Consider the following 113,697-nt stretch of genomic DNA (forward strand, 5'->3'; position numbering starts at 1 on the left):
TCCGGCCAGCCGAAACCTTTCAGAAAATGCGCCGTCTCGAAATCCGGCTGCTTGTCGATCCAGCGGCCGGCCTTCAGCGCGTCGAAGCCGCCGGGCTCGCCGCTCGTCTTCAGCATGGCGTCGATGAGCGCGATCTCGGACTTGCCGAAGCCCGGCCGGTCGGCGACGCCGAGGCGCTTGGCGAGTTCCTCGACGACGAAGTGGTTGCTGCGCACCCCCGCCGGCGGCTCGACGAGCTTCGGCCCCAGCGTGATGTGGTTCTGGCCGCCGCCGCGGTAGATGTCGTCATGTTCGAGGAACATCGTCGCGGGGATCACGAGATCGGCGAGCTTCGCCGTGTCGGTCATGAACTGCTCGTGGACCGCGACGAAGAGATCGGCCCGCATCAGCCCCTGTTTCACCAGCCGCTGATCCGGGCAGACATTCGCCGGATTGGTGTTCTGGATCAGCATGGCGGTGACCGGCGGCCCCTCCGACAGCGCCTCTGCGTCGCCGGTCAGCACCGCGCCGATGCGCGACTGGTCGAGATGGCGGACCGTCGGGTCGCAGAGGGCAACGCCCATGATCTCCGACTTGTCGAGGCCGAAGATGTCGGAGTTGGAGTGGAAGGCCCCGCCGCCCTCATATTGCCAGTGGCCGTAGACCGCCGGCACGGACATCGCCGCATGCATCGCGGCGGCGCCGTTGCGCTGGCGGGTGAAGCCGTAGCCGAGGCGGAAATAGCTCCGCGGCGTGCGGCCGATCAGCGCCGCGAAGGCCTCGATCTCCTCCGTCGAAAGGCCGGTGATCTTCGCCGCCCATTCCGGCGTGCGGGTCGCCAGATGCGTTTCGAGGCCGGCGGGATCGTCGGTATAGCGGGCGAGATAGGCGCGGTCGGCGGTGCCGTCCCGAAAGGCGACGTGCATCAGCGCGCAGGCGAGAGCGGCGTCGGTGCCCGGCCGGAGCTTCAAGGCGAGATCGGCCTGCCGCATCGTCGCATTGTCGTAGATGTCGACGACGACGATCTTCGCGCCGCGCTCCTTCCGCGCCCTCGCCGCATGGGTCATGACGTTGACCTGCGTCGCGACGGCGTTGGTTCCCCAGATCACCACGCAGTCCGACTTGGCGATCTCGCGCGGATCGGCGCCGCGCATCGCCCCCGCACCGACGAACCAGCCGCCCCAGGCCATGTTGGTGCAGATCGAATCGAACTGGCCGGAATAGCGCTTGGCATGGCGGAGCCGGTGGATGCCGTCGCGCTGCACGAGGCCCATGGTGCCGGCATAGTAATAGGGCCAGACGGCTTCCGGCCCATGCGCGACCTCGGCGGCGAGGAATCTTTCGGCGATCAGGTCGAGGGCGTCGTCCCAGCCGATCTCCCGCCACGCACCGCCGCCTTTTTCTCCAACCCGTTGAAGGGGTTTCAGCAGTCTGTTCGGGTGATGGATGCGCTCGGCATAGCGCGCAACCTTGGCGCAGATGACGCCTGCCGTGTAGTCGTTGTCCGCCGCGCCGCGCAGCCGCCCGACCGTGCCGCCTTCGAGGATCTCGACGTCGAGCGCGCAGGTCGACGGGCAGTCGTGGGGACAGGCGCTGTGGCCGGTGGACAGGAGAAGCGGCTTGTTCATCGCCGCAGTCTAGCCGGTATTGCCGCGCCGCAACAGAAGCCGATTGCAACCCTGACAGGTCAGCGGTTCGGCCCATCGCCGCCTCGGCGGCTCTGGCCCTTTTGGATTAGCGATCGCCGGGCCGTTTCGCCGGCATTGCCGGTTCAGCGCCACAGCCCGACCGTCAGCGCCTCTTCCCGGCCGCGGATGGCGACGACCTCCCAGCGGTCCGGCCCCTGCATTCCCGCCGTATCGGCCGCCTGCCAGAGCGCCTGCGAGATGGCGACGCTCGCGTCGCGGGCCTTGGCGACCTCCATCAGCCGGCTCGCGACGTTGACGCTGTCGCCGGTGGCGGTGATGTGCTGTTCCTCGTCATGGCCGAGCCGCGACAGCACGACCGGCCCGTAATGCGCCCCGAGCCGGACGCCGCCGAGCTTCGTTTCCGTCGCGGTCTCAAAGATCCAGCGGCGGACCGTCGCGACGACGGCAAGGCTCGCCGCGACGGCGTTTGTCGCGTCGGCATCGGTGCGGTCCGGCAGGCCGAAGACCACCATGGCGCCGTCGCCCATGAAGTTGAGCACCACGCCGCTGCGCGGCACCAGCTCCTCGACGACGAGGGTGTGGAACTCCTTCAGGACGTCGCGGGTGCGCGCGGCGCCGATCCGCTCGCTCATGCCGGTGAAGCCGGCGAGATCGACGAAGAGGATGGCGACCTTGCGGGTTTCCGGAACCATCAGGAAGTCGGGGCTCTCGGCGATCCGCACCGCCAGCGCCCGCGGCTGGAAGCGCCGGAGGGCGGTCTCCGCGGCGGCGAAGATCTCCGCCCGCCGCCGGTCGTGGCGAAGCCTGAGGGCGCTGGCGGCCGCCGCCGGCGGCAGCATCGCCGCGACGGGCAGTGCGGCGGCGAGCCATATGCCTTGCGAGACCGCGAAGACCGTGACGGCGAGCCAGCCGACGAGCGCCGCTGCGGCGACGGCGAGCCCCGTCGCCAGCGGCAGGAGGGCGATCGCGAGGACGGCGCAGGCGGCGAGCAACACCGCCGCCGCGGCGTCGGTCCGCCGCACGGCGGTGTCGCGCGCGAGGCCGGTGCCGTCGAGGAGGTTGGCGGTCCCCGTCGCCAAGACCTCGACCCCCGGCATCTTCGGGTCGAAGGGCGTCGCGAAACTGTCGCCGATCGCCGTTGCCGTGACGCCGAGAAAGACGAGGCGTCCGGCCAGCAGCGGCTCCGGCTCTCCGGCGAGCAGCCGCGCCGCGCCGAAGGTCGGGATGCCGCCCGCCGGCCCGTAGAAGCGCAGCGGCAGGTGCCAGCCGAGATCGAGCCGGCGCCGGACCGCGCCGAGCCGCACGCTCTCGGCCTCGAGGGAGGGCGCGCCGGCTTCGCCGAGCCCGGCGGCGACGAGGACGATCGAGGGCATCGGCCCCTTCGGCGTGAGGACGAGGAGCGGCATCTCGCGCGGCGTTCCGCCGGCATCGGCGGAGACGTTGACCAGCCCGACCCGCGCCGGCGGCGCGAAAGCCGCCTCAGGGGCGAGCACGTCGGCCGCCTGCGGCACGAGGCTGGAGACGTCCTTGTCGAAGCTCGCGGCGGCGGCGATCACCGAGGGCAGCCGGCCCAATGCGGCGCCCAGGGCGGCGTCGCCCTCGCCGCCCGGCCCCGCGAACAGGATGTCGATGGCAAGGCCGCGGGCGCCGCTCCGGCGGATCGTGTCGACGATCCCGGCGACGGCGCGGCGCGGCAGCGGATAGCCCCCGGCGGTCGCCACCGCCGCGTCGTCGATGGCGACGATGGCGACGCCCGGCGGCGGCGGCAGCCGGCCGGCGACCGCAACGCGCCAGTCGAGCGTCGTCGTCTCGATCCGGTCGAGAAGGCTCGCCCGGCCTTCGAGCTGATGACGCGCGAGCCAGCCGCTCCAGACGATCGCGAGAACGAAAAGCGCGCCGGCCGTGGCCCAGCCGAGGCGCCCGCGCCTGTCGCCGAGGCGCCCGGGCCTGTGCCGTGCCGCGGAGGGAGCCGTCACCTGCAAACGCCCGCCAACCGCCGGGTCTTCGCCGCGGCGCTCCGCATTCCCGGCATCGGCGGCCTCCTCTATCGCCCGAAACGGGCGAGCAGCGCGGCGACGCGCGGCTGCGGCCACCGGCGGACGACCAGCGGGGCGCCCTCACCGACGTCCACCCCTTCGCCGGGGCCGAGGAGGACCGACTCCGGCCCGCGGCGCCGTTCGACCTCGACCTGGCCCTTTATGACGAAGACCGAGGTTTCGGCGCCCTGGACGTCGACGACGAAGCGCGTGCCGCGGACCGTCGCGATGGCGTGCGGCGTCAGGACCTGGAAGGAATCGCGCGGCGAGACCTCGATCAGGACGGCGCGGTCGGTCAGGTCGAGGGAGGTCTGCGGCGTCGCGGCGTCGAGGGCCGCGGCCGCCTCCCGCTCGATGACGAGGCCGTTGCCGCAGTCGAGAACCTCGCGCGGCGGATCATCGCGCGTCGCCGCCGTGCATCCCGGCAGCGTCTGGGCATGCGGCGGCCCCGGCGACGGCATGAGCCCGGCCGACAAAAGGAGCACCGCCACCACGCCGCACCGGCCGACGACGCCGGCCCTGCGGCGCCGCAGGCCGAAAAGGACGCCTTTTCCCGCACCGGCCATTGCCTGACCTCCTTCGCTTCGTTTCGCCCGCCCGCGCTGCGGCGGGATCGGGCGTATGCCCGGTCATCTCATCCTCGGCATCTTCGCGATGTGATCGCGATCACGGCACACCTCGCCGCGCCGCCGCCCGGGTGCCGCGATCGCGGCACCCGGGCGGCGGGCAGGCAGGCGGCGGCGACCTCTCGAACATTCCGTGCTTTCACGAATGCTGCAACGCTTTCTTAGCCGGCCGGTGACATCATCCCGCAGCGCCGGCTGCGTGCCCCTTTGTCGCGGCCGGCCGCATGCGCTTGCCGGGCCGCGAAACACAGCTGCGGGAAGCGCCCGACCAGGCGCGAGGCGGATGAACGAGCACAACCCGAACCTTCGATTTTCGCCCGGCGCGATCCGCTCGCAACCGGCCGCAGGCGAGCCGCGGCCAGCATCCGTGGAACTCGGACCGCAGGCCCTGCAGGCACTCTCGCATCTCGACAACGACTTCATCAGCCCGCGCATGCTCTGCGGCCTCTGGCGCCTCGGCGAAGCGGCGGTGATCTTCGCGCTCGGCGTCGTCCTCGGCAAGCCCTGGCAGGCGGATGGCGGCGTCGACGGCCTCGCCGTCGTCGCGACCGCGGCGGCAGGCGCCTTCGTCGCCTCGACGATCCTCGCCTCGGCCCACGCCTACGACCTGCCGATGCTGCGCGCCGCCGGCACGCGGCTGTGGCGCGTCGCCGCCGGCCTCGGCCTTGCGGTCGGCTTCGTCGCCGCCGCGCTCGCCCTCATCGCGCCGAAGGGTGCGCTCGAGGGCTTTCCGCTCGTCACCTGGTATCTCTGCGCGCTCGCCGTCGTGATCGCCGGCCGCCTCGTCCTCGGCCAGAACCTTCGCCGCTGGGCCCGCAACGGGCGCATGGAACGGCGGGCGCTGATCGTCGGCGGCGGCCGCAACGCCGAGACGCTGATCCGCGGGCTCGAGCTCGCGCCCGGCAACGACATCCGCATCTGCGGCATCTTCGACGACCGCGACGACCGGCGCTCGCCGCCGCTCGTCGCCGGCTATCCGAAGCTCGGAACGATTCCCGAACTCGTGGAGTTCGCCCGGCGCACGCGCATCGACATGCTGATCGTGACGCTGCCGCTGTCGGCCGAGGACCGCCTGCTGGCGCTGCTCAGGCAGCTCTGGGTGCTGCCGCTCGACATCCGCCTCGCCGCCCATGCGGGCGAGCTGAAGTTCCGGCCGCGCACCTATTCCTATGTCGGCACGGTGCCGCTGATCGACATCGTCGACCGGCCGCTCGCCGACTGGGACGGCATCGCCAAGCGGATACTCGACGTCGTCGCGGCTTCCGCGGCGATCCTCCTCTTGTCGCCGCTGATGCTCGCCGCGGCCATCGCCGTCCGGCTCGATTCGCCGGGCCCGGTGATCTTCCGGCAGAAGCGGCACGGCTTCAACAACCAGGCCGTCGAGATCTTCAAGTTCCGCTCGCTCTATCAGGAGGCGAGCGACCCCGAGGCGCGGCAGATCGTCACCAAGAACGACAAGCGCGTGACCCGGGTCGGCGCGTTCATCCGCAAGACCTCGATCGACGAGCTGCCGCAGCTCTTCAACGTGCTGCGCGGCGACCTCTCGCTGGTCGGCCCGCGTCCCCACGCGATCCACGCGAAGTCGAGCCGCAACGAGACCTTCACCGAGATCGTCGACGGCTATTTCGGCCGCCACAAGGTCAAGCCCGGCATCACCGGCTGGGCGCAGATCCACGGCTGGCGCGGCGAGATCGACGAGCCGGAAAAGCTCGTCAAGCGCTTCGAATACGACCTCTACTACATCGAGAACTGGTCGCTGCTGCTCGACCTCTACATCCTCGCCATGACCCCGGTCAGCCTGCTGCGGACCGAGGCCGCCTACTGAGGGTCTGACCGGGCCGACGGCCCGGTCCGATACCCGCCCAAAAATGTCCTGACTGTGCCTCGCGTCACTGCGCCGGCATCGCTCTCGGGCTTCCACTCCTCCGACGTCTTCGCAAGAGATCGGCGCCCATCGGCCCCGGCGAAGACGGGGAGGAACGCAGATGTCCACTCACCGCGCCGGCCTGCATCGTTCGTTTCTCCTGGTCTTCCTCCTCGCCCAGCTCGGCGGCTTTCACGGCGAATCGATGAGCGGCACGCGCCGCGCAGTCGAGATCCTCGCCGGCCAGAAGTCGACCAACCTGATCCCGCCGCTGCCGATGATCGTCGCAGCCGAGGGCGGCGGCGTCGAGGCGGCGGACTGAAGCCCCGGCCGGCGACGCTCCACCCGCCGAGCACCTTTTGATGAAATGTCCTTGCTGGGCCGGCCTCAGGCGGCGCGCTGCGCCGCCTCGCTCGTGACCGCGCGATAGGCCTCGCGGATGAGATCCGGCGAGGCGCCCGGGCGATTCGCGCCCTCCGACAGGATCTGCCGCCAGCGCCGCACGCCGGGCCGTCCGGCGAAAAGCCCGGTCATGTGCCGGGTGACGTGGCCGAGCCGGCCGCCCGCAGCGACGTGCCGGGCGGCATAGGCGACCATCGTGTCGATCAGCGCGTCGTGGTCGAAGCCGTCATGCGGCGCGTCGCCGTAGAAGGCCGCGTCGACGCCGGTCAGGATGTCGGGCGTCTGATAGGCGGCACGGCCGAGCATGACCGCGTCGAGACCTGTGGCTTCGGCGGCGGCCAGTGCGAGCGTCTTCAGACCGCCGTTCAGTCCGACGAAGACGGGGCCGAGGCGCGCCTTCAGCCGCCGCACGCGGCCGTAGTCGAGCGGCGGGATCTCGCGGTTCTCCCGCGGACTGAGCCCCTTGAGCCAGGCCTTGCGGGCATGCACCCAGATCCCCGCGACGCCGGCCGCCACCGCGGCGTCGGCGAGGCGGTCGAGCGCCGTCTCGACGTCCTGCTCGTCGACGCCGAGCCGGCATTTCACCGTCACCGGCACCGGCCCCGCGGCCTCGACCATCGCGGCAAGGCAGGCGCCCACCAGGGCGGGATCGCGCATCAGGCAGGCGCCGAAGGTGCCGGACTGGACGCGGTCGGACGGGCAGCCGACATTGAGGTCGATCTCGTCGTAGCCGAAGCCGCGCGCGATCTGCACCGCCCGGTGGAGCTTGTCGGGATCCGAGCCGCCGAGCTGCAGCGCGACGGGGTGCTCCGCCGCATCGAAGCCGAGAAGCCGCTCGGCATCGCCGTGGAGCACCGCCTCGTCGACGATCATCTCGGTGTAGAGCTTCGCCCGCCGCGTCAGCTGGCGGTGGAAGAACCGGCAGTGGCGGTCCGTCCAGTCGATCATCGGCGCAACGGCAAAACGCGACGCCGCGGCAAAGCCGGCAGCGTCGCGGGCGCCAACCGCCATCGTCGGCGCAGTCGCGATTTTTGGCGCGCGGGTCCCCCCGCCTTCGGTCAAAACCATCCTTCGTCCAGTCGCTGGCCCGTGCTCTCGGAGCCGTAGCACCGCGATGCCGGGCGGCGCGGGGGCCGACGACGGCGGTCCACGGGCGAAAATTGCGGCATCCCCAGGCCGTGAGGCCGCGCCTGCGGCGACGGCGCATTCCTCTGGTGCTTTCGTCGCAAAACGGCTAGAGGTTCCGCGTCGACAGTTCAAGCCTTGCCGCCCGCCTCCGACGCGTCGGCGCGGCGGTTCGGCCGTCGGCGGGCCTGTAGCTCAATGGTTAGAGCCGGCGGCTCATAACCGCTTGGTTGGGGGTTCGAGTCCCTCCGGGCCTACCACCCGCCCATTTCGACATAGCGGGCCGGTCGCCTTGGCAACGAGTATCGAAACGAATCGCTAGCGGATTTGATCACGCTAAAGAGCGGGCCCATTACAACCGGGCGAGCCCTTCATGATGTCGGACGTCGTCCTCGATTTGATTCACGAAATCCTCGATCTGACCTTCATCAAAAACCCTGTTGTCGAAAGGCACCTGACGAAGGATCTCGACGGCATTATGGTAGGCGGGCATTAGTGAAGAGTTCAATGGCCCGCCGACAATGAAATGCACCTGGACATCTTCGGTCGTGCCGACTTTCACCGCTGAGAGATGCCCCAGCCACCGGCGCGCCTTATCCTTGATATTGTCCGCGTCGGACAAGTCGAAGGATAGGGGCTCGTAGACGTGCCATCGCCCGTTCTTCCAGGCGTGGCGGAATTCTACAGCGTCAGTTTTACCTTGGATGCGCTTAGGTTCAAGTTCAAGGTCTACGCCGTGCTCCTTGAGCTTCGCCACGACGGGACGCCATACATCGTCATCGCTTCGTCGGCGATCCGATGCGCGGTCGTATTTAGACACAAATCGCTGATACAGTTGATCGAATGTCTGCTGCGGGTCATCCGTCAGGCCGGCGCCGACTTGGGACCATTGCAATGAACTATCGTCAAGAGGCAACGCAATCCGCGCGTAGTCGCTCGCGGTCTTTCTGTCTTTAAAAAGACCCTCATTCTTCACGCTTCGCTGGACGCTTTTCATCCCTCGGTCGATGGCATCGATAGCGCCCTTGTAAGCGTCGCTGTCCAAGTCCGGGAAAACGCTCTTGATGCGGCCGAAGGTCTTCCGAGATTTCGTCAGGATGACGGAACGATCGGGAACCACCATGACCAGACCGACATTCACAAACTCGCCTGTCAGAACATCGTGAATATAGCGAAGAACGACATAGCTGTACGGCTCCTTCGCGGTCATGTCAGTATCCTCCCCAGTTCCTCGACACACGCATCAATGTTGTCTCTGGCCTCCGCGATCAATTTCAGCGCAGCATCGATGTCGGCGCGGGCTGCGGCCCACTCCGGTGGGATTGCAGCTTCATACTCTTGCAGGCGCGCATCCGACAAGGCTGTCCATCGCGCTTTGATCTCGCTGAAATCGAACGGCTTGCCCTTCAATTCATGAACGAAAATATGCCTTCCGGGCGTTTCAAATTCAGCCATGCCGCCCAAGACCCAAGGCGCTCGCCAGAACAGGATGAGCCGATGCGCAAAGGCAAGTTCGTGGTCAATGATCCGTAGATCGGTGCCCCTGACAAGGCAGTTGGGGTTTTCTGTCCGTCTATCCAGGTTCTGGATGATGGCGTCGAACAGCAGAATGCCAACGGCTAACGGCTTCATGAGGTCAGACAGGCGCTGTCCGCTGCTCCAGACAGAAAAACCTGTTGAACGGGTCGAACCGAATGCTACCTTGCAACTACGACGTAGCTTGTCGGCCACCTGCGCGTCGCTAACGACTGGTATGATCTCGCGCGGAATTTCCACCAGCCAAGGCTTGGGCACCGGAAGCCCCAAATCGGCCGCTAGGCAGGCGGCAACCGCTTCCCGCGCGAGGTTCACCACATTCTGTTCGCACCCTGCCGAGAGTTTGACGAAGACTTCGACCTCTTCGCTGCTATCTGTTTCGCATGCTGACAGAATCGGGCCCGTACGTCCCTGAATAGCAACCCTGTCAATCCGCGTCAGGATGGCGCGGGAAATCATGCAGCGGTCATCTTTCTGCGGAAGATTTCTTGAAGCAGGATGGTAATCGCCCTTTGCGAGATCGAATGTCAAAGCGGCCAGTCTGGTTCAACTCGTTCCCACACAAATTCTCTGGCGATCTAATGAGTCTCCGCGATATTGGTGACAATACCATCCAATTTCGGCGTTCGCAAAGTCTATTCTCAAACAACATGCGCCAGGCGCCAAGCGCCCCACCGAAGCGTCAGGCGACCCGCATCGAGGCCGGCTGGTCCGGCCGTTGTGATGCCAGCCGCGTGCCGGTCTCGGGGTCGAAGAGGTGGACATGCGCCGGGCTGCCCTTCACCGCCAGCCGGTCGCCGACCTTGGCGCGGCTGTCGCGCGGCAGTTCGATCGTGATCGTCCTGTCGTCGCCGATGTCGAGATAGCCGAAGGTCTGGCCGCCGAGACGCTCGACGACGCCGAGCGTGCCGGAAAACCACGATTCCTCCGCCGCGCAGGCGGTCAGATCCTCGGGCCGGACGCCGAAGGAGACCCGGTCGCCAGGCCCCGCCGCCTCATCGACCGCGACCGTCACCCGGCCCGCCGGCAGCGCCAGATTAAGGCAACCGGCGCTTCTTTCGACGACGTCGCAGTCGACGACGTTCATCGTCGGGCTGCCGATGAAGCGGGCGACGAACAGCGTCGCGGGGGAATGATAGAGTTCCAGCGGCGCGCCGACCTGTTCGACATTGCCGCCGTTCATCACCACGATCCGGTCGGCCAGCGTCATCGCCTCCACCTGGTCGTGCGTGACGTAGACGGTCGTCGCCCCGATCCGCCGGTGCAGCTTGGCGATCTCCAGCCGCATCTCGACGCGCAGCGCCGCGTCGAGATTCGACAAGGGCTCGTCGAAGAGGAAGGCGTCTGGATTGCGGACGATCGCCCGGCCCATGGCGACGCGCTGGCGCTGGCCGCCCGACAACTGGCCCGGCCGCCTGTCGAGATAGGGTTCGAGCTTCAGTACCGATGCCGCCTCGCCGACGCGGGCGTCGATCTCGCGCTGCGCGGCGTTGCGCATCTTCAGCCCGAAGCCCATGTTCTCGGCAACGCTCATATGCGGATAGAGCGCGTAGTCCTGGAACACCATCGCGACGTTGCGCTCGGCCGGCGGCAGGTGCCCGACCGGCCGGTCGCCGATCAGCACCTCGCCGTCGCTGATCTCCTCCAGCCCCGCCAGCATCCGCAGCAGCGTGGACTTGCCGCAGCCGGACGGGCCGACGAGAACGACGAACTCGCCGGATTCGATAAAGAGCGAGATCGAGCGGATCACGGTGACGTTGCCGTAGTCCTTGCGAATGTCGCGCAATTCGATGGCCGCCATCGGCTCCTCCCGCTTTCCTCCCGCAGCGCCGGCTTGACGCTTCCACCATTATCAATAATGATAACGATATCGATTGCAAGAAGGTCGTGATCCTTGCCGACAGCCGCTGCCCGTCCCGCAACACCACCGACAGGTCCGACGACGCTGCGCCGTCCCGCGCGGCGGGCGGCCTCGGGCAAGTCGACGGCGGCCTTCGCGGCGCTGAAGCGCGACATCATGCTCGGCACCCTCGCCCCCGGCCAGAGCCTCGTCGAGCTCGAACTCGCCGAACGCTTCGCCTGCAGCCAGGGGACGATCCGCGAGGCACTGCTGCAGCTGCAGGACGAAGGGCTGGTGCTGCGCCACGGCTATCGCGGCACGAAGGTCTCCGAATGCACCGAGGACGAGGCGGTCGAGCTGTTCCGCATCCGCCAGTCGATCGAGTGCCGCGCCATCGCGCGGACCATGCAGCGGCCGGGCGCGGCGCTGGTCGCAGATCTCGAGGAGATGGTCGCGGCGATGATCGCCGCGGCGAAGGCCGAGGACGAGCTCGAACTCGCCTCGATCGACCGCGACTTCCACCAGCGTCTTTTCCTCGAAGCGCGGCTGGCGGCGCTCGAGCCGATCCTGCGCCGCTGCCTCGTCCACAATCACCGCTACAAGATCTCGCGCTCCGAAGGCCCGCGCGATCTCGTCCAGACGGCGCGCCGGCACGAGCCGATCGTCGCGGCGATCCGGGCCGGCGACACGGCGGCCGCGCGGTCCGCCCTGTTCCATCATATCGCAACGATCGTCGACTTCGGCCCCACCGTTTTCCCGGGATCGCCGGAATGAGGGGGGCATCCGACTTTTCGGCCGAGCTGTCGCCGGACATGGCCGCGCTGATGCAGCGGGTGGCGCGCGAGGAGGGGCCGCAGCTTGACCCGACGACGCTGCCGGCCAAGGAGGGGCGCGCCCTCGCCGCCGCCGGCAACCGCCGCTGGAACGTCGACCTGCCGGAGATGGCGGCGTCGAGGGATCTGACCGTGCCGGCGGATCCGGGCCTCGGCACGCCGGCGATCCGTTGCCGGCTGCACGTGCCGCCCGGCGCGCGCCGGGGGCTCGTCGTCTTCGTCCATGGCGGCGGGTTTTCGTTCTGCAGTCCGGAGACGCACGAGCGCTGCGCGCGGGTCATCGCCTCTGAGGCGGGCCTCGCCGTGCTCCTTCCGGACTACCGCCTCGCGCCCGAACATCCCTATCCCGCCGGACTCACCGACGTCGTGGCGACGCTGCGCGCCCTGCCGGCGCTGGCTCGCAGGGACGGGCTCGCGCCCGCGCCGCTGTTCCTTGCAGGCGATTCCGCCGGGGCCAATCTCGCCCTCGCCTCGCTCGTCCACGAGATGCGCGCCGGCCGGCCGGTCGAGGCAGCGGGCGCTCTCCTCTTTTACGGCAATTACGACGCCGACTTCGAAAACCCCTCCTTCCGCTTCTTTGCCGAAGGTCCGGGACTGACGCGGGCGAAGATGCAGCGCTACTGGCGCTTCTATGTCGGGGGCCGCGACATGCGCGGCGATGCTCTCGCCTGCCCGGTCTTTGCGACGGACAAAGAGCTTGCCGCCCTGCCACCGCTCCACCTCGTTGCCGCCGGCGTCGACCCGCTGCTCGGCGACACGCTGGCCCTTCAGGCGCGGCTCGCCGAGGCGGGGCGGGACGAGCGGGCGACGGTCGTGCCGGGCGTCGTCCACGGTTTCCTGCAGATGACGCACGACCTGCCGGCGGCATGCGAGGTGCTCGCGCGCGCCGGAAGGTTCTTGCGCGACCACAGCCGATCGATCGACAACAGGGAGGAAGATTGATGTCGAGACTGAGACTGAAACTCGCCACGGCCGCCGTGGCCCTCGTCGCCGGCCTGGGCCTCGGCCGGGCCGAGGCCGAGACCGTCCGCTTCTGGTACCACTTCGACAATCCGGAAAATCCCATGTCGGGGCTCGTCGAAAAGTTCGAGAAGCAGAATCCGGACATCACGGTCGAGGCCGACAACGTTCCCTGGAACAGCTATTACGACAATCTCTACACCGCGATCATCGGCGGCAACGCCCCGGACGCGGCGATGGTCAAGCTGTTCGCCCAGCCGCGCCTCGTCGAAATGGGCGCGCTCGAGCCGATCGGCGACCGCATCGACGCCTGGGACGGCAAGAAGGAACTCCTCGACAACCTGCTCGAACTGAATGCCGGGCCGGAGGGCAAGCAGTATTATCTGCCGATCCAGTACGTCGTCCTCTACCTCTACTACCGGGCGGACCTCTTCAAGGAGGCCGGCCTCGAGCCGCCCAAGACGTGCGACGAATTCCGCGAGGACGCCAAGAAGCTCACCAAGGCGCCCGACCGCTACGGCTTCGGCTTTCGCGGCGGCAAGGGCGGCTGGGACCAGTGGGGCAGCTTCGTCCTGTCGCGCGGCGCCAAGCTCGAACCCGGCGGGCTGACGACGCCGGAGGCGATCAAGGCCAACCAGTGGCTGGTCGACATGTTCCAGAAGGACAAGTCGATCCCGCCCTCGGCGCCGAACGACGGCTTCCAGGAGATCATCGGGGCCTTCAAGTCCGGCAAGACGGCGATGACCATCCACCACATCGGTTCGTCCAACGACCTCGTCGCGGCGCTCGGCGACAAGGTCTCGGCGGTGCCGGTGCCGAAATGCGACGGCAATGCCTGGACGTCCTACGGCGACGAGTCGCTGGCGATCTTCTCGGCCTCCGAAAACAAGGACGCGGCCTGGAAATGGATCTCCTTCCTCGCCGAGCCGGAGAACAACGTCGCCTTCGTCAAGGCGACCGGACAGATGCCGGTGACGAAGACCGGCTCCAAGACCTATGACGGCCATCCCAAGCGCTTCGTGACGGCGACGGTCGATTCCCTGCCCTTCGCCCATGTCCTGCCGCAGACCTCCGCGACCTCGGACTTCGTCAACACCGAGTGGCAGACGGCCATGCAGCAGGCGCTGACCGGCCAGATCACGCCCGAGGCGATGATGGAGAAGCTCCAGGGCCTCTTCACCGAGTGACGCACGCCGGCCCGGGGGCGCCAGCCGCGCTCCCGGCCGCGATCCGGCGGGGCCCGGGACGGGCCCTGTCCCCTCCGTCCGGCACATCACGGGACCCGTCATGTCCAGCATCGACGACGTCATGGCGCTCGAGGCGCCGCGCCCTCGCCGGCGACGACGCTTCCGGCGCAGCGGCCTCCTGCCCTATGCGCTGCTGACGCCGGCCGTCGTCGTCGTCCTCGTCATCGTCTTCGCGCCGATGGTCGAGGCGCTGGTGACGAGCTTCTACGACTACGTCCTGTTCCGGCCGAACGCGGCGAAGTTCGTCGGCTTCGGCAACTTCGCCACCCTCTTCGACGATCCGGTGTTCTGGACGTCGCTGTGGCAGACGGCGCTGTGGATCGGCCTCACCGTGCCGCTGCAGATGGGCCTCGGCCTCGTCGCAGCGCTGCTCCTGAACCGCGAATTCGCCTGGCGCGGCCTCGCCCGGGCGCTGGTGATCATTCCCTGGGCGCTGCCGAGCGTCGTCATCGCCCTGATGTGGCGCTGGATCTACGATCCGAACATCGGCATCCTCAATGATCTCCTGCTGCGCCTCGACATCGTCCGCGCCTCGATCCCCTGGCTCGCCGATCCCGACGTCGCGCTCTATGCCGTCATCGCGACGCTGACCTGGCAGGGCTTTCCGTTCTTCGCGGTGATGATCCTCGCCGGCCTGCAGGGCATTCCGAAGAGCCAGTACGAGGCGGCGGCGATCGACGGCGCCAGCGCCTGGCGGCAGTTCCGCCACATCACCCTGCCCGGCATCGCGCCGATCCTGGCGACGGCGGGGCTGCTGCGCACCATCTGGGTGGCCAATTCGATCGACGTGATCTTCGTCATGACCGGTGGCGGCCCCGGCTATTCCACCTACACCCTGCCGCTCTTCGCCTTCGTCAAGGCGCGGCAGAATCTCGACTTCGGCTACGGCTCGGCGATCGCCGTCACCTTCACGGTGATCCTCGGGGCGATCGTCGCGGTGTGTATCGCGAGGACCATGCGGGAGGTCGAACGATGAGACGCGACGGCTTCTTGAAGCGGCTCGCGACCACCCACATCCCGGTCGCGCTTGTCGTCCTCCTCGCCATCGGGCCGTTCGCCTGGATGATCCTGACGTCGCTGACGCCCTCCGATGCGATCGTCGCGAGGGGCGTCTCCTTCTCCCCAGCGGGATGGGCGCCCGACAACTACGTGCGGCTCCTCGCCCATACCGACTTTCTCGGCAATATGGGCCACAGCCTGATCGTCGCGCTCGGCACGGTCGCGCTCGGCCTCGTCGTGTCGGTTACCGCCGCCTACGCCTTTTCGCGCTTCCGCTTCTTCGGGCGCCGCGTCCTGATGCTGCAATTCCTCCTGGTCAACATGTTCCCGGTGGTGCTCCTGATCCTGCCGCTGTTCACGCTGATGCGGCGCCTCGGCCTCCTCGACACCCATCTCGCGCTGATCATCGCCAACGCCACCGTCGCCATTCCCTTCGCGGTCTGGATGCTGACGAGCTATGTCGGGGCCATCCCGAAGAGCCTCGACGAGGCGGCGATGATCGACGGCTGCTCGCGGCTTTCGGCGCTGAGGCGCGTCGTGCTGCCGCTGGCACTGCCCGGCATCATCTCGACCGGCATCTACATCTTCATCACCTCGTGGAACGAATATCTCTACGCCCTGACCCTCGGCGGCCGGCACGTGCGCACCGTCACCGTCGCGATCCAGACGCTGATCGGCGAGTACCAGATCGAATGGGGCCTCCTCGCCGCCGGCGGTGTCGTCGGCGCCCTGCCCGTCACCATCCTTTTCCTCCTCGTCCAGCGGCGCCTCGTCGGCGGCCTGACCCAGGGCGCCGTCAAGGGATGACGGCGCGTCTCTCCTTCTCCAGCGGACAATGCGAATGAATCCGATCGGTCTGATCTCGATGCAGTATGCCCGGCCCTTCACGGCCGAGCACTTCCGGCACTTCGACGCCATGAAGCGTCAGGGCTTCGACTTCGTCGAACTCCTCGTCCCCGAAGTCGGCGAACTCGACCTGAGGGAGACGGCGTCGGCGCTCGCCGGCGCCGGCCTCGGCGTCGTCCTCGCCGCCCGCGTCAACCTGCAGCGCAACCTTTCATCCGACGATCGCGCCGCCCATCAGGCCGGCATCGACTATCTGCGCTACACCGCCGACTGCGCGGCCGAACTCGGCGCGACCATCGTCGGCGGGCCGCTGACCGGCAATCCGCTGGTCTTCGCCGGGCGCCCGCCCGCGCCGGTCGCCGAGGAGGAGCGGCTGGCGCGCAAGCAGCGCTGTGTCGAAGGCCTGAGGGCTGCCGGCGACCATGCCGAGGGCCTCAACATCAAGCTGGCGATCGAGCCGCTGAACCGCTTCGAGAGCGACGTGCTGCAGACCACGCAGCAGGCGATGGAGCTTCTGGAGGCGGTCGACCACCCGTTTGTCGGCCTGATGCTCGACACCTTCCACATGCACATGGAAGAGGCCGACATCGCCGAGGCGATCCGGCTCGGCGGGCCGCGCCTCGTCCATTTCCAGGCGAACGAGAACCACCGCGGCTTTCCAGGCACCGGCGCGACGGACTGGGTCTCTGTTTTTCGGGCGTTGCGCGAAGTAGGCTATTGGGGTCCGGTATCCCTCGAACCCTTCCGCCGCAACGACGACCGCTTCGGCGTGCCCTTTGCGCAGTGGCGGCCACCGCACGAGGACGAGGACGCGCGGCTTTCCGCCAGCGCCGCCTTCATCCGCTCCCATCTCGAACTCACGGAATACAGACGATGACCTTGAAGATCGGCTGGATCGGCTGCGGCATCCATGCGACCCAGATGCTGCTGCCGCAGCTCGTCCGCCACGACGTGCGCATCGCCGCGCTCTGCGACATCGACGCCGGCCGGCTCGCCTCAGCCGGGCGGCAGTTCGGCGTCGAAACGCTCACGAACGATGCCGCCGAACTGATCGGAACGCCCGGCCTCGACGCCGTCGGCATGGCCGTCGGCCCGGACCAGCATCTCGCCTTCGGGCTTGCGGCGCTCGAACGCGGCCTGCCCGTCTTCATGGAAAAGCCGCCTTCGGGGACGGCAGCCGGCGCACGGCAGCTTCGGGCAGCGTCGGAAAAATCCGGCAAGCCGCTGCTCGTCGGCTTCATGAAGCGCTATTCCGTCGGCAACAGGATCGCCAGGAACATCCTCGCCTCCGGCCGCTTCGGCGACGTCCTCGGCCTCACCGGCTACTACATGACGGCGCCCGGCTATTTCGCGGGCAATGTCGACTACACCGGCTTCCTGCTGCATCACTGCGTCCACTACATGGACCTCGTCTCGCATCTCGTCTCGCCGGTCACCGGTATGAGCGCGCGCAAGGTGGAAAAGACGCCGGGCAGGATCCTCTTCCATGTCGGCTTCAACTTCTCGTGCGGGGCGATCGGCACCATCGCCATGGGCACGGCCCAGAGCCGCGGCGCGCCCGTCGAGCGGATCGAGATCATGGGCGATCACCAGCGCATCGAGGTCGAGGACGTGGTCGAAGTCCGCTGGCACCGCAACCCGCCCTTCAAGGTCGCCGACCCCGAGGCGACGCTTCTCGACGCCGAGGACACGCTGACTTGGAAGCCGAACTTCACCGCTGCGGCGAACGAGGACTACAAGGGCTACCACGCCCTGCTTTCCGACGTCGTCCCGGCGCTGAAGGGCGAGGCGACGCCGGCGCCGACGATCGCCGACGGCGTCGTCGCCATGGAGCGGCTGGAGGAGATGCGCCGGCTGCTCGGTCTGTAGAGCATGATCCCGAAAAGTGGGAACCGGCTTTCGGAAAAGATCATGCAAAACCAGGAAGATGGAGCGGGAGGATGAGCGAAGCTCATTTCATCCCGCTCTTGCGCCGGTGCCCGGCGATCCACGTCAGTAGCTCCGCGGCATGCCGAGCACGTGCTCGGCGAGATAGGACAGGATGAGATTGGTCGAGATCGGCGCGACCTGGTAGAGCCGCGTCTCGCGAAACTTGCGCTCGATGTCGTATTCCTCGGCAAAGCCGAAGCCGCCATGGGTCTGGACGCAGGCTTCCGCCGCCTCCCAGCTGGCTTCGGCGGCGAGCATCTTCGCCATGTTGGCTTCGGCGCCGGGGTTTTCGCCCGCCTCGTAGAGGCGGATCGCCTCGTGCAGCATCAGTTCGGCGGCGCGCATCCGGGCATAGGCTTTGGCGATCGGAAACTGGATGCCCTGGTTCTGGCCGATGGGCCGGCCGAAGACGACGCGTTGCGAGGCGTAGGCCGAGGCCCTGTCGATGAACCACTTCGCGTCGCCGATGCATTCGGCGGCGATCAGGATGCGCTCGGCGTTCATGCCGGAGAGGATGTAGCGAAAGCCCCTGCCCTCCTCGCCGATCAGGTTCTCGGCCGGCACCGGCACCTCGTCGAAGAACAGCTCCGTCGTGGCGTGGTTCATCATCGTGCGGATCGGGCGGATCGACAGGCCGTGCTTCTTCGCCTCCACCATGTCGACGAGAAGCACGGAGAGGCCATCGGTCTTCTTGGCGACCTTTTCCAGGGGCGTCGTGCGACAGAGCAGGATCATCAGGTCGGAATGCTCAGACCGCGAGATCCAGATCTTCTGGCCGCTGACGACGAAGCCGCCCGCTTCGCGCCGGGCGGTGGTGCGCAGCGCGCCGGTATCGGTGCCGCTGGTCGGCTCCGTCACGCCGAAGGCCTGCAGGCGCAGCGTTCCCGCCGCGATCTGCGGGAGATAGGCGCGCTTCTGGGCGGGCGAACCGTGCCTCAGCAGCGTGCCCATCGTGTACATCTGGGCGTGGCAGGCGCCGGCATTGCCGCCCTGGCGATGGATTTCCTCGAGGATGACGGCGGCCGCCGACAAAGGCAGGCCCGAGCCGCCGAACTCTTCCGGGATCAGCGCCGAGAGGAAACCGGCCTCCGTCAGCGCCCGGACGAAGTCGGTCGGATAGGCCCGTTCCTCGTCGAGCCGGCGCCAGTAGCTGCCGGGAAAATCCCGGCACAGGCGGCCCACCGCCTCGCGGATCTCGTCATGGCTGTCGATCGCCGTCATCCTCGCCTCCTCGTCTGCTTGGCTCTTCGTCGTCCGCACGTCGCCGTCATCGTCGCGCGCAACGATAACGCGGCAGGCGCGGTCCCAGCAGCCGGGACGGCCGATGCTCGCCATAGGCCGGGCCTATGGCAACTCGCATGTCGTGAGGCAGCGATCGCTGCGCGCCCGACGAGCCACGCCATTCATCCGAGTGTCAGGGTCGCCGCGATCGCGGCAATCCCGTCACAGCGTTCGACGCGGCCCTGGCGCTCCGCACCCTCGGTCTCGAAGCAGAGGCGCACCGGCGTCGTCTCGAAGACCGGGGCGAGCGCCCGGAAGGCGAAGCGGCAGGGCCGGGCGTGCGGCTGCACCGCCGAGGACAGCATCGCGTCGCAGAGCTTCGTCGCCATCAGCGGGCCGTGGACGACGAGGCCGGGATAGCCCTCGACGTCGCGGCAGAAGGCGCGGTCCCAGTGGATCCGGTGGCCGTTGTGGGTCAGCGCCGAATAGAAATAGAGTTCGAGGTCGCCATGGACGAAATGGCCCTCGGGCACCGGCTCCGATTCGTCTCGAAGCGGCTTTTCCGCAGGTCCCCGGTCGCGATAGACGATGGTCTGGATCTCGTCGATCGCCGGCCCGCCCTCCTGCTCGAAGGCGTGCCGGACGGTGACGAAGCAGAGGTCACCGGTCCGGCCGGTCTTGAAGGCGACGTCGGTGATCGTCGACCGGCGCGTCGCGGCGACGCCCAGCCGCAACGGGCGATGGACGGCGACGTCGCCCGCCGCCCACATGCGCCGGCTGAACGGCGCGGGCGGAAGAAACAGCCCCAGCCGTTCGTGACCGTCCTCGCCGGCATCGGCGACGGGGTAGCCGTGATTGAAATAGGCCCAGTGCCAGGTCGGCGGCAGGGTTGCCGCCGGAGCTTCGCGGCCGAGGAGATGCGCGAGCTTTTTCGCCGCCTCCGGCGCCATGGCGTCGGTGACCTCACGTCGCCGCCCGACATAGGCCTGGCATTCGCTGATGATCGCTGCGTCCATTCCGCCGTCCGCCTCGTTCGACATCGGTGCAGTCCGCCCGTCCGATCACCTCATGGGACCGTCGTCATGGGGTCGTCACGGGGTCGTCGCGGGCGGACGGATTCTCCCGGCGAGATAGGGCGGCGGCCGAGGCTGCTCGAAGGCGGCGCGGCCTTGAGCGGCCATAGCTGGTGCCTATGCGGCTCACAGCGCGTCCCTGCGGCTTTCAGGCGGACTCCCCCCGGCCGGACGGGAACTCGGCCTGCCAGATGCCCCGTCGTACGAGGTCGCGGATCACCTCGCGGCAATAGGCCTCGATTGCCTGCGTCGCCGCGGTGGCGCGGCGTCCGGTCGACCGCACGACATAGACCGGCCGGCGGATCCGCGGCTCGACGATCGGGCTGCCGGCAAGCCGGCCGATTTCGACGAGGTCGTGGACGGCGGCCTGCGACAGGATCGTCTGGCAACTGCCGCGCGCGACGAGCGCCTTGATCTGCTGCAGCGAATCCATCTCGGTGACGATGCGGGTCCGAAGCCGTTCCTGGCGGGTGATCCGGTCGATCAGCGTGCGCAGGCCGTGCCGCCGCGACGGCAGGACGAGGTCGAGCCGCGTCACCGCGCCGAGCGGCACCGGTTGGCCGGGAGGCGTCGGCAGCGGCCAGGCGTCCGGCGCCGAATAGAACCAGAGATCCTCGGTGAGAACGAGATCGGAGGTGCAGTCGCCGATCGCCTCCTGATCGTAGAGAAGCGCGAGATCGATGTCGCCCTTGGTGACCAGTTCCTTGATGTGGCCGCTCATCGCCTCGATCGCGCAGAACTGCACGCTCGGCATCTCCACCCGGATCGTCTCGGCCAGCGGGATCGACAGGGCCATCGACACCGACGCCGGCATGCCGAATTCCACCCGGCCGGTCGGCTCGGAGCCGACCGCACGGACCTCGGCCTCCGCCGCGGCGAGCAGGCCGGCGATCCGGCAGGCGTGGTCGTAGAGGATCTGCCCGGCCTCGGTCGGCACCACGCCGCGGGCGGTGCGCAGCAGAAGCGCGACGCCGAGGCCGGTTTCGAGGTTGCGGATCTGCTGCGACAGCGACGGCTGGGCGATGCCGAGCACCGATGCCGCGGCGCTCATCGAACCGCTCTCGACGGTGCGGCGGAAATAGGCGAGCTGGCGCGAATCCATGTCTGTCGTCCCGAGCGATAGGCAGCGCCTATTGGTACCTGCCGGAACGCCGATTTGAACAGGGGCGCGTGTGGCGGCATCCTCGCGGCATCTCTCGGGAGGAGTGTGATGCAGGATCTCGCTGCGCTGACCGTCGTCTCGGTCGAACACGCGGTCGCCGCCCCCTACGCTTCGGCAAAGCTTGCCGACGCAGGCGCGCGGGTGATCAAGGTCGAGCGGCCGGAGGGCGATTTCGCCCGCGGCTACGACAGCCTCGCCGCCGGCAACAGCGCCTATTTCGTCTGGCTGAACCGCGGCAAGGAGGCGATTGCCCTCGACCTGAAGAAGGCCGAGGACCGGCGGATCCTCGCGGCGATGATCGACAAGGCCGACATCCTGATCCAGAATCTCGGGCCCGGCGTGATGGAGCGGCTCGGCTTCGGCATCGAGGCGCTCTGCGAGCGGCAGCCCGGCCTGATCGCCTGCTCGATCTCCGGCTACGGTTCGGCCGGCCCGCGCGCCTCGCAGAAGGCCTACGACCTGCTGATCCAGGCCGAGAGCGGGCTTTCGGCGATCAACGGCACGGAAGAGGGGCCCGCCCGCGTCGGCATCTCGGTCTGCGACATCGCCGCCGGCATGACCGCCTATCAGGCGATCCTCGAAGCGGTGATCGGCCGGCTGGCGACCGGCCGGGGCCGCCATGTCGAGGTCTCGCTCTACCATGCCATGGCCGACTGGATGAACGTGCCGTATCTCCAGCATCGCTACGGCGGCAAGGCCCCGACGCGCCAAGGCCTCAGGCATCCGACCATCGCACCCTACGGCGCCTTCGACTGCGCCGACGGCAAGACGCTGCTCGTCGCGGTGCAGAACGATCGCGAGTGGGCGAAGCTCTGCGCCGTGCTCGGCGCGCCGGACATGGCAGATGATCCGGCGTTTGCGACGAATGCCGGGCGGGTGAAGAACCGCGAGCGCACCGACGGCTTCGTCGGCGCGAGGTTGGCGGGCCTTGGCCGCGAAGACGCCATCGCGCTGCTCAGCCAAGCGGGGATCGCCATCGGCCGCCTGTCCGACATGGAGGACCTCGTCCGGCATCCGCAGAACCGCTTCGTCGAGGTTGCGACCCCGACGGGCCCGCTGCAGCTTCTCGCGCCCGGCGCGGCCGTCGCCGGCGAGGTGCGGCCGGCGCTCGGCAAGGTGCCGGAAATCGACGAACACGGCACGGCACTGCGGCGCGAGTTCGGCGGGGCCGGAACCGCGTCTCCTCAGGACGCGAGCGTCAGATAGTCGAGGAGGCCGATCCTGCCCTCGGTGACGAAGCGGTACGGATAGCCGGCCGGCCCGACCGTGTCGGCCGAGAGCGACCGGTCGAAGCGCGACGTGCCGGCAAAGGCGATGCCGGTCGGATAGGCGTCGAAATCGCGCAACCGCAAGAGCACGGAGCCGCAGACGGGAAGGTCGCCGTCGCCGCAGGTCACGGTGAACTGGCCGTAATTCGCCGGGCCGGCGAAACCCGCATCCTCCCCCGCCCGGATCTGCCAGTTCCGGCCGCTGGTTATCGGCGCCGCCGCCGCGAGCGAGAAGCCGGCGGTGGCGAAGGCCGAGACGAGCTGGGCCGAGGCGGTCGCGCGGCGAAGCTGCGAGGCGAAGGCCGCGTTCAGCGTGAACAGGAAGACGGCATTGGCGCCGTCGAACACCTGGTAGTTCGCGCCGAGCAGTTCGACGCGATAGGAGCGCGGCGAGGACCGGTCGGGATCGGCGGCGTTGTCGAGCGTCCAGAAGTCGACGGTGGCGATCGTCGCCGTCGCGCCGATCGGGAAGCCGGCCGCCACAAACAGCGGCGCGAGGGCGGCGAGCCCGGCGGGGGTGAGATCCTTGGCGGCGGAGGCCGGCAGGCGAAACAGCGGCACGCCTTCATAGAGCGCGACGGCCGCCCGGAAGTAGCCGCCGCCGAGATTGCTGGCGTCGTCGAAGGCCGCTCCTTCGAGATGCGCGCCGTCGAAACGCGTGACGCCGCCGTCGCGTCCCGCGGCGATCGCCGTCCGCAGGAACTTCGCCTGACAGAGCACGGCGCCGGAAAAATCCGTGCCGGAGAGCACCGCCTGGGTCAGGTCGATGCCGACGAGCAGCGAGCCGGCGAAGGTCGCGCCGCCGAGCGTCGCGTGATCGAGCGAGGCACCCGACCCGTTCCAGATCACGCCGGAAAGGTCCGCCCCGGCAAAGTCCGCGGAGGCGGCGTTGACGCCGGTCAGGGTCGCGCCGGAGAGCGTCGCCGGCGGCAGGGTCGTATCGCGATAGACGGAGATCGTCCCCTGGTCGTTCCGGCCGAGGGTGAAAGGCCCGTGATCGGGATCGTCGATCTGCCAGGCCTCGCCCGCCGCCACGACGACGACCGGCGCGGTCTGGGAGAGCGTCACGCCATTCTGCGAGAACGCCTGGATCAGGCCCGGCTGCGGGAAGCTGTAGCGATCGAGATCGGCGGCGAAGCTTTCGGCGAGATAGAAGAGAAAGGTGCGGGAGCCCATCTGGGCCTTGCTCAGGTCGGCGCCGGAGAGATCGGCCCGGACGAAGTTCGCCCCCTGCGCCCGGACTCTTGCGAGCGAGGCGCTGCCGCGCATCGACGCGCCGAGGAAGAAGCCGCCGGTGAGGTCGGCGCCAGAAAGGTCGGCGCCGTCGAAGCGGCAGCGCTCGAAGCTGCCGCGGCCGAGCGTCGCCCCGGTGAGCACCGCCTTCGACAGATCGGCGCCGGTGAAGTCGCCGCCGGTGAGGTTCGCCCCGGCCATCGCGAGCGCGGCGCTCTTGTCGCCGAGCCGCGCCCCGCCGGCCCGGCAGTTGGTGAGGACGATGCCGGTTGCCGAAGCCGGACGGCCCCAGGCGGCGCCGGAAAGATCGGCCCCGGTGAAGTCGGCGGCGTCGAGCACCGCCGCGTCGGCCGTGGCACTGCCCCATGAGGCCGCTTCGAAACGGCATGACTTGAAGACCGTCGCCGTGCAGGTCGCGCCGTCGAGGCTCGCCTGGGAGAAGTCGGCGCCGGTGAAGTCGATGCCGCTGAGATCGGCACCGTCGAGGATCACGCCCGACAGGTCGGCGTTGCGCCCGCCGTTCGCCCGCATCGTCGCCAGCGACGGCGTGACCACCGTCGCGGCGAAGACGGTGCCGGCCGATTCCGACGGATTCAGGGTGAGGATCGGCGCGAACTGCTCGACCGAATAATAGACGTCCTGCGGGCCGTCGCCGACGTCGACCTTCCAGCCGCCCTGCCCGGAGAGATCCGGCGTGATGGCGATCGCCGCGTCGAGCTCCGCCGCAAGCGTCAGCCAGTTGAGCCCGGTGCTGCGGTCGAAGGCGATCCACCGGCCGTTCGCCATCCGCCCGCGATAGCTGCCGGCCTTGCCGGCGATCTCGTAGAAGGACACCCGGGTGAGCGGACCGGCGGCGCTTGCGTTCATCGCCGGCAGCAGGATGTCCCGGTCGTTCGACAGTTTGAACGCCCGATAGGAGAGATGGTAGGTCGGGCTGAAGCCGACGGAGGCGAAATCGCTCTTGCCCGCGAAGCTCCCCGGCCCGGCCATGGCCGCCCCCCTCAGGCCGCTTCCACCACCGTCATCGGCAGCCCCGTCAGCGGATCGGGCCGCTGCCGCAGGACGTAGACGTTCTGGCGGATCGCGCTCGGCAGCTGCTCGGGCTTGAACTCGAGCTGGGTCGAGATCGACACGTAGCCATCCTGGACGCTCAAGACGGAGTCGGTGAGGAGGAAGCTGAAACCCTGGGCGATCGGGATCGCGACGCCGGTCTGGCCGAGCTCGTTGAGGGCGGTGGCATAGGCGGTCTCGCCCACCACCGGCCAGACGAAGCTGCCGAAGGCGTCCTTGTTGAAGCCCGGGATCGTCGTCGAGACGAAGGTCGCGGTGTTCGAGACGTTGGCGAAGGAGAATTGCATCGACTGGGCGTTCGAGCTGGTGACGCCGAGCGTCAGATCGGTCATCACGTCGCTCCTCACGACATTGAAGACGAGGTTCGGCAGCGGGTTGGCGCCGTTCTCCACCAGGAGCTCGAAGGTCATGGTCTGGTTGGCGACCATGCCGTTCTGCTTCGTGGCCGTCTCGATGGTGCCGAAATACTGGCTGTCGATCCCCGTTGCCGCAAGGGCCTGCTCCAGCGTGTTCGCGGCGGTGTATGCGTCGCCGGAAAAGCCCTGCAGCAGGGTGTAGACGCTCGCCGGCACCTGCTTCTGCAGCAGCGCCATCGCCTCGGAAGTGAAGATGTAGACCGTCTGGAAGCTCGAGACCGGCGCCGCCTGCGGGGTGATCCGCGCCTGCAGCGCGACGTTGCCGTACTGCTTGAAGGCCGGCTCGTAGGTCGCGTAGGTCTGGGCCTTCAGCGCCGAGGGATTGGGCAGGTCGGAAGGGTCGAGCGTCAGGTTCAGCTTGCCGGCCTTGAAGTAGGCCCAGTTGAGCCCGTTGATCGACCAGTCGGAGACGTAGACGTTGAGATAGTGATCGTCGGCGTCGGTCGGCACGGCCGGGATCGGCAGGGTCGGCGGGTTCGGGCCGTCATAGGCCGTGCCGTCATATTCCGCGACGCCGGTGACCCCGATGGTGATGCCGTCGGAGCCGGGAAAGGCGAGCCCGCTGCTCGCCAGCTCGAAATCGAAGCGGATCTTGTCGCCGAGGTCGCCGCTGCCGGGGATGGTGCGCAGGAGGCCGCTGAAGACGTTGTTGATCGGGGTCGCGAAGTCGATCGAGGTGATGGTCGACTGGGTGCTGTCGCTGACCTTGGTCTTGAAGCAGCCGTCGCTCTCCTGGCCGTTGACGGCACTTTTCGACGGAATGTTCGCCGAAACGTTGCCGGTGGTCGCGCTCGCCGCCTGGGCGACGATTTCGTAGCTGTTCGACGACGCGTCGTACTGGAACTTGCACGGCACGGTGACGGTCAGCGATCCGAAGCCCGGCGTGTAGGTGTAGGTGCTGTCGCCGTTCGAACCGTTGCAGACCGGAAAGTCGCCGCCACTGTAGCAGCTGTAGACGTAATAGGTCTCCCGCCAGTCGAAGGTCGCCGAAAAGTTGTTGGCGTTGAGGACGAGGTCGAAGACGCTGCCGGCCGGGTCGCCGCCGCCGGTCTGGGTGGCGCTGGAAAACGCCGGGGAGAAGTTGTTCAGCCGGCCGTTGGTCAGGGCGATCTTGAAGTTCGAATAGGAGCTCGAATAGCCGAAGCCGACCACCATGAAACTGCCGACGTCGATGGTGTTGTTCGGCGGCGTCAGGGACTTCAGCTGCTGGACGGCGATGCCGCTGACCAGCTGTTCGGCGAAGAAGCTCACCCCCTTCTTGCCGATGGCCATCGTCAGTGCTTGCACCATGGGGGCTCTCCTCAGGCCGGAACGTCGTAGACTTGGATGCTGTCGCCGGTGCGGTAGACATGGTAGACGACCGTGACGTCCTTGATCGTCCAGGCGCCTTCGCGATCGACGACCTCGATCGCCGCCTTGGACGACAGGATCACCCCCTTTCCCGCAAAGGCCTGCGCCACGACGGTGATGTTCTGGTCGTTCAGCGGTTTCTGCAGCGACACGTCGAGGCTGAACAGCGGCGGGGTCGGCACCCAGTGCGAGATCGTCGGTTCCGGCCTGCCGCCGATGCCGGCCGTCTTGCCGAAGCCGAGCGCGTAGACGTCGCGGAAGACGCTGACGCAGAGCTTGGCGAGCACCGGGTTGATCGACTGCGAGGAGACGGAGGGATCCGGCGTCTGCGACAGGAAGACGCCCTGCGGCGTGTAGATGTCGAGATAGTAGTCGGTGGCCTTGGTGCCGTCGGAGAGATAGCTCAGCACGTAGACGTGGCCCTGCGCCTCCACGCCCATGTCGAGATAGGTCGAGCCGGCCCGGCGCCCCTTCAGCGGGAAATAGGAGAGCGCCACCTTGACCAGCGACAGGCTCTCGTCGGCGCTCGATGGCTCGATCCGCCAGGACTGGCCGAGCTTCTGGTCGGTGACGAGCCAGGTCGTGCCCTGCTCGATCGTCTGGACCTGTGGCGCGTGCGGCACCGCGAAGATCGAGATCTCCTCGTCGTCCGCCCTGCTCAGCCGCCATTCGAAGCCGCGTGGATCGGTGATCGACCAGCTTTGGCCGGCCTCGATCACCGCGATCTGTGCGCTTGCCTTCGGATCGGTCAGATTTTCCGGATCGTAGGCGAGATCGACGCCGACATTGGTCAGCGCCTCGATCAGCGGGTCGTCGCACGGCCGGTAGCGGCCCTCGTCGAGCTCGCCCGCGAGTTCGCCGGGGACGGTGTTGGTGAAGCCCTGCGCCTGGGCGACCAGCCCGGCCACGAAGCCGGCCGGCAGCACGCCGCGGTCGAGATCTTGCGCGACGTCGGCTGTGACCAGCGAAAAGAGGCTCGGGATGAAGGTGAAGCTCGGCACCGGGTTGCCCTTGGTGTCGAATGCCTGGACGCGGTTGTTCAGCGATTCCAGGACGAGGATCCGCCCGTCCGGTGCCGCGGCCATGGCCACCGGCCCGCGCATCAGGCCCTGGCGGATGCCGTCGCCCGAGACCATGAAGGCGACCTCCGCCTTGTCGTCCGGGCTCGGTTTGAACGGCAGCGGCGCCAGAAGCATCTTCTGGTCCTTGAACGAGGCGCCGATCACCAGATTGGAGGGATGCACGGCGAGCGCGTCGAGATTGTCGAGCGGGAAGCGGCTCCAGGACGGTTCGTCCGGATCGGCGAAGCCGAAATGCTCGCGCCCGGCCGAGAGTTCGACCCGGCGAAGGTTGTTGCCGCCGCCGCGCGGATCGAGGACGAAGTTCTGCTGGTTGATCTGCTTGCCGTCGCCGACCGTCGCGGCATAGGCGATCTGCGGCTTCAGGGTGAAGCCGACCTCGGAGGTGATCAGCCGGCTGTTCGGGTCGGCGAGCACCGAGAGGTTCTGGACGTTGTAGAGCTGCCTGCCGCTCGGCGGCGCCTTGGGATCGTCCGGCGAAAGGTTCTGGCCCGAGGCGCGCCAGACATAGCCGACCTGGAAGGCGGAATTGTTGATAGTGATCGCGACGGGCTCGCACAGCGTGCCCTGATCGCCGCAGTCCAGCGCCCGCAGCGTCTCGGTCGGCGCCGTGCCGACCTCCCACCGATAGACGTCGTTCAGATAGGCGATGCGCTCCTTGTAGAGATACTGGGTGTCGCCGGCGAGCGGCACGATGTTCTCGGCGATGTTCGCATTGCCGAGGTCGAGCGTCGTCCCGGAATTCGGCGTCGCGGTGATCCAGTCGCTCTCCCAGGAACCGGCGAGCCAGCCATTGGCGCTGTAGACGCCGAACAGGATCTTGAACTGGCCGCCGGCAGGCACCGTCTCGAAGGTCAGACCGATCGGATCGCTCGAGGTGGTGGCGGGGAGCGGCCCCTTGAGGATGAAGTTGGTGCCGTCGCGATACTGCAGGATCGCCTCGTAGCGGGTGCCGATCGCCGGCCAGACGGCCGTTGCGGGATTGCCCGCCTCGCCGTGCTTGGGATCTGGATGCATGGTCAGCGCCACGTCGATCGCCCGCGCGACGCGGACGCGGACGGTTGCGGGCGAGGCGAGCACCTCGACGGTGGTCACCGCGATCTGGGTGAATCCCACGGCGACCGACGCCGCCTTGAAGATCAGCCCGACGGGGCCGAAGGCGTTGGAGATCGCCCCGGCCGCGACCTGGGTCGCGATGTATTCGGCGAGCTTTTCCAGCCCCTTCTTCACCAGGAAGCCCAGCGCCGTGTTGGCGAGGCTGAACAGCACCTTCTTGGTGTTGGTCAGTGCCGCGGCCGTCGCCGCGCCGCCGCCGACGATCGGAAAGGCGACGCCGATCGCCGCCGCCATCAGGTCGCGGTCGTTGACGATCCTGTTGAACGTCGCGGTCGAGGTCAGGGCTTTGCCGGCGATGATGAAGATGCCGGGGACGCCATACTGCCAGAGGCCGGTCAGAAGCGCGCCGTAGTCCGAGACCTCGCCTTCCCAGTCGGTCACGCCGAGCGAGCCGAACAGGATGTCGGCCTGGGGCGCGCTCTTCAGGTTGAAGGCGAGCGACGTCGGGTCGGTCGGCACCGGAATTCCGAGGATCGCGTTGACCGCAGAGATCGAATAGAGCCGCTCGATGCCGCCGATCTTGCCACCCTTGTCGTCGAGCAGCTGGTAGCCGGCGAAGAGCGTCCGGGAAAAGTTGTTGCTGGCGTCGATCGTGAAGTTTTCCTTGTCGTCGACCTTGATCGAGTCGGCATCGACGCTGACGCCGTAATGATGCGTCTGTTCGTTGACCGTCCATTTGAAGGCGACGCCGGCAGCGGCGGCCGCACGCGCGGCAGGCACCGGGCCGGGCGTCGTCGCCGACTGCCGCGCGACGGCGGTCTGGCCGGCGGCCGGCGACCAGGTCTTGCCTTTGAGGCGGGTGTCGTTGCTGGCGGTCAGATTGGCCCGGCTGATCGGCGCCACCATCGCGTCGCCGACCGGATCGAGCACCGTCGCCGTATACATCTGCTGGCCCGCCGCCCAGCCGCCCTCCTCCGGCCGGAAGTCGTAGTCCGCCTTGATCGGATTGCCGTCCTTGTCGGTGCAGGGAATGACCGGGGACCAGTAGTCGCCGCCCTCCCGGATCGCCTGCGTCAGCAGCTGCATGTTGTTGAACTGGGCGGGATCGGTGCGCGGGTCGCCGAGAATGTGGTCGTAGAGCACGACGGACTGCGTGTAGGGCTGGATGCTCGCCAGATCCGGATTGAGCGCCACCAGGCTGCCGGCGGTCGAGGTGGCGTTGACCACTGCGTTGGAAGCGACCAGGAGGTCGAGCGCTTCCTCGGGATCGTCGGGCAGATCGTCGAAGCCGAGGCCGGCCAGCATCGACGAATAGACCTTCGGCCGGACGAATCTTTCGCGGAAATAGAAGGACTTGTGGGTCTGTACCGGTTGCGCGTAGTAGCGGATCTGGCTCCTGAAGAAACTCCGCAGCGCGCCGTCGGAAATGTGGTGCGTCAGCCGCAGGATGCGGCCGATCGGCACGCCGGGCTCCGGCGCGCGCGTCAGCTGGATCAGCTGCACGTGACCGTCGCCGATCTGGTCGGGATCGGCCGTGGCGAAATGCGTGAGGTTGGCGCGTGCCAGAGCCGAGGAACCGACGACGCGGTTGTCGCCGCCTGCCGCCGCGAGGGTCCTGTCGTTGTGCTCCTGCACGGGGATCCGATGCGCCCCCACGGTGAGGTGCAGATCGGCGTCGCTGCTGAGATCGGACAGGTCGAGATGAAAGGTCTTCACGGTGTCCCCCGCGTTTCCACTGGGTTGCAACGAACGATCGCCGGCGGCGCGAAACCCGCCGGACGAGGTTTCTGCCGGTCAGCCCGCTGAAGCCGATCGGGACGAGCGTCGCCCATCCTCCGGCTGTCTCTGCCGGGGGGCGCATGACCTCTTCCGGGAACCGCTTCCCACGTCGGGGCCTCGCTCCGAGAGCGGCCGCCGCATCGTCGGGACGGCGGCTTCACGGCGACGTCGGCCCGTGCCGGCGGCGCGTGGTCGGACGCCGCCGAACGCTGCGGCAGGCATCGAAAGCGCCGCGGTCAATGCAGCCGCGCCGGCGATGTCGTCAAAAGCTCCGCGGCGGAGCCGCGCGATGGCGCCACGGCGGGTGTCGGACGCGGCGCCGGCTGGCTCCGGCCGCGAGACATGCGGCAGCGAGACATGCGGCAATGGATGGCTGAGAAACGCTCGCATGAACGACCCCAATCGCTCCACCTGCCCTGCGCCCACGGCCGGGAGATTGACCGATCGACGCCCGTCTTGCAATCAAAAATATTACTTTTATCTTTTTTCTACTAAAAATTGCTGGTAAGTATTTGGAGTGACGAGAGTTTCCGTTTCGGAAAGTCGCGTGGCAGGCTCCGCGGTCCCGGTCTTTTCCACCACCCCGCCCGTTTGCCAGGCAGCAAGAGCCCGCCGAGGTGGCACGGCATGGGCGTTCGAAAGCCCGCGTCAAGCGCGGTTTCGTTCAACTGACATCGCGGCAGAAAATTTCACGTGACAACTGCATGGCAGGCGGGTAACGTCCCGCCTGCATAAAAATCGCGCCACCAGCGGCGCGAAATCAAGCGGTCTAGTCTTGGGAGGACGTGGTTTCCGGCGCGGCTTAAGGGCCGCAGCCCCGGTAGTTCCGGCGTGAAATCCAGGCACGCGAATTCCAATGCAAGGCGCGAGCCTTGCATTTTTTTTGTGCAGATTTCAGCATGAGCACTGGATGGGCGAATGCGCCGAGCCTCTCCCCTCGCCCTTCGCGGTCAGGTTCCCGGGATGAAATGCGGCAGGTCGTCCGGCCCGATGCCCCAGACCTGGGTCACCAGATAGAAGATCGCGAAGACGACCGTCGCGAGGACGGTGGTCAGCAGGACCTTGAAGCCCATGCGGGCGTTGACCGGCGCGCTCTCTGCCGTGCCCAGGGCCCGCTCGCCGGCCTCCTGCTGGGACTGAAGGCCCAGCGGTAGAACGACGAACAGCGTCGTCCACCAGATGATGAAATAAACCGCTATGCCGGAAACCCATCCCATCGCGATCTCTCCCCTTGCGATCCGGCGACGCGTCACGGCGCAGCCGTCATTGTCCGGCCCTCACCCGTAAGCCCGTCCGCCGCGCATTTGAAGAGCCGCGCCGGGAAAGACCGGGCGCCGTCCGGCCTGCCGCGGCCTCGGCTCAGCCGGATTCCCGCCGCAGACAGGGACGATGCGGCGGAGGAGCAGGCCCCCGTCCGGTGTCGACCTTCGGCCCCGCAACGTGACGCGGAGCCACCGCAGCAGCGGACCGGACCCCTTGCGGTCCTAGACTTCCTCCAGCTCGGTCAGCGTGCCGTGGACGTCGCCGGGGTGAAGGAACAGCACCGGCTTGCCGTGGGCGCCGCGCCGCGGCGCGCCGTCGCCGAGCACCCGCGCCCCGGCCGCGACCAGATGATCGCGCGCCGCAAGGATGTCGTCGACATCGTAGCAGAGGTGATGCATGCCGCCCTTGGGATTCTTGGCAAGGAACGCCGCGATCGGCGACTGTTCTCCCAAGGGCTCGAGCAGTTCGATCTTGGTGTTGTCGAGTTCGACGAAGACGACGGTGACGCCGTGCTCCGGCAAAGCCTGCGGCTCCGAGACCCGGGCGCCGAGGGTGTCGCGGTAGGTCGCGGCGGCCGCCGCGATGTCCGGCACCGCCAGCGCGACGTGGTTGAGACGCTTCAGCATGATCGAAACCTCCGCTCGCCGCCCGCCGCTCGCCGCGACTTGGCGGCTCGACTGGCCCTTCTCCCGTCACCCCGCCTGCGGGCCCGCCCGGCTCAGGCCTTCGAGACGAAGACCGTGACGATCGGCTTCTTTCCCCAGGCGTCGGACGCAGCAAAGCGTACGGCGCGGCGCACCGCCTCGCGCACGGTCTCGACGTCGCCGCGCCGCTTCGGCGGAATGCTCTCCACCGCATCCGCGGCGGCATCGACGAGGATGTCTTCCATGTCCTCGCCCTCCTCGTCCTCCTGCGGCAGGCCGAGGCTGACGATCTCCGGATTGTCGCGCAGCGCCAGCTTCGCCGTCAGTTCGACATGGACCGCGACATGGCCGACGAAAGACAGGCGGCGGCGCTCGAGGATGCCGGTCTCCTCGGCCGTGCCGATCAGCCGCCCGTCCTTGTAGAGGCGGCCAACCGGCACTTCGTCGACCACCTCGGCCGGGCCCGGATGGAGCCGCACCAGCGCGCCGTTGCGGGCGGCGACGACGCGCGGAACGCCCGCCTCGCGGGCGAGCTTCGCATGGGCGACGAGATGCGCCGCCTCGCCATGCGCCGGTACCGCCACCTGCGGCTTCACCCATTCGTACATTTGCCGCATCTCGTTGCGGCGCGGGTGGCCGGAGACGTGGACCAGCGCCTCGCCGTCCTCGAGCACCGTGATGCCGCGGTCGATCAGCGCGTTCTTGATCTCGATGATGAGCTTCTCGTTGCCGGGGATCGAGCGCGAGGAGAAGATCACCATGTCGCCCTTGGAGAGCGAGACGGCCGGATGTTCGTCGCGCGACAGCCGCGCCAGCGCCGCCCGCGGCTCGCCCTGGCTGCCGGTGAGGATGATCACCGCCTTTTCCCGCGGGATGTAGCCGAAATCCTGTTCGGAGAGGAACGGCGGCAGGCTTTCCAGATAGCCGAGCTCGTCGGCGACGTCGACGACGCGGCGCATCGAGCGCCCCATCAAAAGCACCTGGCGGTCGGCGTCGCGCGCCGCCTCGGCGACGGCGCGGATACGGCCGACATTGGAGGAAAAGGTCGTGACGGCGACCCGTCCCGGCGCCTCGGCGATGATCTTCGCCAGCGAAGCCGAGACCTCGCGCTCCGACGGGCTGACGCCCTCGCGCATCGCGTTGGTGGAATCGGCGACCATGGCGAGGACGCCCTCCTCGCCGATCGCCCGCAGCCGCGCCTCGTCGGTGGGCGCGCCGAGGACCGGCGTCGCGTCGATCTTCCAGTCGCCGGTGTGCAGCACCGTGCCGACCGGCGTGCGGATCGCCAGCGCCACCGGCTCGGGGATCGAATGGGTGACGTTGATCGCCTCGATCTCGAAGGCGCCGAGGCGGAAGCGGTCGCCGGCCTTGAAGGGCGTCACCGGAATTTCCGGCGCGTTCGGCTCGCCCTCTCGCTTGGCGGCCAGCAGGCCGGCGGTGAAGGCGGTGGCGTAGACCGGCACCTTCAGCCGCGGCCAGAGATCGAGCAGCGCCCCGTAATGGTCTTCATGGGCGTGGGTGATGACGATCCCCTTCAGCGACCGGCGCTTCTCCTCGATGAAGCGGATGTCCGGCAGCACCAGATCGACGCCCGGCATCTCCGGGCCGGCGAAGGAGACACCGCAGTCGACGACGATCCACTCGCGGCTCTCTTCCGGCCCGAAGCCGTAGAGCGCGAAATTCATGCCGATCTCGCCCACCCCGCCCAGCGGGCAGAAGACGAGTTCGCCGTTGTTGTCGTTGTTCATCAAGCCTCTGCCTTCAAACCTCGAGCCGACGCGACGGCGCCGAAATGCACGTCCCCCGCCGCGATCCTGGTCAAGGTGCCATCTGCTTCGCGGACCACCAGACGACAGTCCGCATCGATCGTTTCAAACCGCCCCCGGACGATCCGGCCGCCGGTGTCGACGGCGACGTCCGAGCCGAGCCCCGCCGCCGAGGCCAGCCAGGCGTCCCGCACCGCCGAGAGGTCGCGCCCGCCCTGCCAGAGCCGCATGGTGTCGACGAAGGCGTCGCTGAGGGCGAAGAAGAGTTCCGCGGCGGATACCGCCGCTCCGAGCGCCGAGAGGTCGGTCGCCGGATAGGGCACGTCTCTCGGATGGTCGACGACGTTGACGCCGATGCCGATCGCCACGGCCACGTCCCCGGTGCCTGCGCCGGCGGTCTCGAGAAGGATCCCGGAGAGCTTGGCGCCGCCGGCGAGAACGTCGTTCGGCCATTTCAGCGCGAAGCGTCCGCCGCCCGCGACGTCGCCGCCGTCCGGCGCGATGGCGATCGCCGGCTCCGGCACGACGGCCCGAAGCGCCTCGCGCAGGGCGAGCGCCGCGACGAAGCCGAGCGAGGCGGCCCGCCCGAGGTCGACGCGGGGACGCAGCAGCAGGGTTGCGGCGAGATTGCCGGGCCGCCCCTCCCAGGGGCGTCCCCGCCGGCCGCGACCGCCGGTCTGATGGCCGGTCACCAGCCACAGCCTGCCGGGGTCGCCGGCCTTCGCCCGCTCCAGCGCCAGCGCGTTGGTCGAGCCGATCTCGGCGAAGGATTCGAGCCTGAAGCCCTCCGCGACTGCCGTGGGAGAAAGGGCGAAAGCCGGTGTCACCGTCAGAAGAAGGTTCTGGCCGCGGCCTCGGCCGCCTCGAAGACCGGACCGCCGAGGAAGATGTAGGCCGGGAAGACGACGAGCCCCGTCACCCACAGCACGGCCCTCAGCTCGATCGCCATCGGCACGAAGGCCTCTGCCGGCTCGTCGAACCACATCACCTTGACCAGGCGCAGGTAGTAGTAGAGGCCGACCACCGAGGCGAGGACGCCGATGATCGCCAGCGGCCAGAGTCCTGCATGCACTGCCGCCATGAAGACGAAGTACTTGGCGACGAAACCCGCGAGCGGCGGCAGGCCGGCGAGCGACAGCATCATCACCGTCAGGAAGAGGGCCATCATCGGATTGGTCTGGGACAGGCCCGCGAGGTCATCGATCTCCTCGACCATGCCGTCGCGGCGACGCATGGCCAGGATGACGGCGAAGGTGCCGAGCGTCATCATCAGATAGACGGTCATGTAGATCAGGACGCCGCGCACGCCCTCCGGATTGGCGGCGGCGAGGCCGACCAGCGCGTAGCCCATATGCGCGATCGACGAATAGGCCATCAGCCGCTTGATGTTGTGCTGGCCGATCGCGGCGAAGGCGCCGAACACCATCGAGGCGATGGAGATGAACACGATGACCTGCTGCCACTGGCCGGAAAGCGGCTCGAAGCCCTGGATGGTGAAGCGGGTGATCAGCGCCATCGCCGCCACCTTCGGCGCGCCGGCGAGGAAGGCTGTGATCGGCGTCGGCGCGCCTTCGTAGACGTCCGGCGTCCACATGTGGAACGGCACCGCCGAAATCTTGAAGGCAAGGCCCGCGAGCACGAAGACGATGCCGACGAGGAGACCGAGCGAGCGACCGCTGTCGGCGACGACCTCGGAGATCTGGGTGAACTCGATGTGGCCGGTGAAGCCGTAGACCATCGAGGCGCCGTAGAGCAGCATGCCGGAGGACAGGGCGCCGAGGACGAAATATTTCAGTCCCGCCTCGGTCGAGCGGACGCTGTCGCGATTGATGGCCGCAAGGACGTAGATCGCCAGCGACTGCAGTTCGAGGCCGAGATAGAGGGCGATCATGTCGCCGGCGGAGACCATGACCATCATGCCGGTGGTCGACAGCAGCACCAGCACCGGGAACTCGAAACGGTTGAAGCGCTCGCTCTCGGCGAAGCCGACCGACATGACGACCGCGGCGGCCGAGCCGACGAGCACCAGGATCTTCATGAAGCGGGCGAAGGGATCGAGCACGAAGGAGCCGCCGAAGGCCACGCCGGTCGGCGTCACCAGGATCAGCCACAGCGCCGCGATGATGATCACCGCGACGGAGAGCCCGGTCACCGTCTGCGAGCTCTTCTCGCCCATGAAGACGCCGATCATCAAAAGGATCATCGCGCCGACCGACATGATGAGTTCCGGCGCGGCGATCGCGAGGCTGCTGGAGAGCAAATCGGGCATCATGGGCGGCTGGCCTCGAAATTTCTGTTGGGCCCCTGCCCGGCCGAGGGCCGGCAGGCGGCAAAGATCGTTCGTTCTATCGCGCGGGGCGCTGGCCGCCCCGCCATGGCCTATCGTGCGGGGCGCTGGCCGCCCCGCCAGGGCATCGTCAGTTCAGCGCGGCGACCGTGCCCGGCGTCGCGGTCTCGAGCGCCGCCGTGTAGCTCTTCACCAGCGTCTCGACCGAGGCGGCGGTCACGTCGAACACCGGCATCGGATAGACGCCGAAGAAGATGACCAGCGCGACCAGCGGGTAGAGCAGCAGCTTCTCGCGACCGGAAAGGTCGAGGATCGAGCGCAGGCTCTCCTTCTCGAGGGCGCCGAAGATCACCCGGCGGTAGAGCCACAGCGCATAGCCGGCGGAAAGGATGACGCCCGTCGTCGCGAAGATCGCCACCCAGGTGTTGACCTGATAGACGGCGAGCAGCGTCAGGAACTCGCCGACGAAGCCGCTGGTCCCCGGCAGGCCGACATTCGCCATGGTGAAGATCAGCATCACCACGGCGTAGTGCGGCATCCGGTTGACCAGACCGCCATAGGCGGCGATCTCGCGGGTGTGCATACGGTCGTAGACGACGCCGACGCAGAGGAACAGCGCGCCCGAGACGAGGCCGTGCGAGAGCATCTGGAAGATTGCCCCCTGCACGCCCTGCTGGTTGGCGGCGAAGATGCCCATGGTCACGAAGCCCATGTGGGCGACCGACGAATAGGCGATCAGCTTCTTGATGTCCTCCTGCATCATCGCCACCAGCGAGGTGTAGATGATCGCGACCACCGACAGGGTGAAGACGAAGGGCGCGAAGTCGGCCGAGGCAAGCGGGAACATCGGCAGCGAGAAGCGCAGGAAGCCGTAACCGCCGAGCTTCAGGAGAATGCCGGCGAGGATGACCGACCCGGCGGTCGGCGCCTCGACGTGGGCATCCGGCAGCCAGGTGTGGACCGGCCACATCGGCATCTTCACCGCGAAGGAGGCGAAGAAGGCGAGCCAAAGCCACGTCTGCATCTCGGCCGGGAACTTGTGCTGGAGAAGCTCCGGAATGGCGGTGGTGCCGGCGTTCCAGTACATCCCCATGATGGCGACGAGCATCAGCACCGAGCCGAGGAAGGTGTAGAGGAAGAACTTGTAGCTCGCATAGATGCGACGCTTGCCCCCCCACACGCCGATGATCAGGAACATCGGGATGAGGCCGCCCTCGAAGAAGATGTAGAACAGGACGAGATCGAGCGAGCAGAAGACGCCGGTGACCAGCGTCTCGAGCACCAGGAAGGCGATCATGTAGTCCTTCACCCGTACCTTGACGGACTCGAAGCTCGCCAGGATGCAGATGGGCATCAGGAAGATGTTGAGGATCACGAACAGCATCGAGATACCGTCGACGCCCATGTGGTAGGTGATGTTGCCGCCGATCCAGTCGGACTTCTCGACCATCTGGAAGCCGGGATCGGAGGGATCGAAGTCGATCCAGATCCACAGCGACAGGATGAAGGTGAAGACCGCCGTCAGCAGCGCGACGTTGCGCACGTTGCGCCGGGCGAGCTCGTTGTCGTCCTTGATGAAGAGGATGAGCAGCGCGCCGACGAGCGGCAGGAAGGTGACGGTCGAAAGGATCGGCCAGTCGGTCATCAGCTTGCTCCCCCGAGCATCATCCAGGTGACCAGCGCGGCAACGCCGATCAGCATCGCGAAGGCGTAGTGGTAGAGATAGCCGCTCTGCAGCCGCACGACCCGGCCGGTGACGTCCATGACGCGGGCCGAGACGCCGTCCGGCCCGAAGCCGTCGATGACCTTGCCGTCGCCGGTCTTCCAGAGGAAGCGGCCGAGGCGCTGGGCGGGCTGGACGAACAGGAAGTCGTAGAGCTCGTCGAAGTACCACTTGTTGAGCAGGAAGAGATAGAGGCCGCGGTTACGCCGCGCGGTCTCCTTCGCGACGTTCGGCCGGGCGATGTAGAAGACGTAGGCCACCGCGAAGCCGGCCACCATGCAGAGCGTCGGCAGGATGGCGATGCCGAAGGGCGTCTCGTGCATGTCGTGGAGGACGTGGTTCTCCGCGCCGCTGTAGAGCGCGGCGTGCCAGAACTCGCCGTAGCCCTCGCCGATGAAGGCGTGCTCGAAGACGAAGCCGGCGAACAGCGCGCCCGCCGCGAGGACGAACAGCGGCACCAGCATCACCATCGGCGACTCGTGGACGTGATGCATCACGTCGGCCGAGGCGCGGGGCTTGCCGTGGAAGGTGAGGAAGATCAGGCGCCAGGAATAGAAGCTCGTCAGCGCCGCGGCGATGACCGTCATGCCCCAGCCGTAGAGCGCGAAGGAATTGTGGGCGGCGAAGGCCGCCTCGATGATCGCGTCCTTCGAATAGTAGCCGGCGGTGAAGGGAAAGCCGGTCAGCGCCAGCGTGCCGATCACCATCATCCAGTAGGTCTTCGGGATGTGGTTCCGAAGGCCGCCCATGCGCCGCATGTCCTGCTCGTCGGAAACGGCGTGGATGACCGACCCGGCCCCGAGGAACAGGAGCGCCTTGAAGAAGGCGTGGGTGAACAGGTGGAAGATCGCCGGGCCGTAGGCGCCGACGCCGAGCGCGACGAACATGTAGCCGAGCTGCGAACAGGTCGAATAGGCGATGACGCGCTTGATGTCGTTCTGGACGAGGCCGACGGTCGCGGCGAAGAAGGCGGTCGTCGCGCCGATGAAGGTGACGAAGGTGAGCGCCGAGGGCGACAGCTCGAACAGCGGCGACATGCGCGCCAGCATGAAGACGCCGGCGGTCACCATGGTCGCGGCGTGGATCAGGGCCGAGACCGGGGTCGGGCCCTCCATCGCGTCCGGCAGCCAGGTGTGCAGGCCGAGCTGCGCCGACTTGCCCATGGCGCCCATGAACAGAAGCAGGCAGACGACGGTCAGCGCGCCGCCCATGGTCAGCGCGTAGCCGGCGAAGTTGAGGACGACGTCGCCGGCCCCGTGCGCGGCCGCCTGGGCACCCGCAGCGGCCGCCTCGTGCCCCGCCCCGCCGCCGAGACTGGCGGCGACGTCCGCCGCGCCGGCGAAGATCGTGTCGAAATTGACCGAACCGAACAGGGCGAAGACGCCGAAGATGCCGAGCGCGAAGCCGAAGTCGCCGACGCGGTTGACGATGAAGGCCTTCATCGCCGCGGCGTTGGCCGAGGGCTTCTTGTACCAGAAGCCGATCAGGAGATAGGAGGCGAGGCCGACGCCCTCCCAGCCGAAGAACATCTGGACGAGGTTGTTCGACGTCACCAGCATCAGCATGGCGAAGGTGAAGAGCGACAGATAGGCGAAGAAGCGCGGCCGGTGCGGATCGTGGTGCATGTAGCCGATCGAGTAGACGTGCACCAGGCAGGAGACGGTGTTGACGACGATCAGCATCACCAGCGTCAGCCGGTCGATCCTGAGCGACCATGCGACGTCGAGGCCGCCGGACTGCATCCACTGCAGCAGCGGCACGCGCAGCGTCTCGCCCTCGCCGAAGCCGAAGGAGAGGAACGCGATCCAGGACAGGATCGCGGCCACGACCATGAAGCCCGAGAGCGTGTATTCGCAGGCCTTCGCGCCGATCGACTTGCCGAACAGCCCGGCGATCAGGAAGCCCGCGAGCGGCAGGAGGACGATGATCGTGTACACCGCGATCAGCCTTTCATCGTGTTGACGTCGTCGACGGCGATCGAGCCGCGATTGCGGAAGAAGACGACGAGAATGGCGAGACCGATGGCGGCCTCGGCCGCGGCGACGGTCAGGATGAACAGGGCGAAGACCTGGCCGACGAGATCGCCGAGGAAGGCCGAGAAGGCCACCATGTTGATGTTGACCGACAGCAGGATCAGCTCCACCGACATCAGGATGGTGATGATGTTCTTGCGGTTCATGAAGATGCCGAAGACCCCCGTGACGAAGAGGATCGCGGCGACTGTCAGGTAATGGCCCAGACCGATTTCCATGATTTCCGGTTCCTTGTCCGTCAGATGCCCTGGCCGCTCTCGACCTTGCGGATCTCGATCGCCGTCGCCGGGTTGCGGGCGACCTGCGCCGGGATCGACTGGCGCTTGAGGCCCGGCTTGTGGCGCAGCGTCAGGACGATCGCCCCGACCATGGCGACGAAGAGGATCAGGCCGGCGATCTGGAAGAAGAGTATGTAGCGGGTGTAGAGCACCGTCCCCAGCGCGCGGATGTTCGACATCTCGTAGAGCGACTGCATCGGCATCGCCGTCGAGCGGGCGAGCTCGGGGTGGTAGACGCTGCCGGTGCCGGCGATGATCAGCTCGGCGAGCAGGACGAGGCCGATGATCAGGCCGAAGGGGGCGTATTTCAGCGCCCCCTTCTTCATCTGGCCGAAGTCGAGATCGAGCATCATCACGACGAAGAGGAAGAGGATCGCCACCGCGCCGACATAGACGACGATGAGGATGAGCGCGAGGAACTCGGCGCCCGCGAGCAGGAAGAGCCCGGCAGCCGCGACGAAGGTCAGGATCAGGAACAGGACCGAATGGACCGGATTCCGCGAGAACACGACCATGAGGGCCGCTCCGACCGCCACGAAGGCGAAGATGTAGAAAAAGAATGCCTGAAGGCCGAGCATTCTCGGGCTCCCCTCATGTTCCGGTCGGCGGCGCGAAGGCCGCGTCGATCTTCAAGTTCCCGGCCGACTCGTCGGCCGGTCCCCGTGCGTCGCAGCGCCTGCCGATTAGCGGTAGGGCGCGTCGAGCGCAATGTTGCGGGCGAGCTCGCGCTCCCAGCGGTCGCCGTTGGCGAGCAGCTTCGCCTTGTCGTAATAGAGTTCTTCGCGGGTCTCGGTGGCGAACTCGAAGTTCGGCCCCTCGACGATCGCATCCACCGGGCACGCCTCCTGGCAGAAGCCGCAATAGATGCACTTCACCATGTCGATGTCGTAGCGGATGGTGCGGCGGGTACCGTCGTTGCGCCGCGGACCGGCCTCGATGGTGATCGCCTGGGCCGGGCAGATCGCCTCGCAGAGCTTGCAGGCGATGCAGCGTTCCTGGCCGTTGGGATAGCGGCGCAGGGCGTGCTCGCCGCGAAAGCGCGGGCTGACCGGCCCCTTTTCGAAGGGATAGTTCAGGGTCGCCTTCGGCTTGAAAAAATAGCGCATCGACAGCGCCATGGCCTTGACGAACTCGATGAGGAACAGCGAGCGAACCGTCTGGGCAATCTGGGACATGGGTCCACTTTCCCTTGTCGTCTCAGGAGGCGAAGGCCTGGCCGACGAACCAGCCCATCACCGGAAACAAAATCAGTTGCGCGACCCGCGCGACGTTCAGCGCCGTCATCGCGCCGAGCCGTTCGGACGGCCGCTCCCGCTTCATCCGCGCCATCACCTGGCCGATGACGAAGAGATCGGCGACGCCGACGACCAGGCCGAGGAGAGCACCGACGATCGGGGGATCGACGATCATGCGCCGGCGGCGCCCCAGCCGGTGAGCTGCAGCACGAAGGCGACGATCACGACCATGGCGAGCGACAGCGGAAGGAAGACCTTCCAGCCGAGGCGCATCAGCTGGTCGTAGCGGTAGCGCGGCACGAAGGCCTTCACCATCGCGAACATGAAGAAGACGAGCCCGGCCTTGAGCACGAACCAGATCACCCCCGGCACCCAGGTGAAGGGCACGAAGTTGAACGGCGGCAGCCACCCGCCGAGGAAGAGGATCGTCGTCAGGCAGCACATCAGCGTGATGGCCGCATATTCGCCGAGCATGAACATCATGTACGGGGTCGAGCCGTATTCGACCATGAAGCCGGCGACCAGCTCCGACTCCGCCTCCGGCAGGTCGAAGGGCGGCCGGTTCGTCTCGGCGAGCGCCGAGATGAAGAACACGACGAACATCGGGAAGAGGCTCAGCCAGTGCCAGTCGAGGAAGGTGTTCGGCAGGCCGATCATCGTGCCGAGGCCGGCGGACTGGGAGATCACGATGTCGGTGAGATTGAGCGAGCCGACGCACAGGAGCACGGTGACGATGACGAAGCCGATCGAGACCTCGTAGGACACCATCTGCGCCGCCGAGCGCAGCGCCCCGAGGAAGGCGTATTTCGAGTTGGAGGCCCAGCCTCCCATGATCACGCCGTAGACCTCGAGCGAGGAGATGGCGAAGACGTAGAGGATGCCGATGTTGATGTTGGCGATGACCCAGCCGTTGGCGACCGGCACCACCGCGAAGGTCGCGAGCGCCAGCGTCACCGCGATCAGCGGCGCCAGCAGGAACACCACCTTGTCGGAACTTGCCGGAACGACGGGTTCCTTGAGGACGAACTTCAGCAGGTCGGCGAAGGACTGGAAGAGGCCGAAGGGCCCGACGACGTTCGGCCCGCGCCGCAGCTGTACGGCGGCCCAGATCTTGCGGTCGGCGAGCAGGATGTAGGCGATGAGCACCAGCAGGACGACGAGGAAGAGCACGCTCTGCCCCAGGATGATCAGCGCCGGCCAGACATAGATTGAGAAGAAGTCCGTCACGATCCCCCGGTCCTTATTCCGCTGCTTCGAGTTTCTCGGCGCCCGCGAGCCGCGAGCACTCGGCCATCACCTTCGACGCCCGGGCGATCGGGTTGGTCAGGTAGAAGTCCCCGAGCTTCGAGGCGAGCCGCGCGTCGGCGAGCGAGCCCGCCCCTTCCGCAAGCCTGAGGATGTCGTCGTGGCCGGAAGGCTCGACGCGGTCCGTCCGCATCAGCGGGTGCGACTGATACAGGTCTCGCTGCAGTGCGGCAAGCGAGTCGAAGCCGAGCGTCTTGCCGAGCACCGCCGACAGCGCCCGCACGATCGCCCAGTCCTCGCGTGCGTCGCCCGGAGGGAAGGCGGCGCGGGAGGCGACCTGCGCCCTGCCCTCGAGATTGACGAAGGTCGCGTCCTTTTCGGTATAGGCCGCGCCCGGCAGGATGACGTCGGCGCGATGCGCGCCGCGGTCGCCATGGGTCCCGACATAGACGACGAACGGCCCCGCCGCGATGTCGACCTCGTCGGCGCCGAGATTGAACAGGACGTCGACGTCGCCCGCGGCCATTTCCGCGAAGGTCTTGCCGCCCTCGCCCGGGACGAAGCCGATGTCGAGGCCGCCGACGCGGCTCGCTGCCGTGTGGAGGACGTTGAAGCCGTTCCAGCCCTCGGCGAAGGCGCCGATCTCGCGGGCGAGCGCAGCCGCCGCGGCGAGGACGCCGGCGCCGTTCTCGCCGGAAATCGCGCCGGAGCCGACGATGACCATCGGCCGGGCGGCGTTCTTCAGCGCGTCGAAGAAGCCCTGGCTCGCCCGCGCGACGTCGGAAAGCGTGTCGGTGCCGGCGCCGAGATAGGTGTAGTCGTAGCGCAGATTGGCGTTCTCGCCGATCACGCCGATCGGGAACCCGCCCAGGCGCCAGCGCTTGCGGATGCGGGCGTTGAGCACCGCCGCCTCGAAGCGCGGATTGGCGCCGATGATCAGCAGCGCGTCGGCATCCTCGATGCCGGCGATCGTCGAGTTGAAGAGATAGCTGCCGCGGCCGTTCGCAGGGTCGAGCCGGGCGCCGTCCTGGCGGCAGTCGATGGAGGTCGAGCCGAGCTTCGCCATCAGCTGCTTCAGCGCATACATCTCCTCGACGGCGGCGAGATCGCCGGCGACGGCGCCGATCCTCTCGGGCGCGGTCTCGTCGACCTTCGCCCGGATCGCGGCGAAGGCTTCCTGCCAGCTCGCCGGCTGGAGCCTGCCGTCACGGCGGACATAGGGCCGGTCGAGGCGCTGGGTGCGAAGCCCGTCCCAGACGAAGCGGGTCTTGTCGGAGATCCACTCCTCGTTCACCGCGTCGTTGACCCGGGGCAGGATGCGGAGCACCTCGCGGCCGCGGGTGTCGACGCGGATCGCCGAGCCGACCGCGTCCATGACGTCGACGGTCTCGGTCTTGGTCAGTTCCCACGGCCGGGCCTGGAAGGCATAGGGCCGCGAGGTCAGCGCGCCGACCGGGCAGAGGTCGATGACGTTGCCCTGCAGCTCGGAGGTCATCGCCTGTTCGAGGAAGGTGGTAATCTCGGCGTCTTCGCCTCTGCCGACGAGGCCGAGCTCGGAGATGCCGGCGACCTCGGTGGTGAAGCGGACGCAGCGCGTGCAGTGGATGCAGCGCGTCATGATCGTCTTCACCAGCGGGCCGATATACTTGTCCTCGACGGCGCGCTTGTTCTCCTTGTAGCGCGAACTGTCGACGCCATAGGCCATCGCCTGGTCCTGCAGGTCGCACTCGCCGCCCTGATCGCAGATCGGGCAGTCGAGCGGATGGTTGATCAGCAGGAACTCCATCACGCCCTCGCGGGCCTTCTTCACCATCGGCGTGTTGGTGAAGATCTCCGGCAGTTCGCCGTTCGGGCCGGGACGCAGGTCGCGCACGCCCATGGCGCAGGAGGCAGCGGGCTTCGGCGGTCCGCCCTTGACCTCGATCAGGCACATGCGGCAGTTGCCGGCGATCGACAGCCGCTCGTGGAAGCAGAAGCGCGGAATTTCGGCGCCCGCCTCCTCCGCCGCCTGCAGCAGCGTGTAGTGGTCCGGGACCTCGACCTCGTTGCCGTCGACTTTCAGCTTGGTCATGATCAGGCTTTCTCTTCCAGCCGGGAGACGCGCTCTTCCAGCGTCTTCAACCGCTCCGCCACGGTGTCGTGACGGACATTTGCGTGCACCGCGGCGCCGGCGACGGTGTAAAGCGTCTCGTGGACTTCCTCGAGCCGCTGGTCGATGTGGTCGAGCCGCTTGCCGACGAGTTTGAACTGATCGGAATGCTCCGAGAGCGTCGATCGGATCTCCCGAAGCAGCTGCAGCACCAGATTGTCCGGCTCGTCCGCCATCGCTCCCGCTCCTACTCCGCCGCCTCGAGCACCGGACGCACCTCGTGGGCGTTGTGCGAATATTCGTCGATGCGGCGCTCGATCTCGGCGCGGAAGTGCCGTACCAGACCCTGGATCGGCCAGGCCGCCGCGTCGCCGAGGGCGCAGATCGTGTGGCCCTCGACCTGCTTGGTCACGTCGAGCAGCATGTCGATCTCGCGCTTCTGGGCGTGGCCGGTCGCCATGCGCTCCATGACGCGCCACATCCAGCCGGTGCCTTCGCGGCAGGGCGTGCACTGGCCGCAGCTCTCGTGCTTGTAGAAATACGAGATGCGGGCGATCGCCTTCACGATGTCGGTGGACTTGTCCATGACGATGACCGCGGCGGTGCCGAGCGAGGTCTTGATGTCGCGCAGGCCGTCGAAATCCATCGGCGCATCGACGATGTCGGCGCCGGGCACCAGCGGCACGGAGGAGCCGCCGGGGATCACCGCGAGGAGATTGTCCCAGCCGCCGCGGATGCCGCCGCAATGCTTCTCGATCAGCTCGCGGAACGAGATGCCCATCGCCTCTTCGACGGTGCAGGGCTGCTCGACGTGGCCGGAGATGCAGAAGAGCTTGGTGCCGGTGTTGTTCTGCCGTCCGATGCCGGCGAACCACCCGCCGCCGCGCCTGAGGATGGTCGGCGCGACGGCAATGGATTCGACGTTGTTGACCGTCGTCGGGCAGCCGTAGAGGCCGACATTGGCGGGGAACGGCGGCTTGAGGCGCGGCTGGCCCTTCTTGCCCTCGAGGCTTTCGAGCAGCGCCGTCTCCTCGCCGCAGATATAGGCGCCGGCGCCGTGATGGACGACGATGTCGTAGTCCCAGCCGCACTTGTTGTCGGCGCCGAGAAGGCCTTCTTCGTAGCACTCGTCGATCGCCCGCTGCAGCGCCTGGCGCTCGCGGACATATTCACCCCGGATGTAGATGTAGGCGGCGTGGGCGCCCATCGCGAAACCGGCGATGATGCAGCCCTCGATCAGCGTGAACGGATCGTTGCGCATGATCTCCCGGTCCTTGCAGGTCCCGGGCTCGGATTCGTCGGCATTGACGACGAGATAATGCGGCCGCTCGCCGACTTCCTTCGGCATGAAGGACCATTTGAGGCCGGTCGGGAAGCCTGCGCCGCCACGCCCTCTGAGGCCCGAGGCCTTCATCTCGTTGATGATCCAGTCGCGCCCCTTGCCGATGATGTCGGCGGTGCCGTCGAAATGGCCGCGCTTCATCGCCGCCTTCAGGCTCTTGTCGCGAAGGCCGTAGATGTTGGTGAAGATCCGGTCCTTGTCCTGAAGCATCACGCCTCTCCTTCACCCTCGGCGGAGCTCCGAGATCCGGCCTGCAGATCCCTCGCCTGCTCGATCCATTGCTCGCGCACCGCACGGCCGCGGAAATTCAGGAAGTCGTCGATCCAGATCAGCTCGGTCTCGCGCCACTGCGCGATCTGCCAGAAATGGAACACGCCGAGTTCGTTCAGCTTGCTCTCGATCACCGGCCCGATGCCGCGGATCTCCTTGAGGTCGTCCTTCTCGCCCGTCGGCTCCGAAAGGAGATCCGACGGCTTGTCGCCGGGCCTTTCCTCGGACGGGGCCGCCTCCGCCCGGCTCTCGAAGTGATCGGAATGGGCCGGGCCCGGCGTCACGTCGGAGGTCTCGGTCCGCATGCCCTCGGTGAGGTCGCCGCCGGTATTGGCGAGGACCTCGCCGGGGGTCTCGCCGGAAGCGAGCCTGCCCGGCTGGCCGCCGGTGCCGTCGTCGAGTTGCCGGTCGGCGGGTATCACCGCGTCCTCGGCGGCCGCCTCGGCCCTGCGGAAGTCGCCGCCGGTCTTGGCGTCTACCTTGTCGGGAACGTTGCCGGCCTCGGCGTCCGTCGACCCCTGGCGTGTGCCGCCTTCCTGGCCGGCACCGGGACGGTGTCCCTTCGCCGCGAGGTCGCCGCTCTCGCGGTCCTCGCTGGCCTGATCGGCGTTGCCGTCGGCGGCCTTGCCGGGCGAAACGAGGCTCGGATCGCTTTCGGCGGCCTGGGTGTCCGGGCGGCCGGCCTTGGAGGGAGGCGTCGAGGTCGCCTCGCCGGCTCCGATGCCCTGATAGGAGGCGCCGTTGGCCGGCCCGTGCGAGGTCGAACGAGGCTCTTCCTCGACGACGTCGTCATAGTCGCCGGTCAGGCTGGTGAGGCCGCCGAGGGGCGCTGAGAGATGCCGCCCGTTCTGCGGGCCCGGCTTCACTTCGCCGCCGCGGCCGGACTCGAACAGATCGATGATCTCCTCGAGCCGCTCCGGCGTCAGATCCTCGTAGGTGTCCTGGAAGATCATCACCATCGGGGCGTTGACGCAGGCGCCGAGGCACTCGACCTCTTCCCAGGACAGCGTCCCCGCATCGTTGCGGTGGAACTGCTCGGCATTGATCTTCTTGCGGCAGACGGCCTTGAGATCCTCGGCGCCGCGCAGCATGCAGGGCGTCGTGCCGCAGACCTGGACATGCGCCCGCGTCCCGACGGGATTGAGCTGGAACTGGGTGTAGAAGGTCGCGACCTCCAGCACGCGGATCAGCGGCATGTCGAGCATCTCGGCGACATGCTCGATCGCCGCCTTGGTGACCCAGCCGTCCTGATCCTGGGCACGCATCAGCAGCGGGATGACGGCAGACTGCTGGCGACCTTCCGGGTATTTCCTGATCGTCGCTTCAGCCCAAGCGGCGTTCTCTTCGGTAAACGCGAAGCCGGCGGGTTGCACGGCCTCTTCCGCGAGACGTCTGACAGACATCGGACCTCTATCTTAGAGCGGTTCAACAAGCGATGTTGCGGCGCGTTCTATCACAAGACGGCCAAAAGGCCAGTGCCGTGCCGCGCGAGGTTTTGGCGCTTTCGCGGCCACCGTCGAGGTGGTCGTTCAGGCGCCGAGGAAGCTTTCCACGTCGATGGAAATGCCGGGCGGATTGAGGTCGAGAACGCCGTCCCGGCCGAGGATTTTCGTGACGATCTCGCCGTCGGAAGAAGCGCGGCGGTGGTGGATCACCCGCCCGTCGCCGCCATAGACGATGAGGTAATGGAGGATCGAGGGTACGGCGAAGTAGTCGATCAGCTTGCGGGTCGTATCGGTTCGGGCGCTCGACGGCGAGACCACCTCGACCACGACGACCGGATTGGACGCGAAGACGTCGTCGGCGTCGTAGGGCCCGCAATGGACGAGGGCATCGGGCTCCCGCACGGTGAACTCGTCCACCCTGACGCCGATGCCGTCGATGAAGGCGCTGCAATCGGAGCCGGCGTCCCGCAGCGCCGTCTTCAACGCAGCCACGACGGCGAACTTCGTCTCCGCATGGCTGATTCGCTCCGACTGCAGCCGCAGCGGCACGCCTTCGACGAGCTCGTAGCGCTCGCCGTCGCCCCACGTCGCGGCCCAGGCGAAGAACGCCTCGGCGGTCATCCTGTCGGTCTGCGCGGCTTCGATGGTCATGTCCTCAGCCTATCACGTGCCGGGCCCCGCGCGGCCTCAGCGGTCGACCTCGCCGAACACGATGTCCAGCGTGCCGAGGATCGCCGAGACGTCGGCCAGCATATGCCCTTTGCAGATGACGTCCATCGCCTGCAGATGGGCAAAGCCCGGCGCGCGGATCTTGCAGCGGTAAGGCTTGTTGGTACCGTCGGAGACGAGATAGACGCCGAATTCGCCCTTCGGGGCCTCCACGGCGGCGTAGACCTCGCCTTCCGGCAGGTGGAAGCCCTCGGTGTAGAGCTTGAAGTGGTGGATCAGCGCTTCCATGGAGCGCTTCATCTGGCCGCGCTTCGGCGGCACCACCTTGCCCTCCGTGGCGGAGACCGGGCCGTCCTTCTCGGTGCTCGAAAGCCGCTCGACGCACTGCTTCATGATGCGCGTCGCTTCCCGCATCTCGACCATGCGGATCAGGTAGCGGTCGTAGCAGTCGCCGTTCTTGCCGATCGGGATGTCGAAGTCCATCTCGTCGTAGCACTCGTAGGGCTGCGACTTCCTGAGATCCCAGGCCGCGCCCGAGCCCCGGACCATGACGCCGGAAAAGCCCATCGCCCAGGCGTCCTCCAGCTGGACGACGCCGATGTCGACGTTGCGCTGCTTGAAGATGCGGTTGTCGGTGAGGAGTTCCTCGAGGTCGTCGCAGACCTTGAGGAACGGATCGCACCAGGCGCCGATGTCGTCGACGAGCTTCTGCGACAGGTCCTGATGGACGCCGCCCGGCCGGAAATAGGCCGCATGCATGCGCGAGCCGGAGGCGCGCTCGTAGAAGACCATCAGCTTCTCGCGCTCCTCGAACCCCCAGAGCGGCGGGGTCAGCGCGCCGACGTCCATCGCCTGGGTGGTGACGTTGAGGATGTGCGACAGGATGCGCCCGATCTCGGAATAAAGCACCCGGATCAGCTGGCCGCGCTTCGGCACGGTGACGCCCGCCAGCCGCTCGATGGCCATGCAGAAGGCATGTTCCTGGTTCATCGGCGCGACGTAGTCGAGCCGGTCGAAATAGGGAATCGCCTGGAGATAGGTCTTGTGCTCGATCAGCTTCTCGGTGCCGCGGTGCAGCAGGCCGATATGCGGGTCGACGCGTTCGACGATCTCGCCGTCGAGCTCCAGCACGAGGCGCAGCACGCCGTGCGCCGCCGGGTGCTGCGGGCCGAAATTGATGTTGAAGTTGCGGACGTCGATCTCAGCCATTCGGCTTGTCCTCTTCGGAGGCGAACTGGGCGAGGAATTCCGCCCCGGTCATCGTCGTCCTGTCGCCGGCCAGCGCGTACCAGTCGGGCTTGGAGTCGATGAAGATTTCCTTGGTGAGCACCGCCTCGGTCAGGTCGTCGAAGGCCATCGCCGAGATCGCGTAATGCGAGGCGTCCTTGGAGCGCCAGAACAGCGTCGAGCCGCAGGTCGTGCAGAAGCCCCGCTCGCCCCAGCCGGAGGACTCGTAGATGCCGAGCGAATCCGTCCCGGCGACGATGACGTTCTCGGACGCCTCCACCGCCATCAGGGGACCGCCGGCCCAGCGCCGGCAGGTGTCGCAATGGCAGACGCCGACGTCCTGGGTTTCGAGATCGGCGTCGATCCTGACGCCGCCGCAGAGGCATTTCGCCTGAAGTCGCTTCAGAGCCATCGCGTCTCTCCGTCTCTACTGGCGTTTCGCCTTCTCGTCGCCGGGCAGCACGTATTCCGTGCCTTCCCAGGGCGAGAGAAAGTCGAAGTTGCGAAATTCCTGGCGCAGTTCGACCGGTTCGTAGACCACCTGCTTCTTCTCTTCGTCGTAATGGACCTCGACGAAGCCGGTCAGCGGGAAGTCCTTGCGCATCGGGTGACCCTCGAAACCGTAGTCGGTCAGGATGCGGCGAAGGTCGGGATGGCCGGTGAAGAGGATGCCGTAGAGGTCGTAGGTCTCCCGCTCGAACCAGTCGGCCGCCGGGAAGACGTCCGAGAGCGACGGCACCGGATCGTCCTCGGCCGTGCGCACCTTGACGCGCACGCGCTGGTTCTGGCGCGGCGAAAGAAGGTGATAGACGACCTCGAAGCGCTTCTCGCGGCCCGGATAGTCGACCCCGCAGACGTCGATGAGATTGACGAACTGGGTCTGCGGATCGTCCCGCAGGATGGTCATCACCCGGACGACGTCCTCGGGCGCGACCACAAGGGTCAGTTCGCCGAAGCGGTGCTCGCTCGAGGCGATCTTTTCGCCGAGCGTTTCGGCCAGGTAGTCGGCCATGTCTCTTGTCGCGAAATCACGCATGAAGTGGCCTTTCCGAGCGGGGTGCTGTCAGCTCCGGTCGCATGCGGGTCCTGTCTCGTTGCTTGCCATGATCGCGGCGACGAAGCTGTCCGCCGCGTCCGCGATCATGCGCCCTGGTGGTCTTCGAATCTGACATTCGATACGACGCCTCGCCCGCGAGGGGTTCGAATGCCGAATTCGATCCACTAGCGCTCGATGGTGCCGGTGCGGCGGATCTTCTTCTGCAGGAGCAGGATGCCGTAGAGCAGCGCCTCGGCCGTCGGCGGACAGCCAGGCACGTAGACGTCGACGGGGACCACCCGGTCGCAGCCGCGAACCACCGCGTAGGAATAATGATAGTAGCCGCCGCCATTGGCGCAGGAGCCCATCGAGATGACGTAGCGCGGCTCCGGCATCTGGTCGTAGACCTTGCGCAGCGCCGGGGCCATCTTGTTGGTCAGCGTGCCGGCGACGATCATCACGTCCGACTGGCGCGGTGAGGCGCGCGGCGCGAAGCCGAAGCGCTCGACGTCGTAGCGCGGCATCGAGACCTGCATCATCTCCACCGCACAGCAGGCGAGACCGAAGGTCATCCACATCAGCGAGCCGGTGCGGGCCCACTGAATCAGCTCGTCGGTGGAGGTGACGAGAAAGCCCTTGTCGGCAAGTTCCTCGTTGATCTCGGTGACGAAGGGATCGTTGCTCCGGGCGATCGGCTGGCCCGGCGCGAGGCCGGCGCCGGTCCCCGCTTCGGGAGCGAGCGCCGCGGACGGCTTGCCGTCGATGATCAATCCCATTCCAATGCGCCTTTCTTCCATTCGTAGATGAAGCCGACCGTCAAGACGCCGAGGAAGACCATCATCGACCAGAAGCCGAACCAGCCCAGCGTCCCGAAGCTCGCGGCCCAGGGAAACAGGAAGGCGACCTCGAGATCGAAGATGATGAACAGGATCGAGACCAGGTAGAAGCGCACGTCGAACTTCATGCGCGAGTCGTCGAAGGCGTCGAAGCCGCATTCGTACGCCGAGAGCTTCTCGTCGTCCGGCGCCTTGAAGGCGAGCAGGAAGGGCGACACGAGAAGCGCCAGGCCGAGAACCAGCGCGACGCCGACGAAGATGACGATCGGCAGATAGGAAGCGAGGAGTGCGCTCATCGGACTCTTTCATCCTCGGTGACGGTCGAAATGGCAGGGAACGTGCCGCCGCCAAAGGGATCGGCCATCGGGCCGGCGCCCCGCCATCCCGCAATGCGGCGAGGGTTATCCCCTTCTTGGAATTGGTGCAAGGAGTTCTCCTTAGCAAGGCCCCACCGACGATCGACCCGACCGCGGCGGACAGCATTTCTGCCTTTCAACGCAATGCGTTAGCGACGCGGCACGGCCCCCGCTTGCAAGCGCGGCGGCATCGCCGCAAGGATGCTGGGCATTGAGAAGCACCGCAATGGCGAGACGGGGAGACCACGGCATGACGGATTCGGACAAGGGCGGCTGGCTGGCGATGGCCAGCGCAAAGCGAACCGGCGAGCGCATTCTCGTCACCGTGCGCGGCGGCGAACAGGGCCCTGCCGAGGTCGATACCGTGCGTTACCAGACCGTGCGCGGCACCAGCGAGCGGCAATGGGTCGCGACCGACATGGGGCCGGACGGGCTCGTCACCTACGACGAGGACGAACTCGTGGCCTGGATGCCATGGCCGGAACCGACGGCGCGATCCGGCATGGTCGATCTGCCGGCTCCGGCCGACGAGGCGGATTTCGAGGAACAGGGCTCCGGCATCTGATCCGACCGGCTCAGGCGGCGTCAGACCGGCGGGGGCAAGCGGTCCGGACTGGCGGTCGCCGGCAGGTGGCGCCGGCGGGCATGCGATCGCCCGATTCGGTGCTATTGTCGTCGAAAGCCTCTGCGGCTTGGCGCATGGGCGCCTCGCCGGGCCGGCAGGCGGCATGGCGTCGCGACGACGGATGGATGGATGCGGATGACCGGAGCCCGTGCAGCCTCGATCCTGGCGCTGGCGCTCGCCCTGACGGCGGTGCCCGCAGCGGCGCAGACGCAGAGCTTCGGCCCGTTCACGATCGACGGCGCCGCACCGCAGGTCATCCGCCTCGACGGCGTCATCGACACGCGCTCGGGACTGGAATTCAACCGGGCGCGGCGGGCGGCGCCCGCCGCGCGCATCCTCGTCGTCAACAGCCCGGGCGGCAACCCGATCATCGCGCTGCAGATCGCCGACGCCGTCAGCGAGAATCGCTTCACCACGGTCATCCCCGAGGAAGCCGTCTGCTTTTCCTCCTGCGCCTATGTGTTTCTCGGCGGCGCCGTCCGCCAGGCACGCGGAAGGCTCGGGGTGCACCAGCTGACCTCGTCGTCGAGCGACGTCGCCGCGGCGCAGCTGGCCCTGTCGGAGGTCGTCGACTTCCTCAGCCGCAACGGCCATGCGCCGGAGATCCTCCGCATCCTGCTGGCGACGCCGGCCGACCAGATGCATATCTTCAGCCGCGACGAATTGCTGCGCCTGAAGATCGAGACCGCCGGCGCGGAAGCTCTCGCCCTGCCGGTGCTCGCCGACCGGAATGCTGGGATCGATACCGGGAACGGTCCCGGGGCGCGGGCCGGCGCGGATGCCGGAGGCGCGCCCCCACCGGTCGACCGCTCTCCCGCCGTCGAGACTTCGGTCGCCAAAGCGGCGATCAGGCTTCCGCCGCCGCAGATGACGCTGTCGCCGGGACTGCCGCGCTTTGCGGCGACGGGTTCCAAGCCGTCGGTGCTCGAGGGCCGGAACGCCGGGCCGGACGCCGATGGCGGGTCCGAGGCCGGGACCGGCGCGGATGCCCGGCAGGCGCCGTCGTCGAGGCTCGGCATTCCGCTCGCCGGGACTGCGGTCGGCAAGGCGGCGATCAGGCTTCCGCCGCCTGTGATGAAACTGCCGCAGGAGCCGCCGAACTTTGCGGCGAAGAGCTTACCGGAAGAAGAGGTCGCAGCGCAGCGCGACGGGACGCAGCAGAGCGGTTCGGTGGCTCGCCTGCCCCCCGCGACGTCGTTGCTCACGAAGCCGATGGGAGTCGGGCGGGCGTCGGCGGCAAGTGGCAACCCCTCTTTCGGCCTGCCGGCGCCGGCCATGACGCTGCAGGGCGACGGCCCGCGCTTTTGACGGATCGGAAGGACACGACGGCGAGCCGGAGCATGCCAAACGGGGACGGCCGGCGGAAGACGATCGCACCACGGCGAATGCCGTCAACGGGCCCGGGAGGCCGGAAGAGCGGCGTCGGCGATATGACGATGGGCAGAAGACGATAGGCAGAAAATGGCGCGAGTGACGGGGCTCGAACCCGCGACCTCCGGCGTGACAGGCCGGCACTCTAACCGACTGAGCTACACCCGCGCTTGGCCGCCGAAGCGGCTTGTGAGGCGGTCGTTTACGGAGAAGCTCGGGCTCTGTCAAGCGACAGTCGCGCCGCTTCGTCGAAGCCGCCGCGGCGGCGACACGAAAGCGCCGAAAACCCCTCGGCTCGCCGGCTTTTCCGCCACGTGAGGGCGTCTCTTGGCAGGACGGAACCGGCCGAAGCCGGCGAATCGCGGCTCGGGCGCGTCGTCTTCATGGGGCCGCCGTCCATTGCCGGCGCATCGTCTCGTCGAAGTCCGCGGCGGCGCCGAGGCGCCGGTTGACCGGAGAGGAGCGTTCGGACACGCGGCGGGATCCGGTTTTCCGCAGACCTCGTCTATGACGGGCCGCCGATCGGGGATATCTGTCACGCCGGTGCAGCGGGCGATCACCGTTTGATGCGGTGGCTTCCGTCGGCTCCGGCGCGCGTCGTCCGCGGCGGTCGCTTCGACGGCCACGGCGCCGGGCCGCACCGGCAGAGAACCGCAACCTCGCTTCAGGAGAAGGCAAGCGCGTGACGCCTCCCCGGTCCAATCCCCTTCTTTCGGCCGTCGCGGCCCCGCCGATCCCGCATGTCGCGCGTTGGGCGGCGGGCTATGGCGGCCGCCACGGGCCGCTGATCAACTGCAGCCAGGCGGTGCCCCAACATGCGCCGCCGGCCGAACTCGCCGCCCGCCTCGCCGCCGCGGCGGCGAGCCCGGAGGCCGCCCGCTACGGCGAGATCCTCGGCGACGCGGCGCTGCGCGCGGCCTATGCGGCGCATGTTTCGGCGATCTACGGCGCCCGGATCGAGGCCGGCCAGATCGCCGTGACCGCCGGCTGCAATCAGGCCTTCTTCGCCGCGATGATCGCGGTCGCCGGCGCCGGCGACGCGGTCATCCTGCCGACGCCCTGGTACTTCAACCACCAGATGACCCTCGACATGCTCGGCATCGAGAAGCGGGCGCTGCCGACCGCCGCCGCCGACGGCTTCCTGCCCGATCCGGCGGCCTTCGAGGCGATGATCGACGATCGCACCAAGGCCCTCGTCCTCGTCAGTCCGAACAACCCGACCGGTGCGGTCTATCCGCCGGAGCTTCTCGCCGCGCTGTTCAGGATCGCGGTGCGCCGGGGCCTCTACGTCGTCCTCGACGAAACCTATCGGGACTATCTGCCGCCCGAGGCGGGGCCGCCGCACGGTCTTTACGGCGAAGCACGGGCCGAGACCAATCTGATCGGGCTCTATTCCTTCTCCAAGGCCTATGCGATCCCCGGCCACCGGACGGGGGCGATGATCCTCGGCGGTGCGATCGCGGCGGAGATCGAGAAGGTCCTCGACTGCATGCAGATCTGCGCGCCCCGGCCGCCGCAGGCCGCGCTCGCCTGGGCGATCGACGCGCTGGCGGAATTCCGTGCCGCCAACGCCGCGACCATCGCCGGACGGGCCCGGCTGTTCGAGGAGGCGATCGCCGCGGTGCCCGGCTGGCGCCTCGACCAGATCGGCGCCTATTTCGCCTATGTGCGGCATCCCTGGCCCGGCCGGAGCGCCGAGAGCGTCGCCGCCGATCTGGCGCGCGAGGCCGGCATCCTGACGCTGCCCGGCTCGTTCTTCGGGCCGGGCCAGGACGAGCATCTGCGGATCGCCTTCGCCAATGTCGGCGAAGACGGCATCCGGGCGACGATGCGGCGGCTGGCAGGCTTTCGGACGGCGGAGCCAGCGGCAGGCCCTTCGCACGGACGACGAGACGGGGAAGGTTCTCACCCATGACCGAGGAAAAGCTCGCCGCGCTGCGGCAACGCTTCGGCGGCGACAACGAGCGCCGCATCTACGACGCGGGTTTCGCGGCCGTCGCAGGCCATCTGTTCGATCCGAAAGGCACCCGCGTCGCGCCCTATGCCGGCCTGCCGACATTGCTGGACGTGCCGTACCGGCCGATCGACTGGACGGCGCCCGACTTCGGCGATCTGAAAATCGCGATGCTCGGCGTTCCGATGGACCTCGGCGTCACCAACCGCAACGGCTCGCGCTTCGGCCCGCGGGCGCTCAGGAGCATGGAGCGAGTCGGGCCCTACAACCACGTGCTCAAGACCATGCCGACGCACGAGGTCGCCGTCGCCGACATCGGCGACGTGCCGTTCCGCTCGCGCTTCGATCTTTCCACCTCGCACCAGGACATCGAAAGGACGGCCGCGGCGATCCGGGCGGCCGGCGTGCTGCCGCTCTTCGTCGGCGGCGATCATTCGATCTCGCTGCCGATCCTCAGGGCGCTCGGCGCCGGCGAACCGCTGGGGATGATCCACATCGACGCGCATTGCGACACGTCGGGCCCCTTCGACGGCTGCAAGTTCCATCACGGTGGCCCGTTCCGCCAGGCGGTGCTCGACGGCGTCCTCGACCCGGAGCGCACCATCCAGATCGGCATTCGCGGTTCGTCGGAATATCTCTGGGAATTCTCCTACGAGAGCGGCATGACGGTCATCCACGCCGAGGAGGTGGCGGAACTCGGCATCGCCGCCATCGTCGCGCGGGCACGGTCCGTCGTCGGCGCGCGCCCCTTCTACCTCTCCTTCGACATCGACAGCCTCGACCCCGCCTTCGCCCCCGGCACCGGGACGCCGGAGATCGGCGGACTTTCGACCCGCGAGGCCCAGGCGATCCTGCGCGGGCTCGCCGGCCTCGCGATGGCAGGCGGCGACGTCGTCGAGGTCGCCCCGCAATACGATGCGACCACCAACACCGCCCATGCCGGCGCACAGATGCTGTTCGAGCTGCTCAGCCTCGCCCGGCTGTCGCCGGCGCTCGCCGGTCGCTGAGCGCGGCGGGGGTGGGGTCGGGCCCGCCTTCGAAACAGGCAACCCGACCGCGAAGGCAAAGCTTCGCGATCGGGCTCCGTCACGCCTGGAGGTCGGCGGCAGGACATCGTGAAAAAGGGCTCGCCGGCAGCCGCCGGCGGCGGGACGGGCCCTGCCCGCCCCGACGAAGCCCTGCGGCTACTGCAGGAACTTGGTCGGATCGACCGGCGAGGAGTTCTTGCGGACCTCGAAGTGCAGGACGGGAACGTCGGTCTCGCCGGTCATGCCGGACTGGGCGATGACCTCGCCGCGCCTGACGTCGTCGCCCTTCTTGACGCTCAGCGACTCGGCGTTGCCGTAGACGGTGATGAGGCCGTTGTCGTGCTTGATGAGCACGGTGTTGCCGAACTCCTTCAGGCCGTTGCCGGCATAGATCACGACGCCGTTCTCGGCGGCCTTCACCGGCGTGCCGCGCGGCACGGAGATGTTGATGCCGTCGTTGCGGCGGCCGTCGACCTTCTCGCCGAAGCGGTTGATCACCCGGCCCTGCACCGGCCAGCGGAACTGGTCGATGCCGGAGGAGCTCGGCGCCGAGGCGGACGCGTCGCGCTCGACCGCGGTCTGGACCGAGCCGGTCTGCGTCTTGTCGACGGCGGGCGCCGGCTGGGCGATCCGGCCGCCGCGGTCCGTCGCGTCGGTCTTCGTCTCGACGTGCTTTTCGGCGACCTTCACGCCGGCATCGTGCGAGGCGGCGCCCGGCGTCTCGGTCCGGGCGGCCGGCGCGGCGTGGCTCGCCTCGGTGGTCTCGGTACGCGCAGGCACCTTGCCGCCGGCGGGGATGACCAGCGTCTGGCCGAGGCGCACGACGTCGGAATCGAGATTGTTGGCACGGCGGATCGCGTCGACCGAGACGCCCGACCGGCGGGCGATGCCGCTCAGCGTATCGCCGGACGCGACGGTGACCGCGCCGGCGCTTGGCTTGTCCGGCCGTGCCGCGACGCTCTGCCGGGCTTCGTTCATCGGCCGCGGCTGCGGGGTCGCGAGATGGTTCGCCTGATCCTGGAGGCTCGTCGGCGGCGCGCCGCGGGTCGCCGGCACGTCGGCGCGGCTCGCGACTTCGCGCGGCGCCGGATAGGAGGTGGTCGCCTGGGCCTGACGGACGGGCTGCGGGGTCTCGGCGCGGTAGACGGAGCGCTGCTCTGCGGGCGTCGCCTGGCTGCGATAGCTCGGCTCCGGCGGCGGCGGCAGCTGCCCGCGCTGCATCGACTGGCCGGAGCTCGGATAGGCGCTCGCCTGGGTGTTGGAGAGGTAGCCGCCGCCGGAGGCCGGCGCGATGGCGCCGGTCGCCATGCCGTCCACCTGGCCGGGATAGGGCTGGGCCGCCGGCACCCCCTGGGCGGGCACCACCTGCGGCACCGAGCCGGTATAGAAGCCGTCGTCGAAACGGACGACGTCACCGCTGCAGCCAGCGAGAAGGCCGGCCACGGAGACAACGGCCACGGAACCGAACATGCGTCGGCGCGAACGACTCAACACGGGTAAGCGCATCACAGTCCCTTTAGGAGGCAATCCATCGATCAAGGACCATTGAAGCGCGTTAATCTTACTCCCCGGTTAAACCCGTTGGCTAAAACGTGAATTTTGCGGGGCGCCGGCGCCACGATCCGCCCGGGTCCGGCGCTCTAAAGAACGTCCGCCTTGCCGAAGGCGATCGCCTGATAGCGCACCGGCCAGAGATCCTCGCGCTCGAAGCGCGAACCGACCTTGCGCAGGCGGACCAGCATCTGCTCGCCGTCGCCCGGGCCGATGGCGCAGATCATCGTCGCCTGGGGCGAGAGTTGGTCGAGGAACTGTTTGGGAGGCGCCGGAAAGGCGGAGTGAACGACGATCCGGTGATAGGGGCTGCCGCTCGGAAAGCCGTCGCGCCCATCCTCGAAGATCGGCGTGACATTGCTGATGCCGATCTCCCGGAAGCGCTGCGAGGCGGCCTTGAGCAGCCGGCGATAGCGCTCGAAGGTCGTGACGTGGCCGACGATGCTTGCGAGAAGCGCCGTCACGTAGCCGCTGCCCGTTCCGATCTCGAGCACCCGCTGCTCGGTCTCCGGCTCGAGCGCGGCGACGAGGCGGACCGCGGCGAGCGCCCCCGGCATCGTCTCGCCGCATGGGATCGGCGCGGTGCGGTCCTCGTAGGGCTCGTCGATCGCGGTCGGCAGGAACAGGCGCCGCGGCACCGCCTCCACCGCCTTGAGAATCGTCGGAGTCACCTGCGGCTCGCCCCGCAGCCGGACGAGGAACTCGGCGAGCCTCTCGCGATCGCCCAGCGGCGCCGTCATCGCAGCGCTTCTGCCAGCGTGTCGCGCAGCGCCTCGGCCGTCAGGTCGAGCTGCAGCGGCGTCACCGAGATCATGCCCGCATCGAGCGCGGCGATGTCCGATTCGGCAACGTCCGGCCCGGCCTGGCGGCCGAACTTCAGCCAGAAATACGGAAAGCCCCGCCCGTCCCGGCGCTCGTCGATGCCGAGCGCGTAGTCGAGCTTGCCCTGGCGCGTGACGGCGACCCCGGCGACTTCCTCGGGCGCGACGGCCGGGAAGTTGACGTTGAGGAGATGGCCGGCGGGAAGGTCGAAGGCGGCCAGCCGCTCGATGATCGCCGGCGCATGGCTCTCGGCCGTGGCCCAGAGCGCCTCGCGGTCGGTGCCCGGACGGAACGCCTGGCTGAGCGCGATCGAGCGGATGCCGAGCATCATGCCTTCCATCGCGCCGGCGACGGTGCCCGAATAGCTGATGTCCTCGCAGATGTTCTGGCCGGCATTGATGCCGGAAAGGACGAGATCGGGCAGCCCGTCCATCACCTTGCGCACGGCCATGATGACGCAGTCGGTCGGCGTGCCGCGCACGGCGAAGCGCCTGTCGGAGCGTTTGCGCAGCCTGAGCGGCGAGGACAGCGTCAGCGAATGCGACAGGCCGCTCTGGTCGGTTTCCGGCGCCACCGTCCAGACGTCGTCGGAGAGCGCCTGCGCGACGCGTTCCAGGACGGCGAGGCCTTCGGCGTCGATGCCGTCGTCATTGGTGATAAGGATGCGCATGGATCAGGCCGCCGCGATCGTCTCGACGCCGCCCATATAGGGCCGCAGCGCCTCCGGGACGGTGATCGAGCCGTCGGCGTTCTGGTAGTTCTCCATGACCGCGATCAGCGCGCGGCCGACCGCGACGCCAGAGCCGTTCAGCGTGTGGACGAAGCGCTGCGCCTTCTCGCCGGCGACCCTGTAGCGGGCATTCATGCGCCGCGCCTGGAAGTCGCCGCAGACCGAGCAGCTGGAGATCTCGCGATAAGTGCCCTGCCCCGGCAGCCAGACCTCGATGTCGTAGGTCTTGCGGGCGCCGAAGCCCATGTCGCCGGTGCAGAGCGTCATCACCCGGTAGGCGAGGCCGAGGCGCTTCAGCACCTCCTCGGCCGCCGCCGTCATCCGCTCGTGTTCCTGGATCGAGGTCTCCTCGTCGGTGATCGAGACGAGCTCCACCTTGTAGAACTGGTGCTGGCGCAGCATGCCGCGCTGGTCGCGCCCGGCCGCCCCCGCCTCCGAGCGGAAGCACGGCGTCAGCGCGGTGACGCGGATCGGCAGTTCCGCCGCGTCGAGGGTGCGCTCGCGCACGAGGTTGGTCAGCGACACTTCCGCCGTCGGGATCAGCCAGCGGCCCTCGGTGGTATGGAACAGGTCCTCGGCGAATTTCGGCAGCTGGCCGGTGCCGAACAGCGCCTCGTCGCGCACGAGCAGCGGCACCGCCGTCTCGACATAGCCGTGCTCGCCGGTGTGGAGATCGAGCATGAACTGGCCGAGCGCCCGCTCGAGCCGCGCGAGCTGGCCCTTGAGGATTGTGAAGCGCGAGCCGGAGATCTTCGCCGCCTGCTCGAATTCCATCATGCCGAGCGCTTCGCCGAGGTCGAAATGCTCCCTGGCGTCGAAGTCGAAGCGCGGTGGCTCGCCGAAACGGCGGACCTCGACGTTGCCGGCCTCGTCGCTGCCGACCGGCACGTCGTCGAGCGGCAGGTTGGGGATGCGCGCGAGTACGTCCTCGAGTTCGGCGTCGATGCGCCGCTCGGTCTCCTCGCCGTCCTGGATCTCGGCCTTGAGCTTGCCGACTTCCTCGATCAGCGCGTCGGCGCGCGCCCCGTCGCCGGAGCCCTTCGCCTTGCCGATTTCCTTGGAGGCATCGTTGCGGCGGCTCTGGAGGTCCTGCAGGACCTTCAGGTGATCGCGGCGACGCTCGTCGAGCTTGATGAGATCGATCGCCGCGGCTGCGGCTCCGCGCTTCTGGAGCGCTTCGTCCAGCTTGCCAGGGTTGTCCCTGATCCACTTGATATCAAGCATCTTTCCCTCGTCGTCGGCGGCGAGGGAGATCGCCCGGCAGGCCGGTTCAGGCCTGCGACTGCGCCTCGCGCTCGGCGGTGTCGACCGCCCGTCTCTTCTCGATCATCCGCGCCGCCAGGATGGACACCTCGTAGAGAATGATCGTCGGCAGGGCAAGGCCGATCTGGGACATCGGATCCGGCGGCGTCAGCACCGCCGCCGCCACGAATGCCAGCACGATCGCGTATTTGCGCTTCGAGGCGAGGCCCTTGGCCGTCGTCATGCCGGCCCGGACCATCAGCGTCGCGACCACCGGCAGCTGGAAGACCAGACCGAAGGCGAAGATCAGCGTCATGATCAGCGACAGGTATTCCGACACCTTCGGCAGGAGCTGGATCGTCGCCTCGCCGCCGCCCCCCGACTGCTGCATCGAGAGGAAGAACCACATCACCATGGGGGTGAAGAAGAAATAGACGAGCGCCGCTCCCGCGATAAACAACAGCGGCGTCGCGACGAGGTAGGGCAGGAAGGCGCCGCGTTCGTTGCGATAGAGCCCCGGCGCCACGAATTTGTAGACCTGCTGGGCGATCAGCGGAAAGGCGAGGAAGAAGCCGCCGAAGGCCGCGATCTTCACCTGGGTGAAGAAGAATTCCTGCGGCGCCGTGTAGATCAGCTCGACCTGCTTGCCGGTCATACCGGCCCAGTCGGTGGCCGTCTGATAGGGAATGACCAGGAAGTTGAAGATCGGCTTGGCGAAATAGAAGCAGATCAGGAAGGCCACGAGGAAGCCGGCGATCGACCAGATCAGCCTGCGCCTCAGTTCGATCAGATGCTCGATCAGCGGCGCCGAAGACGCTTCGATCTCGGTGTCGTCGCGGGTGCTCACGCCACGTCCCTCGCCTTTTCGGGCGTCTTTTCGGCGCCGTCGGCTTCCGCCTCGGACCGCTGGCGTGCGCCGGCCTCCGAGACCGGCCCGTCCGTCCTGCCGCCGTCATGGGAGGCTTCCGCAGCCGCTGCGCCCTCGTCCACGGCGCCCGTCTTGGCGGGCTCGCCTTCGGGGACAGGCTTGTCGGCCGGGCTCGGCACCCGCGGCTCGGGCGCGGCAGTGGCGGAGTTCAGCGAGGAGCGGATTTCGTCGCCGATGGCCTTCATCGGGCTCATGGCGTCGCGGATCGACCGGCGCGGATCAAGCGAGCGGACGTCGTCGATGCCCTTGCGGACATCGTCGAGCTCGGCCTCCTTCAGCGCCTCGTCGAACTGGCGGCGAAAATCGCCGGCCATCGACCGCAGCTGGCGGGTGACGCGGCCGAAGGTCCGCAACATGCCGGGCAGGTCCTTGGGGCCAACGACGACCACGAGGACCACCGCGATCACCAGGAGTTCGGACCAGCCGAGATCGAACAGCACAACTCAACTGCCTGAAACGTCGGCGCGACGGGCGCGGCACGACTTCGAGTAACGATGCGCCTGCGCCTTTGGCGCAGGCGAAACCCCGGCGAGCCGTTTCAGCTCGCGGTCTTCTCGGCGTTGACGTCGCGCGACACCACGTCGCCTTCGCGCTGGTCGAGCGAGCGGCGCTCGGCCGCCTTCGTCTCGGCCTCGTCGTCCGACATGCCCTTCTTGAAGCTCTTGATGCCCTTGGCGACGTCACCCATGAGCTCGGGGATCTTGCCGCGGCCGAACAGGAGCAGCACCACGGCCAGAACGATGAGCCAGTGCCAAATGCTGAAGCTACCCATACCCTTGTCTCCCTCGAGCGCGTTGACCGCTGTTCATTCTAGCTAGCGATCCTCGGCCGCCTTTTCAAACACGATAACGTCCCTTGGATCAATGGAAACGACGACGTCGCGCCGATTTTCCGGGACGAGGCCCGCCCGCATGCGCGAGCGCAGCGGCTGGTCCAGCCCCTCGACCGCGACCGTGAAGAGATCGACGCCGCCGAGAAACCGCCGCGCGACGATGCGCCCGCTGACGCCCTGGCGGCTTTCTTCGAGCCTCAGCCCGCCCAGCCGCAATGCGACCGTGACGCGGGTACCGTCCGATGATGGCGAATCCGCGACCGGGCCGAGCGGCGTCGTCACGCGGCCGCCGCGAACCACGCCCTCGAGGACGTTGAGCTCGGAGAAGAACCCGGCGGCGAAGAGATCGACCGGCCTGCCGTAGAGCTCGGCGGCGGTTCCGGCCTGCACCAGGCTGCCGTCGCGGATCAGGGCGATTCGATCGCCGAGCCGCATCGCCTCCTCGGCATCGTGGGTGACGACGATCGCCGTCGCGCGGGCCTCGCGCAGGATCTGCAGCGTGTCGGTGCGCACGACGTCCTTGAGGCGGCTGTCGAGGCCGGAGAACGGCTCGTCCATCAGGAGCACCGACGGGCGCGGCGTCAGCGCACGGGCAAGCGCGATGCGTTGCTGTTCGCCGCCGGACAGCATGTGCGGATAGGCCCCCGCCGCATCGGCGAGCCCGACCCGCTCGAGCGCGGCTGCCGCCTCGCGCTTCGCCGCGGCGCTGTCCATCGCCCGCAGGCCGAAGCGGATGTTGTCGAGGACGGTCATGTGCGGAAACAGCGCGAAATCCTGGAACATCAGGCCGACGCCCCGCTTCTCCGGCGCGACGAAGCGCTGTGGCCCCGCAACCTCCCGGTCGCCGAGGAGGACCCGGCCGAAGCTCGGCCGCTCGATCCCGGCGGCGATCTTCAGGAGCGTCGACTTGCCGGAGCCCGACGGCCCCAAGAGGCAGAGAACCTCGCCGGGCTCGGCGGACAGGCTGATGCCCTTGAGGATCTCGGTCGTCCCGACCCGGTAGCCGACGTCCTCGAAGGCGAGCCGCGCGGCGAAGCTGACCCCGGCGCTCCTGCGTTGTTTCGGGGCGTCGTCGGGAACCGGCTCGGATAGGGTGTCTGCGCGCACGTGAACGATCGCCCGATGGCTTCTCAGGCCGCCGGACCGGCGGCGGCGTTGCCGCGGCACGGCGGCGAAAGGTCGCGGCGGGCGCGACGGCCCGCTCCGCCTCGAAATCGGACCACTAGAGCCTCGGCCGGCGCATGACAACCGGCAATGCGGTCAGCCCAGCCGCTCCATCAGCCGGGCGAATTCGGCGCGCAGCGCCGCCTCGTCCATCGTCTCGGACCGCCGGGCAATCACCGCCTCGCAGGCCGCGGCGCGGCGTTCGGCGTCGCCGGCCAGAGGCTGGGCGGCGCTGGCGACCCGGCGCATCTCGTCCATCTCGCCGTTGCAGTGAAGCACGACGTCGCAGCCCGCGGTGAGCGCCGCCGCCGACAGATCGTAGAGATCCCCCGACAGCGCCTTCATCGACATGTCGTCGCTCATCAGCAGGCCGTCGAAGCCGATCTCCTTGCGGATGACCGAGTCGATGACGATCGGCGAGAGCGTCGCCGGATGCCGCGGATCGACATCGGTGTAGAGGATATGGGCGGTCATGGCGGCGGGAAGCGTGGCGAGCGCCCGGAACGGCGCGAAGTCCGATTTCGCCAGTTCGTTGCGGGAGGTCTCGACGCGCGGCAGCTCGAGGTGGCTGTCGGCATTGCCCCGGCCATGACCCGGCACGTGTTTCATGACCGGCAGGACGCCGCCCGCCATCGCCCCGTCGGCGACGGCGCGGCCGAGCACCGCGACGGTCTCGGGGTTGAGCCCGTAGGCCCGGTCGCCGATGACCGAATGGGCGCCAGCCACCGGAACGTCGAGGCACGGCACGCAGTCGGCGTTGATCCCGAAGGCCATGACGTCCGCCGCGAGCAGACGCCCCTGCAGCCAGGCCGCCCGCTCGCCCGCCTCGGGGTCGAGGGCGAAGAGCCTGCCGATCGCCGCCGGCGTCGGATAGGCGGGCGCGAGCGGCGGACGCAGCCGGTTGATGCGGCCCCCCTCCTGGTCGATGAAGATCGGCGTGGTCTCGCGTCCGCCGAGTTCCTTCAGCTCGGCGACGAGATCGGCGAGCTGGTTCTTCGAGCCGACATTGCGGGCAAAGAGGATGAAGCCCCACGGCCGTTCGGCGCCGAAGAAGCGCCGCTCCTCCCCGGAGACGGTGAGACCGGCGGGCGCGGCGATGAAGGCTTTCGCTGTCATGGGATGGCTCGTCTTGCGGATAACGGCCGGACGGGAGGCGGGCGTCCCGCCCGCCGCCGGCTCGCCCGGACTTTCGGATGTGGTCGGCCAACGGCCGGAGACGACACGGGCGGCGAGCGCCGCGCCGGCTGCGGCCGCAAGGCCTAGCGCGACACGAAGCAGCTGCCGCCGGCGGATTTCAGGTCGCTGCACAGCCGGCCCGCCTCGGACTTCGAATCGACCGGGACGCGCACCCGGTAATAGGTGCCCTTGCCGGGGATCTCGGCCGACTGGATGACGACGCTGCGCCCGGCGATGACGCCGGCATAGCGCTGGCCGAGGTTGCGCGACGAGGTTTCGGCGGCTTCGCGGGAAGGCTGCGAGGAGATCTGCACGTAGTAGCCGTCATGGGTCGCGGCGGGCGCGACGGGCTCCGGCGACGCCGGGGCCGGCTGCAGCGACGCGGTCTCGATCGGCTCGGGCTCGGACGCGCCCGGCTGCGGCGTCGCGATGGGAGCGGCGGAAGCCGTCTCGACGGGCCGCGCGTCGCTGCGGGCGAGCGGCGGCCGGATGGTCGGGATCGGCACGTTCGGCGCCGGCGTGCCCGCGGCTGACTCCTCGGTCGCGGCACCGGTATCCGCCGCAGCGCCCTCGCCCGCCATCGCCGCGGCGACGTCGCCCGTCACCGGCGCTGCGCCGGTCGCGTCGTCGGCAACGTCGCCCGTGGGGGCGTTCGAAGCGAGCTCGACGGGCCGCGCCGCGGCCTCGATCAGCGGACCGCGCGGGGCCGTGTCGCCGCTCGCGGCGTCGCTGACGACGAGCGTCCCGTCGGCACGGACCGAGTAGGTCTTCGTGCGCCGCGGGGAGAGAACCGCGATCGGCGACGCGGCACTGTAGGCGTCGGCATCCCGGCTCTCGCCGGCGGCGCTCGCCGTCTCGATCTGCTCGGCCGCCGCGGCCGGGCCGACGCCGAGCTCGACACCGGGAAGATCCGACGGCGGCGGGCTTTCGGTCGGCAGGTCGAGCGGCGTCTCCTCGGCGCTGACGAGTTCCTTCTGCGCCGGGGTGACGACGGCGTCGCCGTTCTCGACGCGGCTGTAGACGATCTTGTTCTGGTTCGGGATCTCGCGGCCGCCGGGATTTTCCGGCTTGACCTTCACCGGGTCGGGATCGGCCCGGACGATCAGCACCGAGCCGTCACCGGTCACCCCGCCACTCGTGCCGAGGAACCAGTAGGCGCCGCCGGCGGCCAGCATCAGGGCGAGCGCCCCCATGCCCGCGCCGACGAAGCCGCTGCGCGCCAGCGGACGGCGCGTCGCCGCCACCGCAGCGCGGCGGACGGAAGGCTGATCGTCGGCCTCGCCGTAGCCTGCGAACGGGTCTTCGTCACGGCCGCCGGCCACCTCGAAGGATTGCGGCCAGTCGACCTCCGGCAACTCGGCATCCGCGGCGGCGGCGGAGACGTGGATCTCCTCGCGCGGCGCTTCCTGCTGGATCGCCGCGAGTTCGCTGGCGATCAGCTCGTCGAAGTCGTCGAAGACGCGCGATTCGGCCGATTCGGCCTGGATGGCCGGCTGGCGCGCCGGCGCGAAGGCCTCGGAACGATGGATCGTCGCCTGCCGGGGGTTGGCGGGCTCGGAAAGGCCGCGAAGCGCCTGTTCGAATTCGAAATCGAAGTCGCCGGCCTTGCCGGAAACGGACGCCTTGGCGGATGCGGCGACGGCCGCGCCCGCAACGGCGGTCTCGGGCTTCGGCGCCGCGGGCTTTGCGGCGGCGGGAGCCGGCTTGGCGGCGTTCGGCTGCTGTGCGGGCGCCTTTGCCTGGGCCGCCGCCCTGGCGGCCGGAGCGGCAGGCTGCGGCACGGGATTGCCCCTGACCAGCGGCTTCTGCGGCGCAGGCGCAGGCGCGTTGGGCTTTGCCGCGGCGGCGGCGGCTGCCGGTGCCTTGGCGACGGCCGCAGGTCCCGCCTTGGCGGCATCGGCTCCGCCGGGCGCCGCCTGCACGGGCTTCGGCTGAGCCGGCCTGGCCTCGCCGGCGTTCTGCTGAACGGGCTTCGGCTGGACGGGCTTCTGCAGGACCTGGTTCTGCTGCGGCGCGACCTCACCGCGGGCGGCGGCGGCCGGCAGCGGCTCGGCCTGACGCGATTCCGGCCGGCGCGACTCGGCTTCGACCGCAGGCGCCGTCACGGCCGCGACGACCGGTTCGGCAGGCGCTTTTTCGATCGGCGCAGGGTCGACGGCGGCTTCGGCGACGACGATCTCGACGGGCTTCGCCTCCGGCGCGGCGACGCTCTCTGCGTCCGGCCCCGGCCGGGCGTCCGATTCGATCCCGAAATCTGCAGCGGCGAGTTCGAGCGCCTCGGAAAGCTCACGGCTGAGCTCGGCGCTCATGTCGACCTCGTCGAGACCGGCGAAATCGTGCTCGGCGACGGGCGCTTCGACCGCGGGGGCGCGCTCTTCGCTGTCGGGGGTCTGATTCTCGGGGGCGTGATCTTGCTGGCCGGAGGCAGCGGTGGAAGCCGCGCCCACGGAAGGATCGACGGCCGCGGCCTGTGCGGCCGGTGCCGGCTCGACCGCTGCTGCGACGTGGCTCTCGGAATGTTCGACGGCAGGGCTCGACGGCGCCCGCATCGGGGCTTCCAGAATGCGTGCGAGTTCCTCGAACGGGTCGTCGAGTTCTTCCTCGAACGCTCGACCGCCCGTACGGGCGGAACCGTTGTGGTTCCCCAGCGACATGGATATCCCCGCTTTTCCCCTCGTGGAGCCCCATCCCCACGGATTCGATGGCTAGGCGAGGAAATTGGCCAAAGCGTGATGACCTATCGCATTTCATCCGGCGCATCGGCGCCGATCAGATCGAGGCCGATGAAAAGCACGGTCGCGACCGCCTCGACGAGTCCTAGCCTCGCAATCGACAGTTCTGGCTCAGCTTGGTTAACAAAGCGTAACTGCGGCAGGTCCTTGCCGCGATTGTACTGGGCGTGGAAGGCGGCGGCGAGGTCATTGAGATAGAAGGCGAGACGGTGCGGTTCCCTTGCGTCCGCCGCCTGGCCGACCAACCGCGGGAACTCCGCCAGCTTGCGGATCAGGCCGATCTCCCCGACGTCGGTCAGCGCCGCGAATGCCTCGGAGCCGAGGCCGGCATAGTCCGGAACGGCGATCTTCGCCTCGCGCGCCTGCCGGAAGATCGCGGCGGTGCGGGCGTGGGCATACTGGACGTAGAAGACCGGATTGTCCTTCGACTGCTCGGTGACCTTCCTGAAGTCGAAGTCGAGCGGCGCGTCGCTCTTGCGATAGAGCATCATGAAGCGGACCGGGTCGCGGCCGACCTCCTCAACCACCTCGGCAAGGGTGACGAAATCGCCGGAGCGCTTCGACATCTTCACCGGCTCGCCGTCCCGGTAGAGCTTCACCAGCTGGCAGAGGACGCATTCGGCCTTCGCCGCGTCGCCGGCGACGGCCCGCGCGACGGCCTCGAGCCGCTTCACGTAGCCGCCGTGGTCGGCCCCGAGGACGTAGATCATCTCGGAGAAGCCGCGCTCGAACTTGTCGCGGAAATAGGCGACGTCGGCGGCGAAATAGGTGTAGGCACCGCTCGACTTCACCAGCGGCCGGTCCTGGTCGTCGCCGACCTCGGTCGAGCGCAGCAGCGTCTGCTCGCGATCCTCCCAGTCCTCCGGCAACTGGCCCTTGGGCGGCGGCAGCGTGCCCTGATAGACGAAGCCCTTCTGCCTGAGATCGGCGATCGCCTCGGCGATCCGGCCGCCGTCGGCCGCGTGCAGCGTGCGTTCGGAGAAGAACACGTCCTGCTCGACGCCGAGCGTCTTCAGGTCGGCGCGGATCATCGCCATCATCGCGTCGATCGTCCGGTCGCGGACGAGCGGCAGCCACTCGGCTTCCGGCATGGCCCGCAGCGTCTCGCCGAACTCCTTGACCAGAGCCTCGCCGACCGGCTTCAGATAGTCGCCGGGATAGAGCCCGGCCGGGATCGCGCCGATGTCCTCGCCGAGGGCTTCGCGATAGCGCAGGAAGGCCGAGCGGGCGAGGACCAGGACCTGCTCGCCGGCATCGTTGATGTAATATTCCTTGGTCACCGCGTCGCCGGCGAAGGCGAGCAGCCGGGCGATCACGTCGCCGACGATGGCGCCGCGCGTATGGCCGACATGCATCGGGCCGGTCGGATTGGCGGAGACGTATTCGACGTTGACCTTGCGGCCCGTCGGGGCGCCGCGGCCGTAGTCCCTGCCCGCCCGCAGCAGGGCGGCGAGATGGCCGGTCCAGAAGGTGGATTTCAGCGACAGATTGATGAAGCCCGGCCCGGCGATGGCGAGGCTCTCGACGTCGGGATCGGCTTGAAGCGTCGCGGCGATCTTCTCGGCGAGATCGCGCGGCTTCATGGCGAGCGGCTTGGCCAGCACCATCGCGGCGTTGGTGGCGAGATCGCCGTGCGCGGCATCGCGCGGCGGCTCGACGGTGAGCCTGGAAATATCGATCTTTTCGCCTTCGGGAACAAGGCGTTGCACCGCGTTCTTCACCCGGTCTTCGAATTCGGCAAAGACGTTCATCGGTGGATCCTCGATCTGTGCTGTCGGAGCGAGGCGCAACCGGCTTGCGGCGCGCTCCGGCGTTGCCGGGCCTGCCGCCGGGGTCGGCGCGGGGTGTCGCTGAATGACGAGCCCGGCGGCTAGCGCAATTGCGGGACGGCGTCAAACAGCCGCCGGTACTCCCCGATCGCATAGGTGTCGGTCATGCCGGAGAGATAGTCGGCGATCCGCCGCGCCAGCCGCTCCTCGCCGAGTTCCTCCGCCGCGCACGACCAGTCCCCCGGCATGAGCTGCGGCCGTTCGCGAAAGCCGTCGAACAGCGCCTCGACCACGCGTTCGGCCTCGCCCATCACCCGCATGACGCTGTCGCAGCGATAGACCCGGGTGAACAGGAACCGCCGCGTCTGCGTCACGGCCTCTTCCATCGCCGCGGAGAAGCGGACGATCTGGCGGCCGGCGTCGCGGACGTCGTCGGCGCTCTGCGGCGCGACGGCCTCCAGCGTTTCGCCGGTCGTGGCGATCACGTCCTCGACCAGCCGGGTGACGTGCCGCCGCATGATCTCGTGGATCGTCCGGCCATCGTCGAGCCCCGGATAGCGGCTGCGGACCTCGGCAAGGATCGAACCGGCGAGGTCGAGTTCGACGATGTCGGAAAGATCGATCAGCCCGGCGCGCAGGCCGTCGTCGAGGTCGTGGGTGTTGTAGGCGATGTCGTCGGAGATCGCCGCGGCCTGGGCCTCGAGGTCGGCGAAACGGTTGAGGCCGAGCGGGACGAGCGCGTCGAAGTCGAGGATCGGCCGCGGCACCGGCGTCGCCTCCGCCGCATGCGGGCCGGTCAGCGGGCCGTTGTGCTTGACGAGGCCCTCCAGCGTCTCGAAGGAAAGGTTCAGCCCGTCGAAGTCGGCGTAGCGGCGTTCGAGCGCCGTGACGATCCGCAGCGACTGGGCATTGTGATCGAAGCCGCCGAAGGCCTTCATCTTGCGGTCGAGGGCCCGCTCGCCGGCATGGCCGAACGGGGTGTGGCCGAAATCGTGGACGAGGGCGACCGCTTCGGTCAGGTCCTCGTCGAGCCGGAAGGCCCGGGCAAGCGCCCGGGCAATCTGCGACACCTCGATCGTATGGGTGAGCCGCGTGCGATAATAGTCGCCCTCATAGGGCACGAAGACCTGGGTCTTGTGCTTCAGCCGGCGGAAGGCGGCGGAGTGGACGATGCGGTCGCGGTCGCGCTGGAAGGGCGTGCGGGTCGGGCTGGAAGGTTCCGCGACGATCCGGCCGCGGCTCGCCGCGGGGTCCTCGGCGAACACCGCCCGGCCGAAAGAGCCGGCGACGGGCCCGAAGGTGGATCTCTCGGTGACGACCACGGATCGACGATTCCCTGTCCCGATTCGGCGATTGACCGGCCACGCCAGCGTCCATAACTAATGGGGCAGACACGAACAAGGAGCGGTGCCGGCGGCAAGGCCGCGCCGTCGATCAGATGAGCGAGACACTCTCCCAGCCGGTCACCCTGTCCGACAAGGCGGCAAAGCGGATTTCCTCGATCCTTCGCAGCGCGGAGGACGGGCAGAGCCTGCGCATTTCCGTCGAAGGCGGTGGCTGCTCGGGCTTTTCCTACAAATACGACCTCACGGACGACCGCGAGGACGACGACCTCGTCATCGAGAAGGACGGCGCCCGCGTGCTGATCGATCAGGTCTCGCTGGTCTATCTGGAAGGCGCGGTGGTCGATTTCGTCGACGACCTGATGGGCCAGTCGTTCCAGATCCGCAATCCGAACGCCGTCGCCTCCTGCGGCTGCGGCACCAGCTTTTCGGTCTGACGCCGCCGCGATGCTGATCTCCACCTTCAACATCAACGGTGTCAAGGCACGGCTCGACGCGCTCCTCGCCTGGCTCGAAGCAGCCTCCCCCGACATCGCCTGCCTGCAGGAGATCAAGAGCCAGGACGAGGCCTTCCCCCGCGGCCCGATCGAGGCACTCGGCTATCACGTCGAGACCCACGGCCAGAAGGGCTTCAACGGCGTCGCGCTGCTTTCCAGGACGCCTCCGGTCGAGGTGCTGCGCGGCCTGCCGGGCGACGATCAGGACGATCATTCCCGCTACATCGAGGGGGTCTGGCAGGTCGGTCCCCGCCGGCTGCGCGTCGCTTCGATCTACCTGCCGAACGGCAATCCGGTCGGCACCGAGAAGTTCAGCTACAAGCTCGCCTGGATGGAGCGTCTCATCCGCCATGCCGAGGCGCTGCTTGCGACGGAGGACGACCTCGTTCTGGCCGGCGACTACAACGTCATCCCGATGCCGCTGGACGCGGCCAATCCGCAGGCCTGGCTCGGCGACGCCCTGTTCCAGCCGGAAAGCCGCGCGGCGCTCCGCCGTCTCGTCAATCTCGGCCTCGCCGACGCCCTTCGCGCGTCGACGGATGCGGCGAAGACCTACACGTTCTGGGACTATCAGGCCGGCGCCTGGCAGAAGAATGCCGGCATCCGGATCGACCATCTGCTGGTCTCGCCGGAGGTGCAGGACCGGCTCGTCTCCGTCGGCATCGACAAGCACGTCCGCGGCTGGGAGAAGCCCTCGGACCACGTGCCGGTGACGATCGAGATCGCCGCCTGAGGATCCGCCGTCATGTCCGTTCCGCCATGCACGTCAGCACGTGGCGCGCGATGACGTGTTCCTCGTCGGTCGGAACGACGAGCACCCTCACCCGGCTTTCCCCGGTGCTGATGACGAGACTCCCCGACCCGGCCGCATTGGCCTCCGGATCGATCTCGACGCCGAGCCAGGCGAGGCGCCTGCAGATCGCCGCCCGGACCTTCGCCGCGTGTTCGCCCACCCCGCCGGTGAAGACGAGGCCGTCGAAGCCTTCGAGGCTGTTGGCCATCGCCGCCGCCTCGCGCGCCGCGCGGAACGCGTAGAGGTCGAGCGCCTCTTCGGCGCGGACGTCGCCGCTTTCAATGAGCTTCCGCACGTCGCCGGAGATGCCGGAGACGCCGAGCAGTCCGGAGCGATGGTAGAGGAGGTCCTCCAGCCCCGCCGCATCCATGCGATGGACGCTGAGAAGGTAGAGCAGCACCCCGGGATCGACGGCTCCAGAGCGCGTGCTCATCACCAGCCCGTCCAGTGCCGAAAATCCCATGGTCGTGTCGACGCTCCGCCCGCCCTTCATGGCACAGAGGCTGGCGCCGCTGCCGAGATGGGCGACGACGGTCCGCCCCGCGACGAGGTCCGGCGCGATCGCGGCGAGACGCCCGGCAATGAACTCGTAGGACAGGCCGTGGAAGCCGTATTTGCGGATACCCTCGTCCTCGAAGTGCCGCGGCAGACCATAGCGGGCGACCGGCGGCGCGAGATGCCGGTGGAACGCCGTGTCGAAGCAGGCGACCTGCACGAGCTCCGGCCGCAGCCTTCGCATCTCGCGGATCGGTTCGAGGCCGCGCGGCTGATGCAGCGGCGCCAGGGGCGTCAGGCGTTCGAGCGCGGAAAGGACGTCCTCGTCGACCACGGCAGGCGCGCCGAACCTGGTTCCGCCATGGACGATGCGGTGGCCGACGGCGACGAGGCGGTGCCCCGCCAGCCGGTCCGCCACCACCTCGAACAGCGCGCCGAACAGCGTTTCCAGGCGCCGCTCGCCGGCACCTCCGGCGTCGATCGCGACAGGCTCCGGCTCGCCGGCGATCGCGAGCGAGGGCGCCTCGCCCGTATCGTCGATCGAGCCGCGCATGACGGCACGCGGCCCGGCGCTCCCGCCGCCCCCGGTTTCGAACAGCGCGAACTTGATGCTCGACGAGCCGGCGTTGATCGTCAGAATGGCTGGCGTCATCGGCGGATCCTCCCTGTGGTCGCCGCGGCGCGCCGCGGCGATGCGGCCGGGGGCGCGGCGAGCCTGCGTCAGTCGCCGGTCCGGGCCGCCGAACCGTAGGGCCAGATCCAGCCGGAAATTTCCGGCAGGTCCTCGCCATGCTCCGAGATATAGGTGCGATGCTCGGCGAGCCGCCGGCGGAGGTCGGCGACCGCCGCCTTGCCGGCCGCGCCCTGGTCGGGCAGCCGGGCGATCGCCTCGAGCGCCAGATGGAAGCGATCGACCTCGTTGAGCACCACCATGTCGAACGGCGTCGTCGTCGTCCCCTCCTCCTGATAGCCGCGCACGTGGATGTTGCCGTGGTTGGTCCGCTTGTAGGTCAGGCGATGGATCAGCATCGGATAGCCGTGATAGGCGAAGACCACCGGCTTGTCGGTGGTGAACAGCGCGTCGAACCGGTCGGTCGCAAGGCCGTGCGGATGATGCTCCGGCGCCTGCAGCGCCATCAGGTCGACGACGTTGACGAGCCGCGTCTTCACCTCCGGCAGCAGTTCGCGCAGGAGGCCCGCCGCGGCGACGGCCTCCAGCGTCGGCACGTCGCCGGCACAGGCGAGCACCACGTCCGGCTCCTCGCCGCGAGCGGCCGTTCCCGCCCAGTCCCAGATGCCGGCGCCGGCGGCGCAATGCGCCTTCGCCTCGGCCATGGTCAGCCATTGCGGCGCCGGCTGCTTGCCGGCGACGATGACGTTGATGCGGTCGTAGGTCGCAAGGCAGTGGTCGGCGACGTGAAGCAGCGAGTTGGCGTCGGGCGGGAAGTAGATCCTGACGACGTCGGCCTTCTTGTTCGCGACGTGGTCGACGAAGCCGGGGTCCTGATGGCTGAAGCCGTTGTGGTCCTGCCGCCAGACATGCGACGTCAGAAGGTAGTTGAGCGAGGAGACCGGCGCGCGCCATTGCAGCTGCCGCGACACCTTCAGCCACTTGGCGTGCTGGTTGAACATCGAATCGACGATGTGGATGAAGGCCTCGTAGCAGGAGAAGAAGCCGTGCCGCCCGGTCAGGAGATAGCCCTCCAGCCAGCCCTGGCAGAGATGCTCGCTCAGCACCTCCATCACCCGGCCGTCCTGCGACAGCGACACGTCGTAGGGTTCGATTCCCTCCATCCAGACCCGGTCGGTCGCGCCGAACACCGCGTCGAGGCGGTTGGAGGCGGTTTCGTCCGGACCGACGAGGCGGAAGTTCCTCGCCTCGGCGTTCAGGCGAAACACGTCTTCGAGGTAGCGGCCGAGGGCACGCGTCGCCTCCCCGGTCGTCTTGCCGGGCTCTGGAACGTCGACGGCATGATCCTCGAGGGCGGGCCGCACGAGTTCGCGGCGCAGGCGGCCGCCATTCGCATGCGGGTTGGCGCCCATGCGGCGCTCGCCCTTCGGCGCCAGCGCGGCGAGTTCGGGCTTGAGCCGCCCTGCCTCGTCGAAGAGGTCGTCCGGATCGTAGCTCTTCATCCAGCTTTCCAGGACGGCGCGGTGGCCGGCATCGCCGCGCGCATTCGCCACCGGCACCTGATGCGCCCGCCAGAAGCCCTCCACCTTCTTGCCGTCGACCTCCTTCGGGCCGGTCCAGCCTTTCGGGCTGCGCAGCACGATCATCGGCCAGCGCGGCCGCTGGCTCGCGACGCCCGAGCGGTGCTCCTCTCTTATCGCAGCTATGCTGTCGAAGGCCGTGTCGAGCGCCGCCGCCATCTGGCGGTGCATCGCCGCCGGGTCGTCGCCTTCGACGAAGATCGGCTCGTGACCGTATCCGACGAAGAGGGCGCGCAGTTCCTCTTCCGAGATCCGGGCGAGAACGGTCGGGTTGGCGATCTTGTAGCCGTTGAGATGCAGGATCGGCAGGACGGCGCCGTCGCGCTCGGGGTTGAGGAACTTGTTGGAGTGCCAGGATGCGGCGAGCGCGCCGGTCTCGGCTTCGCCGTCGCCGACGACGCAGGCGACGACGAGATCCGGATTGTCGAAGGCAGCGCCGTAGGCATGGACGAGGGCGTAGCCGAGCTCGCCGCCCTCGTGGATCGAGCCCGGCGTCTCGGGTGCCGCGTGGCTCGGAATGCCGCCGGGAAAGGAGAACTGCCGGAACAGCTTGCGCATGCCCTCGGCATCTTCCGGAATGTCCGGATAGATCTCGCTGTAGGTGCCCTCGAGCCAGGTGTTCGCCACCATGCCCGGCCCGCCATGGCCGGGCCCGCAGACATAGACGACCGAGGCGTCGCGGGCTTTGATCACCCGGTTGAGATGGGCGTAGACGAAGTTCAGCCCCGGCGTCGTGCCCCAGTGGCCGAGGAGCCGCGGCTTAACGTGCGCAGCTTCCAGCGGCTCGCGCAGCAGCGGATTGTCGAGCAGATAGATCTGCCCCACCGAGAGATAGTTCGCGGCACGCCAGTAGCGGTCGATCAGCGCCAGTTCGGCGTCGGAAGGTGCAACGGCCGAGAAGTTCGCGGAAGACGGATGGGTCATTGTCGACATCTCCTTGCGGATCTGGAGCTGGTTTCGGCGCCGGAAACGGCGGGGAAAAGCGCTGCGGCGATGGCGCCAGCCACGGGCGGCGTCCGGCCGATTTCGGCCTTCCTCCGGCGGCGGACGGGCTTCGCCGGCGCGGGTTCTCCCGCCTTGCGACGCGGGCGGCCTCCGGCCCTCGCCCGTCAGGGCGTCGGCAGGTCGGGCGCCGCCGCCTCGTCCGCGGTGCGGACGGTCCTCAGTTCGTACCAGAGGGCGTTGAGGATGCCGACGGTGGCGGCGAGACCGAGGCCAAGGATCCAGGCGAAGTACCACATGGGTTTTCTCCATGAGCTGGGAAAGGTGAAGAACGGTGGGGGCGAGAGGGTGCCGTTCGGCCCGCCCCCGGGCGAAGCCTCGGCCGGCGCGGCAAGCGCCGGTCCGATTCGCTGTCGCGATCGTCAATAGGCCGTCGAACCCGACCCGGTGATCTCGTCCTCGCCGACCTTCCCCCAGAGCACCGTGTAGACCCAACTCGTATAGGCGAGGACGATCGGCAGGAAGATGACGGTGGCGATCAGCATGGTGCGCAGGGTCGATTCGCTCGACGAGGCGTCGAACACCGTCAGCGACTGTGCCGGGCTGGTGCTCGACGGCAGGATCACCGGGAACATCGAGACGCCGACCGTCGCGACGATGCCGGCGATGCCGAGAGCCGACGCGAGGAAGGTCGCTCCCTCGCGGCGGGCCCGGAAGCCGAGCGCCGCGAGAAGCGCCCCGGCGATGCCGAGCGCCGGCACGACGACCAGCCAGGGATGGGCGCCGTAATTGCCGAGCCAGGCCCGGGGCGCGGTGGCGACCGCCTTGAGCAGCGGGTTGGACGGGCCGTCCAGCGCCTGCGTTCCGACCACCTCATAGCCGCCGAAGAGGCCGAGCGCGACGAGCAGTCCGCCGCCGGCAAAGAGGGCCGCCGTCGCCAGCGCCAGCCGCGCGCCGAGGCGCGACGCGCGCTCCGCCACCGGCCCTTCTGCCTTGAGCGCCAGCCAGGCGGCGCCGTGCATGGCTATCATCGCCAGCGAGGCGAGGCCGCAATAGAGCGCCAAGGGGTTCAGCAGGCCGAGCAGCGTTCCCTCGTAGATCGGCCTGAGGTCGTCGGTGAAGTGGAAAGGCACGCCCTGAAGCGTGTTGCCGACGGCAACGCCGAAGATCAGCGCCGGGACCGCGCCGCCGACGACGAGCGCCATGTCCCAGTTCCGCCGCCAGCGGGCCTCCGGCCGCTTCGAGCGGTACTTGAACGCCACCGGGCGCAGGATCAGCGAGGCGAGGACCAGGAACATCGCGAGGTAGAAGCCCGAGAAGCTCAGCGCGTAGAGCGCCGGCCAGGCGGCGAAGATCGCGCCCCCGCCGAGGATGAACCACACCTGGTTGCCCTCCCAGACCGGGCCGACGGTGTTGATGGCGACGCGGCGCTCGGTGTCCGTCCCGGCGACGAAGGGCAGCAGCGCGCCGACGCCCATGTCGAAGCCGTCGGTGACGGCAAAGCCGATCAAGAGAACGCCGAGCAGCACCCACCAGATGACCCGCAGGGCGGCGTAGTCGAAGAGAAAATCGAGCATCGGAGATGTCCTTGTTGGAGCGGTGTCACTCGGCCGGCGTCGCGAAGGGGCGATAGCCCTCGATGCTCGTCCCGGTGCCGGGCAAGAGCATGCTCGGATCGCCCACGACCTGGTCCGGGCCCTTCTTCACCGCACGCACCATCAGCATCACCTCGATCACCGCGAGTGCGCCGTAGAGCGCCGTGAAGCCGGCTATGGTGACGAGGAGGTCGGGGACGCCGAGCTCCGAGGTGGCGAGGAAGGTCGGAAGCACGCCCTCGATGATCCAGGGCTGACGGCCGAACTCGGCGACGAACCATCCGAGCTCGACGGCGATCCACGGCGCCGGCAGCGCGAGGAAGGCGAGACGGAACAGCCAGCGGGGGGCATGGGCCTCGCGCATCGTGTAGAACAGCGCCGTGCCGAACAGGGCGATGAGGGCGAAGCCGAGCAGCGCCATGATGCGGAAGCTGGAGAACAGCGGCAGCACGGCCGGCACCGTCGAGCGGGCGGCCTGGTCGATCTCGGCATCCGTCGCCTTCGTCGGATCGTCGACGAACTGCTTCAGGAGCAGCGCATAGCCGAGATCGCCCCGTGTCCTGTCGAAGGTCGCGCGGGCGGCCTGATCGCCGCGGTCCTTCTTGATCGCCTCGAGCGCGGCGTAGGCGGTCAGGCCGTTGCGAATCCTGGTTCCGGCGCGGTCGACGAGTTCGGCGATGCCGGGCATCTTGGTGTCCAGCGAGCGGGTGCCGATGAGCCCCATCACCCAGGGGATGCGGACGGCGTAGTCGGTCCTGCCCGCTTCGGCATTCGGCACGCCGAACAGCGTGAAGGAGGCCGGGGCGTCCTCGCTCTCCCACATCGCCTCGATGGCGGCGAGCTTCATCTTCTGATGTTCGGTCAGCGCATAGCCGCTCTCGTCGCCGAGGACGACAACCGACAGCGACGCCGCCAGGCCGAAGGCGCTGGCGATCGCGAAGGACCGCTTGGCAAGCGCGACGTGGCGGTTCTTCAGGATGTACCAGGCGGAGATCGCCAGCACGAAGACCGCGCCCATGGTGTAGCCGGCGGCGACGGTGTGGACGAACTTCGCCTGCGCCACCGGATTGAAGAGCACGGCATAGAAGTCGGTGACCTCCATGCGCATCGTGTCCGGATTGAACGCCGCGCCGACGGGATTCTGCATCCAGCCGTTGGCGATCAGGATCCACAGGGCCGAAAGATTGGTGCCGAGCGCCATGAACCAGGTGACGGTCATGTGGGCGAGCGGCGTCAGCTTCGTCCAGCCGAAGAAGAACAGCCCGACGAGGGTCGCCTCGAGGAAGAAGGCCATGAGGCCCTCGATCGCCAGCGGCGCCCCGAAGATGTCGCCGACATAGTGGGAATAGAACGCCCAGTTCATGCCGAACTGGAATTCCATGGTGAGGCCCGTGGCGACGCCGAGGGCGAAGTTGATGCCGAAGAGCAAGCCCCAGAACTTGGTCATGTCGCGCCAGATCTTGCGGCGGGTCATGACGTAGACGGTCTCCATCATCGCGACGAGGATCGAGAGGCCGAGGGTCAGGGGCACGAAGAGGAAGTGATACATCGCCGTCAGCGCGAATTGCAGGCGCGACAGCTCGACGAGCAACGGGTCGACCATGGTGACGAACTCCTTTCGGTCGGATCCCGCCCCGTTTAGGCGCCTCGCTGCGCCGCGCTTTGATCCATCGCAATGCAGCATGACTTTTTCGGCGCTAGGCGGGAGGCATGAAAGCCTCTTCTGACCGCAGCGGCGCGGCCCTGTCCCTGGCGCGAAACGCGGCCGCGCGGGACCGCCGCGTCATCACGCTCCTCGAAGGCCTGCGCACCCTCGGGCGCCTCGGCTTTGCGGCGGGGCTCGCTTTGACCGTCGGCCGGATGATCGAGGCCGGCACGCTGGAGGCCGGCGCGCTTTTCGCCGCCCTGGCGTCGATGGGGCTCGGCGCCGCGGCCGGCTGGCTCTCCGGCCGCCGCACCGCGCGGGCGGAAGCCTTCGTCGCGGATGTGATCCTGTCGAAGGCCGAGGCGGCGCTGGCTGAGATGCCGGTGCGCGACCTCGGCGCCCGGCCGCGCGGACGGCTGGTCGCCGCCCTGCAGCGCCAGCCGCAGGATCTCGCGCGGCTCGTCGTCTCGCATGCCTGTGCGCGGCAGACGATGAGCGTCGGCCCGCTGCTTGCGGCCGCCGCCGTCGCCGCGGTGTCGTGGGAAGCGGCATGCGTGCTCCTGCTGGCGACGCCGCTGATGATCGTCTTCTTCGCCCTCGTCGGCGGCGCCATCCAGGAACGCGCCGATGCCCGCGAAGCCTCGCTCGGACGGCTCGCGGCGCAGTTCGCCGACCGGGTGCGGGCGCTGCCGACCATCCTCGCCAACCATGCCCTCGCCTCCGAGGCCTCGAAGCTGGAAGAGCGGATCGGCGCCTATGCCCGCGGCACGATGAGCGTCCTGTCGATCGCCTTCCTCAATTCCGGCATCCTCGACTTCTTCTCCTCGCTGTCGATCGCGGTCCTCGCCGTCTTCCTCGGTCTCGGCCATCTCGGCCTTCTCGACATTCCCGGCTTCGACCACCTCGCCTTGTGGCAGAGCCTCTACATCCTCGTCGTCGCGGCGGAATATTTCGCGCCGTTCCGCCGCTATGCCGAGCTCTACCATGCCAAGTCGCAGGGCGCGGCCGCCGCTGCCGCCCTCGACGAGATCCTCTTCGCGCCCGCGGCACGGAGGGTCGCTGGTCCGCTCGCTCCCGTCGATCCCGAGCGCCTCGCGGCCTCCCTGCCGAAGACCGGCCTCGTCGCGATCACCGGGCCCTCCGGCGCCGGCAAGACGACGCTGCTGCGACGTCTCGCCGGCGTCGACGGTGCCGCGCCCGCAGGCCTCGGCGCCGCCGCGCGCCCGAGCTGGATTGCGACCGACAGCTATATGCCCGCCGGCAGCCTCGCCGACGCCCTCGCCTGGAAGGTCGGCGGCGCAGGCCGCTCCAACACCGCCGTCGCCGTCTCCGCCGTCGCCGAGCAGCTCGGCCTTCTCGACGACGCGCTCCTGCCGGGGGGCATGGACGCGGCCATCGCCCCCGGCGGCGAGAACCTCTCGGGCGGCCAGCGCGTCCGGCTCGCGGTGGCGCGCATGCTGCTCGCAAACGGACCCGCCTTTTGCGACGAGCCGACCGCCAAGCTCGATGCCGGCAACGCCGCGCGGGTACGGCGGGCGCTCGCCGCGGCGGCGCTGACGCGCCTCGTCGTCGTCGCGACCCACGACGAGGCGCTCGTCGCCCTCGCCGTCCGGCGCATCGACCTCGGCGCGCCGCATTCCCTTAAGGAGCCCGCCGCAGCATGAGCACGATCGTCGACACCGCCCGCGACGCCGGCGACGCCCGCCGCGACACCGTCATGCGCGACGATCCGCCCCGGCGCGGCTCCGCCGGGCTCTGGCGGCTTGCCCTCGCGCTCGCCGCTCTGTCGCTGACCGCCGCGATCCTCCTCACCAGCGTCTCGGTCTGGTTTCTCGGCGCGGTGGCGCTCGCCGGCGCCGGCTCGGCGGCGATCGGCTTCGACTTCCACACGCCCGGCGCGCTGGTGCGGCTGTTCGCACTGACCCGGACCGCCGCGAAATATGGCGAGCGCCTCTCCGGACACGCCGCGGCGCTGACCGACCAGGTCGCGCTGCGCCTGACGATCTTCGAGGCGATGGCCGCAGCGCCGTCGACGACGAGCGCCGGCTGGCAGCTTTCGCGCGAGGAGCGCCTTGCCGACTGGCTGGACGACGTCGAGGACCGCGACGACGAGCGGCTGCGGGTGGTGTTTCCGGCGGCGACACTGTCGCTCGGCCTCGTCCTCCTCGCCATCGCGACGGCCGTCGTGGCGGCCGCGGCGGCCCCGGCGATCCTCCTCCTGGCGGCGGCCGGCCTCCTCCTCATGCGCCATTCCATGCGCCGGATCGGGGCTGCCGAAACGGCGGCGCGCGCTGCCCGGCGAAAAGGTTCGGCCGGGCTCGGAGCGGCGCTGCAGGCACTCGTACCGCTCGCCGCCGAAGGGCTGCGCCGGAGCGAAACCGCCGCCGCGCTCGACCATTTCCGCAACGTGCAGTCGCTCCAGCGGGACCAGGCCGAGGCGCTCGCCGCGATCGACGTCGCGGCAGGGCTGTTCGGCCCGCTTGCAGTGACGGCCGTGATGCTGGCCGCGTGGCAGGCCGGCGCGCGCGGCGACGCATTGCTCCCAGCCGCCTTCGTCGGCTTCGGCTGGCTCGCCCTCGGGGAAGCCGCCGGCGTCGTCTCGAAGATCGTCCTCGGGCGGGTGAAGGCGGTACGGGCGCGGGCGGGGCTCGCGGTCTGGACGGACCCGGACGAACGTCGCGCGGCGGTGTCGCCCGTTTTGGCAGGCCGGGTGACGGCGGTCTCCCTCGTCGGGCTCGGGCTTCAGGCGCCGGGCGGGCGCGCCTTCTGCAGGCGGCTCGACGCGACCTTCCTCGTCGGCCGGCCGACGGCACTCGTCGGGGTCAGCGGCTCGGGCAAGACGACCCTCCTCAAGACGATCGCCGGCTGGCTGGCGCCCGCCGGGGGCACGATACACGTCGACGGCGAGGCGGCCAACCCCGCCGCGCGGCAAGGCCTCGTCCATCTCTGTCTGCACGACGCCGCGATCCTCTCCGACACGGTCCGCGCCAATCTCTTTGCCGGCGGCGCCTCGGATGCCGAGATCGCGGCGGCTCTCGCTTTTGTCGAACTCGGCGAGCGGGTGGCGGCCGGCGGCGGCCTCGACGCCTGGGTGACGCAGGACCGGCTGTCCCTCGGCGAGGCGCAGCGGCTCAATCTCGCCCGCGCCTTCCTGACGACGGCCCCTGTGATCCTCCTCGACGAGCCGATGGAGCATCTTGACCCCGCGCAGGCGGTGCGGATCCTCGCCCGGCTCCGCCGCCATGCCGAGGATCGCGTCCTCGTCTACAGCGCCCATCGGCCGCCGCTCGCCGGGGACGCCGTCCTGTCGCTGTGAGCCCGGGCCGCCTTGTCCGCCCCTGCCCTCCACACGGGCCGCGGCCGGCTTTTCGCCAGTCCGCAGGCGCCGCTTGATCTATCGCAAGAACGGTTCGCCGCGCTTCGCATAGCATCGTCGACACAAGCCGGCGGATCAACGCGGCCGGCGCAGCAGGAGACGCAGACATGCGCTTCAAGACCATCATGGGCGTCATCGACGCCGCGCACGGAAACGGCGACCTCGATCTCGCACGGGGCCTCTGCGAGGCCGAGGGAGCCCATCTTTCGCTGATCGTCACGACCGTTTCGACCCCGCCGCCGATCGGCGAGAGCGCCGTCGGCTCGGACTACTGGCTGCGCGAGCAGGAGACGCAGGCCCGCCGCCTCGCCGAGCGGGTCGAAGCCGTCGAGGCGCGGCTGCAGGAGAGCGGCATTTCGGCCGACGTCGACACCGCGCATCTGGAACGCTCGCTGATCGGCCAGGCGGTGGGGCGGCGGGCGCGCTACGCCGATCTCGTCCTCGTCGGTCCGGCGATGCGAAAGGACGAGGATCTGGCGGACGTCGTCCTCGAAGGTGCGCTGTTCGATGCCGGCTGCCCTGCCCTCGTCCTGCCCGAGGGCGTCGCGCCTTCTCTGAAGCCGAAGCGGGTGGTCGTCGCCTGGTCGTCGACGCTCGAGGCGGCGCATGCGGTGCGCCAGGCGGCGGAATTCCTCGGCGCGGCCGAGGAAGTCAGGGTCGTCATGGTCGACCCGAAGGCCAACAGCTTCGAGAACGGGCCGGAGCCCGGCGCCGACATCGCCGCCTATCTGGCGCGCCACGGCGCCAGAGTAACGGTCGACCGGCTGCCCGGCGGCGGCCGCTCGGTCGAGGACGTGCTCTGCCAGCACGCCGGCGACGTCTCGGCCGAGATGATCGTGATGGGCGCCTATGGCCACTCGCGCCTGCGCGAATGGATCTTCGGCGGCGTCACGCGGTCGATGATCGACCGGCCGCCGCTGCCGCTGTTCCTCGCTCGGTGAAGCAAGGCATCGAACCGCCTCCGGCCGCCTGATCGGGAGGATCGCCGGGCCGGAGGTATCCCGCCGCGACGTTTCGGCGGGCGACGGGCGGCCCGGCCTCGACCCGGTCGGGCCGGGCTGCCCGGCTAATGCCGCAGGCGGAACCGCTCGGCATCCTGGCGCTTGAAGGTGAGGCCGAGCCCCGGTTCGCCGTTGGTCGCGACGCGCCCCGCCGCCGGGCGAGGCGCCCCGTCGAACAGCATGGCCTCGATCCGGACGTGGTCGTGAAACCATTCCATGTGCACGGCCTTCGCCGCCGCGAGGCAGGGGTGGAGATGCAGCGCGGGGGCGCAATGCGAGGACAGCGGCACCTCGTGGAACTCCGCCAGTGCCGCCGCCTTCATGAAGCCGGTGATGCCCATGCAGCGCGTCGCGTCGGCCTGCAGCACGTCGACCGCTCCGTCCGTGAGGAGATCGCGGAAATCCCAGGGCGCGAAGGCGTATTCGCCGGTGGTGATCGCCATCCCCGCCGGGCCGCGGTCGCGGAGGAGGCGCAGACCCTCGCGGTCGTTCGACGACACCGGCTCCTCGAACCAGGTGGCGCCGTAGCCGGAGGCCGCCGTCTCGGCAAAGGCGAGCGCCTGTTTGCGGCTGAGCGCGCCGTTGGCGTCGACGAAGAGTTCGACCTCTTTGCCGACGGCCTTGCGCGCGGTCGCCATGCGATTGGGATCCGCGCCCGGATCGCGGCCGACCTTCATCTTCACCGCAAAGAGCCCCTCCTCAGCCCAGCCGCCGAGCTGCGCGGCGAGCTGCGCGTCGTCATAGGAGGTGAAGCCCCCGGAGCCGTACACCGGGATCGAGGCTCGCGCCTTGCCGAGGAGATCGGCGACGGAAACGCCGAGGAGCCTGCCCTTCAGATCCCACAGGGCGTTGTCGACGGCGGAGATCGCCATCGCCGCGAGACCGGACTGGCCGAGGTTGCGGACGGCGCCGAGCATGTCGCGCCAGCAGCTCTCGACGTCGAAGGCGTCTCGATCCGCCAGCACGCCGGAAAGCTTGTCGGCGACGACGTCGGCCGCCGCCCGGTGCGCATAGGTGTAGCCGGTCCCGGTCGTCCCGCCGGCCTCGACGGTGACGACGACGAGGGTCGTCGAATTCCACGCCAGCGTGCCGTCGGATTCCGGCGCGTCGGTCGGGATTTCGAAGGCCTCCGCCCCGATCGTGGCGATCGGGGCGCGGCTGTCGGTGATGGCCATGGCAAGCGCCTCAGGAAAAGACGCGCTTGAAGGTCTGGGTCAGGATCCCCGACTCGTCGGGATCGCCCTTCACCAGCGCTTCCGCGTAGGAGCCCGCCTGCGAGAAGCTGATATGCGGCGGCAGCGACGGCGTGTCGGGATCGACATGGGCGTCGATCAGGCAGGGCCGGTCGGCGCGCAGCGCCGCATCCCAGGCCGGACCCACCTGCTCGGGGGTTTCGACCGTAATGCCCTTCAGGCCGAGAAGTTCTGCATAGTGCGCGAAGGACATCGGCGGCACGTCCTGGGTCTTCGGCACTTTCGGCGAATTCGCCATCGCGCGGAGCTCCCACGTCACCTGGTTCAGGTCGCCGTTGGAGAGCACGCAGACGACGAAGCGCGGGTCGAGCCAGTCGCGCCAGTATTTCGAGACGGTGATGAGGTCGGTGACGCCGAGCATCTGCATCGCGCCGTCGCCGACGAAGGCGATCGGCACCCGGTCCGGATAGGCGAATTTCGCCGCCGCCGCATAGGGAAGGCCGGGGCACATGGTGGCGAGCGTACCCGAGAGCGAGGCCTTCATCCCCGGCCGGATCTTCAAAGCGCGCGCGAACCAGTTGGCGGAAGACCCGGAGTCGGCGGTGATGATGGCGTTTTCCGGCAGCCGCGAGGAAAGCTCCCAGAACACCCGTTCGGGATTGACGGGCTTGGCGTCCTTCATCGCCCGCTCTTCTTCCTCGCGCCACCAGCGCGCGATGCGCTGCTCGATTTCGCCCCGCCAGGAGCGGTCCTCCTTCCGCTTCAGGCGCGGGATCAGCGCCTTCAGCGTCCGGGCGGAATCGCCGGCCAGCGCGACCTCCATCGGATAGCGGATCGACAGCATCGTCGGATCGAGGTCGATCTGCACGCCGCGCGCCTGGCCGGTCTCCGGCAGGAACTCCGAATAGGGAAAGCGCGATCCGACCATCAGGAGCGTGTCGCAATGCTGCATCATCCAGTCGGAAGGCTCGGTGCCGAGGAGGCCGATCGAGCCGGTGACGAACGGCAGGTCGTCGGGAAGCGCCGCCTTGCCGAGCAGTGCCTTGGCGACCCCCGCGCCGAGGAGATCCGCAACCTTCGTCACCTCATCCGCCGCCCCGAGGGCGCCGGCGCCGATCAGGATGCCGACCTTCTTGCCGGCGTTGAGGACGTCGGCGGCGCGCTCGAGATCGACCTCCTGCGGCAGCACCGTCGCCTCGCTGTAGGCCTGGCTGGTATGGACGGTGCCGTGGGCGTGCGGCGCTTCCTCGACCGCCTTCGCCTCCTGCACGTCGTTCGGAAAGATCACGCAGGTGACCGTGCGGCGGGACTTGGCGATCCTGAAGGCCCGGTCGATGAGGTGACGCGCCTGCGACGGCGCCATGCAGGTCTCGACGTAGTCGCCGGCGACGTCCTTGAACAGCGTCTGCAGGTCCACCTCCTGCTGGTAGTTGCCGCCGAGCGCCGAGCGGCTCTGCTGGCCGACGATGGCGACGACCGGCTGGTGGTCGAGCTTGGCGTCGTAGAGGCCGTTGAGGAGGTGGATCGCGCCGGGCCCGGACGTCGCGGCGCAGACGCCCACCTCGCCGGTGAACTTGGCATGGGCGCAGGCCATGAAGGCCGCGCTCTCCTCATGCCGGGCCTGGACGAATTCGAGGTCGTCGTTGCGGCCGAGGGCGGCGACGAGCCCGCCGATGCCGTCTCCGGGATATCCGAAGAGCCGGTTCACGCCCCAGCCCTGCACCCGCTCGAGGATGAAGTCGCCGACGGTCTTTGCCATGGGTGGTCTCCCTTCGTTTCGGTCCGCGGCCGGCAATCGTGCCTTCAAAGCCGAGGGAACGGCGAAACGCTCCGATCGGCGTGGCGCTGTCGCCCGGCCGTGCATCACGGATTGTCGTGGAGCCAATCGCCGGACGGTTGCCTGCGTTCCCGCCTAAGAAGAAAGCCAATGCTTAGCCACGTCATCGAACGACCCCGTCCGCGGGAACCGACGACGGCGGAAACAACCATATTTTCAATCGGTTGCGAATATCGGATCGGATCGTTGCGGTGGGTGTCGCCGGCAGATTTCTAAATGAGATTTAATATTCGCATCCCGAACTCACGCTGCGTCCGTGCATTGGAAAATTGGCCTGCCGGGACGCGTGCCACCCGGCCGAGACAGCTGGAGGATGCGAGACGGTGGCGGTGCCAAGACCAGACCAGCATGCGCGGGCAAGCCGCGACATAGCCGCGCTCCACGATGCCCGGCCGGCTTCGGTCGCCGAGCAGCCCAACATGCGGAGCGGAACGCTACTCGCCGTGACCGGGATCGGGCTCGTCGCCGCAAGCCTTGCGGGGATCGCCGTCGCGTCGCGGGGCGGGAACCGTCCGGCGCGCGCCGCCCGGTACGCCGCCTGGGGCTCGGCCTTGCTTGCCGGCAGCGTGCTCGCCGACAGTGCGATGGAACATTACCGCGGCAATTTCCGCCGCAAGGAGATGTTCGCCGCCCCGGTCGTCGCGGCGGGTACCCTGGCGACGGCGCTCGCCACCGCAGTCACCAGCCGCGCCACCTCCTACAAGGCCGCGCTGTTCGGCGGAACGATCGCCACGGGCCTGTTCGGCCTCGGCTTTCACCTCAGGAACATTCTCTCCCGCCCCGGCGGCCTTTCCTGGAACAACCTGTTCTACCGGGCACCCTTCGGCGCCCCCGGCGCGTTGGCGCTTGCCGGCCTCGCCGGCGTCGGGGCGGTCGCCGCCGACCGGGCGGACCGGCGCGAACGGCTCGGGCAAAAGGGTCACGGCCGGCGGGCCGGCTACGGGCTCGGCCTGTTCACCGCCGCCGGCCTGTTCGGCCTCACCGCCGAAGTCGGGCTCCTGCACTTCCGCGGCGCCTTCCACGACAAGCTGATGTACGCGCCGATCCTCGCATTGCCCTTCACCGGTGCGGCGATCATGGCCGCGACGGCCGACCCGCAGCCGCGGCGCCGCAGCCTGGCGCGCAAGAGCCTCGAGGCGACGGCCGGGCTCGGCCTCGTCGGGACGGGGCTCCACGCCTATGGCGTCAGCCGCAACATGGGCGGTTTCGCCAACTGGACGCAGAACCTCTTCCAGGGCCCGCCCATCGCCGCCCCGCCCAGTCTGGCGGGCCTCGCATTGATGGGCTTTGCCGCCCTCGACCTCCTCGACCGGCATGGAAAGGACCCCTCGCATGGCCCCCGCTGACCCCGCCATCCGCACGACGCCGTTCGAGACGCCCTATCCGGACTACGACGTCCTCGGCAAATGGGATTCGGTATCCTTCAACGACGCGACGCGGCGGGTCGTGGCGGACCGGCTGCAGAACGTTCCCGAGCGGCGCTTCTTCGACGAGCCGACATTCGCCCTGCTGCGCGCCGTCATCGACGTCGTCCTGCCGCAGCCGGAGCGGGCCGAGCGGGACCGCATTCCGGTCGAAGCCTGGATCGACGCGATGCTCTATGAAAACCGGAGCGACGGGACACGCTATGCCGGCGCCCCGGGCAAGCGCGCGGCCTGGACCGCCGGCCTCGCAGGCATCGAGCACGAAGCGCACCGCCGTCACGAGAAGGGATTTCGCGCGCTTTCCGCCGACGAACGCCATTTCCTCCTCGCATGCATCGACGCGGGCGAAGCCGATCCCGCCGCCTTCGACGGCATCGACGCCAAGTCGTTCTTCCGCGGCCACCTGCTGAAGGAATCGGTGAAGATCTACTACGCCCACCCCTTCGCCTGGAACGAGATCGGCTTCGGCGGGCCTGCCGCGCCGCGCGGCTATCTGAGACTTGGGCCGGACGACCGCGATCCGTGGGAGGCACGCGAGGCGAAAATGCCGCAAAAGATCAGGGGATTGCCATGAGCACGGTCGTTTCCGACGCGCAGGAGAGGATCCGCGCCACCGGCGGACGGGCGCCGAACGTCTTCCGGCGCGGCGAATGGGTGCCGATGAAGCAATATCCGGAAAACGAGGCGGTCGACTTCGTCATCGTCGGGACCGGCTGCGGTGGCAGCGTGCTCGCGGCGCAGCTCGCCGAGGCCGGCCATTCCGTCGTCGCCTTCGATGCCGGGGCCTTCTACCGGCCCCTCGAAGACTTCGCATCCGACGAGCGGGAACAGGAAAAGCTCTACTGGCTGGACGAGCGGATTTCCGGCGGCGACCATCCGATCGAGCTCGGCTCGAACAATTCCGGCAAGGCCGTCGGCGGCTCGACCGTGCATTTCCAGATGGTGGCCCTGCGCTTCCGGCCGGAGTGGTTCACGTCGCGCACCAGCCTCGGCTACGGCCACGACTGGCCGGTCGACTGGCGGGAGATGTGGAGCTACTACGCCAAGGCCGAGGACGCGATGAAGATCGCCGGCCCGATCCGCTATCCCTGGGGCCCGAAGCGCGGACGCTACCCCTATCGCGAGCACGAACTGTCGGCCTCGGCCCTGGTTCTCGCCAAGGGCGCCGAAGCGATGGGCGTGAAATGGTGCGGAACGCCGACCGCCTCGCTCTCGGCGCCACGCGGCGAGGCACACCCTTGCGTCTATCGCGGCTTCTGCAAGATCGGCTGCGCGACCAACGCCAAGCAGTCGATGCTCGTCACCTTCGTTTCGAAGGCCCTGAAGCACGGCGCCGAGATCCGCGACCTCGCGATGGTCGGCAGGATCGAGGTCGGCCCGGACGGGCGCGCCACCGGGGTCCATTATCACCGGGAGGGTGAGTGGCGGTTCCAGAAGGCGAGGAACGTCGTCGTTTCCGGCTATTCGATCGAGACGCCGCGGCTGCTTCTCAACTCCGCCTGCCCGGCACATCCGGACGGGCTCGCCAATTCCTCCGGCCTCGTCGGCAAGAACCTGATGGTGCACGTCAACGACGCGGTGTGGGGGATCATGGAAGAGGAGATCCGCTGGTACAAGGGACCGCCGTCCCTCGCCGTGTGCGAGCACTGGAACTACGAGGACGAAGGCAAGGATTTCGACGGCGGCTACGCCTTCATGAGCCAGGGTCCGCTCCCGACCGACTTCGCGACGTCGCTGGTCTCCAACGAGGGCGTCTTCGGCCACGAGCTGCGCAAGTGGATGTCGCACTACAACCACATGGCCGGGCTGAAGATGGTCGGCGAGACCATGCCGCAGGAGACGAACCGGGTGGAGCTCTCGGACGAGACCGACGCGCTCGGCCTGCCGATCCCGAAGGTCAGCTTCTCCTACTGCGAGAACGACAGGAAGATGGCGAAACACGCCGAACGGTTTCAGGGGGAGATGTTGCGGGCGGCCGGCGCCAAGAGCCTCTACCACACCTCGAGCACCGCGCACCTGATGGGCGGCTGCCGGATGGGCGACGATCCGGCGTCGAGCGTCGTCGACGCGGCAGGCCGCTCTTTCGACATCGACAATCTCTTCGTCTGCGACGGATCGCTGTTTCCGACGGCCGGCGGCGTGAATCCCTCGATGACCATCGTCGCGAACTCGCTCAGGATCGCCGATCGGATCATCGCCATGGCCCGGCGCGGCGACCTGCATTGACCGGCCCGGCCGGCCGCGGAGCGCGGGACTGGCGCTTCCTGCCGGGGAAGATCCCGTCTCCGAAGGCGTCCTCAGGCGGAATAGGGAACGGTCGACAAAAGGGCGATGTGCGGGTCGCGGGAATCGAGCCGCGTATGCTGCAGCACGACCGGGACGTTCGACGTGATGACCGACGAAAAGGCGGTGTCGCGCGGCAGCGGCTCGGGGTCTTCGAGGTCGTTGAAGCGGAAGTGCCGGGTGCGCTCGGCCGGAACCTTCAGGCGGTACGGGCCGACAGGTTCGCGGTCGGCGAAATACAGCAGGATCTCGATCTCGGCGTCGCTCTTGCCGGCATTGAGCACGCAGAGAGCCTCGTGCGAGACGAGATCGTGCTCTTGGCTGAAGCTTCCGCTCGGCACGTAACCTTCCGCAAGTGCCCAGGTGGTGGTTCCGATGTCCATGACGCTCTCCTGATCTTGTCTGTTTCTTCGGGACGGCAGTTGATTCGAAGACGAACCCGAAATGTCTCCGGCGACGATGCTTTTCGGATCGACGGATTTCGTTAGCCGTCTGAAGAAATTCTCGGCCTCGTCGCGAGCCTCGCAAGTCGATCTGTCATTCCGGAGCGCCGAAGCGAGGCAATTACAGATTTTTAATTCGATCGTAAGGAACGCTTGCCGATAGAGCACAGTTTCACGGTCGCGTGATCGCCGCGGCATCTGCCGCGCCGTCCGCGCCCTTTCGAATGATTTTCGGCCACGCCGGCAGCGTGGCCGTGACGACGGAGGTCACCCATGTCGCGAGTAGCCGTGATCACCGGGGCCGGCGCAGGCGTCGGACGTGCCGTGGCGCTGGAATTCGCCCGCAACGGTTTCGACGTCGGGCTCGTCGCCCGCAGCGCCGACCGACTCGAAGACGCCGCACGTGAAATCCGGGCGCTGGGGCGCCAGGCGCTGGCGCTGCCGGCAGACGTCGCCGACGCCGAAGCGCTCGACGGCGCGGCGTCGCGGGTCGAAGCCGAGCTCGGGCCCATCGACACCTGGGTGAACGTTGCCATGGCGACGGTGTTTTCGCCGGTCGCCAATCTCGAAGCCGGCGAGGTGCGGCGAGCGACGGAGGTCAGCTATCTCGGCCAGGTGCACGGCATGCTCTCGGCGCTGAAGCGGATGCGGGTGCGCGGCCACGGCACCATCGTCAACATCGGCTCGGCCCTCGGCTATCGCTCGGTTCCGCTGCAGGCGCCCTACTGCGCCGCCAAGGCGGCGATCCGGGCATTCTCGGATTCGCTGCGCTCCGAGCTGATCCACGACGGCCTCGACATCAATGTAGTGGTCTGCCAGCTCCCGGCGGTCAACACGCCGCAATTCGACTGGGCGCTGAACAAGACGGACCACCGCCCCCAGCCGGTGCCGCCGATCTTCGAGCCGGAAACCGTCGCGGCGGCGATCTACGAGGCCGCGGCCAGCGGAACGCGGGAGGCGTGGATCGGCTTTTCGGCGATCAAGGCGATCGTCGGCAACATGGTCGCCCCCGGCATCCTCGACCGCTACCTCGCCAAGGCGGGCTACAGCGGCCAGCTCACCGGCGAGCGGCGCCAGGAAGACGCGCCGGTCAATCTCTACGAGCCGGCCGGCGGCCACTCCACGGCACGCGGCCGCTTCTCCCGCCGGGCCTCCAGCCGGCGCCTCGTCGTCCTCACCGAAGGACAGCGGCAGGCCGCCAAGCTCGGGGGCATCGCGCTCGGCCTGGTCGGCGCGGCCGCGCTCGTCTTCGGCGGCCGCCGCTCCTCCGGCGGACGCCGAAGGGGGTGGCGATGACGACGCCGCTCGAGGACTATGCGATGATCGGGGACGGCGAGACCGTCGCCCTCGTCTCGCGCCACGGGTCGATCGACTGGCTCTGCCTGCCGCGCTTCGACTCCCCCGCCTGCTGCGCCGCGCTCCTGGGCAACACCGGCAACGGCCGGTGGAGCATCGCGTCGGCTAGCCCCTATGCCGCCTCGCGGCAGCGCTACGAGGACGACAGCCTGATCCTCGTCACGGAATTCGACTGCGAGAAGGGCTGCCTCCGCCTGACCGACCTGATGCCGGTCCGCAACGAGAATCCCCTCGTCCTTCGCATCGTCGAATGCACCGAAGGCGAGGTGGACGTGCGGAACGAGGCGGATTTCCGCTTCGACTACGGCAACATGCCGCCCTGGATCACGCTCGACGACGGCCGCATCACCTTCCATGTCGGGCCGGATGCCGTCGTGCTCGACGGGTTCGAGGACTTCGAACGACCGGACACGCTCGTCGTCGAGCAGTTCCGGCTGAAGGAGGGCGAGAAGCGGGTCTTCGCCGCGACCTATGACGGCCGCGACGCGAAGGGCCTGTCCGGCGTCGATCCGGAGCGGCTTCTCGCCGAGACCCGCGACGCGTGGCACGGCTGGATCGGGAAATGCCGGGCCTCCACCCGCAACGACGCGATGCTGCGCCGGTCGCTGATCACCCTGAAGGCGCTGATCCATCGCCCGACCGGCGGCCTCGTCGCCGCGCCGACCACGTCGCTCCCCGAACAGCCGGGCGGATCGATGAACTGGGATTACCGCTACTGCTGGCTCCGCGACGCGACCTTCACACTCGAGGCCCTCGCCGAATGCGGCTTCGTCGACGAGGCGCGGGACTGGCGGGACTGGATCCTGCGGGCCGTCGCCGCCGCTCCCGACAAGCTGCAGATCATGTACCGCGTCGACGGCTCGCGGCGCCTCGACGAGGCGGAACTGCCCTGGCTTTCCGGCTACCGCTTCGCCCGTCCGGTCCGGATCGGCAATGCCGCCGCCGGCCAGTTCCAGCTCGACGTCTACGGCGAAGTCATCCAGATGCTGCACGCCTCCGAAAAGGCCGGCATGGACCGGACCGAACAGGGGCGCCAGCTCGAACACGCGCTGGTCCGGCACATCGTCGACGTCTGGCGCCAGCCGGACGCCGGCCTCTGGGAGAGCCGCGGCAAGCCGCGCCACTACACCTATTCGAAGGTGATGGCCTGGGTCGGCATCGACAGGTTTCTCGGCGGCAAGGGCGGCCGCGAGATCGACGCCCCCGCGCGCCGCCGGCTGGAAGCCACCCGCGAGGAGATCCGCGCGGTGATCCTCGAAGAGGCCTACAATCCCGGTCTGCGGGCCTTCACCTCCTATTTCGGCGGCGACGAGCTCGACGCGGCGCTGCTGCTGCTGCCCAAGCTTGGCTTCCTTCCCGCCGAGGACGAACGCATGGCCGAGACGATCGTCCTCATCGAGGAGCGGCTCGCCGGCGACGGCCTGGTGCGGCGGCACCGGATGGACACGCTGGTGCCGGAAGGCGCCTTCATCGCCTGCTCGTTCTGGCTCGCCGACGTGCAGATCCGCCAGGGCCGGCACGAGGCCGCCAGCCGGACGATCGACCAGGCGCTGGCCCGGGCGTCGTCCACCGGGCTGATGTCGGAAGAATACGACGTGACCAGCCAGCGCCTCACCGGCAACTTTCCGCAGGCCCTCAGCCACCTTGCGCTGGTCCAGGCGCTGCTTGCCGAGGCCCGCATGGGGGAGAACCCGCAGAAGGGTGCCGCGCAATGAGGCCGACGCGGCGACCGACGGCGAACGGCATGGCCCTGCGGGGCCGCATCGCGGCGGTCGTAGAGGTCCGCGGCTGCGTCGTCGCGGCCTGCGCCACTGCCCTTTCCGCCATGCCGGCGGGCGCCGGAGTATCCTCCTCCTCCTTCCTGCATCCGCTCGGCCCGGTCGCCGCGGCCCAGAAGAGCCTGTTCTACGACATCAATCTCCTGATGATGATCGTCATCCTGCCGGTCTTCGTCTTCATGCCGTGGTTCGCCTGGCGCTATCGCAGGACCCGCCGCGACTCGGTCTACCGGCCGGAATGGAGCTTTTCGCTGCCGCTGGAATTCCTGGTCTGGAGCGTTCCAACCGCCGTCGTCGCCGCCCTCGCCTGGCTGATCGTCGCCCGCGAAGTCCCGCTCGGGCCCTACAGGCCGCTCGCATCCGACAAGCCGCCCCTCGAGGTCGAGGTGGTCGGCCTCGACTGGAAATGGCTGTTCGTCTACCCCGAACAGGGCATCGCCACCGTCGGCGCCTTCGCCATGCCGACCGACCGGCCGGTGGAGTTCCACCTGACCAGCGACAGCGTGATGCAGTCGTTCTTCGTGTCGGGTCTCGGCAGCCAGATCTACGCCATGGCGGGCATGGTGACGCAGCTCAATCTCCTCGCCGACACGCCCGGCAGGACGACGGGGCGCAACACCCAGTACAACGGCAACGGCTTCCACCAGCAGCGCTTCGTCGTCGAGGCGATGGACGACGCCGATTTCGCCGCCTGGGTCGAGAAGGTCCGGGCGGACGGCGTCCCGCTGAACGACGAGAACTACCGGTCGCTCGCCGCGAAGGGCACGCTCGCCCTCGCCCGCGCCAAGCTGGCACGGCCCGGCATGCCGGCCGACAGGATCTACTTCTCCGGCGTTCCCGGCGGCTTTTTCCAGAAGATCGTCCGGAAATATGCGAGCGGCCCGATGCCGTCGTCGCTCGCCGGGCCGCAACCCGTCGCGGCCGGCATGGTCGCTGCCCATGAAGCGAGGTGACAGTCAACGATGGACCGGCTCTGGTTCTTCTTCTTCGGCACGCTCAACTACGACTCGCTGCCGTTCTACAGCACGATCGCGACGATCGCCGCGGGCATCGTGGTCGCGGGCGCCCTCGTCACTTTCGGCCTGATCACCTGGTACGGCAAGTGGACCGCGCTCTGGAAGAATTGGCTCACCAGCGTCGACCACAAGAAGATCGGCATCATGTACGTCGTCGTCGCCTTCGTGATGATGGCGCGGGCCGTCGTCGAGGCGTCGATGATGCGGCTGCAGCAGGCGCTGTCCTTCGACGCCCCCGGCTATCTGCCGCCGGAGCATTTCGCCCAGCTGTTCTCGACCCACGGCACGATCATGATCTTCTTCATGGCAATGCCGTTCCTGACCGGGCTCATCAACTACGCGATGCCGCTGCAGATCGGCGCGCGCGACGTCGCATTTCCGGTGCTCAACTCGATCAGCCTGTGCCTCACCGGCGGCGGCGCCGCGCTGATGATGGTGTCGCTGGTCCTCGGCAAGTTCTCGACCGGCGGATGGAGCGGCTATCCGCCCTATACCGAGATGGCGTTCTCGCCCGGCGTCGGCCCCGACTACTGGATCTGGGCGGTCACCCTGTCGTCGATCGGCACGACCTTCACCGGCATCAACTTCGCCGTCACCATCTACAAGAAGCGCGCGCCGGGCATGCACCTCTTCCGCATGCCGCTGTTCTGCTGGACTTCGCTCTGCACCGCCATCCTGATGATCTTCGCGATGCCGCCGCTCACCCTCGCGACGCTCTTCCTCGCGCTCGACCGGCAGCTCGGCTTCCACTTCTTCACCAACGATGCCGGCGGCAACATGATGAACTACGCCAACCTGTTCTGGCTGTTCGGTCATCCGGAGGTCTACATCCTCATCCTGCCGGCCTTCGGGGTCTATTCGGAGGTCATCGCCAACTTCTCGTCCAAGGTTCTCTACGGCTACCGGACGCTGGTGGTGGCGACGATGGCGATCGCCGTCCTGTCCTTCACCGTCTGGCTGCATCACTTCTTCACCATGGGCCAGAGCTCGGCGGTCAACGCCGCCTTCGGCATCGCCACCATGACCATCGGCATTCCGACGGGGGTGAAGGTCTATGACTGGCTGCTGACGATGTTCCGCGGGCGGGTGCGCTTCTCGGTGCCGATGCTCTATGCCCTCGCCTTCCTGATCCTCTTCGTGGTCGGCGGTCTCTCCGGCGTCCTGCTCGCCAATCCCGCCGTCGACTACCAGGTGCACAACAGCCTGTTTCTCGTCGCGCATTTCCACAACATGCTGATCCCCGGGCTGCTCTACGGCATGCTGGCCGGCACCCACTACTGGTTCCCGAAGGCCTTCGGCTTCCGGCTCGACGAGCTCTGGGGCAGGATCGCCTTCGTCTGCTGGGTCGTCGGCTTCCTGCTCGCCTTCATGCCGCTCTATGCGCTCGGCCTGCTCGGCATGCCGCGGCGGCTGGTCGAATATTTTGATCCCGACTACCTGCCCTACACCATCGTCGCGGCGGTCGGCGCGGGCTTCATCCTCGCCGCCTTCGCCAGCCTCGTCGTGCAGCTCGTCGTCAGCATCCGCCACCGCGACGCGTTGCGGGTCTTCGTCGGCGATCCGTGGAACGGCCGGACGCTGGAATGGTCGATCTCGGCCCCGCCGCCGGAATACAATTTCGCGGTCATTCCCGACGTCAAAGCACGCGACGCCTTCCACGACATGAAGCGGCGCGGCGTCGCCTATCGCCGGCCGAAGCACTATTCGAACATCGAGATGCCGATGAACTCGATGCTCGGCCCGGTCGTGGCGATCGCGGCGACGGCCTGCGTCTTCGGCATCGTCTGGCACATCGGCTGGATGATCGTCCTCGGCTTTCTGACGGTGTGGGGCGCGGTGATCGCCCGCAGCTTCGTGCGCCGGACGAAGCGTATCATTCCGGCCAGCGAGGTCAGGCGGACCGAGGAGCGCTGGCTCGCCGCGGTGTCGAAGGCGCCGCTGATCGCCCGCGACTACGAGACCAGCCCGGCCAATCGCGGGCTGGCGGAGGCAGCCGGAGCATGAGCAGCATCGACAAGAAGCATCCCGGCCTCAATCTCGGCCGGTCCGACCCCGGAGCGCATCAGGACGCCGAGGAGATCGTCTTCGGCTTCTGGGTCTTCCTGATGAGCGACCTCGTCCTGTTCGCGCTGCTCTTCGCCACCTTCGCGACGATGATCGGCCGCACCGCGGACGGGCCCGGGCCGCAGGAATTCTTCGACCTGAAGAGCGTCGCCATCGAAAGCGCCCTCCTGCTGATCTCGAGCTTCACCTTCGGATATGCCTCGCTGGCGATGAAATATCGGCCGGAGCCGATGAAGGTGGTGCGCTGGCTCGGCGTGACGCTGCTTCTCGGCATCGGCTTTCTCGGCTTCGAGGTCCACGACTTCGTGACGATGGCCGGCAAGGGCGGCACGCCGCAGACGAGCGGCTTCCTCTCGGCCTTCTTCGCGCTGGTGCCGACCCACGGCCTGCACGTTTTCGCCGGCTGCATCTGGATCGTCGTGATGATCGTCCAGACCCTCGCCTACGGCCTCGCCCGCGACGTCAAGCTGCGGATCCTCAGGCTCGGTCTGTTCTGGCACTTCCTCGACATCGTCTGGATCGCCATCATCTCCGTCGTCTATCTGAGAGCGCTCGCATGAAGAGCATGATGGAAGAAGAGCGTGAGGAGCGGCGCGACTATCTGATCGGGCTCGCCGCCGCCATCCTTCTCACCGCCGTTCCGTTCGCCGCCGTCGCGTTCGGCTGGTTCCCGCGCGGCGTCGACTACGCGATCATCGCGGTGGCAGGCGTTCTGCAGATCGTCTGCCAGTTCCGCTATTTCCTGCACATCGACCTGTCCCGTTCGAAGCGCGACGACCTGCAGCTCATTCTGTTCTCCGGGCTGATCTGCCTGCTGATGGTCGGCGGCACGATCTGGATCATCTTCAACCAGTACGCCCAGATGTGAGCCCGTCACCGCGTCCCCGCCTCCGGCTCGGGCGGCCATTCCAGCACCTTGCCGGGATTGAGGATGCCGTTCGGATCGAGCGCCGACTTGATGCGGCGCATCAGATCGAGCTCGGAGGGCGAGCGCGTATAGGGCAGGTATTGCCGCTTCAGCGTCCCGATGCCGTGCTCGGCCGAGATCGTGCCGCCCGAAGACCGGACCGTCTCGTAGACGAAGGCCGAGATCTCGGCGCTCGGCTGTTCGGCGCCGGCCGAGGGTACGTTCGCGACGAAATGCAGGTTGCTGTCGCCGACATGACCGTAGGAAAGGGCGATCGCATCCGGCCAGCGCTGCACGGCGCCGGCTTCGAGGCGCTCCACCACCTGTCCGGTGGCATGCGCCGGCAGCCCGACGTCGAAGGCGGCGACCTTGCCGATCACCTTGGAATATTCCGACACGCTCTCGCGGATCGCCCAGAAGGCCGCGACGTCCCTGCCCGAGGCGGCGACGACGGCATCCTCGACGTCACCGGCCTCGAGCCCCTTTGCGAGCAGCGCCTCCAGCCGCTCGGCCTCGCGCTCGGCGTCGAAGCCGCTGACCTCGATCAAGACGTAGATGCCGTGCCGGCCGGCGAGCGGCTGCGGGAGAGAGGGGAGCTTCTCGCCCATGAAATGATAAAAGCTCGGCCACATCACCTCGAAGGCGGTGAGCGACGGGCCGAGGCCCGACCGTGCCGCAGCCAGCAGCGCCATTGCGGCCGCAAAGTCGCGGCAGCCGCAGAGCGCGCAGGTCGAGAAGGTCGGGCGCGGCTGCAGGCGCAGGACGGCCCTGGTGATGACGCCGAGGGTGCCTTCCGAACCGACGAAGAGCTGTTTGGAATCGTAGCCGGCATTGTTCTTCAGCATCTTGTTCAGCGAGGTGACGACCGTGCCGTCGGCGAGCACCACCTCGACGCCGAGCACGTGTTCGCGCGCCATGCCGTAGCGGATGACGCGGTTGCCGCCGGCATTGGTGGCGAGCACGCCGCCGATCGTGCAGGAGCCGCGGGCTCCGAGATCGAGGGCGAGGAACAGCCCGGCCGCTTCGGCCGCCGCCTGCGCCGCCTCGAGTACGACGCCCGCCCCGACCGTCATCGTCGCCATGGCCGGGTCGATCTCCTCGATCCCGTTCATCCGCTCCAGCGACAGCGCCACGCAGCCCGCGACCGGATGGGCGCCGCCGGCAAGCCCGGTGAGCCCGCCCTGCGGCACGACCGCGAGCCTCAGTTCGTTGCAGATCCTCAGGACCGCCGACACCTCCTCGGTGCTGCGCGGCCGGATCCAGGCGAGCGGACAGACAGGCTGCTGGCCGCTCCAGTCGTGGCGGGCGCGTTCGGGAATCTCCTCTCCGACGGTGACGAGCTGGGCACCGAGGTGCTCGATCAGGAGGTGTTCCGGGCGGCTGGTCATGCGCATTCCTCTGCCTGCAGGCACTGGTCGACGGGCGATCATAGCCGCGTCGACGTCGCGATCGAACTCCAGTGATATGCATGAAGTTGTCCTGCAGCGGCAAATGGATCGCGCAGCCCGCGACGCCCCTGGCCGGAGGATCCTCTGCCACGTTGCGCATACGCAGAAGGTTCGGGCGCCATGGCGGGCGCAAGATGCGGCGAGAGCCGACGTTTCGAGGCGACGCCGTTCGGCGCAACCCCGGTTCCGCAGGACGTTTGCAAGAACCGGCCGGCGCATCGGATGGCTGAACCATCCCGCCAGCGTCGCGCCGGCCGTGTGCGATGATGCACCATGCGAATTCCGGGACCAACCCTTTCGTCAAGGACGGCAGCCTCGGTTAGCTGCAGATCTGGACCCGCATCAGGTCCGCAGCCGACCCTTCTCCTAGCCCTTCACGATTCGGATGGTGTAGAACATATCGCCATCGTTCGACGGATCGTTGTTTCCCTTTTTGAAAAATAGGGTTCTTTTGCCCCAGGGCTTCTTCGGTAGATAATATTGATCGAAGACGCGGAGGCCGTCCCGCTGCGCCTCTACGAAGATGGCAGCGTGATGAAATTTTCCGGCATTGTCGAACGACGCGATCGCAGTCCCTGCTTTGACCGCGGCATTGTTTTTCACTTGTGCCCCAGGACGCCAGTTTGCAATCACGCCGATCGGCAGGCCGGCTTCCATGAAAACCTGCTCTACCCCGGCGGCGCATTGGCCAAGGTACTTCCCGGACCCGATGAACGTGCCGTCGTGCTTTTCGGCCGCCGTGAGATCGACGGCATAGGCGGTGACGCCTGCCAGCGAATAGGTCTCCGTCGCCATCCTGTCGATCCATCCGGCGCGCTTTTGATGTACAATCACAGGTATATCATTAAGGTTTCATTCCTACCAGAGGTGACGGACGTCGGGCCGACTGCGTCGAAGCTGGCCGCGCAAAGGCCGGGTCGCCTGCCTGCGCGACGCCGGTTGCGGAGGGCGCGCAAAATAGTTTAAGGTTAAAAGAAATTGCCCGTGGAATCCGTCCCTTGCCGTCTCGTCCCGCCCCCCGCCACGTCCTGGTCACCGGCTCGTCCCGCGGCATCGGCCGGGCCATCGCGGCGGGCTTCGTCGCGACCGGCGACCGGGTGACGGTGCATGGGCGGACGGCCGAAAGCGCCGCAAGGGCGATGGGCGAGATCGGCGCGAGCCATGCCGTCTCGGCGGACGTGACGGACGCTGCGGCGCTGGAACGGGCGATCACCGCCGCCGCCGACCGGAACGGGCCGGTCGACGTCCTCGTCAACAATGCCGGGGGCGCGGCGACGGCGCCGCTCACGCGCCTCGCCGTCGACCAGCTGCGCGAGATGATGGCGCTGAACCTCGAACCGGTGCTGACCGCCATCAAGGCCGTCGTCCCGGCGATGAAGGAAAGGGGCTGCGGCCGGATCGTCAACGTCGCCTCGACGGCGGGGCTGAAGGGCTACGCCTATGTCGGCGCCTATGCCGCAGCCAAGCATGCGGTCGTCGGCCTCACCCGCTCCCTCGCCCTGGAACTTGCCGGAAGCGGTATCACCGTCAACGCCGTCTGCCCCGGCTACACCGACACCGACCTCGTCGCCGGCGCGCTCGCCAGGCTCGAGGCGAAGACCGGCCGGGACCGCAGCGCGCTCATGCAGGATTTCACCCGGGTCAATCCGCTCGGCCGGCTGGTGCGCCCCGAGGAGGTCGCCGACTGTGCGGTCTGGCTTGCCGGCGACATGGCCGGTGCCGTCACCGGCCAGGCGATCGCGGTCGCGGGAGGCGAGATTTGAGCGTGACGCGCCCGAGCCCGCGCGAGCCGGTCGACGCCGAATCGAAAGTCGGCGAGGACCTTTCCAACCACCGCGTCGAGCTCCGGCTGTGGCTGCGCCTCCTCACCTGCGCCAACCTGATCGAAGCCGAGATCCGCAGGCGGCTGCGCGAGACCTTCGACACGACGCTGCCGCGTTTCGACCTGATGGCGCAGCTCGAGCGGGCACCGGACGGCATCCTCCTCGGCGAGCTGTCGCGGCGGATGATGGTCTCCAACGGCAACGTCACCGGCCTCGTCGAGCGGCTGGTCCAGGAAGGGCTGATCGAGCGGCAGGTCTCCGAACGCGACCGGCGCGCCGCCCTCGTCCGCTTGACGGCCCGCGGCGCCGAGACCTTCGCCGCGATGGCGCGGGCCCACAGCGACTGGGTGGCGGAATTGCTGGCAGGCCTGCCGATCGAGGACCAGAAGGCCCTCTGGTCGCGGCTCGGCGATCTGAAGCTGTCGGTCCGGGGCGCCATATCGCCCGGCGGCCCTGACGGCGTTTTGACCGACACCATCGAAGCGGAGACCAAGCCATGACGCGCCACAACGCCATCGCCGCGCCGCTGGCGGCGTTTTCGCCCGAGCATTTCCAGTTCGCGATCGAGGGCGGCATCGCCACGCTCACGCTGAACCGGCGCGAGAAGAAGAACCCGCTGACTTTCGAGAGCTATGCGGAGCTGCGCGACACATTCCACGCGCTGCGCTTCGACGACACGGTCAGGGCGGTGGTGCTCACGGGCGCCGGCGGCAACTTTTCCTCGGGCGGCGACGTCTTCGAGATCATCGAGCCGCTGACGAAGATGGGGGCGAGCGAACTCCACGCCTTCACGACGATGACCGGCGACCTCGTCAAGGAGATGCGGGCCTGCCCGCAGCCGATCGTTTCGGCGGTCGAGGGGATCTGCGCCGGCGCCGGCGCGATCATCGCCATGGCCTCCGACATGCGGGTCGGGGCAGCGGGGGCGAAGGTCGCCTTCCTGTTCAACCGCGTCGGTCTCGCCGGCTGCGACATGGGGGCCTGCGCGATCCTGCCGCGCCTCGTCGGCCAGGGCCGGGCCTCGGAGCTTCTTTACACCGGCCGCTTCATGAACGCCGAGGAAGGCGAGCGCTGGGGCTTCTTCAACCGCCTGACCGAGGCCGGCGGCGCCCTCGCCGGCGCGACGGAGCTGGCGAAGGCGCTGACCGAGGGACCGACCTACGCCAACTCGATCACCAAGAAGATGCTGCAGATGGAATGGGCGATGGGCGTCGAGGAGGCGATCGACGCGGAGGCGATCGCCCAGGCGCTGTGCATGAAGACCGGCGACTTCCGCCGCGCCTTCGAGGCCTTCGCGGCCCGGCAGAAACCGGTCTTCGAAGGAAACTGAGGCGGTGGCCGACCGGAGCTTCCTCGACTGGCCGTTCTTCGAGCAGCGCCACAAAGAGCTGGCGGACGAGGCGGATGGCTGGGCCCGCGACCACGTCCCGCGCCTCGTCGACCACCACGACGTCGACGGCAGCTGCCGGCGGCTCGTCGCGGCGATGGGCGAGGCCGGCTTCCTCGCCCATGCGGCGCCCGAGGACGGCCGCTTCGACGTCCGCAGCCTCTGCATCCTGCGCGAGACCTTCGCGCGGCACGACGGGCTCGCCGACTTCGCCTTCGCCATGCAGGGCCTCGGCACCGGCGCGCTGACGCTGTTCGGCAGCGCGGCGCTCAAGCAGGCGATCCTGCCGGACGTCAGGTCGGGAAAGACCATCGCCGCCTTCGCCCTGACCGAGCCCGAGGCCGGATCGGACGTCGCCGAAATCGCGCTGACGGCAAGGCCCGCCGGCAACGCCATGGTCCGCCTCGACGGCGAGAAGACCTGGATCTCAAACGGCGGTATCGCCGGCCACTACGTCGTCTTCGCCCGCACCGGCGAGGCTCCGGGGGCGCGCGGCCTCTCGGCCTTTTCGGTGCCGGCCGACACGCCGGGGCTCGCCGTCGCCGAACGGCTGGAGACGATCGCGCCGCACCCGCTCGCCCGCCTGCGGTTCGAGGACTGCCGCGTGCCCGCCGTCAACCGGATCGGCGAGGCCGGCGCCGGCTTCAGGATCGCCATGGCGACGCTCGACGTCTTCCGCTCGACGGTCGGCGCCGCAGCGCTGGGCTTCGCGCGACGCGCTCTCGACGCGACGCTGGAGCGCGCCCGCAGCCGCAGGCTCTTCGGCGCACCCCTGGCGGATATGCAGCTGACCCAGACGGCACTCGCCGAGATGGCGACGGCGATCGACACCTCCGCCCTCCTCGTCTATCGCGCCGCCTGGACCCGCGACGTCGGCGCCCCCCGCATCACCCGCGAAGCGGCGATGGCGAAGCTGGTCGCCACCGAAAGCGCCCAGGAGGTGATCGACCGCGCCGTCCAGCTTCACGGCGGCGAAGGCGTGCGCGCCGGCTCGGTCCCCGAGACGCTCTACCGCGAGATCCGGGCGCTCCGCATCTACGAAGGAGCGAGCGAGGTGCAGAAGCTGATCATCGCCCGCCAGCTTCTGGCGCAGCCGGGATAGGGCGGGATCAGACGAGCTGTGATCCCCCTCGGCCTTCCGGTGTCCCCAGCGACAGGCCGAGCAGCGCCCGCCGCTTCAGCCACGGGCTCGGACGGTAGCGCGGGTCGCCGTAGAAGTCGTGCATCGCCGCCAGGATCGCGAGGACCTTCTGCGGACCGAGAGCGTCGCCCCATTCGAGCGGCCCCATGGGATAGCCGAGGGCGAGTTTCGCGCCGGTATCGATGTCGGCGGGCGCGGCGATTCGCTGCTGGGCGATGTCGCAGCCGAGATTGACGATGCCGGCGACGATCCGCTGGGCGAGGAAGCCGGGACTGTCGTTGATGACGCAGACGCCGTGCCCGCCGGCCGCGAGCAGCGCATGAGCGAGGTCGCGGCAGTCCGGCCGGGTCGCGACGCCGGTCATCAGCGTGCGGATGCGGTCGATGCCGAGCAGCATGTCGACGGCGACGGTCCGCCGCGGATCGAGTCCTTCCGCAAGCGCCGCGGTGCTCGCGTCCTCGCCGAAGGGCGTCACCATGCAGAGCGCGTCGGCCGAGGGCCGCGCGCCGGTCTCGATCGCGGCGCCGGCGCTCGCGAGCGCGTTTCTCAACGCCGCCGCCTCGGATGGATGGCGGTCGGAGATCCAGACCGGCCGGGCGGCGAGCGAAACCTCCGGCACCGCGGGCTGCGCCTGCGCGACCTGCCTTCCGTCCTCGTAGCGGTAGAAGCCGGCGCCGCTCTTGCGGCCGAGAAGGCCGCCGGCGCGGCGGAGCGCTCCGAGATGCACAGGGCGGTAGCGCGGCTCCTCGAAATACTGGTGGTAGACGGATTCGCTGACCGTCTGGACGACGTCCATCCCGACGAGGTCGATCAGCTGGAACGGGCCCATGCCGAAGCCGGCGGCCTCGACCATCACGCGGTCGACCTCCTGGTGGGAGGCGATGTTTTCGGCGACGATCCGCATGGCCTCCGACGTGTAGGCGCGGCCGGCATGGTTGACGAGGAAGCCGGGCGTGTCGGCCGCCCGCAGCGGCCGGTGGCCCATGCGCCTGGCGAGCGCCTCCAGCGCCTCGACGACCCAAGGGGCAGTCCGCAAGCCGGCGACGACCTCGACCACCCTCATCAGCGGCACCGGATTGAAGAAGTGAAAGCCCGCGACCCGCTCCGGTCGGCGGGCGCCCGCGCCGAGTTCCGTCACCGACAAGGAGGATGTGTTGCTGGCCAGGATGCAGTCCGGCCGCACCACCGCCTCGAGCCCCGCAATGACCGCATGCTTGACGTCGAGCCGCTCGACCACCGCCTCGACCACGGCGTCGCAGGCGCGAAGCGCCGCCCACCCTGCATCGTCGCCGACGGCGACGACGCCGATCAGATCGAGCGCCGCGGCGGCCTCCGCCGCGTTGATCCGCCCCTTGGCGCGCCTGCGCTCCAGCATTGCGGCGACGAAGCCCCGGGCCTCCTCCGCCGCACGCGGCTCGACATCCGCCAAGAGCACCGTCACCCCGGCCTCGGCGGCGACCTGCGCGATGCCGCGGCCCATCACGCCGGCGCCGACGATACCGAGGGTCAGGGGCTGGTCGCGGCCGGAAAATCTTTCGGGCGTCTGGGTCATCTCACGTTCTTCTCCCTCGGCCCGCCGCTCGTCCCGCGCAGCGCCGATGCCGTCCGGGCAGCCGAGAAAGCCGCTCGTGACCGCCATCTTCGACCGAATGGTGAATGCAGGGATCACCCAGAAACATCCGACTGTTGTCCCGACCTGATGAAGTTTCGCATCAACCCCGCCGGTGCATCCGAGCGTTCGGCCGTTTGGGCCGGCGACCGGCGCTCATCGCCCCTTGAAGTCCGGCTTGCGCTTTTCGAGGAAGGCGGCCATCCCCTCCTTCTGGTCGGCGGTGTCGAACAGAAGCTGGAACGCCTGTCGCTCCATCAAGAGCGCCGCGTCGAGCGGCTGGTCGGCGCCGGCGAGCACCACCTCCTTGATCTTGCGCGCCGCGAGCGGCGGCAGCGCCGCGATCGACCGCGCGAGTTCCGTCGCGTGGCCCAGCGCTTCGCCCTCGGGGACGATCTCCGACACGAGGCCCATCGCCTCCGCCGCCGCGGCGGTGACCGGCTCGCCGGTCAGAAGCATCCGCATCGCCTTGAACTTGCCGACCGCCCGCACCAGCCGCTGGGTGCCGCCGGAGCCGGGCATGATGCCGACCTTGATCTCCGGCTGGCCGAACCGCGCGCCCTCGCCGGCGACGATGATGTCGGCGTGCATGGCGAGTTCGCAGCCGCCGCCGAGCGCCCAGCCCTCGACGGCGGCAATCAGCGGCTGCGGCAGATTCCTGATCGATCCCCAGAAGCGTTCGCTGCCGCGTCGCATCATGTCGCTCGGCGAGGCCTCGGCCATCGTCCGGAGGTCGGCGCCGGCAGCGAAGACCTTGGTGCCGCCGGAAAGGACGACGACGCGGACGTCCGCATCCTGGGCAAGTGCCGTGAAATGCGCCGTCAGTTCCTCGCGCATGCCGGGCGAGAGAGCATTGCGCGCCTCGGGCCGGTCCAGCGTCAGGACCACGACTCCTTCCCCTCCGCGCTCCAGTCGGACCTCGCTCATCAAATGACACCTCCCCGTCCTTTGCGTCGTTCCCGAACCGCCGGTCCCGGAAAGTTTCCAGAAGGCTTCGACGCCCTTCCGAAGCTCAGGGCCGGGCGGACGAATCCTTTCATTCGGCCGCTTCGCGGCGCTCGGCGGAGGGCTCGTCCAGTTCGTGCGGGCGCGGCCGTGCCTTGCGCCGCAGATCCATCTCCTGCCCGCGCTTCTTCGACAGTTCGCGATGCGCCTGGTCGCGGCCGGCGAGATACTGCTTCGGCCAATGCTGGTTGCGCGCGTCGTACCAGGCCGAAGCCTCGCGTGTGAAATACGGGTTCCACAGATGCGGGCGGCCGAGCGCCACGAGGTCGGCCCGGCGGGTATGGAGAATGGTGTTCACCTGCGCCGCCTCGGTGATCGCGCCGACGGCCATGACGGAGAGCTTCGGGACGTTGCGGATCGCCTCGGCGAACGCGACCTGAAACATGCGGCCATAGACCGGCTTCTGCTCGGCGACCGTCTGGCCGGCGGAGACGTCGATGAGGTCGCAGCCGGCTTCTGCGAAGGCCTCGGATATGGCGATCGTATCCGCCTCGCTGATGCCGCCCTCGGCCCAGTCGCTCGCCGAGACGCGCACCGACATCGGCTTTTCGGCCGGCCAGACCGCCCGCATCGCCGCAAACACTTCCAGAGGAAAGCGCAGCCGGTTCTCGATGGGACCGCCGTATTCATCGGTCCGCCGGTTGGTGAGCGGCGACAGGAAGGACGCCAGAAGATAGCCGTGGGCGCAGTGCAGCTCGACCATGTCGAAGCCGGCGCGCTCGGCCCGCTCGGTCGCCTGCACGAAATCGGCCCTGATCCTGTCCATGTCTGCCCGGTCGAGCGCTTTCGGCGTGTCGCTGACGCCGGCCATGTAGGGGATGTCGGAGGCCGAGAAGAGCGGCCAGTTCTTCGCCTTGTCCTCGAGCGGGGCGTCCATCTTCTGCCAGCCGAGCTGGGTGGAGCCCTTGCGGCCGGCATGGCCGAGCTGCATCACCATCCTGGTCTTCGAATGGGCATGGACGAAATCGACGATGCGCTTGAACTGCGCTTCGTGTTCGTCGGTCCACAGGCCGGGGCAGCCGGGCGTGATGCGCGCGTCGGCCGAGGGGCAGGTCATCTCGACGAACACCATGCCGGCACCGCCGAGGGCGTGGCTCGTATAGTGGACGAAATGCCAGTCGGTGAGGTTGCCCTCCCCGTCGGCCGAGTACTGCGCCATCGGCGACATGACGACACGGTTCTCGACCACCATGTCGCGCAGCTTGAACCTCGTGAACATCGGCGTCGGCCGGGTGTTGCGGTAGTCCTCGCCGGTCTCGCGGAAGAGCCGCTCGTAGAAGGCCGTATCGACCTTTTCGACGAAGCCGGGGTCGCGAACCATCAGATTGTCGTAGGTGATCGACTTCGCCCGGCACATCACCACCATGGCGAACTGCTCCGGCTCCATGTCCCAGGAGCGGTTCATGTGTTCGAACCAGGCGAGCGAGACGTCGGCCTTGTGCTGGATGATCTGGCAGGGCGCGCGGCGCTCGCCCTCATAGGCCGCGAAGGCCTGCTCCACGCCGGCTTCGCCATGTTCGACCACCGCGTCCGACAGCGCGATCGCGCATTCCATCGCAAGCTTGGTGCCCGAGCCGATGGAGTAATGCGCCGAGGCCTTGGCGTCGCCGAGGAGGACGATGTTCCGATGGCTCCAGTTCTGACAGAAGATCCGTGGGAACTGCCGCCAGTTCGACCGGTTGAGGAGCAGGCCGTGGCCCTGCAGCTCCCCGGCATAGAGCTGCTCCAAGAGGGCCTTCGACCGCTCCTCGTCCATCCGGTCGAAGCCGTGGCCGCGCCAGCAGCCGTCGTCCATCTCGAAGATCCAGGTCGAGCGGCCCGTCTCATACTGATAGGTATGGGCGCAGATGATGCCGTGCTCGGTCTCGCGGAAGAAGTAGTTGAACTCTTCCATCGGCCGGGTCGATCCCATCCAGCAGAAGCGGTTCGACTTGATCGCCACCTCCGGCCGAAAGCTTTCCCTGAAATGCTCGCGGATCCTGGAATTGACGCCGTCGGCGGCGACCACGACGTCGGAGCCGGCGAAGCGCGTGGCGATCTCCTCCGGCGGGACGCAGACGCCGAAATGCATCTCGACGCCCTCTTCCCGGCAGCGCTGCTGCAGGATGTTCAACAGCTTCATCCGCGAGATGCCGGCAAAGCCGTTGCCGGCACAGCGCATCTCGGTGCCCTGCTTGTGGATCGCGACGTCGTCCCAATAGGCGAATTCGCCGCGGATGCGCTCGAAGCTCCGGCGGTCGCGCGAGAGAAATTCGTGCAGCGTCTCGTCGGAGAAGACGACGCCGAAGCCAAAGGTGTCGTCGGCAAGGTTCTGTTCGTAGACCGCGACCTGCCAGTCCGGCCGCCGCTTCCTGGTCAGGAGCGCGAAATAGAGGCCGCCCGGGCCGCCGCCGATCACCGTGATGCGCATCGCCGTCTCCTCTCGGGCCTCGCCAGATTAGTTTAGGATTAAAATATCTGGAGATCAATGCGCCGTCGCCAAGCCTGGCCGGCCGATGGCGAACGGGGCCGGCCGTCGACGGGCGAGCCCCGCCGCATGCTCAAATCTCGTGGCGCCGGGACGCGCGAAGGCCGTCAGCGGGCAGGAACCCCGGCGGCGTCCTCCGTGTGGCGGTACTCGCCCCACGCCTGGCGGAGGATCGCAACCGAGGAGGTGAGGAAGACACCCGCCATGAAGGCCGCGACGGCAAGATCCGGCCATGGCGTCGCGGTCTGCCAGACGAGGAAGGCCGCCGCCATGACGACGGTGTTGCCGATCGCGTCGTTGCGCGAACACAGCCAGACGGAGCGCACATTCGCATCGCCGTCCTTGTAGGGTCGCAGCAGCAGCACCGAGCCGAGATTGGCGGCAAGGGCCAGGAAACCGATCGCCCCCATCACCTCCGCCTGCGGCACGCCGGCCACCAGCGTCCGGTAGATCGTCGAGCCGAACACCCAGAGCGCCATGACCGAGAGCGAAACGCCCTTGGCGAGGGCGGCCGAGGCGCGCACGCGAACCCCGGCGCCGATCACGGCGAGGCTGAGGCCGTAGGTGACGGTGTCCCCGAGAAAGTCGAGCGCATCGGCGGCGAGCGCCTGCGATCCGGCGATCTGTCCCGCCACCATCTCGGTCAGGAACATCACGCCGTTGATCGCGATGACGGTCCAGAGGATGCGCTTGTATTGCGGGTCGAGGCCGTCGAAGGCCGGGACGCCGCCGCTGCAGCAACTGGCGGGCCCCTTCCCGGAGTCAAGAGTGCCTGCGCAGCACGGATCGCTCACAGGCTCCGCGCCACAGCAGGCGGCGTCGCGGCCGGAACGACAGTGATCCGTCATCGGCAATTCTCCCTTCCATCTCGATCGGGGAACGTTTCCGGCCGGTGCAGGGGTTCCGACATCCGATTCCGTTTCGGGCGATCCCCGTTTCGGGAGACCACGCGCCGCATGCCAGGGCCCGAGGCCGACCGGGCAAATCCACGACGCCCCGTTGACGGCTGGAATCTGCCATTGGCCGACATGCGAGGTCGAGAGTGAAGTGCGGGAGTGTCGTCGGGCCGAGAACGGGCGGCGCGACGTGCCGGGTCGGATGAGCGAGCGGCGGAACGGCGCCCGCCGCCGATTGCGCGCCCATGGCGGGTCGCCGGCGCTGCTGCCACGACGAAACGAAAAGCGCGGCCGGCAGGCGCCCCTTCCTGCCGGCACACGCCCTTCGACACGCCGGCACTCGGATGCCCCGGCGGGACGATCACGGCAAGCCCCGAGACGGGGCCCCCGCTGATGCACAACTCTGTCTCGCCGACACGAGGCTCGGCAGCCACGACCCATCCGCCGGATCAATGCCTGGGCGGCTCAGCGCCTCGGCAGATCGGCGACTCCGCCAGAGAGAACCCGCTGCCGGAGAGAACCCGCTGCCGGCCCGAGGCGTCCGCCTGGACGGGCCTTCCGGCGCGCGAGCACCCATCCGCATCGCCTGCCGCGGCGCGCCGGCCGGAAGACCGGACCCTCCGCGAAACCCGCTTCGACGATCCAACCAGGCACGCGTATTCCTTAACGTAAGGAAAGCATAATTCCCGGGTCCTGTCGAGGCGTTTTCCTGCAAATCCGCGCTTTAAGATTGCATATTGCGGATGGCGCGGAATTCAGTTGTTCCCAAGAAACCGCGCGATTTCCGCAAGGACCTGTTCCGGCGGAAGAAATCCGATCGCGATCGGGCGATACCGCCCCGCCGCCCCTGCTTCTGGCCCGGCGACGAGGGTCGGAAAGCCGGTCACGCCGGACGCCTTGGTGACGGCGAAGTCGGCGAGGGTCTCCTCCCGCGTCGCGGGATCATCGAAGGCCGCGGCGAAGGCGTCACGGTCGAGGCCCGCCCCGGCCGCGAGGTCGGCAAGGACGCCGGCGTCCGTGACGTCGCGGTTTTCGGCGTAGAAGCCGTGGGCCACCCGGCGGTTCAGCGCGAAGGCCCGCGAGGGATCGAGCCGGCGGGCGGCGACCACGGCGCGGGCTGCAGGCTCTGTGTCGTAGACGAAGCCGGTCCGGTCGAAGAACGCGTAGTCGAAGGGCTGGCCGCTCACCGCCGCGACGTGTTCCCAGTGGCTGCGGATCTCGGCCTTGGCCTGCTCGTCCATCGCCGTCGTGGTGAACGGACGCAGACCGCCGAGGACGAGCCGGATGGGCAGGTCCGGATGGCGCGCGGCGATCGCCTCGATCGCCGGGTGGAAGCCCCAGCACCACGAACACATCGGATCGGCGAAATAGACGAGATGCGGTATCACCAGCGGCCTCCCTGCGTTCGACATAAGAACGGGCGGCCCGCGGTGCAAATCCACCCGCGGTTGCATTGCCCGCTAAGATGGGTGACTATGCGTCAACCTGCCCGGTCCGGCGAAGGAGTCGACTGCGACAGAGAGGTTGTGCGCGTGCGGGGTTGCGGGCGGACCCGCAGGCCCTGCGGACGCGGCGTCGGCTTCCCCGGGGTCTCCGACGCGGCTCTGACGGAGCGCTCGGCGGGCATGGCTGAAACGGCGCCGGCCGCAACCGGCGGAGAGTGACCGCCGGCGGACACTTGATGCCGGCGGACACCGGATGGTCGATCGAAGGGCGCGCGGCGCGCCAGGCTCCGCCGCAAGGGAGGCAAACCATGGCAAGGGCGTCGAACAACAGCCTCGGCAGGCTTTCGCTCAGCACCGTCGCGGCCTGCGTCGCGCTCGTCTTCACCCCGCTTCTCGTGCCGGCGGGAACGCCGCTGCTGGGTGCCGGCGAGGCGAAGGCCGGACACCGGCACCACCATCACGACGGTTTCGACGCCGGCGCGGCGGCGGTGATCGGCGGCATCATCGGGCTCGGGCTCGGCCTGTCGGTCGGCGAGGCGCGCTACTATGACGGCCCGTACTACCGCTACCGGCCGCGCCCGCTCTACCGGGTCTACCCAGAGGTCCGATACTACGGGGGCCCGCATCCCTGGACCGGCGCCTGGTACCGCTACTGCGCGGCGAAGTACCGCTCCTTCGACGCCCGTTCCGGCACCTTTCAGCCGAATCACGGCCGGCGGCGGCTCTGCCGCTGAGGGTTGCCGCAGGGCCACGACCGACTGCGGCCCGAAATGCCGGCCGGGCGTATGAACATCCCGCAACGGTCCGGCCGAGCCCGGCCGGGAAGGCGGACTTGCAGGTTGCCGCGGCAGCCGGAACGCCGTTCGACCGGGCGTCATACGGTTTCCGGCACATCACGTCGTGATGCCGGAAATCGTGATGCCGGAGACAAAGACGCTCATTCGCCGCGCGGGCGTGATTCGAGCCCCGCTCTCATCGAGCGGATCTCGTATCAGACCGGCCGGGTCGCCGCCTCGAGCCAGAGCGCGTCTTCCGGCGACAGGTCGCCGGACAGCGTCTCGCGGACCCGGGCATGATAGCCGTTGAGCCAGCCCCGCTCCTCTTCGCCGAGCAGCGTGGCGTCGATCAGCCGGCGGTCGATCGGCGCGAGCGTCAGCGTCTCGAAGCCGAGCATCGGCATGTCGCCACCCGCGATCGCAGAGGCTTCGGTGACGACGACGAGATTCTCGATCCTGATGCCGAAGGCGCCCTCCCTGTAGTAGCCGGGCTCGTTGGAGAGGATCATGCCCGGCTTCAGCACCGCCATGCCGCGCCGCGAGATCGACTGCGGCCCTTCGTGCACCGCGAGGAAGGCGCCGACGCCGTGGCCGGTGCCGTGGGCATAGTCGCAGCCGGCCTTCCAGAGGGCGATGCGCGCCAGAACATCGATGTCGATGCCGCGCGTGCCTTTCGGAAACCGCGCCAGAGAGATCGCGATCATCCCCTTCAACACCTGCGTGAAACGCGTGCGCATCAGGGCGTCCGGTTTGCCGACCGGCACCGTGCGGGTGATGTCGGTGGTTCCGTCGAGATACTGGGCGCCCGAATCGATCAGGAAGAGTTCCCCCGCCCCGAGCCTGCGGTTGGTCTGCCGGTTGACCCGGTAGTGGACGATGGCGCCGTTCGGCCCCGCCCCGGCGATCGTGTCGAAGGAAATGTCCATCAGCGCCATGCCTGCCGCCTCGCCGGCCTCGGCCCGGAAGGCCTCCAGCCGCTCCGCCGCGCCGATCTCGTCGGTCGAGCCGGGTGCCTGACGGTCGAGCCAGGCGAGAAAACGCGTCACCGCGAGGCCGTCGCGACGGTGGGCGGCGCGGCTTCCGGCGAGTTCGCCCTCGTTCTTCACCGCCCGCGGCAGGCGCGCGGGATCGGAAAGCGCGACGACGTCGCCCCCCGCCGCGGCGACGATGGCGGCAAGCCGCGCGGCGACGAGGTCGCGGTCGAGCCCGATCTGGCCGCCCTGCGACAGGTCGGCGAGCTCGGCTTCGAAGGCC

The 113,697-nt window shown here is 68.5% G+C and carries 96 protein-coding genes and 2 tRNA genes (2 of these 98 cut by a window edge); 34 read left to right on the forward strand and 64 right to left on the reverse strand.

Annotated elements, in window-relative coordinates:
* The 3 genes from J1C47_RS00730 to J1C47_RS00740 form a co-directional block, all read right to left on the reverse strand.
* Positions 1–1,607, reverse strand: the 5' portion of a protein-coding gene (locus tag J1C47_RS00730; protein ID WP_207348798.1) for a molybdopterin-containing oxidoreductase family protein. It extends 499 nt beyond the left edge of the window; the window shows 1,607 of its 2,106 coding nt (coding positions 1–1,607); it begins with the start codon at positions 1,605–1,607; its stop codon lies beyond the left edge, outside the window.
* 143 nt (positions 1,608–1,750) lie between these two features.
* A complete protein-coding gene (locus tag J1C47_RS00735; RefSeq protein WP_207348799.1) occupies positions 1,751–3,604 on the reverse strand; it encodes a CHASE2 domain-containing protein in 1,854 nt (617 codons plus the stop codon).
* A 68-nt stretch (positions 3,605–3,672) separates the two neighbouring features.
* Entirely contained in the window at positions 3,673–4,230 is a 558-nt protein-coding gene (locus J1C47_RS00740; RefSeq protein WP_207348800.1) for a FecR domain-containing protein, read from the reverse strand.
* 343 nt (positions 4,231–4,573) lie between these two features.
* Here J1C47_RS00740 and J1C47_RS00745 point away from each other — a divergent pair, with 343 nt between their 5' ends.
* Complete coding sequence (locus J1C47_RS00745) at positions 4,574–6,115, forward strand: undecaprenyl-phosphate glucose phosphotransferase (protein WP_207348801.1); 1,542 nt, start codon at positions 4,574–4,576, stop codon at positions 6,113–6,115.
* A gap of 160 nt (positions 6,116–6,275) precedes the next feature.
* Positions 6,276–6,476, forward strand: coding sequence for a hypothetical protein (locus J1C47_RS00750; protein ID WP_207348802.1), 201 nt, complete (start codon positions 6,276–6,278; stop codon positions 6,474–6,476).
* A 65-nt stretch (positions 6,477–6,541) separates the two neighbouring features.
* Here the strand turns inward: J1C47_RS00750 and dusA are convergent, their stop codons facing one another.
* Complete coding sequence (gene dusA, locus J1C47_RS00755; protein WP_207348803.1) at positions 6,542–7,567, reverse strand: tRNA dihydrouridine(20/20a) synthase DusA; 1,026 nt, start codon at positions 7,565–7,567, stop codon at positions 6,542–6,544.
* Between the two features lie 298 nt (positions 7,568–7,865).
* Here dusA and J1C47_RS00760 point away from each other — a divergent pair.
* Positions 7,866–7,941: transfer RNA gene (locus J1C47_RS00760), tRNA-Ile, on the forward strand.
* A 92-nt stretch (positions 7,942–8,033) separates the two neighbouring features.
* Here the strand turns inward: J1C47_RS00760 and J1C47_RS00765 are convergent.
* The 3 genes from J1C47_RS00765 to J1C47_RS00775 all read right to left on the reverse strand — a co-directional run bounded on the left by J1C47_RS00765 (position 8,034) and on the right by J1C47_RS00775 (position 11,018).
* Positions 8,034–8,891 (reverse strand): DUF3037 domain-containing protein, encoded by an 858-nt coding sequence (locus J1C47_RS00765; RefSeq protein WP_207348804.1) that lies wholly within the window; start codon positions 8,889–8,891, stop codon positions 8,034–8,036.
* Positions 8,888–9,748 (reverse strand): HipA family kinase, encoded by an 861-nt coding sequence (locus J1C47_RS00770; RefSeq protein WP_207348805.1) that lies wholly within the window; start codon positions 9,746–9,748, stop codon positions 8,888–8,890. Before J1C47_RS00770 ends, J1C47_RS00765 begins: the two co-directional genes overlap by 4 nt.
* A 151-nt stretch (positions 9,749–9,899) precedes the next feature.
* Positions 9,900–11,018, reverse strand: a complete 1,119-nt coding sequence (locus J1C47_RS00775; protein WP_207348806.1) for an ABC transporter ATP-binding protein — start codon at positions 11,016–11,018, stop codon at positions 9,900–9,902.
* Positions 11,019–11,111: 93 nt separating this feature from the next.
* On the opposite strand from J1C47_RS00775, the gene J1C47_RS00780 reads away from it, so the two are divergent.
* The 7 genes from J1C47_RS00780 to J1C47_RS00810 all read left to right on the forward strand — a co-directional run bounded on the left by J1C47_RS00780 (position 11,112) and on the right by J1C47_RS00810 (position 17,811).
* Entirely contained in the window at positions 11,112–11,831 is a 720-nt protein-coding gene (locus J1C47_RS00780) for a GntR family transcriptional regulator (RefSeq protein WP_245396282.1), read from the forward strand.
* The gene (locus tag J1C47_RS00785) at positions 11,828–12,832 is read left to right on the forward strand and encodes an alpha/beta hydrolase (protein ID WP_207348807.1); all 1,005 of its coding nucleotides are present in this window, start codon (positions 11,828–11,830) and stop codon (positions 12,830–12,832) included. The genes J1C47_RS00780 and J1C47_RS00785 overlap by 4 nt, the downstream gene beginning before the upstream one ends.
* Positions 12,832–14,037 (forward strand): ABC transporter substrate-binding protein, encoded by a 1,206-nt coding sequence (locus J1C47_RS00790; RefSeq protein WP_207348808.1) that lies wholly within the window; start codon positions 12,832–12,834, stop codon positions 14,035–14,037. The genes J1C47_RS00785 and J1C47_RS00790 overlap by 1 nt, the downstream gene beginning before the upstream one ends.
* Before the next feature lie 121 nt (positions 14,038–14,158).
* On the forward strand, positions 14,159–15,073 hold the full coding sequence (locus J1C47_RS00795; RefSeq protein ID WP_342591910.1) for a carbohydrate ABC transporter permease: 915 nt from the start codon (positions 14,159–14,161) through the stop codon (positions 15,071–15,073).
* On the forward strand, positions 15,070–15,903 hold the full coding sequence (locus J1C47_RS00800; RefSeq protein ID WP_207348810.1) for a carbohydrate ABC transporter permease: 834 nt from the start codon (positions 15,070–15,072) through the stop codon (positions 15,901–15,903). The genes J1C47_RS00795 and J1C47_RS00800 overlap by 4 nt, the downstream gene beginning before the upstream one ends.
* 34 nt (positions 15,904–15,937) lie before the next feature.
* Entirely contained in the window at positions 15,938–16,819 is an 882-nt protein-coding gene (locus tag J1C47_RS00805; protein WP_207348811.1) for a sugar phosphate isomerase/epimerase family protein, read from the forward strand.
* Entirely contained in the window at positions 16,816–17,811 is a 996-nt protein-coding gene (locus tag J1C47_RS00810) for a Gfo/Idh/MocA family protein (protein WP_207348812.1), read from the forward strand. Before J1C47_RS00805 ends, J1C47_RS00810 begins: the two co-directional genes overlap by 4 nt.
* Before the next feature lie 123 nt (positions 17,812–17,934).
* Here J1C47_RS00810 and J1C47_RS00815 read toward each other — a convergent pair whose 3' ends face one another.
* From J1C47_RS00815 to J1C47_RS00825, 3 genes are all read right to left on the reverse strand, one after another.
* Positions 17,935–19,092 carry an acyl-CoA dehydrogenase family protein gene (locus J1C47_RS00815; RefSeq protein ID WP_207348813.1) on the reverse strand — a complete coding sequence of 386 codons (1,158 nt, stop codon included), beginning with the start codon at positions 19,090–19,092 and terminating at the stop codon, positions 17,935–17,937.
* Between the two features lie 182 nt (positions 19,093–19,274).
* Positions 19,275–20,108 carry an HTD2 family dehydratase gene (locus J1C47_RS00820; protein ID WP_207348814.1) on the reverse strand — a complete coding sequence of 278 codons (834 nt, stop codon included), beginning with the start codon at positions 20,106–20,108 and terminating at the stop codon, positions 19,275–19,277.
* A 205-nt stretch (positions 20,109–20,313) separates the two neighbouring features.
* Positions 20,314–21,267 carry a LysR substrate-binding domain-containing protein gene (locus tag J1C47_RS00825; RefSeq protein ID WP_207348815.1) on the reverse strand — a complete coding sequence of 318 codons (954 nt, stop codon included), beginning with the start codon at positions 21,265–21,267 and terminating at the stop codon, positions 20,314–20,316.
* Between the two features lie 108 nt (positions 21,268–21,375).
* Here J1C47_RS00825 and J1C47_RS00830 point away from each other — a divergent pair, with 108 nt between their 5' ends.
* Positions 21,376–22,533, forward strand: coding sequence for a CaiB/BaiF CoA transferase family protein (locus J1C47_RS00830; RefSeq protein WP_207348816.1), 1,158 nt, complete (start codon positions 21,376–21,378; stop codon positions 22,531–22,533).
* On the opposite strand, the gene J1C47_RS00835 is transcribed toward J1C47_RS00830, so the two are convergent.
* The 25 genes from J1C47_RS00835 to J1C47_RS00955 form a co-directional block, all read right to left on the reverse strand.
* On the reverse strand, positions 22,512–24,818 hold the full coding sequence (locus J1C47_RS00835; protein WP_207348817.1) for a pentapeptide repeat-containing protein: 2,307 nt from the start codon (positions 24,816–24,818) through the stop codon (positions 22,512–22,514). The genes J1C47_RS00830 and J1C47_RS00835 overlap by 22 nt on opposite strands.
* A gap of 11 nt (positions 24,819–24,829) precedes the next feature.
* A complete protein-coding gene (locus J1C47_RS00840; RefSeq protein ID WP_207348818.1) occupies positions 24,830–26,605 on the reverse strand; it encodes an LBP/BPI/CETP family protein in 1,776 nt (591 codons plus the stop codon).
* Between the two features lie 11 nt (positions 26,606–26,616).
* The gene (locus J1C47_RS00845) at positions 26,617–30,516 is read right to left on the reverse strand and encodes a hypothetical protein (RefSeq protein ID WP_207348819.1); all 3,900 of its coding nucleotides are present in this window, start codon (positions 30,514–30,516) and stop codon (positions 26,617–26,619) included.
* Between the two features lie 1,013 nt (positions 30,517–31,529).
* Positions 31,530–31,796 carry a DUF1467 family protein gene (locus J1C47_RS00850; protein WP_207348820.1) on the reverse strand — a complete coding sequence of 89 codons (267 nt, stop codon included), beginning with the start codon at positions 31,794–31,796 and terminating at the stop codon, positions 31,530–31,532.
* A gap of 267 nt (positions 31,797–32,063) precedes the next feature.
* Positions 32,064–32,468, reverse strand: a complete 405-nt coding sequence (gene mce / locus J1C47_RS00855) for a methylmalonyl-CoA epimerase (RefSeq protein WP_207348821.1) — start codon at positions 32,466–32,468, stop codon at positions 32,064–32,066.
* A 92-nt stretch (positions 32,469–32,560) separates the two neighbouring features.
* Positions 32,561–34,234 (reverse strand): ribonuclease J, encoded by a 1,674-nt coding sequence (locus tag J1C47_RS00860; protein WP_207348822.1) that lies wholly within the window; start codon positions 34,232–34,234, stop codon positions 32,561–32,563.
* Positions 34,234–35,079, reverse strand: a complete 846-nt coding sequence (locus J1C47_RS00865; protein ID WP_207348823.1) for a biotin--[acetyl-CoA-carboxylase] ligase — start codon at positions 35,077–35,079, stop codon at positions 34,234–34,236. Before J1C47_RS00865 ends, J1C47_RS00860 begins: the two co-directional genes overlap by 1 nt.
* Positions 35,080–35,081: 2 nt before the next feature.
* Positions 35,082–36,524, reverse strand: a complete 1,443-nt coding sequence (nuoN, locus tag J1C47_RS00870) for an NADH-quinone oxidoreductase subunit NuoN (RefSeq protein ID WP_207348824.1) — start codon at positions 36,522–36,524, stop codon at positions 35,082–35,084.
* 145 nt (positions 36,525–36,669) lie between these two features.
* Complete coding sequence (locus J1C47_RS00875) at positions 36,670–38,184, reverse strand: NADH-quinone oxidoreductase subunit M (protein ID WP_207348825.1); 1,515 nt, start codon at positions 38,182–38,184, stop codon at positions 36,670–36,672.
* On the reverse strand, positions 38,184–40,199 hold the full coding sequence (gene nuoL / locus J1C47_RS00880; RefSeq protein ID WP_207348826.1) for an NADH-quinone oxidoreductase subunit L: 2,016 nt from the start codon (positions 40,197–40,199) through the stop codon (positions 38,184–38,186). The genes J1C47_RS00875 and nuoL overlap by 1 nt, the downstream gene beginning before the upstream one ends.
* A gap of 5 nt (positions 40,200–40,204) precedes the next feature.
* A complete protein-coding gene (gene nuoK, locus J1C47_RS00885) occupies positions 40,205–40,513 on the reverse strand; it encodes an NADH-quinone oxidoreductase subunit NuoK (RefSeq protein WP_207348827.1) in 309 nt (102 codons plus the stop codon).
* Positions 40,514–40,533: 20 nt separating this feature from the next.
* Complete coding sequence (locus J1C47_RS00890) at positions 40,534–41,151, reverse strand: NADH-quinone oxidoreductase subunit J (RefSeq protein WP_207348828.1); 618 nt, start codon at positions 41,149–41,151, stop codon at positions 40,534–40,536.
* A gap of 105 nt (positions 41,152–41,256) precedes the next feature.
* Positions 41,257–41,748 carry an NADH-quinone oxidoreductase subunit NuoI gene (gene nuoI, locus J1C47_RS00895; RefSeq protein ID WP_207348829.1) on the reverse strand — a complete coding sequence of 164 codons (492 nt, stop codon included), beginning with the start codon at positions 41,746–41,748 and terminating at the stop codon, positions 41,257–41,259.
* A 22-nt stretch (positions 41,749–41,770) separates the two neighbouring features.
* Positions 41,771–41,983 carry a hypothetical protein gene (locus J1C47_RS00900; RefSeq protein ID WP_207348830.1) on the reverse strand — a complete coding sequence of 71 codons (213 nt, stop codon included), beginning with the start codon at positions 41,981–41,983 and terminating at the stop codon, positions 41,771–41,773.
* Positions 41,980–43,035: an NADH-quinone oxidoreductase subunit NuoH gene (gene nuoH, locus J1C47_RS00905; protein ID WP_207348831.1), complete on the reverse strand. Its 1,056-nt coding sequence runs from the start codon at positions 43,033–43,035 to the stop codon at positions 41,980–41,982. Before nuoH ends, J1C47_RS00900 begins: the two co-directional genes overlap by 4 nt.
* 13 nt (positions 43,036–43,048) lie before the next feature.
* Positions 43,049–45,124, reverse strand: coding sequence for an NADH-quinone oxidoreductase subunit NuoG (nuoG, locus tag J1C47_RS00910; RefSeq protein WP_207348832.1), 2,076 nt, complete (start codon positions 45,122–45,124; stop codon positions 43,049–43,051).
* Positions 45,125–45,126: 2 nt separating this feature from the next.
* Positions 45,127–45,378, reverse strand: a complete 252-nt coding sequence (locus J1C47_RS00915; RefSeq protein WP_207348833.1) for a hypothetical protein — start codon at positions 45,376–45,378, stop codon at positions 45,127–45,129.
* 11 nt (positions 45,379–45,389) lie between these two features.
* Positions 45,390–46,694 (reverse strand): NADH-quinone oxidoreductase subunit NuoF, encoded by a 1,305-nt coding sequence (gene nuoF, locus J1C47_RS00920; RefSeq protein WP_207348834.1) that lies wholly within the window; start codon positions 46,692–46,694, stop codon positions 45,390–45,392.
* Entirely contained in the window at positions 46,694–48,157 is a 1,464-nt protein-coding gene (gene nuoE, locus J1C47_RS00925) for an NADH-quinone oxidoreductase subunit NuoE (protein WP_207348835.1), read from the reverse strand. Before nuoE ends, nuoF begins: the two co-directional genes overlap by 1 nt.
* 126 nt (positions 48,158–48,283) lie before the next feature.
* A complete protein-coding gene (locus J1C47_RS00930; RefSeq protein WP_207348836.1) occupies positions 48,284–48,850 on the reverse strand; it encodes a Uma2 family endonuclease in 567 nt (188 codons plus the stop codon).
* A gap of 36 nt (positions 48,851–48,886) precedes the next feature.
* A complete protein-coding gene (locus J1C47_RS00935; protein WP_207348837.1) occupies positions 48,887–50,077 on the reverse strand; it encodes an NADH-quinone oxidoreductase subunit D in 1,191 nt (396 codons plus the stop codon).
* A complete protein-coding gene (locus tag J1C47_RS00940) occupies positions 50,070–50,507 on the reverse strand; it encodes a GFA family protein (RefSeq protein ID WP_207348838.1) in 438 nt (145 codons plus the stop codon). Before J1C47_RS00940 ends, J1C47_RS00935 begins: the two co-directional genes overlap by 8 nt.
* A gap of 15 nt (positions 50,508–50,522) precedes the next feature.
* Positions 50,523–51,107 carry an NADH-quinone oxidoreductase subunit C gene (locus tag J1C47_RS00945; RefSeq protein WP_425354527.1) on the reverse strand — a complete coding sequence of 195 codons (585 nt, stop codon included), beginning with the start codon at positions 51,105–51,107 and terminating at the stop codon, positions 50,523–50,525.
* A 209-nt stretch (positions 51,108–51,316) separates the two neighbouring features.
* Positions 51,317–51,907, reverse strand: a complete 591-nt coding sequence (locus tag J1C47_RS00950) for a NuoB/complex I 20 kDa subunit family protein (protein WP_210382200.1) — start codon at positions 51,905–51,907, stop codon at positions 51,317–51,319.
* A complete protein-coding gene (locus J1C47_RS00955) occupies positions 51,898–52,263 on the reverse strand; it encodes an NADH-quinone oxidoreductase subunit A (protein ID WP_207348840.1) in 366 nt (121 codons plus the stop codon). The genes J1C47_RS00950 and J1C47_RS00955 overlap by 10 nt, the downstream gene beginning before the upstream one ends.
* A 310-nt stretch (positions 52,264–52,573) precedes the next feature.
* On the opposite strand from J1C47_RS00955, the gene J1C47_RS00960 reads away from it, so the two are divergent.
* Together J1C47_RS00960 and J1C47_RS00965 are read left to right on the forward strand one after the other, a co-directional pair.
* The gene (locus tag J1C47_RS00960) at positions 52,574–52,888 is read left to right on the forward strand and encodes a hypothetical protein (RefSeq protein ID WP_207348841.1); all 315 of its coding nucleotides are present in this window, start codon (positions 52,574–52,576) and stop codon (positions 52,886–52,888) included.
* Positions 52,889–53,083: 195 nt separating this feature from the next.
* A complete protein-coding gene (locus tag J1C47_RS00965) occupies positions 53,084–54,256 on the forward strand; it encodes a COG3904 family protein (RefSeq protein ID WP_207348842.1) in 1,173 nt (390 codons plus the stop codon).
* Between the two features lie 154 nt (positions 54,257–54,410).
* Here the strand turns inward: J1C47_RS00965 and J1C47_RS00970 are convergent.
* Positions 54,411–54,487 (reverse strand) — tRNA-Asp (locus J1C47_RS00970).
* Positions 54,488–55,001: 514 nt separating this feature from the next.
* Here J1C47_RS00970 and J1C47_RS00975 point away from each other — a divergent pair.
* On the forward strand, positions 55,002–56,234 hold the full coding sequence (locus tag J1C47_RS00975; RefSeq protein ID WP_207348843.1) for an aminotransferase: 1,233 nt from the start codon (positions 55,002–55,004) through the stop codon (positions 56,232–56,234).
* The gene (locus tag J1C47_RS00980) at positions 56,231–57,280 is read left to right on the forward strand and encodes an agmatinase (protein ID WP_207348844.1); all 1,050 of its coding nucleotides are present in this window, start codon (positions 56,231–56,233) and stop codon (positions 57,278–57,280) included. The genes J1C47_RS00975 and J1C47_RS00980 overlap by 4 nt, the downstream gene beginning before the upstream one ends.
* Positions 57,281–57,457: 177 nt before the next feature.
* Here J1C47_RS00980 and J1C47_RS24075 read toward each other — a convergent pair whose 3' ends face one another.
* From J1C47_RS24075 to J1C47_RS01040, 12 genes are all read right to left on the reverse strand, one after another.
* A complete protein-coding gene (locus J1C47_RS24075; RefSeq protein ID WP_207348845.1) occupies positions 57,458–58,744 on the reverse strand; it encodes a peptidoglycan DD-metalloendopeptidase family protein in 1,287 nt (428 codons plus the stop codon).
* Positions 58,745–58,941: 197 nt separating this feature from the next.
* On the reverse strand, positions 58,942–59,592 hold the full coding sequence (locus J1C47_RS00990; protein ID WP_207348846.1) for a protein-L-isoaspartate(D-aspartate) O-methyltransferase: 651 nt from the start codon (positions 59,590–59,592) through the stop codon (positions 58,942–58,944).
* A complete protein-coding gene (surE, locus tag J1C47_RS00995) occupies positions 59,589–60,344 on the reverse strand; it encodes a 5'/3'-nucleotidase SurE (RefSeq protein WP_207348847.1) in 756 nt (251 codons plus the stop codon). Before surE ends, J1C47_RS00990 begins: the two co-directional genes overlap by 4 nt.
* 3 nt (positions 60,345–60,347) lie before the next feature.
* Entirely contained in the window at positions 60,348–61,628 is a 1,281-nt protein-coding gene (gene serS, locus J1C47_RS01000; RefSeq protein WP_207348848.1) for a serine--tRNA ligase, read from the reverse strand.
* Positions 61,629–61,674: 46 nt separating this feature from the next.
* Positions 61,675–62,493, reverse strand: coding sequence for a twin-arginine translocase subunit TatC (gene tatC, locus J1C47_RS01005; protein WP_207348849.1), 819 nt, complete (start codon positions 62,491–62,493; stop codon positions 61,675–61,677).
* On the reverse strand, positions 62,490–63,014 hold the full coding sequence (gene tatB, locus J1C47_RS01010; RefSeq protein WP_342591905.1) for a Sec-independent protein translocase protein TatB: 525 nt from the start codon (positions 63,012–63,014) through the stop codon (positions 62,490–62,492). The genes tatC and tatB overlap by 4 nt, the downstream gene beginning before the upstream one ends.
* Positions 63,015–63,112: 98 nt before the next feature.
* Entirely contained in the window at positions 63,113–63,346 is a 234-nt protein-coding gene (locus J1C47_RS01015) for a twin-arginine translocase TatA/TatE family subunit (protein ID WP_207348850.1), read from the reverse strand.
* Positions 63,347–63,388: 42 nt separating this feature from the next.
* Positions 63,389–64,513, reverse strand: a complete 1,125-nt coding sequence (locus tag J1C47_RS01020; protein ID WP_207348851.1) for an ATP-binding cassette domain-containing protein — start codon at positions 64,511–64,513, stop codon at positions 63,389–63,391.
* A 153-nt stretch (positions 64,514–64,666) separates the two neighbouring features.
* On the reverse strand, positions 64,667–65,686 hold the full coding sequence (nagZ, locus tag J1C47_RS01025) for a beta-N-acetylhexosaminidase (protein WP_207348852.1): 1,020 nt from the start codon (positions 65,684–65,686) through the stop codon (positions 64,667–64,669).
* 143 nt (positions 65,687–65,829) lie between these two features.
* Positions 65,830–68,400 (reverse strand): SPOR domain-containing protein, encoded by a 2,571-nt coding sequence (locus J1C47_RS01030; protein WP_207348853.1) that lies wholly within the window; start codon positions 68,398–68,400, stop codon positions 65,830–65,832.
* Positions 68,401–68,483: 83 nt separating this feature from the next.
* Positions 68,484–70,229, reverse strand: coding sequence for an arginine--tRNA ligase (gene argS / locus J1C47_RS01035; RefSeq protein WP_207348854.1), 1,746 nt, complete (start codon positions 70,227–70,229; stop codon positions 68,484–68,486).
* 119 nt (positions 70,230–70,348) lie between these two features.
* Complete coding sequence (locus J1C47_RS01040) at positions 70,349–71,569, reverse strand: deoxyguanosinetriphosphate triphosphohydrolase (protein ID WP_207348855.1); 1,221 nt, start codon at positions 71,567–71,569, stop codon at positions 70,349–70,351.
* Between the two features lie 116 nt (positions 71,570–71,685).
* Between J1C47_RS01040 and erpA the strand changes: the two genes are divergently transcribed.
* Complete coding sequence (gene erpA / locus J1C47_RS01045; RefSeq protein WP_207348856.1) at positions 71,686–72,027, forward strand: iron-sulfur cluster insertion protein ErpA; 342 nt, start codon at positions 71,686–71,688, stop codon at positions 72,025–72,027.
* A gap of 10 nt (positions 72,028–72,037) precedes the next feature.
* Positions 72,038–72,820 (forward strand): exodeoxyribonuclease III, encoded by a 783-nt coding sequence (gene xth, locus J1C47_RS01050; RefSeq protein WP_207348857.1) that lies wholly within the window; start codon positions 72,038–72,040, stop codon positions 72,818–72,820.
* Positions 72,821–72,830: 10 nt separating this feature from the next.
* On the opposite strand, the gene J1C47_RS01055 is transcribed toward xth, so the two are convergent.
* The 5 genes from J1C47_RS01055 to J1C47_RS01075 form a co-directional block, all read right to left on the reverse strand.
* Complete coding sequence (locus J1C47_RS01055; RefSeq protein ID WP_207348858.1) at positions 72,831–74,027, reverse strand: acetate/propionate family kinase; 1,197 nt, start codon at positions 74,025–74,027, stop codon at positions 72,831–72,833.
* Between the two features lie 68 nt (positions 74,028–74,095).
* Complete coding sequence (locus tag J1C47_RS01060; protein ID WP_207348859.1) at positions 74,096–76,510, reverse strand: phosphoketolase family protein; 2,415 nt, start codon at positions 76,508–76,510, stop codon at positions 74,096–74,098.
* 185 nt (positions 76,511–76,695) lie between these two features.
* Positions 76,696–76,827 carry a cytochrome bd-I oxidase subunit CydX gene (gene cydX, locus J1C47_RS01065; protein WP_207348860.1) on the reverse strand — a complete coding sequence of 44 codons (132 nt, stop codon included), beginning with the start codon at positions 76,825–76,827 and terminating at the stop codon, positions 76,696–76,698.
* Between the two features lie 123 nt (positions 76,828–76,950).
* Entirely contained in the window at positions 76,951–78,105 is a 1,155-nt protein-coding gene (gene cydB, locus J1C47_RS01070) for a cytochrome d ubiquinol oxidase subunit II (protein WP_207348861.1), read from the reverse strand.
* Positions 78,106–78,130: 25 nt separating this feature from the next.
* Positions 78,131–79,726: a cytochrome ubiquinol oxidase subunit I gene (locus tag J1C47_RS01075; RefSeq protein ID WP_207348862.1), complete on the reverse strand. Its 1,596-nt coding sequence runs from the start codon at positions 79,724–79,726 to the stop codon at positions 78,131–78,133.
* A gap of 107 nt (positions 79,727–79,833) precedes the next feature.
* On the opposite strand from J1C47_RS01075, the gene J1C47_RS01080 reads away from it, so the two are divergent.
* The 3 genes from J1C47_RS01080 to J1C47_RS01090 all read left to right on the forward strand — a co-directional run bounded on the left by J1C47_RS01080 (position 79,834) and on the right by J1C47_RS01090 (position 84,085).
* Complete coding sequence (locus tag J1C47_RS01080) at positions 79,834–81,432, forward strand: ABC transporter transmembrane domain-containing protein (RefSeq protein WP_207348863.1); 1,599 nt, start codon at positions 79,834–79,836, stop codon at positions 81,430–81,432.
* Complete coding sequence (locus J1C47_RS01085) at positions 81,429–83,084, forward strand: ATP-binding cassette domain-containing protein (protein WP_207348864.1); 1,656 nt, start codon at positions 81,429–81,431, stop codon at positions 83,082–83,084. The genes J1C47_RS01080 and J1C47_RS01085 overlap by 4 nt, the downstream gene beginning before the upstream one ends.
* 167 nt (positions 83,085–83,251) lie before the next feature.
* Positions 83,252–84,085 carry a universal stress protein gene (locus tag J1C47_RS01090; protein WP_207348865.1) on the forward strand — a complete coding sequence of 278 codons (834 nt, stop codon included), beginning with the start codon at positions 83,252–83,254 and terminating at the stop codon, positions 84,083–84,085.
* 125 nt (positions 84,086–84,210) lie between these two features.
* On the opposite strand, the gene J1C47_RS01095 is transcribed toward J1C47_RS01090, so the two are convergent.
* A complete protein-coding gene (locus tag J1C47_RS01095; protein WP_207348866.1) occupies positions 84,211–85,320 on the reverse strand; it encodes an enolase C-terminal domain-like protein in 1,110 nt (369 codons plus the stop codon).
* Between the two features lie 10 nt (positions 85,321–85,330).
* Positions 85,331–87,097, reverse strand: coding sequence for a thiamine pyrophosphate-requiring protein (locus J1C47_RS01100; RefSeq protein WP_207348867.1), 1,767 nt, complete (start codon positions 87,095–87,097; stop codon positions 85,331–85,333).
* Between the two features lie 497 nt (positions 87,098–87,594).
* Between J1C47_RS01100 and J1C47_RS01105 the strand changes: the two genes are divergently transcribed.
* From J1C47_RS01105 to J1C47_RS01115, 3 genes are read left to right on the forward strand one after another with little or no spacing between them, the layout of a single operon-like run.
* Positions 87,595–88,521: a hypothetical protein gene (locus tag J1C47_RS01105; protein ID WP_207348868.1), complete on the forward strand. Its 927-nt coding sequence runs from the start codon at positions 87,595–87,597 to the stop codon at positions 88,519–88,521.
* A complete protein-coding gene (locus J1C47_RS01110; protein WP_207348869.1) occupies positions 88,508–89,173 on the forward strand; it encodes a gluconate 2-dehydrogenase subunit 3 family protein in 666 nt (221 codons plus the stop codon). Before J1C47_RS01105 ends, J1C47_RS01110 begins: the two co-directional genes overlap by 14 nt.
* Positions 89,170–90,825 (forward strand): GMC family oxidoreductase, encoded by a 1,656-nt coding sequence (locus tag J1C47_RS01115; protein WP_207348870.1) that lies wholly within the window; start codon positions 89,170–89,172, stop codon positions 90,823–90,825. Before J1C47_RS01110 ends, J1C47_RS01115 begins: the two co-directional genes overlap by 4 nt.
* A gap of 71 nt (positions 90,826–90,896) precedes the next feature.
* Here the strand turns inward: J1C47_RS01115 and J1C47_RS01120 are convergent, their stop codons facing one another.
* Positions 90,897–91,265 carry a sensory rhodopsin transducer gene (locus tag J1C47_RS01120; RefSeq protein WP_207348871.1) on the reverse strand — a complete coding sequence of 123 codons (369 nt, stop codon included), beginning with the start codon at positions 91,263–91,265 and terminating at the stop codon, positions 90,897–90,899.
* 333 nt (positions 91,266–91,598) lie between these two features.
* Here J1C47_RS01120 and J1C47_RS01125 point away from each other — a divergent pair, with 333 nt between their 5' ends.
* Genes J1C47_RS01125 through cyoD form a run of 6 tightly spaced genes read left to right on the forward strand, consistent with a single transcriptional unit; the run spans position 91,599 to position 98,407 of the window.
* Complete coding sequence (locus J1C47_RS01125; RefSeq protein WP_207348872.1) at positions 91,599–92,621, forward strand: SDR family oxidoreductase; 1,023 nt, start codon at positions 91,599–91,601, stop codon at positions 92,619–92,621.
* Positions 92,618–94,396: a glycoside hydrolase family 15 protein gene (locus J1C47_RS01130; protein ID WP_207348873.1), complete on the forward strand. Its 1,779-nt coding sequence runs from the start codon at positions 92,618–92,620 to the stop codon at positions 94,394–94,396. The genes J1C47_RS01125 and J1C47_RS01130 overlap by 4 nt, the downstream gene beginning before the upstream one ends.
* The gene (locus tag J1C47_RS01135) at positions 94,393–95,412 is read left to right on the forward strand and encodes a cytochrome ubiquinol oxidase subunit II (protein ID WP_207348874.1); all 1,020 of its coding nucleotides are present in this window, start codon (positions 94,393–94,395) and stop codon (positions 95,410–95,412) included. The genes J1C47_RS01130 and J1C47_RS01135 overlap by 4 nt, the downstream gene beginning before the upstream one ends.
* 9 nt (positions 95,413–95,421) lie before the next feature.
* Positions 95,422–97,479 carry a cbb3-type cytochrome c oxidase subunit I gene (locus J1C47_RS01140; RefSeq protein WP_207348875.1) on the forward strand — a complete coding sequence of 686 codons (2,058 nt, stop codon included), beginning with the start codon at positions 95,422–95,424 and terminating at the stop codon, positions 97,477–97,479.
* Complete coding sequence (locus J1C47_RS01145) at positions 97,476–98,099, forward strand: cytochrome (ubi)quinol oxidase subunit III (protein ID WP_207348876.1); 624 nt, start codon at positions 97,476–97,478, stop codon at positions 98,097–98,099. Before J1C47_RS01140 ends, J1C47_RS01145 begins: the two co-directional genes overlap by 4 nt.
* Positions 98,096–98,407, forward strand: a complete 312-nt coding sequence (cyoD, locus tag J1C47_RS01150; RefSeq protein ID WP_207348877.1) for a cytochrome o ubiquinol oxidase subunit IV — start codon at positions 98,096–98,098, stop codon at positions 98,405–98,407. The genes J1C47_RS01145 and cyoD overlap by 4 nt, the downstream gene beginning before the upstream one ends.
* Positions 98,408–98,412: 5 nt before the next feature.
* Here cyoD and J1C47_RS01155 read toward each other — a convergent pair whose 3' ends face one another.
* Positions 98,413–99,834 carry an FAD-binding oxidoreductase gene (locus J1C47_RS01155; protein ID WP_342591906.1) on the reverse strand — a complete coding sequence of 474 codons (1,422 nt, stop codon included), beginning with the start codon at positions 99,832–99,834 and terminating at the stop codon, positions 98,413–98,415.
* 426 nt (positions 99,835–100,260) lie between these two features.
* Entirely contained in the window at positions 100,261–100,689 is a 429-nt protein-coding gene (locus J1C47_RS01160; RefSeq protein WP_207348879.1) for a BPSL0067 family protein, read from the reverse strand.
* Between the two features lie 203 nt (positions 100,690–100,892).
* Between J1C47_RS01160 and J1C47_RS01165 the strand changes: the two genes are divergently transcribed.
* From J1C47_RS01165 to J1C47_RS01180, 4 genes are read left to right on the forward strand one after another with little or no spacing between them, the layout of a single operon-like run.
* Positions 100,893–101,657, forward strand: coding sequence for an SDR family NAD(P)-dependent oxidoreductase (locus J1C47_RS01165; protein WP_207348880.1), 765 nt, complete (start codon positions 100,893–100,895; stop codon positions 101,655–101,657).
* A 2-nt stretch (positions 101,658–101,659) separates the two neighbouring features.
* Entirely contained in the window at positions 101,660–102,217 is a 558-nt protein-coding gene (locus J1C47_RS01170; RefSeq protein WP_342591911.1) for a MarR family winged helix-turn-helix transcriptional regulator, read from the forward strand.
* Positions 102,214–103,047, forward strand: a complete 834-nt coding sequence (locus tag J1C47_RS01175) for an enoyl-CoA hydratase family protein (protein ID WP_207348882.1) — start codon at positions 102,214–102,216, stop codon at positions 103,045–103,047. The genes J1C47_RS01170 and J1C47_RS01175 overlap by 4 nt, the downstream gene beginning before the upstream one ends.
* Before the next feature lie 4 nt (positions 103,048–103,051).
* A complete protein-coding gene (locus J1C47_RS01180) occupies positions 103,052–104,206 on the forward strand; it encodes an acyl-CoA dehydrogenase family protein (protein ID WP_207348883.1) in 1,155 nt (384 codons plus the stop codon).
* Positions 104,207–104,213: 7 nt separating this feature from the next.
* Here J1C47_RS01180 and J1C47_RS01185 read toward each other — a convergent pair whose 3' ends face one another.
* The 5 genes from J1C47_RS01185 to J1C47_RS01205 form a co-directional block, all read right to left on the reverse strand.
* Positions 104,214–105,797, reverse strand: a complete 1,584-nt coding sequence (locus tag J1C47_RS01185; protein WP_207348884.1) for a 3-hydroxyacyl-CoA dehydrogenase — start codon at positions 105,795–105,797, stop codon at positions 104,214–104,216.
* 213 nt (positions 105,798–106,010) lie between these two features.
* Positions 106,011–106,781, reverse strand: a complete 771-nt coding sequence (locus J1C47_RS01190) for an enoyl-CoA hydratase-related protein (RefSeq protein ID WP_207348885.1) — start codon at positions 106,779–106,781, stop codon at positions 106,011–106,013.
* A 109-nt stretch (positions 106,782–106,890) separates the two neighbouring features.
* The gene (locus J1C47_RS01195; RefSeq protein ID WP_207348886.1) at positions 106,891–109,269 is read right to left on the reverse strand and encodes an oxidoreductase; all 2,379 of its coding nucleotides are present in this window, start codon (positions 109,267–109,269) and stop codon (positions 106,891–106,893) included.
* A 164-nt stretch (positions 109,270–109,433) separates the two neighbouring features.
* The gene (locus tag J1C47_RS01200) at positions 109,434–110,174 is read right to left on the reverse strand and encodes a cation efflux transmembrane domain-containing protein (RefSeq protein ID WP_207348887.1); all 741 of its coding nucleotides are present in this window, start codon (positions 110,172–110,174) and stop codon (positions 109,434–109,436) included.
* An 803-nt stretch (positions 110,175–110,977) separates the two neighbouring features.
* Entirely contained in the window at positions 110,978–111,610 is a 633-nt protein-coding gene (locus J1C47_RS01205) for a DsbA family protein (RefSeq protein WP_207348888.1), read from the reverse strand.
* A 365-nt stretch (positions 111,611–111,975) separates the two neighbouring features.
* On the opposite strand from J1C47_RS01205, the gene J1C47_RS01210 reads away from it, so the two are divergent.
* A complete protein-coding gene (locus tag J1C47_RS01210; protein ID WP_207348889.1) occupies positions 111,976–112,401 on the forward strand; it encodes a BA14K family protein in 426 nt (141 codons plus the stop codon).
* A 257-nt stretch (positions 112,402–112,658) separates the two neighbouring features.
* Here J1C47_RS01210 and J1C47_RS01215 read toward each other — a convergent pair whose 3' ends face one another.
* A protein-coding gene (locus J1C47_RS01215) for an aminopeptidase P family protein (RefSeq protein WP_207348890.1) crosses the window boundary here: on the reverse strand, positions 112,659–113,697 show its 3' portion. It continues 782 nt past the right edge of the window; 1,039 of the gene's 1,821 nt are visible here — the last part of the coding sequence; the start codon falls outside the window, past its right edge — the gene reads right to left on this strand; the stop codon is at positions 112,659–112,661.

The sequence above is a fragment of the Jiella sonneratiae genome (genome assembly GCF_017353515.1).
Taxonomy (GTDB): domain Bacteria; phylum Pseudomonadota; class Alphaproteobacteria; order Rhizobiales; family Rhizobiaceae; genus Jiella; species Jiella sonneratiae.

What these genes read in the sequence shown, in the direction of transcription:
- J1C47_RS00740 (WP_207348800.1), bottom strand. Translation starts at nt 4,230, where the DNA reads ATGGCCGGTGCGGGAAAAGGCGTCCTTTTCGGCCTGCGGCGCCGCAGG.
- J1C47_RS00745 (WP_207348801.1), top strand. Translation starts at nt 4,574, where the DNA reads ATGAACGAGCACAACCCGAACCTTCGATTTTCGCCCGGCGCGATCCGC.
- J1C47_RS00750 (WP_207348802.1), top strand. Translation starts at nt 6,276, where the DNA reads ATGTCCACTCACCGCGCCGGCCTGCATCGTTCGTTTCTCCTGGTCTTC.
- dusA (WP_207348803.1), bottom strand. Translation starts at nt 7,567, where the DNA reads ATGGCGGTTGGCGCCCGCGACGCTGCCGGCTTTGCCGCGGCGTCGCGT.
- J1C47_RS00765 (WP_207348804.1), bottom strand. Translation starts at nt 8,891, where the DNA reads ATGACCGCGAAGGAGCCGTACAGCTATGTCGTTCTTCGCTATATTCAC.
- J1C47_RS00775 (WP_207348806.1), bottom strand. Translation starts at nt 11,018, where the DNA reads ATGGCGGCCATCGAATTGCGCGACATTCGCAAGGACTACGGCAACGTC.
- J1C47_RS00785 (WP_207348807.1), top strand. Translation starts at nt 11,828, where the DNA reads ATGAGGGGGGCATCCGACTTTTCGGCCGAGCTGTCGCCGGACATGGCC.
- J1C47_RS00790 (WP_207348808.1), top strand. Translation starts at nt 12,832, where the DNA reads ATGTCGAGACTGAGACTGAAACTCGCCACGGCCGCCGTGGCCCTCGTC.
- J1C47_RS00795 (WP_342591910.1), top strand. Translation starts at nt 14,159, where the DNA reads ATGGCGCTCGAGGCGCCGCGCCCTCGCCGGCGACGACGCTTCCGGCGC.
- J1C47_RS00800 (WP_207348810.1), top strand. Translation starts at nt 15,070, where the DNA reads ATGAGACGCGACGGCTTCTTGAAGCGGCTCGCGACCACCCACATCCCG.
- J1C47_RS00805 (WP_207348811.1), top strand. Translation starts at nt 15,938, where the DNA reads ATGAATCCGATCGGTCTGATCTCGATGCAGTATGCCCGGCCCTTCACG.
- J1C47_RS00810 (WP_207348812.1), top strand. Translation starts at nt 16,816, where the DNA reads ATGACCTTGAAGATCGGCTGGATCGGCTGCGGCATCCATGCGACCCAG.
- J1C47_RS00815 (WP_207348813.1), bottom strand. Translation starts at nt 19,092, where the DNA reads ATGACGGCGATCGACAGCCATGACGAGATCCGCGAGGCGGTGGGCCGC.
- J1C47_RS00820 (WP_207348814.1), bottom strand. Translation starts at nt 20,108, where the DNA reads ATGGACGCAGCGATCATCAGCGAATGCCAGGCCTATGTCGGGCGGCGA.
- J1C47_RS00825 (WP_207348815.1), bottom strand. Translation starts at nt 21,267, where the DNA reads ATGGATTCGCGCCAGCTCGCCTATTTCCGCCGCACCGTCGAGAGCGGT.
- J1C47_RS00830 (WP_207348816.1), top strand. Translation starts at nt 21,376, where the DNA reads ATGCAGGATCTCGCTGCGCTGACCGTCGTCTCGGTCGAACACGCGGTC.
- J1C47_RS00835 (WP_207348817.1), bottom strand. Translation starts at nt 24,818, where the DNA reads ATGGCCGGGCCGGGGAGCTTCGCGGGCAAGAGCGATTTCGCCTCCGTC.
- J1C47_RS00840 (WP_207348818.1), bottom strand. Translation starts at nt 26,605, where the DNA reads ATGGTGCAAGCACTGACGATGGCCATCGGCAAGAAGGGGGTGAGCTTC.
- J1C47_RS00850 (WP_207348820.1), bottom strand. Translation starts at nt 31,796, where the DNA reads ATGGGATGGGTTTCCGGCATAGCGGTTTATTTCATCATCTGGTGGACG.
- mce (WP_207348821.1), bottom strand. Translation starts at nt 32,468, where the DNA reads ATGCTGAAGCGTCTCAACCACGTCGCGCTGGCGGTGCCGGACATCGCG.
- J1C47_RS00860 (WP_207348822.1), bottom strand. Translation starts at nt 34,234, where the DNA reads ATGAACAACGACAACAACGGCGAACTCGTCTTCTGCCCGCTGGGCGGG.
- nuoN (WP_207348824.1), bottom strand. Translation starts at nt 36,524, where the DNA reads ATGATGCCCGATTTGCTCTCCAGCAGCCTCGCGATCGCCGCGCCGGAA.
- J1C47_RS00875 (WP_207348825.1), bottom strand. Translation starts at nt 38,184, where the DNA reads ATGACCGACTGGCCGATCCTTTCGACCGTCACCTTCCTGCCGCTCGTC.
- nuoK (WP_207348827.1), bottom strand. Translation starts at nt 40,513, where the DNA reads ATGGAAATCGGTCTGGGCCATTACCTGACAGTCGCCGCGATCCTCTTC.
- J1C47_RS00890 (WP_207348828.1), bottom strand. Translation starts at nt 41,151, where the DNA reads ATGCTCGGCCTTCAGGCATTCTTTTTCTACATCTTCGCCTTCGTGGCG.
- nuoI (WP_207348829.1), bottom strand. Translation starts at nt 41,748, where the DNA reads ATGTCCCAGATTGCCCAGACGGTTCGCTCGCTGTTCCTCATCGAGTTC.
- J1C47_RS00900 (WP_207348830.1), bottom strand. Translation starts at nt 41,983, where the DNA reads ATGATCGTCGATCCCCCGATCGTCGGTGCTCTCCTCGGCCTGGTCGTC.
- nuoG (WP_207348832.1), bottom strand. Translation starts at nt 45,124, where the DNA reads ATGACCAAGCTGAAAGTCGACGGCAACGAGGTCGAGGTCCCGGACCAC.
- J1C47_RS00915 (WP_207348833.1), bottom strand. Translation starts at nt 45,378, where the DNA reads ATGGCGGACGAGCCGGACAATCTGGTGCTGCAGCTGCTTCGGGAGATC.
- nuoF (WP_207348834.1), bottom strand. Translation starts at nt 46,694, where the DNA reads ATGCTTCAGGACAAGGACCGGATCTTCACCAACATCTACGGCCTTCGC.
- nuoE (WP_207348835.1), bottom strand. Translation starts at nt 48,157, where the DNA reads ATGTCTGTCAGACGTCTCGCGGAAGAGGCCGTGCAACCCGCCGGCTTC.
- J1C47_RS00930 (WP_207348836.1), bottom strand. Translation starts at nt 48,850, where the DNA reads ATGACCATCGAAGCCGCGCAGACCGACAGGATGACCGCCGAGGCGTTC.
- J1C47_RS00935 (WP_207348837.1), bottom strand. Translation starts at nt 50,077, where the DNA reads ATGGCTGAGATCGACGTCCGCAACTTCAACATCAATTTCGGCCCGCAG.
- J1C47_RS00940 (WP_207348838.1), bottom strand. Translation starts at nt 50,507, where the DNA reads ATGGCTCTGAAGCGACTTCAGGCGAAATGCCTCTGCGGCGGCGTCAGG.
- J1C47_RS00945 (WP_425354527.1), bottom strand. Translation starts at nt 51,107, where the DNA reads ATGGCCGACTACCTGGCCGAAACGCTCGGCGAAAAGATCGCCTCGAGC.
- J1C47_RS00950 (WP_210382200.1), bottom strand. Translation starts at nt 51,907, where the DNA reads ATGGGATTGATCATCGACGGCAAGCCGTCCGCGGCGCTCGCTCCCGAA.
- J1C47_RS00955 (WP_207348840.1), bottom strand. Translation starts at nt 52,263, where the DNA reads ATGAGCGCACTCCTCGCTTCCTATCTGCCGATCGTCATCTTCGTCGGC.
- J1C47_RS00960 (WP_207348841.1), top strand. Translation starts at nt 52,574, where the DNA reads ATGACGGATTCGGACAAGGGCGGCTGGCTGGCGATGGCCAGCGCAAAG.
- J1C47_RS00965 (WP_207348842.1), top strand. Translation starts at nt 53,084, where the DNA reads ATGACCGGAGCCCGTGCAGCCTCGATCCTGGCGCTGGCGCTCGCCCTG.
- J1C47_RS00980 (WP_207348844.1), top strand. Translation starts at nt 56,231, where the DNA reads ATGACCGAGGAAAAGCTCGCCGCGCTGCGGCAACGCTTCGGCGGCGAC.
- J1C47_RS00990 (WP_207348846.1), bottom strand. Translation starts at nt 59,592, where the DNA reads ATGACGGCGCCGCTGGGCGATCGCGAGAGGCTCGCCGAGTTCCTCGTC.
- surE (WP_207348847.1), bottom strand. Translation starts at nt 60,344, where the DNA reads ATGCGCATCCTTATCACCAATGACGACGGCATCGACGCCGAAGGCCTC.
- serS (WP_207348848.1), bottom strand. Translation starts at nt 61,628, where the DNA reads ATGCTTGATATCAAGTGGATCAGGGACAACCCTGGCAAGCTGGACGAA.
- J1C47_RS01015 (WP_207348850.1), bottom strand. Translation starts at nt 63,346, where the DNA reads ATGGGTAGCTTCAGCATTTGGCACTGGCTCATCGTTCTGGCCGTGGTG.
- nagZ (WP_207348852.1), bottom strand. Translation starts at nt 65,686, where the DNA reads ATGACAGCGAAAGCCTTCATCGCCGCGCCCGCCGGTCTCACCGTCTCC.
- J1C47_RS01030 (WP_207348853.1), bottom strand. Translation starts at nt 68,400, where the DNA reads ATGTCGCTGGGGAACCACAACGGTTCCGCCCGTACGGGCGGTCGAGCG.
- argS (WP_207348854.1), bottom strand. Translation starts at nt 70,229, where the DNA reads ATGAACGTCTTTGCCGAATTCGAAGACCGGGTGAAGAACGCGGTGCAA.
- erpA (WP_207348856.1), top strand. Translation starts at nt 71,686, where the DNA reads ATGAGCGAGACACTCTCCCAGCCGGTCACCCTGTCCGACAAGGCGGCA.
- xth (WP_207348857.1), top strand. Translation starts at nt 72,038, where the DNA reads ATGCTGATCTCCACCTTCAACATCAACGGTGTCAAGGCACGGCTCGAC.
- J1C47_RS01055 (WP_207348858.1), bottom strand. Translation starts at nt 74,027, where the DNA reads ATGACGCCAGCCATTCTGACGATCAACGCCGGCTCGTCGAGCATCAAG.
- J1C47_RS01060 (WP_207348859.1), bottom strand. Translation starts at nt 76,510, where the DNA reads ATGACCCATCCGTCTTCCGCGAACTTCTCGGCCGTTGCACCTTCCGAC.
- cydX (WP_207348860.1), bottom strand. Translation starts at nt 76,827, where the DNA reads ATGTGGTACTTCGCCTGGATCCTTGGCCTCGGTCTCGCCGCCACCGTC.
- cydB (WP_207348861.1), bottom strand. Translation starts at nt 78,105, where the DNA reads ATGCTCGATTTTCTCTTCGACTACGCCGCCCTGCGGGTCATCTGGTGG.
- J1C47_RS01075 (WP_207348862.1), bottom strand. Translation starts at nt 79,726, where the DNA reads ATGGTCGACCCGTTGCTCGTCGAGCTGTCGCGCCTGCAATTCGCGCTG.
- J1C47_RS01080 (WP_207348863.1), top strand. Translation starts at nt 79,834, where the DNA reads ATGAAAGCCTCTTCTGACCGCAGCGGCGCGGCCCTGTCCCTGGCGCGA.
- J1C47_RS01085 (WP_207348864.1), top strand. Translation starts at nt 81,429, where the DNA reads ATGAGCACGATCGTCGACACCGCCCGCGACGCCGGCGACGCCCGCCGC.
- J1C47_RS01090 (WP_207348865.1), top strand. Translation starts at nt 83,252, where the DNA reads ATGCGCTTCAAGACCATCATGGGCGTCATCGACGCCGCGCACGGAAAC.
- J1C47_RS01095 (WP_207348866.1), bottom strand. Translation starts at nt 85,320, where the DNA reads ATGGCCATCACCGACAGCCGCGCCCCGATCGCCACGATCGGGGCGGAG.
- J1C47_RS01100 (WP_207348867.1), bottom strand. Translation starts at nt 87,097, where the DNA reads ATGGCAAAGACCGTCGGCGACTTCATCCTCGAGCGGGTGCAGGGCTGG.
- J1C47_RS01105 (WP_207348868.1), top strand. Translation starts at nt 87,595, where the DNA reads ATGCGGAGCGGAACGCTACTCGCCGTGACCGGGATCGGGCTCGTCGCC.
- J1C47_RS01110 (WP_207348869.1), top strand. Translation starts at nt 88,508, where the DNA reads ATGGCCCCCGCTGACCCCGCCATCCGCACGACGCCGTTCGAGACGCCC.
- J1C47_RS01115 (WP_207348870.1), top strand. Translation starts at nt 89,170, where the DNA reads ATGAGCACGGTCGTTTCCGACGCGCAGGAGAGGATCCGCGCCACCGGC.
- J1C47_RS01120 (WP_207348871.1), bottom strand. Translation starts at nt 91,265, where the DNA reads ATGGACATCGGAACCACCACCTGGGCACTTGCGGAAGGTTACGTGCCG.
- J1C47_RS01125 (WP_207348872.1), top strand. Translation starts at nt 91,599, where the DNA reads ATGTCGCGAGTAGCCGTGATCACCGGGGCCGGCGCAGGCGTCGGACGT.
- J1C47_RS01130 (WP_207348873.1), top strand. Translation starts at nt 92,618, where the DNA reads ATGACGACGCCGCTCGAGGACTATGCGATGATCGGGGACGGCGAGACC.
- J1C47_RS01135 (WP_207348874.1), top strand. Translation starts at nt 94,393, where the DNA reads ATGAGGCCGACGCGGCGACCGACGGCGAACGGCATGGCCCTGCGGGGC.
- J1C47_RS01140 (WP_207348875.1), top strand. Translation starts at nt 95,422, where the DNA reads ATGGACCGGCTCTGGTTCTTCTTCTTCGGCACGCTCAACTACGACTCG.
- J1C47_RS01145 (WP_207348876.1), top strand. Translation starts at nt 97,476, where the DNA reads ATGAGCAGCATCGACAAGAAGCATCCCGGCCTCAATCTCGGCCGGTCC.
- cyoD (WP_207348877.1), top strand. Translation starts at nt 98,096, where the DNA reads ATGAAGAGCATGATGGAAGAAGAGCGTGAGGAGCGGCGCGACTATCTG.
- J1C47_RS01155 (WP_342591906.1), bottom strand. Translation starts at nt 99,834, where the DNA reads ATGACCAGCCGCCCGGAACACCTCCTGATCGAGCACCTCGGTGCCCAG.
- J1C47_RS01160 (WP_207348879.1), bottom strand. Translation starts at nt 100,689, where the DNA reads ATGGCGACGGAGACCTATTCGCTGGCAGGCGTCACCGCCTATGCCGTC.
- J1C47_RS01175 (WP_207348882.1), top strand. Translation starts at nt 102,214, where the DNA reads ATGACGCGCCACAACGCCATCGCCGCGCCGCTGGCGGCGTTTTCGCCC.
- J1C47_RS01185 (WP_207348884.1), bottom strand. Translation starts at nt 105,797, where the DNA reads ATGACCCAGACGCCCGAAAGATTTTCCGGCCGCGACCAGCCCCTGACC.
- J1C47_RS01190 (WP_207348885.1), bottom strand. Translation starts at nt 106,781, where the DNA reads ATGAGCGAGGTCCGACTGGAGCGCGGAGGGGAAGGAGTCGTGGTCCTG.
- J1C47_RS01195 (WP_207348886.1), bottom strand. Translation starts at nt 109,269, where the DNA reads ATGCGCATCACGGTGATCGGCGGCGGCCCGGGCGGCCTCTATTTCGCG.
- J1C47_RS01200 (WP_207348887.1), bottom strand. Translation starts at nt 110,174, where the DNA reads ATGACGGATCACTGTCGTTCCGGCCGCGACGCCGCCTGCTGTGGCGCG.
- J1C47_RS01210 (WP_207348889.1), top strand. Translation starts at nt 111,976, where the DNA reads ATGGCAAGGGCGTCGAACAACAGCCTCGGCAGGCTTTCGCTCAGCACC.